Source organism: Curtobacterium guangdongense, from assembly GCF_049341845.1.
GTDB lineage: Bacteria > Actinomycetota > Actinomycetes > Actinomycetales > Microbacteriaceae > Curtobacterium > Curtobacterium guangdongense.
Window position 1 is genome coordinate 1 of sequence record NZ_JBMPIT010000003.1, and the last position, 112079, is coordinate 112079.

A 112079-nucleotide genomic window follows, 5' to 3' on the forward strand; every position below is an offset into this window, starting at 1 on the left:
CTTCAAGACCGACGCCGTCAAGAGCGGCCTCCTCGTCGGCACCGCCACCATCACCGCCAAGATCAAGTAACACCCCCGGCGCAGGTTTCCGTCTGCGCATGACAGACCGGAAAGGCCAACGCCCCGTCGTATCCGCGACGGGGCGTTGTGCTGTGTCCGGGCTGCAGCACCGGCCGGAGCGGCCGGCGGACTGGAGGCTCGGTGCCGGACGGACACCGAGCCTCCAGTCCGCCGGCGGGCGGGGTCACCCCTTCTCGGCGCCGACCAGGCCGCGGACGAAGTACTTCTGCAGGAACAGGTACGCGACCACGATCGGGACCACCGCGATGAGCGCGGCGGCGGTCGCCGCCGGCAGGTTGCTCGACTGGAGGGAGAAGAACGACGCGATGGCGGGCGCGATCGTGCGCGTCTCCGGGGTGGTGAGGATGTAGCCGGAGAGGGCGTACTCGTTCCAGACGCCGACACCGGTGATGATGCCCACCGTCGCGGTGACGGGCGTCAGCATCGGGACGACGACGAAGAAGAGGGTCTGGAAGGTGTTCGCGCGACGGGTCCTGGGAGGGCGACTACTCCTGGCCGCCCCTCACGTCGTTCCGCCAGCCGTTGCCGGAGATGGCGCGGAGCGCGGTGGCACGCGTGCTCGACGCGGCGCAGGGCGCGAAGGAGCACGAGCTCTTCCGTGGCGCCCTGCTGCGGCGACGCTCGTGCGGCTGTCCGGACCCGGTGGCGGTGGACGAACCCACGGTCTGACCGGGCGTCCCTCAGCCGGCGGCCGTCGGCGTGAGCCGGACCGGGACGGCCTTCGACACCGGGGTGTTGCTGCCCTTCGCCGCACTGTCGAGCGGCACGAGCACGTTCGCCTCCGGGAAGTACGCCGCGGCGCAGCCCCGAGCGCTCGGGTAGGCGACGATGCGGTAATCGTGCAGGACGCGCTCGACGTCGTCGTCCCAGACCGTCTCGATGTCGACGTGCTCCCCGTCGGCCAGCCCGAGTTCGTCGAGGTCGGCCGGGTTGACGAACACGACCTGCCGACCCTTCTTGATGCCGCGGTACCGGTCGTTGAGGCTGTAGATCGTGGTGTTGTACTGGTCGTGGGAGCGCAGGGTCTGCAGCAGCAGGGTCCCCTCCGGGCGCTCGACGTGCTCCAGCTCGTTGACGGTCAGCATCGCCTTGCCGGTCGCCGTGGCGAAGGTCCGGGAGTCCCGCGGGCCGTTCGGCAGCACGAAGCCCTCCTTGCTGCCTGCTCGGCGGGAGTAGTCCTCGAACCCGGGGACGACGCGGCTGATGTGGTCGCGGATGACGTCGTAGTCGGCGCGCATCGCGGCCCAGTCGATCGGGATGCGGTCGCCGAGCGTCGCCTCCGCGAGCTCGCACACGATGGCGACCTCGGAGCGCAGCCCGGGTGCGACGGGTGGGACCTGTCCGTGGCTGCCGTGCACGGAGCAGACGGTGTCCTCGACGGAGACGAACTGCGGACCGGCGTCCTGCACGTCGATCTCGGTCCGGCCCATGGCGGGCAGGATGAGTGCCTCCTCGCCGACGACGGCGTGCGAGCGGTTCAGCTTCGTCGAGACCTGCACGGTCATCTCGGTCCCCCGGAACGCCTGCTCGGCGAGCTGGCTGTCCGAGATCGCGGCGACGAGGTTGCCGCCCATCCCCATCCAGAACTTGATGTCGCCGTTGCGCATCGCGCGGATGCCCTTCAGCGCGTCGACGCCGTGCTCGCGGGGCGGCTCGAAGTGGAACTCCTCCGACAGGGCGTCGAGGAACGTGTCCGGCATCTGCTCCCAGATACCCATCGTGCGGTCGCCCTGCACGTTGCTGTGCCCGCGGATCGGGGAGGCACCCGCACCCGGTCGGCCGATGTTGCCGCGGAGGAGCAGCAGGTTGATGATCTCCTTGATCGTGTCGACGGCCTTCGTGTGCTGGGTGATGCCCATCGCCCACGTGATGATCGTGCGGTCGGACCAGATGTAGCGCTCCGCAAGCTCGTCGATCTCCTCGATCGTCAGGCCGGTGGCGCGGACGACCTCGTCGTCGTCGACCTGCATGATGTGCCGTGCGAAGGCCTCGTACCCGCTGGTGTGCTCCGCGATGAAGGCGTGGTCGACGACCGACCCCGGTGCGGCCTGCTCGGCGAGAAGCACCCGCTTCGAGATCGCCTGCAGCAGGGCCATGTCGCCGCCGAGCCGGATCTGCAGGAACTGGTCGGCCATCTGGGTGCCCTTGCCGACGACGCCCCTGACCTTCTGCGGGTTCTTGTACCGGCGGAGTCCGGCTTCCGGCAGCGGGTTCACGGCGACGATCTCGGCGCCGTTCCGCTTGGCGTCCTCGAGCGCGGTGAGCATCCTCGGGTGGTTCGTGCCGGGGTTCTGCCCCATCACGATGATGAGCTGCGTCCGCTCGAAGTCGTCGTACGCGATCGTCGACTTGCCGATGCCGACGACCTCCGCCATCGCGAGGCTCGTCGACTCGTGGCACATGTTCGAGCAGTCGGGCAGGTTGTTCGTCCCGAAGGCCCGGACGAACAGCTGGTAGACGAAGGCCGCCTCGTTCGACGTCCGGCCGGAGGTGTAGAAGGACGCCTGGTCGGGGCTGTCGAGTCCGGAGAGCTTGTCGGCGATGATCTGGAACGCGCGCTCCCACGAGACCGGCTCGTAGTGGTCCTTCCCGGCGGGCTTCCACACGGGCTCGGTCAGGCGCCCCTGCATGCCGAGCCAGTACTCGGTCTTGTCGGCGAGGTCGTCGACGGAGTGCTCCGCCCAGAACGACCGCGGCACGAGGACCGGGTTCGCCTCCCACGTGACCGCCTTCGCGCCGTTCTCGCAGAACTCCGCCACCTTGCGGTGGTCGGGGTCCGGCCACGCGCAGCTCATGCAGTCGAAGCCGCCTTTCTGGTTGAGCGACGTCATGAGCTTGAGGGTGCGGGTGAGACCGAGCTGCTTGATCGCCGGGTCCATCGAGTGCAGGACACCGGGCACGCCGGCGGCCCAGTCCTTCGGTTCGCCGACGGTGAGGTCGGCGTCGGTCACGTCGTCGACTGGGGGCTGCTCGGTCATGATGCGCTCACGGTGTCTCGGTGTTCCTCGGATGCGGCTGCTGCCGGCTCGGCGATGCGTTCGGGCCTGCTGTAGACGACCATGCTCTGCCCGCGGAGGAACCCGACGATGGTGACGCCGACCTCCTTCGCGAGGTCGACGGCGAGCGACGACGGAGCCGACACCGCGGCGAGGACGGGGATCCCGGCCATGGACGCCTTCTGCGTGAGTTCGAAGCTCGCGCGACCGGACACCATGAGGACCATCCCGGTGAGCGGCAACCGGTCCTCCTTCACGGCCCACCCGACCACCTTGTCGACGGCGTTGTGCCGGCCGACGTCCTCGCGGAGCACCAGCATCTCGCCGGTGCGGCCGTCGAACAGCGCCGCCGCGTGCAGGCCGCCGGTCTTCTCGAACACGGCCTGGGCATCGCGGAGCACGTCGGGGAACGTGGCGAGGAGCGCCGGGATGAGCACGAGGTCGTCGTGCAGGACGCTGTGCTGCGAGGTGGTCCGCACCGCGTCGATGCTGGCCTTGCCGCAGAGACCGCAGGAACTCGTCGTGTAGAACGCCCGCTCGAGGCTCGGGTCGGGTGCGGGGACACCCGGGGCGAGCGTCACGTCGAGGACGTTGTACGTGTTCAGTCCCTCGTCCGTCGCGCCGGCGCAGTACCGCGCCGTGGCGAAGTCGTCCCCGCGGGCGATCACGCCCTCGGAGACCAGGAAGCCGGCGGCGAGGTCGACGTCGTTGCCCGGCGTCCGCATCGTGATGGCGAGGGAGCTCCCGCCGACCCGGATCTCGAGCGGTTCCTCGACCGCGAGCAGGTCGTCACGGACGGAACGCGAGGTGCCGACGGTGATGCGGGTGACGCGCTTCCTCGACGTGATCCGGCTCATGCCTCGGGTCTACCACCCGGCCTCGGCACACCGCCAGTGGAGCGCGGTCATCGGACCCACGGCAGCGCGATGGCCGGCACGGTGTCGCCCGCCAGTCGCCCACCCGCCCCGACGACCACCAGGCCGTCGGCGTCGGCGAGGCCCCGCAGCATGGCCGAGGTCTGGTGGTGTGCCGGCACCGCACCGTCTTCGGTGTCGCGGTGGGCGAGCACGAGGTCGCCAGGGCGGTCGTTCGGCACGTCGACCGCGAGACGCGTCGATCGCACGGCCTCGATCGGACGCCCGAGCAGCCCGGCGACGAGCGGCCCGCCGAGGAGGACGAGTCCGACCATCGCCGCCATCGGGTTCCCGGGCAGGCAGAGGAAGAGCGTGTCCCCTCGGCGGGCGAGCAGGACCGGCCGTCCCGGACGGATGTCGACGCGGTCGATCAGCAGCTCCGCGCCGATGCGCCGCAGTGCACCACGGACGTGGTCGGCCGAGGAGCCCGCCGTGCCGCCGGTCGAGACGACGAGCCGCTCGGGAGCGCCGTCGAACGCCGCGGTCGTGCGGTCCGGGTCGTCGAGGACGCGCTCGGCGGCGACCGGTTCGGCGCCGAACGACCGGAGGACGGTCGGCAGCGTGTGGGTGAAGACGTCCCGCACCTGCCCGGGTCGTGGGACGCCGGAGCCGACGATCTCGTCGCCGAGCACCAGGACGCGGGCCGTCGGGGCGGGCGTCACGAGCACCTCGTCGACGCCGGAGGCCGCGGCGAGCGCTGCGCGGGGCGGGGTCAGGACGGTGCCGGCGGGGAACAGCAGCTGCCCGCGGGCGACTTCCTCACCGGCCGGGCGGATGTGCGGTCGGTGTGCGGTGGTGTGCCGGACGAGTCGACCACCGACGTCGAGGTCGGCGTCCTCCGACCGGACGACCGCGGCGGTACCGGGCGGGATCGGCGCCCCGGTCGTGATCGGCCGCGCGGTCCCCGTGGCGAGGGCCTCCGTCGGCGGGACGGCTCCCGCCACGATCGGCGCGCCGAGGGACCACGGCCCGTCGCCCGCGACCGCCCATCCGTCCATCGCGGCGCCGTCGTGCCCGGGGACGTCGCCGGGCGCGTGCAGGTCCGCGGCGATCGTGCTGCCGAGCGCGCCTGCGAGGAGGAGCGGGTGCGGTCGTGTCGACGAACGGGCGCCCTGGCGATGCGCCTCGTCGCGTGCCGCCGACCAGGAGGGAAGCGCCTCGGTCACCGGGCGTCGGATCCGGGGGTACTGCTGTCCCGTGCCGTCGCGAGCCCGGTCGCGACGGCCGCGGCGTCCGCGACGTCGTCGGGCGAACCGCCGCGGAGACCCGCGGCGTAGCCGACCAGGAACGTCGTGAGGGGTGCCGCCGGCCTGGCGACACCGTGCGCCGCGTCGCGGGCGAGGTCGAGCACGACGTCGCGGTCGAGGACGAAGTCGGCGGGGAGCCCGAGCGCGTCGGCGAGCTCCGTGGTCCATGCGGCGAGGACGTCGTCGGTGGTCATGCCGTCAGTCAAGCAGGCCTCGGTCGCCGACGAGCCGTGCGACGTCCTCCGGATCGTCCACGTCCGCACAGATCGCCGACGAGAGCGGCACCGAGGTCAGGTCCAGCGGGGCGAGGAGCCGGCGCATCGACAGGTCGCGCGGGTCACCGGCCGCCCGGAGGGCGTCCCGGAGCGCGTCCGATCGGTACAGCGCGAGGAGCGGCTGCCGTCGACCGTCGTCGTCGACCGCCACGAAGCCGTCCGTCGGCATCCGGTCGGACCGGGAGGCTGCGATCCGGAGCAGCTCGGCCGCCGCACGCCCGGGGTGCACGAGGTCACAGGCGAGGACGAGCGTCCAGGGCGCGACAGCGGACGGCGAAGTGGCCCGCGGCGGAGTGGACAGCGCCGCGGTGCCGGCGGCGAGCGCCGCGACCGGGCCGCCGAACGGCGGGTCCTCGCGCGTGCGGACCGCGCGTGACGGGGCGTCCCGGTCGTCGGGCAAACCGACGACGACGATCTGCTCGGCTCCCTCGGCCGCCGCCAGCGCACGGTCCGACAGCGTCACACCGTCCGCGACGATCGCCGTCTTGTCCACGCCCCCGAGTCGCGATGCCCGGCCCCCCGCGAGCAGGACGGCGTCGTACCGGACCGTGCCACGAGCCTCCGTCTCGACCATGGCCGAACTGTACCCGCGCGCCGAACGGATCAGTCGGTGTCGCCCGCGCCGCCGTCGACGACGGCCGCGGTGTCCGGCGCTGCCCGCTCGATGACCGCGGTGGCGTCCGCGATGTCAGCGGCGTCCGCGACGTGCACGTGGATGCGACCCGGTTCGACGGAGGCGCCGGTCACCGTGTGCTTCGCCACCACCTGCCGGTACGCCGACACCTCGGGCGACGGGTCACCGATGCCGTCCTTCCCGGCGCCGTCGTGGTTCGCGATCGAGAAGTCCGGGTTGTACCGGTCGAGCGCGTCCTTCCGCGGGTGGTTCCATGCCTCGGCGGACACCGACACGGTCTTCCACCCCGACCCGGAGGCAGCATCCCGCGCCGCGTCCCACCCGCTGACCAGGTCGGACGGCTGCCGCACGTGGAGCTCGATCGACGCCTGCTCGGTACCGGACTCGCCCGCGGATCGGATGTTCCCGCCGAGCCACCGGCCGCCGTCCCGGAGCCCGTCGACGACGTGCAGGATCTCCGCGTTCTCGGACGCGCGCCGGCCGACGAAGAACCCGAAGCCGTCCGTCTCGATGTGCGCTCCGTACGACACGGAGGCGTTCGACGTCCGGCTCACCCACCGGCCGACCTCGTCGGTGACGCGCCGGAGTTGCTCGTCGGACAGGTCGTCGTCGGTGGTGACGAACGCGGAGACGGTCCCGGCGAACGGGAGGCTGTTCTGTCCGTTGCCGCGGACGCTCTGCACACCGTCGATCCTCGACAGCGCCTGCTCCGCCTTGTCGACACCGGCGCTCCCGGCGTTCACGTGCGTCGAGCAGCCGGCGAGCACCAGCGCGAGGGCGACACCGGCGACGGCAGCACGGCCCCCTCGTCTCCCCCAGACCATGGCGAGAGCGTACCGCAGGGCCTCGCGCCCCCGGGCTCGTGTCGTGCCGGGACTGCCGCTGGCCGTCGGCGATGTCAGGCGGGTTTGCTGCGGTACGTGTACCGGTAGTAGTCCGCGAGCTGGAGTCCGGCTGCCGCTTCCTCGTCGACCACGACGGTCGCGTGCTCGTGGAGCTGCAACGCACTGCCCGGCACGAAGGAGCTGAGCGGCCCCTCCACCGCGGCGGCGATCGCGTCGGCCTTCGCCGACCCCTGCGCCACGAGCACCAGCTGCTGCGCCTCCAGGATCGTGCCCAGCCCCTGCGTCATGCAGTGCGTCGGGACCTGGTCCAGGGAGTCGAAGAACCGGGCGTTCGCCTCACGCGTCGACGGCGCCAACGTCTTGATACGCGTCCGCGACGCGAACGACGACGTCGGCTCGTTGAAGCCGATGTGCCCGTTCGCCCCGATCCCGAGGATCTGCACGTCGATCCCCCCAGCAGCACGGATCGCGGCGTCGTACTCCTTCGCCGCGAACTCGATGTCCGCAGCCCGCCCGTCCGGCACCCGGACCCGCGACGCGTCGAAGCCCAGCGGCGCCACCACGTCACGGGCGATCACGGACGCGTACGACTCCGGGTGCTCCAACGGGATCCCGACGTACTCGTCCAGGGCGAACCCGCGCGCTTCAGCGAAGGAGACCTCCCCCGCGTCGACGCGGCGCTGCAGGTCGGTGTAGATGCCCTGGGGGCTGGAACCGGTCGCGAGACCGATGACGGCTGACGGCTTCTTCGCCACGACCGAGGCGATCTTCGCCGCAGCGACGCGACCGACCTCAGCGGGCGTGGGCAGGATGACGATCTCCACGTCGGCGCTCCTCAGCGGTCCGCGAAGCCGCCGAGCATGCCGGAGATGAACCGCTTCTGCAGGAAGAAGTACAGGACCACGATCGGCAGCGCGACGATCACCCCCGCGGCGGACAGCAAGGAGTAGTCGGTCAGGTGGGCGCCCTTGAAGAACGCGAGGCCGAGCGGCGCGGTCCGGTGGTCCTCGCTCGTGATGAGCACCAGGGGCAGCAGGAACTCGTTCCAGGTCCACATCGTGATGAGGAGCGCCATCGTCATGATCGGGGCGACGGCCGCGGGGACGATGACCTGCCAGAGCAGCCGCACGTCCCGGGCACCATCGAGCCGGGCAGCTTCGATGACCTCCCCGGGGAAGCTCCGGAACTGGCTGCGCATCCAGAAGATCCCGAACGCCAGGGACTGTGCGGTCTGCGGCAGGATCAAGCTCGTGTAGGTGTCGGTCAGCCCGACGCTCCGCAGGTTGAAGTACAGCGGGATGATGAACGCCTCGGCCGGGAGCATCAGGCCGGCGAGCATCACGAAGAAGAGCACGTTCGAGCCGAAGAAGTCCAGCCGTGCGAACGCGAACCCGGCGAAGACCGCGAGGACGGTCGTGAGGACGACGACCGACACCGTGACGAGCACGCTCGAGAACATGTAGCTCGCGAAGTGCCCCTGGTTCCACGCGGCGCCGAAGTTCCCGAGGTCGATCGACGTCGGCACGCTGAACCCGCCGGAGTTCTGCGCCGACGGGGTGACCGAGGACAGCAGCACCCCGATGAGCGGGATGATCGCGAAGAGCGCGAACAGCGTCAGGATGACGTAGTTCACGGTCTTCTCGCGGACGGAGATCCTCATGCGACGTCCTTCGGCTGGAGACGGCCGATCAGGGCCGTGACGATCATGATGACGACGGTGAGCGAGACGGCGACCGCAGCGGCCGACCCGACCTGCCCGGTCTGGAACGCCCGGTTGTACGCCTCGAACGCGGGCACGGACGTCGAGTTGCCCGGCCCACCGCTCGTCGTGACGTAGACCAGGTCGAACGTCTTCAACGCCGACACCACCGTGAGGGTGAGCGCGGCGGCGATCTGCCCGCGGAGGGACGGCAGCGTGATCGAGAAGAACTCCCGAGCAGCTCCCGCGCCGTCGATGCGCGCCGCCTCGAACAGGCTCGGGTGGATGTTGCCGACACCGGACAGGAAGAGCACCAGGCAGAGACCGACGTTGAGCCAGGTGCCGACGAAGCCGATCGCGGGCAGGGCGGTGTCGTAGCCGCCGAGCCAGACCTGCGCCAACTGTCCGAGCCCGACGAGCCGGAGCCCGTCGTTCAGCAGGCCGTCGGAGGAGTAGATCGAGACCCAGATGGTCGCGACGACGACCGACGCGATGACCTGCGGGAGGAAGAGCACGGTGCGGAAGAACGACATCCCACGGAGGCCGTTCGCCCGCGAGATCAGCGCGGTCAGGAACAGCGCCACGACCACGGGGATCGCCGCGTAGAACACCATCAGCACGAGCGCGTGCCCGAATGACGCTCGGAGCTGGGCGTCGGTGAAGACGTCCGCGTAGTTGGCGAACCCAGCCCAGGTCGCGGCCGAGAGCCCGTCCCAGTCGTAGAACGAGTACTGGATGCTCTGCAGGAACGGCACCCCGAGGAACACCGCGAACACGACGAACGCGGGGAGGATGTAGAGGTACGCGACGAGGCTCCGCCGCCGCTTCCGGACGGCGCCGGCCGTCCGGCGGGTCCGCCCGCGGCGGGCGCTGCGATCGGCAGCGCCCGCCGTGGTTCCGGTGAACTGGGTCACGGGGGTCCTCGCTACTTCTTCACGAAGCCGGCGTAGTCGTCCTGGAGCGTCTTCGTGAACTGCTCCGGGCTGGCCTTGCCGGCGACCAGGTCCTGCATCGCGGCCGTGATCGTGTCGTAGAACGTCGGGGTGGCGTAGTCGAGGTACGGCGTGATGCTGTTCGACGACGAGATCGACTTGTAGTTGCTCGTGATGTCGCCCGCGATCGTGCCGGACGCCGGGGTGTCGTCAGCGGGGACCACCGTCGGCAGGTTGCCCTTCTGGACGAGGGTCTCGGAGGCCTTCGCGTTCGTGACGAAGTCGATGTACGCGGCGGCCGCGTTCGCGTTCTTCGTCTTCGAGGTGATGGCCCACGCCAGCCCCTCGCCGCCCATCGTGACGGGCTTCGACGCGTCGGGCGGGGTCAGCGCCGTGAACCCGATGTCGTCGGCCTTCGCCGCGGCCTCGAGGGTCGCCTGGTACCAGGTGCCCGTGATGAGGAACGCCGACTCCCCCTTGCCGAACGCCGCGACGGCGTCGTCGCGCAAGACGCCGTTCGCGCCCTCGGTCACGTAGCCCTTGCCGACCCAGTCCGTGATGGTCTGCGCCGCCTTCACCTCGTCGTCACCGGTCCAGCTGCCGGACTTGCCGGCGACGAGGTCGTTCACGGCGTCGTGGCCGGCGAGTGCGGAGAGCACCAGGCCGTAGAGGTGGATACCCGGGCTCTTCTCGACGTCGCCGTAGCTCAGCGGGAGCGTGCCGGCCGCCTTGACCTTCTGCATGTCCTCGGTCAGTTCGGCCACGGTCGTGGGCGGCGAGTCGATGCCGGCGTCCTTCAGGACCGCCTTGTTGTAGTACAGCCCGACGAGTTCGCCGGTCTGCGAGACGCCGTAGAGGTCGTCGCCCTGCCAGGTCGTTCCGTCGGAGGAGAAGGAGTTGAGCTTCAGCAGGCTCGACGGGTAGTAGTCGTTCCAGCCGTACAGCTTCGCGTAGTCGTCGACGGGACGGAGGAACCCGGCCTTCACGAAGGCGCCCATGTCCGGGTAGCCCTGGTTCGCCTGCACGACGTCCGGCGGGTTGTCCCCGGAGAGCGCGAGCTTGAGCGTCGTCTTCAGGTCGGCGAAGGACCGCGAGACCCGCTTGATCGTGATGTTCGGGTGCGCCTTCTCGAACTCGTCGTTGAGGACCTTCTGCGCGTCGTCGATGCCGGTGTCGGTGTTCTGGTCCCAGACCGTCAGCGTCGTCTTCCCCGAGCCGACGTCCTTCGACACCGGGCCGAGGCTCTGCGACGCCGCGGGGGCCGCGGATCCGCCGGGGGTGCACGCGGTCAGGCCGAGCGCGACCGCCGCGGCGACGCCGATGAGCATCGTCGTCTTGCTGATGTGCTTCATGGTCATCCAGTTCTGCGAGTGGGTGGATGGTGCTGGGGTGGGTCGGGTGGGGTCAGGCGCCGGCGGGCACGGACGCATCGAGGAACGACCAGTCACCGGGGGCGGCGGTGCGTCGGAGGAATGCGACGAGTTCGGCCGGGTGTGGGGCGCTCGCGGCACCGCCGAGTCCGGTGACGGCGTAGGCGGCACTCGCGGCGGCGAACCGGAGGCGGGTGTCGAGGTCCCAGCCGTGGTGCGTGCCGGCCATGAACGAGGCCACGAACACGTCGCCGGCGCCGGTCGGGTCGACCACGTCGACGGGGATCGTCTCGGCGGTGGCGACGACGCCGTTCGCGGAGTCAACCGCGACGACGCCGTCCCGCCCGCGGGTGACCACAGCGAGCGGGACCCGCTCGGCGAGCACCTTCGCGGCCGCCAGCGCGGTGTCGGTCCTGGTGTAGCGCATCGCCTCGACGTCGTTCGGGACGAAGACGTCGACCTCGGCGAGCCGGTCGAGCACCTCGCCGGACCACTCGCCGGTGTGGTCCCACCCGACGCCGCCGACGACCGTCGTCCCCGAAGCGCGGAGCGTCGCGACCCACGCCGGCAGCGGACGGGCGATACCGACGTGCGTGGCGGCCACCCGACCGATGTCGTCGGGGATCGTCAGGGGCTCGAGCTGCTCCTCGTACGTGATGAAGCTCCGGTCCTCCGGCCCCGTCAGCGCGACGGAGACCGAGCTCTGGTGGCCGGGCACGAGTTCGAGCAGGCTCGTTTCCAGCAGCGGCTCCGCGGTCAGCAGGCCGTGCACGTGCCGCCCGAGGACGTCGTCACCGAGGCGGCTGAGCACACGGGTCGGCGCTCCGGCACGGGCCGCGGCGACCGCACGGTTCGCGACGCCGCCCGGGGTGACGGCGAACGCGTCGGCGTACACCTCGGCGCCCTGCTCCGGGGCCGTGACCCCGGAGAACACCAGGTCGCAGAACACGTCGCCGGCGAACAGCAGGGCGCCGGGATCGGTGGTCGGGCTCGCCTCGGGCACGGCTTCTCCTCGTCATTGCGGATCATCCCTGCGCAGGTCTGCGCGATTCGGGAGTCCGATCCGCTGGTGGTGCTCAAGCCTGCGTGGTTCGTGTTGCGAGGACGTTACCTGATTGCTCCAGATTTGTTAAGTCTGATCTGAATCGATGTTTGTGTGATCGATCTTGCGTGATCGTGCGCGAATTCAGATATGGTGACGGCATGATCCTGCGAGAACGGCAGAACCGCATCATCAAGGCGCTCCGGCTCGACGGGGCGGCCTCGGTCCAGGAACTCGCCGACGCCCTGTCCGTGAGTCCGGCGACGATCCGCCGTGACCTCGAGATGCTCGACCGCAACGGCGAGCTCGTCCGCACCTGGGGCGGCGCCGTCCTCGCACCGCGACAGACCGCGCAGGACGGCGACGACGGCGAGCCCGTCGAGACCCCCTTCGAAGAGGCCGGCGACATCGACCTGAAGCGCCGGATGGCCGCCGCCGCAGCCGCGATGGTCACCGACGGCCAGGTGGTCATCCTCGACATCGGCACGACCACGCCACAGATCGCCGAGCTCTTCCGCGGGCGTGACATCACCGTCATCACGACGAACCTCGCCGTGTTCGACGTCCTGCGCGACGACGAGGCCGTGCGCCTGGTGCTCCTCGGTGGGGTGGTCCGTCGGAATTACCGCACGCTCGTCGGGTCGTTGGCCGAGGCCGCCCTCGAGCACGTCAGTGCCGACGTGGTCTTCCTGTCGTGCACCGGCGTCCGCGCGAACGGCCACGTCGTCGACAACATGGCCGTCGAAGCCCCGATCAAGCAGTCGATGATCGCCGCCGCCGAGCGCGTCGTCCTGCTCGCATCAGAGACCAAGTTCCCCGGGACGGGGGCGCTCCGCCTCTGTTCCCTCACCGACGTCGACACGCTGATCACGACGACCGGCGCCCCCGACGAAACACTCGCACACAGCCGGAACGCCGGCGGAGAGGTCATCATCACATGAAGCTCTGCATCCTCGGAGGCGGCGGGTTCCGCACGCCGTACGTGTACCAGGCGCTGCTCCGCGACACCGGCTCACCGCGCGTCGACGAGGTCGCGCTGTACGACGTCGACGAGGTCCGGCTGCACGCGATGGTCGCGATCCTGACCGAGCTCGCCGCCGACTTCCCCGACGCGCCCGTCCTCAAGCCGACGACGGACCTGCACCGCGCCGTTGAGGGCAGCGACTACGTCTTCGCCGCGCTCCGCGTCGGGGGTCTCGAGGGTCGGCGCTGCGACGAGCACGTGGCGCTCGACCTGAACGTCCTCGGGCAGGAGACCACCGGCCCCGGTGGGCTGGCCTACGCGATCCGCACCGTGCCCGTGATGGTCGAGGCGGCGAAGGTCATCCGCGACCTCGCCCCGAACGCCTACGTGATGAACTTCACGAACCCGGCGGGCATCATCACCGAGGCGATGCAGAGCGTCCTCGGCGACCGTGTCCTCGGCATCTGCGACACCCCGTCCGGACTCGGCCGTCGCGTCGCCGGGATGCTCGGACTCGACCACACCCGCGTGCAGATGGACTACGTCGGCCTGAACCACCTCGGCTGGATGCGCCGCGTGATGTACGACGGCCGCGACGTCCTCCCCGAGCTGATGGCGGACGACGAGCGACTCGGCGCCATGGAAGAGGGGCACGTATTCGGCCTCGACTGGATCCGCTCCCTCGGCGCGATCCCGAACGAGTACCTGTTCTACTACTACTTCAACCGGGACGCCGTGCGCTCCATCGTCGGCTCCGGCAGGACCCGTGGGGACTTCCTCGCCGAGAGCCAGTCCGCGTTCTACGACCGGGCGAGTGCCGCGGGAGACGGTGTCGCCGAGCTCTGGCGCGAGACCGTCGAGCGACGGAGCGCGTCCTACATGGCCGAGGCGAAGGGCGGCACGCAGGATGAGCCGCTCGACCCGAAGGAACGGGAGACCGACCCGTCGCACCAGGGCTACGCGGGCGTCGCCCTCGGTGTGATGGCCGCGATCAGCCGGAACGAGCGCCAGACGATGATCCTCAACGTCCGGAACAACGGCACCATCGCGGGCCTGCCGCGCGACGCCGTGGTCGAGGTCCCGACGATGGTGGACGCGAACGGCGTGCACCCGATGACGACCGACCAGCCCGACCTGCACCAGATCGGCCTGATGTCGCAGGTGAAGGCCGTCGAACGGCACACCATCGCCGCCGCCCTCACCGGGTCGAAGGACGAGGCGCTCAAGGCGTTCGCGCTGCACCCGCTCGTCGACAGCGTCTCCGTGGCGCGTGACCTGGTCCGCGGCTACGTGGACCGCATCCCGGAGGTCGCGGCGGTGCTCACGAAGTAACCGCGCGTTCCGGACGCGCGTCGTTTCGGACTGGAGGCTCGGTGCCAGCTGGCACCGAGCCTCCTGTCCGGTGGTGGGGCGCGAAGACTCGCGCGATCACTGCTCTGGGAAGACCTGTCGGAAGACGTCCTCGTCGATCACGTCGAAGCGCTCCCCCACAGCGGGCGTGGACAGTCCGGCCTCGCTCGCCGAGCGCATCGCCTCGAGCTCGGCGGCGGTCGCCCGGCGACGGACGCGCAGCTCCCGGAGGACGGCGTACGTGCGGCGGACCGGCTCGGCGGGGAAGCCCTTGTTGGTGTCGATGAGCACCCGGAGCGCTTCGTCCTCGAACGCCAGCGGCGGCAGGGCCTGCCGTTGTTCCTCGGTCGGCCGTTCCCCGTTCTCGGCGTAGGCGCGCTTCCGGCCGGCAGGGACGGCCAGGGACAGGAAGTCCCCGAGGACCCTGCTGTCAGCATCGGCGAGCTGCGGGGATGGTCGACTCCGGTCCATCGATCCACCGTACCGGCGCGAGCGAGGTGTTCGGCCTATTAGCGGGTGCCAGTGTTGGCATGGATCGCGGGTCCCAGTAACAGCGGGCGTTCCACGGCTTCTGGGCTTCCATTCCACGGCCCCAATCCGACGGGTAGCTTCGGCCCCCCTCTGGACGCACAGATGCGTCAGACTCGAGCCGATGCACACGACCGCGCTGCTTCGCCACCTGCTACGTCAACAGCACGCACCCCGGCGTCGTCGCGGACCACTGGGCCGGCACCACCCACGGGGACACCCCGCTGGCCGCCATCGCCGTACTCCTCGGCACCACGGTCAATGACATCCGCGACCTCTCCCACGACGTGCGCATCGTCGGCCGCCTCTTCCACGAGCAGGAGAAGGGACTGTCCGCACCCTGGTGAGCGGGAGGCGCGCACCGCGTCGGTGCCGCCGGTTAGCCTCGAGAAGACGGGGAGGGGTCAACGTGGCCGAGTTCGAGATCCGGTTCGACAAGCTGGACCAGCCGGAGTTCGACCGCGTGGTCGAAGGGGTGATCACTGCGGAGTTCAACGGTCAGGGGTACCGGGCGCAGCCTCTCGACGGTCGTGGCGGCGACGGCGGCGTTGACATCGGCGTGTGGAACATGGACCGCCACCTCGTCCGCGTCTTTCAGCTGAAGTGCTACCCCGAGGGATTCTCCGGGATGTGGAAGCCCCGACGTCGGAAGGTCCAGGACTCGTTCGACGCAGCATGGAAAAACCATCGCCCGAAGCACTGGACGCTGGTCATCCCCAGCAACCCCTCCCGGGAGGAGCGGGACTTCGTCCTCGGGCTCCGCGGCGACCGTAACATGCAGGTGGACATCATTGGCCGGGCGGACCTCGACAACCTCCTCGGCAAGCACTCTCACCTGCTGGAGATATTCGCCGCTGACCGCGTCCTGCGATTCGCGCAGGCGCTAGGCAAGCCGGAGGAAGCTCTCACCCACCGTGATCACCTCGGCGTCGTCCTCGATCGGGTTCGCGGCCGCGTGAACGCGCAGAGCCCACACTGGGGGTGGGGTTACAACGTCGACGTGCACGGGAACCAGATGCACTATCTGGTCGCCAAGCACCCCGACGCGCACATCGCCGAGCCGTTGGCGATGAACATGACCGCGACGTTCTCGGAGGAAACGGAAGAACTGCAGGAACGCTTCGACCGCGCGATGAGGTTCGGGGTGGCGGAAACGATCGTGCTGCCCCACAGCGTCGTTCCGTCGGTGACGCACACCGGCGCCTCCTGGTTCGCTGGCGAGACGCAGGTCTCGGAAGTACATCTCGTCCCCTCGGACGCCGGTGCAGGCACTCCAGTCGATCTCGTGGCCGAAGACGCGAATGGGGTCCGAATCGGCTCCATTTCTGGCACCGTCAAGCGGTTCACACAGGGCCCTGATGGAGGACAGCTCATCGTTGACATGAAGGGCGGCCTCACGGCGCACTGGGTCATCCCAACAGCCCCAGGCGCCCCGCCGCAGGACGTCACGTTCATCACGACCAGTGCTGGGGTGCCAGTCCGTGACGTGAGGCTTCTGACGAGGTTCATGAGCCGCTTCGACATCGCACACCATGTCATCATCCGGGTGGACCGCAAGGACTTCGCAGCGTTCAACCTCGGCAGCGGCGACCGCCACGAGCCCGACCCAGCCTTCGTGGCGTTCCTCGAAGACCTCGTGGTCATCGAAGACGAGCTCGACGTTCAGTTCACCTTCCCGGCAGGCGGTGTGTCTACTGCAGACCGACGTTGGGCGGCAACGTTCCGCGAGATACTTCGAGGGAGGGCCGTGCCGATGCCGTCCGTCGACGGCTACAACATGACCCTTGACGGCCGGTACGACGATGAGCTCCTTGCTCGACTGCGCAGCGGCCGTGGACGCTGGTTCGCCAGGCAGCCGCAGTTCGTGCACGAACTCCTCGGCGTTGACCTCGTCGTCCCAGACGTCGTCATCTACCAACACGAAGCTGCGGTCGTGGACGGAGACACCCATGCGCAAGAACTTCTGGCCGGGCGGGGCGAGGGACGCGTCGCCCACGTTGCAAGCGACAAGGGCTACCCGTGGCTCATCTACAAGCGCCACCCGGTCACCGGCGGGCCCGACGCTCCGCCGCTGGCGGAGTGGGGCGTCGTCGACGTCTCGGAGCACCCCGGTCTCCCCGCATTGAAGGAGCGTTGGGCTGCTGATGAGGTCCGTCTTCCGGTCGCCCCACCCGGCTAGCAAACGGAACGGCCCGCAGGAGCGTTCCTACGGGCCATTCTGCTGTCGGTGCGTTACTCGGCGTCGACGGTGCGGCTGCCGCCGTCATGGAGCAGCGCACAAGGTGCCTGTCACCGGGCAGACGTCCGGTCGCCACTGTGGCGGCGGCGACGTGCTGAATAGCTGGCCAGTCGGCGCCCAGCTTCCATTGACCCAGCGACCTATGACCATGATGGTTATTTCCGTCGCCCCGGCGCGTCGAGCTGCGACTGCGGTGGCCTGAGCGGATGAGCCTGTCGTCCATGTGTCGTCGAACACGATCACGTGCTGACCGCGCAAGTCATCATCGATACGCAGCGAGTCCGGATCGACCTCCCGGGCTCTGGCGGGCCGAGTTCTAACCGGCGTGACGATGGGCAACCCGAAGTACTTAGCCAGCTCGAGCAGAGGATGCCCTTCGTGCCGGGGTGCTGCCCCTGACGGCACAGGGATGACTGCCGTGGGAAGAGCGTCTGAGGCCATGGTGACGCAGCGTCTGTGACGATAAATTGAGTACCACACGACGTAGCTGAGGCGGACACCCGCCACCCCGCCCGCTCGCTCGCCGTCCTTGTACTGCCGCAGATCGTAGCGAACCTGCCGACTCACCTGGTCAGATGCGTAGGTCAGCGGCACCACACGATCCGCGAGCGCGTTTCCCCAGCGCGCGATATGACTCTCGCAAACTCGGCAGCGCAGCAGGCCGCCTGTTGGCTCCGCACAGACCGCGCACGTCACCCCCGGGATTCGAATCGGATTGACTAGCAGCGAAGGCAGCAGGCTTAGTGCGTACTCTTCCTGGGTTGAGGCCACGTCTACATTGCCGAAGGTGCAGGAGTGTGCGACCGTGCGAGGAGCGCCGACACCGCGAGCCTCACACCATCTGGACTCGAAGCAACCTCGACGTTATAGCCACCATCTGCATACTTTCGCCCCCAGGTTGTGTTCTCCACAACTTGCGACGTGAGCACCAGTGGTCGACCATGCTTCACTGCAGCGTCCGCCTGGATACGCGTGCCGGACTTTTCTGCGGCTTCGACGATCACGGTTACAGAGCTATACGCGCTCATTACGATGTTCCGTTGCGGGAAACTCTGTCTGGTTGGACTCGCATCAGGAAGGAATTGCGATATGAGCAGCCCTGAGGAAGCAATCTGCTCTTGGAGGTCGCGATGCTCGGCCGGGTAGACGCGATTGATTCCATTGCCTAGAACCGCCACCGTCCGACCTCCAGCGTCGAGAGCGGCCGCGTGCGCACTACCGTCTACTCCGCGTGCGAGACCGGACACCACCGTCACGCCGTCATCCACGAGCAGGCGGGCAGTTCTACCGGTGAATCGCAATCCCGCATCCGACACGCCCCTGCTCCCCACGAGAGCCGCGGACCGTTCGTCATCCGCAACGCGGCCCTTGGCGAACAGCAGTACCGGATAGTCGAAGACTGCCGCCAGTTGAGCTGGGTACTTCTCAGCGAAGGGACTGAGGAGCGAGATTCCAGCCGTCTGCCATCGTTCTAGATCTGCAGCGGCAAGGGCAAGCAAATCTGACCTATCCTCAGGCACGAGCGCTGACCCGTCGCCATGGCGAAGGACGTCGAGCGGGGTGAGGTCAGCTTCGAACAGCGGCCGCAGCTGGGACGGCTTGTACCGACGGTCTCCATGAAAGAGCAGCGCCACAAGCGCAGCAAGCTGCTCGCAGTCCTTCGTGGCCGTCGTCATGGAAGCACCGTACACACATCCCCCGACGTCAGGACCTCAGCCATGGTTCCAGTGTCGCACGTCCGAGTCGTCCACGATTCCGTGCCCGAACACGTCGGGCTGACGACCTGCAGAGTCTCGCAAGGACACGTTATCTCCGCTCGCATTCGCGATCCGGAGCAGGAGCGCGGCCGGCCGGCCGGCCGGCCAGGTCAGGATCGACGCCCGCGCCCGGTGGCGCCATGGCGTCACATCTGGGCGCACAGGACGCACTCCGTGAAATTCCAGCCTCGTGCTTCAACCTCCGCGAATACCTCGCCCCCTCGCCCTATGACGTAGCCGCGATTGATCTGTCTGCCCAGCACCAGGCCAACCACCCGCCGCGCACCAGCCCTTTTCAAAGCTGCGGCCGAGCTAGATAGCGAGGACCCCGAAGTCCATAGATCGTCCAGCAGGACCACGGTCCGATCACGGACGTTACACGTCACCGTGTAAGCGTCGGGGTTGACCAGCTGTTGGGTCGGCTTCGGTCCTGGACGAGGAACGGAGCGGTTCCGCTCAATGACATCGTTGCGCCAGGCGAACGAGTCCTCAGCCTCAACAGCAGTCAGGAGGTCATGAATGTGATCGAAGCTGCGCGTCTCGTCGTCTGCCGGCACCCAGGTGTAGAGCGCGTCCGGACCCGCCACCGTGCGCACGCAGTCACCGTGCCGGTCCAGGCCCTCCCAAAGAAGAGTGGCAAGCGGCGCCCGCGTCCACGAGTTACCAAAGTCCTTGTAATGCTTGATGAGACTTTCGAGCCCAGAATCAGTGCTGTACGAGATTGGCACCAAGTAATCAACGAGAGCCGCCTGCTCGCGGCAGTGAAAGCAGAGCGGCCAGTAGCTGCCGTCATATCGTCCTGCGACAGGAGAGCCACATTTACGACAGGTCCCCGCGGGGTGCGGTAGAAAATCGTGGATGAGCCCCTCTTCGACCAGCCAGGCTACCCAGGTGTCTGTGCTGTTTGGATCACGCGAGCCATCGCGGGTCCAGCTGGGCGCTCGAGAGAAGCTTCGGTATTGAGCTGATGCCACAGTCATTCCTCTTCGAAGATGGCGGATCCTCATATCCTATCTTGATTGCGCCAACTCGTCAGCACCGTCTCGCGCGTCCCGGCCGCGACCATCGCCGGAGACCGCAATCGCTCCGCTTGGCGCCGATAACGCTCATTCGGTCAGCATCGCGTACAGATCGCCCCGAGCTCCGCCTCCAGGATTCGAACAAGGCCATCCGGACCCGTGCAGAGCGATCCTCGTTCGCCCGCCAGGCACACGGGATCACGATCGAGATCGCCGCGAACCCGCGCGATTCGGCAGCGATCGGAGCAGCAGCACTCGTCCTGCAGAGTTCTGTGGCGCCCGGCCACGGTCCGGTGCTCTCCGCGTGAACCGTGGTACTCGATGACAGGCGTGCCGTACGACGCAAGTGCGTTCGACGCACTTGCAGAACCCAGCGAGTACACCGAACCGACTCCGTCAACAGGCCGGCCAGCCGTGGGAGCGAGCTCCGCCTCCAGGATTCGAACCCGGACCTAACGGCACCAAAGGCCGTCGTGCTGCCATTACACCAAGGCGGAACGCCCACGGAGGGCCCGTCCATCCTCCCATGACCGGAACGGTGGCCGTGCGCGCGGCGTTCGGCCAAGATGGGGGGATGCCGCATGAGGACGAGGTCGACCGGATCGTCGCGGCGTGGGGGCGGCAGCGCGACGACCTCGACTTCGCGCCACTGCAAGTGCTGTCACGGGTGGACCGGCTCGCCAGGCACCTCGACCGTGCACGTCGGGCGGCGTTCGACGCGAGCGGCATGGAGCCGTGGGAGTTCGACGTGCTGTCGGCACTGCGGCGTGCGGGTGCGCCCTACGAACTGAGCCCGAAGACGCTCCTCCAGCAGACCCTGGTGTCGAGCGGCACGATGACGAACCGGGTGGACCGACTGACGGCACGCGGGCTCGTGGCGCGACGGACCGACCCGAAGGACGGCCGCGGCATCCTGGTGTCGCTGACCGATGCCGGTCGGAGCGCGGTGGACTCGGCGATCGCGGACCTGCTCGGCGCGGAGCGGGACATCCTCGCCGGGGTGTCCGACGACGAGCAGCACCAGTTGGCTGGTCTCCTCCGGCGGCTCATCCTGGGGCTCGGCGACTAGACCAGACGCACCGGAGGCTCGAGCCACTCGCGGGCGAGCGCGGACATGACGATCTCGTCATGGAAGCGACCGTCGTGGAAGGTGGCGTCTCGTCGCACGCCCTCCTGTTGGTACCCGGACCGCGCGTACACGGCTCGCGCACGATCGTTGAACGCGTGGACGCGGATCTCGATGCGGTTGAGGCCCATCTCGCGGAACCCGTAGGCGGTGACGAGTCGGACCACCTCCGTCCCGTAGCCCTGGTCGACGTGCTCGCTCCCGATCATCACGGCGAGGGTGGCGGCACGGACGGGGAGGGTCGCGCCGAAGAGCGTCACGTGGCCGACGAGGCTCCCGGACGAGCGGTCGACGACGCTGAACCCGACGGATCCGCCGCCGCCGTTGCCGCTCCAGCCGCGGAACTGCTCGGCGATCGGTTCGGTCGGCCGGGGTCGCACGATGACCTGCTGCAGCACGGCCCACTCCGGGTCCTGCCACCAGCGCACCAGGTCGGGCAGGTCGCCGTCCTCGAGTGCGCGGAGCCGGACCCGGTCCCCCTCGAGCAGCGTCGCTCCGTACCGTTGCGCATCGGCCCCGTTCCACGTCATGCCTCGACTCTGCCAGAGCGGACGAGCGCCCGGACCGGCGAGCGCCGGCGTCACGACCGGTCGGCACCGCGACTAGTCTCCGGCGCATGCACGCCATCACCCTCGCCGTCGCCGACCTCGAGCGATCGGCTGCGTTCTACACCGCGCTCTTCGGCTCCGAGGGCAGCAGCATCATCGGCACCGAGTACGCCCCGACCGACACCGCCGCGGGTGGTGCGACGGCGATGTTCACGCTCGACGACGGGTTGATCGTGTCCGTCTACGGCCGGGACGACATGCGGAAGGACTCGAGCGTGGAACTCGGGACCGACCCGAGCGCCACGATCGGGCACTTCGTGGAGTCACGAGCCGAGGCCGACGCCTTCCTCGAGCGGGCGCGGGCAGCCGGCGCGACGATGCTCGAGCCGCCGTACACACGCCCGTGGGGCATGTACTCCGGCTTCTTCCAGGACCCGGACGGTCACCTGTGGGAGGTCGTCGCGAACCCGGGCATGGGTGCGCCGTCCGACGCCACGCCCCAGTGAGCCGCCGTTCGACGAACCGAAAGCACGTCGAACCATGTCGTTGCACGGTTCGGACTGCTTTCGGTTGGTCGAACAGGCCCGCACCGCACCGTTACACCCCGAGCTGCTCGGCGACCTCGAGCCAGCGCTCCTCGAGCTGCTCGATCTCGGCCTCGAGCGTTGCGAGCTTCGTCTGCAGCTCCCCCAGCCCGGCGTAGTCGGACTGGTCGTGCGCCGCGAACAGGTCGAGCACGGTCTGGCGGTCGGCACCCACGCGGGCGATACGGCGATCGAGCGCCGACATCTCCTTCTCCGCGGCGCGACGATCAGCGCCGGACAAGCCGGACGCACCCGACGCACCCGACGCACTGGACCCGGCCCCAGGAGCAGGCGACGAGCCCGCGCCGGCCGTGTCGGGCCTCCCGGCCGTCGCGGCGGCAGCCGCTGACGCCGTGGACCCACCGGTGCCGGACGCCCGGAGCCGCATGTACTCGTCGACGCCGCCCGGCAGGTGCCGGAGGTGGCCGCCGAGCACGGCGTACTGCTGGTCGGTGACCCGCTCGAGGAGGTACCGGTCGTGGCTCACGACCAACAGCGTGCCCGGCCAGGTGTCGAGGAGGTCCTCCATCGCGGCGAGCATGTCGGTGTCGAGGTCGTTGGTCGGCTCGTCGAGGATGAGCACGTTCGGCTCGTCGAGCAGGATGAGCATGAGCTGCAGACGACGCTTCTGCCCACCGCTCAGGTCGCGGACGGGTGTGGAGAGCTGCTCGGACGTGAAGCCCAGGCGCTCCAGGAGCTGTGACGGCGTCATCTCCTTGCCGTCGGCGACGTAGCTGGTCTTCTTGCGGGCGACGACCTCGCGGACACGGTCGTCCGCGTACTGCTGCAGGTCGGCGAGCTGCTGGTCGAGGACCGCGACCTGCACGGTCTTGCCCGTCTTCACGCGGCCGCTGGTGGGCTGGATACGCCCCGAGACCAGGCCGAGGAGCGTCGACTTCCCGGCGCCGTTCGGCCCGAGGATGCCGGTCCGCTCCCCCGGTGCGATGCGCCACTCGATGCTCCGGATCGTGGGCTCCGGCGCGTCGGGGAAGGTCACGCCGGCGTCGATCAGGTCGACGACGTCCTTGCCGAGGCGCGCGGTCGCCATCTGCGACAGGGCGACGGTGTCGCGGATCGGGGGGACGTCGTCGATGAGGGCGTTCGCCGCGTCGATGCGGAACTTCGGCTTGCTCGTGCGGGCCGGAGCACCGCGGCGGAGCCACGCGAGCTCCTTGCGCGCGAGGTTCTGGCGGCGCTGCTCGCTCGCCGCTGCCTGCCGGTCACGCTCGACACGCTGCAGGATGTAGGCCGCGTAGCCGCCCTCGAAGGGCTCGACGATGCCGTCGTGGACCTCCCACGTGTCGGTCGACACCGCGTCGAGGAACCACCGGTCGTGCGTCACGACGACGAGCCCGCCCTGGCTCGGCGACCAGCGACGGTTGATGTGCTCGGCGAGCCACTGGATGCCCTCGACGTCGAGGTGGTTCGTGGGCTCGTCGAGGAACAGCACGTCCCAGTCGCCGACGAGCAGGCGCGCGAGGGCGACACGACGGCGCTGTCCTCCGGAGAGGTCGTCGACGGGGACGTCCCACGGGATGTCGGAGACGAGTCCGCCGATGACGTCGCGGATCTTCGGGTCGCCGGCCCACTCGTGCTCCTCGCGGTCGCCGACGACGACGGCGCCGACGGTCTGGCCCTCCGGCAGGGCGTCGCGCTGGTCGAGCACGCCGACGGTCACGCCGCCGCGGTGCGTCACGCGGCCGGTGTCGGGTTCGAGGCGCTTCGCGAGCAGGCTGAGGAGCGTCGACTTGCCGTCGCCGTTCCGGCCGACCACGCCGATGCGGTCACCCTCGTCGATGCCGATGGTGACGCTGTCGAAGACGGTGCGGGTGGGGAACTCGAGATGCAGGTTCTCGGCGCCGAGGAGATGTGCCACGCGTCAAGGGTAGGTGGCGCGGGTGGGTGGGCGGTGCGACGGGCACCGGACGGGAGGCTCGGGTCAGCTCCCCGGGGTCGGCTCGCCCTCGCCGGCGGCCTCCTTGGCACGCTTCAGGCGCGCCTTCGCCTCCCAGTACTCGATCTCGCGATCGAGGTCCGCCAGTTCCTGCTCGGTGGTGGTCACCCGCCGGTCGCCGTGCGCTGCCCGGGCGTGCCCGAGGGAGGCGTACTGGTCCTCGTGGCGGGTGGGCTCGATGTACCGGCCGTGGTTCCGGGCGCCCGGGGCCCAGTCGTGCCCGATGGCGAACCACACGATGCTGCCGACGACGGGGACCAGCACGACGAGGATCACCCACGCGATCTTCGGCAGCCCGCGGATCTGGTCGTCGGTCTTCGTCAGGATGTCGATCAGGGCGAACACCAGCAGGACGATCGTCAGCCCGGGCAACAGCACGCTCATGACCCGGATTCTATGGAACGCCTTGGAGCCAGCGCTACGCCCGCGTCAGAGGGACGCCACCCACTCGTCGGAGCCGTCCGTGAATCGCTGGTGCTTCCAGATCGGCACCCGATCCTTGACGAGGTCGATGAGCGCCCCGCACGCGGCGAACGCATGCCCGCGGTGCGCGGAGGACACGGCCGCGGCGAGCGCGACGTCCCCGATGCCGAGGGACCCGACCCGGTGCAGGACGGCGATCCGGACCTCGGGGTGCTCGTCGGCGATCGTGGCCGCGACCTCGGCGATGACGTCACAGGCGCTCGGGTGTCGTTCGTAGTGCAGCGCGGTGACGCCCTTGCCGTCGTCGTGGTCGCGCACGACGCCGGCGAAGGTCACCACGGCGCCGTCCTGATCGGTGGCGACGACGGCAGACACCTCGTCGACGGAGATCGGCCGGTCGACGACGTCCGCGAGGACGACACGATCCGTGCCGCCGGTCACGAGGCGCTCCGCGGTGTGTGTCCCTCGCCGTGCACCTGGGCCAGGACGTGCTCGAGCAACCCGTCGAGCACGACGAGCCCGTCAGCGACCCCGCCACGCGACCCGGGCAGCGTGACGACGAACGCTCCCCCGGTGGCGATGCCGGCGACCCCGCGGCTGAGGAGCGCCGTCGGCCCTGCCCCCGCCAGTCCTCTGCGGCGGATCTCCTCGATGACGCCGGGGAGCTCGAGGTCGAGCAGGGGCGCAACTGCCTCCGGGGTGCGGTCGGTCGGCGTGACCCCGGTGCCGCCGGTGGTGATGACGACGCGCGCATCGGCGAGGAGCTCACTCGTCACGGTCTCGGCGACGGGGCCGCCGTCCGCGACGATGACCGGCTCCGGCACGGTGAACTCGCGCTCGCGGAGCCAGCCGGCGATGACGGGCCCGGTGCGGTCGAGGGCGGGATCGGCGGCGGCCTGGGTCGAGACGACGACCACGACCGCGCGGCCCTTCGTCGGTTGCGAGGTCATCGTGCGCTCCAGTCCCCTGATCGTCCGCCGTGCTTCTCGAGCACCCGGACGTCCGTGATGGTTGCCGCCCGGTCGACGGCCTTCACCATGTCGTACACGGTCAGTGCGCCGACGCTCGCCCCGGTCAGGGCCTCCATCTCGACACCGGTCCGCGAGGTGGTGCGCACCGAGACCTCGACCACGACACGGTCGTCCGCCCCGGTGATGTCGACCTGGACGCCGGCGATGGGCAGCGGATGGCAGAGCGGGATCAGGTCGGAGGTCTTCTTCACGGCCATGATCGCCGCGATCCGGGCGGTGCCGATGACCTCGCCCTTGGGCAGCGACCCGTCCAGGATCCTGGTCACGACATCGGGTCGGGTGACGAGCGTCGCGGTCGCGGTGGCGGAGCGGTCGGTGACGTCCTTCGCGGAGACGTCGACCATGTGCGCGCTGCCGTCCGCCCGGACGTGGGAGAGGTCGGACGAGTCGGACGGGTCGGTCATCGGATGCTCCAGACGGTGAGGGGGTCGCCGGGTTCGACGGCCGAGGTGCCGACGGGCACGTGCACCAGGTGCGTTGCGTCGGCGTAGTGGGCGAGGAGGTGCGAACTCGGGCCGCCGACGAAGTGCGCGGTACCGTCGACCACGGTGCCGCGACGGACCTGGTGCTTGCCGTCCGGGGAAACGGCGGACGACGCCGCGGGGAGCACCTGTGTCGGACGCGCGTCCGGCATCCGTGCGGCACGGGCGAGGACGGGCCGCAGGAAGACCTCGAACGAGACGAGCGCCGACACCGGGTTGCCCGGGAACGAGACCACCGGGACCGGTCGCCCGGCGATCGTGACGGTGCCGAAGGCCTGCGGACCACCGGGCTGCATCGCGACCGGGGTCACGGCGAGGCCACGGGGCTCGAGCGCCTGCCGGACGACCTCGTACGCACCGGCGCTGATCCCGCCCGTCGTCAGGACGAGGTCGGCCCAGTCCCCCACGGCGTCGTCGAGCGCGGCGAAGAACCGGGCGTCGTCGTCGGGGACACGCACCACGCGGGATTCGACCCCGACCTCGGCGAGGGCGGCCCGCAGTGCGATGCCGTTCGCGTCGTTGATCGCGGCCCCGCCGTCGCCACCGAGTTCCGATCCCGTGGACACGACGAGCACCCGGGGACGTCTGACGAGTTCGACCTGGTCGACCCCGGCGGCGGCGAGCGCCCCGAGCACCGCCGGCGTGAGCGGGGCTCCGGCATCGACGACGACCGCACCCGCGGCGAGGTCGGAGCCGACGGTCCGGACGAAGGTACCGGCGGTGAGGTCGGCCGGGACCGCGACCTCGGTGAGCGCGAGTGCCGCGGGGAAGGACCCCGGCGGCGTGGCTTCGACCGGGAACACCGCATCGGCACCGTCCGGGATCCGCGCCCCGGTCATGATCGGGGCGGCTTCCCCGGCGAGCAGCGGCTCCGGGACGACCCCGGCGGCGATGGGTGACGCGACGCGGAGCGTCGTCCCCGCGTCTCCGGACCGCACCGCGAACCCGTCCATCTGGCTGTTGTCGAACGCCGGCAGCGGACCAGGCGAGACGACGGCCCGACCGAGCACGCGGTACCCGTGCCCCGCACCGGTGTCGACGGCGAGGTCGTCGACGAGCCGTGCCTCCAGCCCGGGCGACAGGACCGGCGCGACCAACGCTTCCACCTCGTCGCGGTGCTGACCGATCGTTCGCACAGGGGCCTCCGAATGACTTCGATGCGGGCCCGGACGGGCGCGTGTCAGTAGCGTAACGAGCGCGCACCGCGCGCCATGGACGATTCGGAGGACCTGTGGAGAACGACGTGACCGCGACCATCGGTGTGATCGGCGGCTCCGGCCTGTACGAGCTGTTCGCACCGGGAACCGCCGATGAGATCGACGTGGAGACGCCCTTCGGGCCGACCTCCTCCCCCGTCACCGTGGGGACGATGGCGGGCAAGCGCGTCGCGTTCCTCACCCGGCACGGCCGCGAGCACTCCGTGGCACCGCACCTGATCAACCACCGCGCGAACGTCTGGGCGCTCCGGTCCCTCGGCGTCCGCGCGATCGTGTCGTCGAGCGCCGTCGGCGGCTTGCACCCCGACTACGCCCCCGGGACGTTCGTGGTCACCGACCAGCTCATCGACCGGACCTGGGGCCGCGCCGACACGTTCTTCGAGGACCAGGTGCAGCACCTGTCGTTCGCCGATCCGTTCGACCCCGTGCTCCGTGGCGTCGCGATCGAAGCCCTCGCCGACCGCGACGTGCCGTTCCGCCCGACCGGCACGTGTGTCGTCATCCAGGGGCCGCGGTTCTCGACCCGCGCCGAGTCGGTGTGGATGCGCGAGGCCGGCGGCCACACGATCAACATGACGATGACGCCGGAGGTCCCCCTGGCCGCCGAGATCGGGATCGGCACGGTGAACCTGTCGTTCGTGACCGACGCCGACGCGGGCCTGGCGCCCAGCGAAGCCGACGCAGCAGCGAGCGCGGAGACCCCCGTCACCCACGCCCTCGTGATGGAGCGCCTCGCCCGCGCGAACGAGGTCATCGTCGGCGCGATCGGGAGCATCGTCGGTTCGATCCCCGACGACTTCACGCCGCGGGCACTCGTCCCGGCAGCGGCGAGCGCCACGATCATCGCGATGACGGCATGACCCGCCTGCTCGTCACCGGCGGCGCGGGCTTCATCGGTTCCGCGATCGTCCGCCGTGCCCTGGCCGACGGCTACGAGGTGCGGGTGCTCGACTCCCTCCGCGCCGACGTGCACGGGGACCCCGCCGACGTCATCGCCGACCACGAGCGCCGCGGCATCGCGTTCGTGCACGGCGACGTCCGCGAGCGGGTCGCCCTCGACGCCGCACTCGACGGCGTCGACGTCGTGTGCCACCAGGCGGCGAAGGTCGGCCTCGGGGTCGACTTCCAGGACGCCCCGGACTACGTCTCGAGCAACGACGCCGGCACCGCCCACGTGCTCGCCGGCATGGACCGGTCCGGCATCGGCCGGCTCGTCGTCGCGAGCTCGATGGTCGTCTACGGCGAGGGCGCGTACACGACCTCCGACGGCACGCCGATGCGTCCGCCTGCCCGCCGCCGCGAGGACCTCGACGCCGGCCGCTTCGACCCGATCGGACCGGACGGCGAGCCGCTCGTCCCCGGGCTCATCGACGAGTCGGCGGCACTCGACCCCCGCAACGTGTACGCGCAGACGAAGGTCGCGCAGGAACACCTCGCGTCGTCGTGGGCCCGCGCCACCGGCGGCCGCGCGGTCGCGCTCCGCTACCACAACGTCTACGGACCGGGCATGCCCGCGAACACCCCCTACGCCGGTGTCGCCTCGCTGTTCCGGAGTGCGATCGCCCGCGGCGAGGCGCCGCGCGTCTTCGAGGACGGCGCACAGCGACGGGACTTCGTGCACGTGGACGACGTCGCCGGCGCGAACCTGGCGTCGATCGGGGCGACCGACGCCATGGACCCGGACTCGTTCCGCGCGTACAACGTCGGGTCGGGCACCGTGCACACGATCGGCGACATGGCCGCGGCGATCGCGGGGACGGCCGGGCTCACGCCCGTCGTCACCGGCGAGTACCGGCTCGGTGACGTCCGGCACGTCACGGCGTCGTCCGCGCGGATCGCGGACGAGCTCGGCTGGCGCGCCGAGGTCGACTTCGAGCGCGGGATGCGCGGGTTCGCGGACGCACCGCTCCGCGCAGCCGTGCGCTGAGGCGCCGCCCCGGCCACACACCGGACGGGAGGCTCGTGGCGGCCCCGCCACGAGCCTCCCGTCCGCCGTTCCTGTGCGCGCACCGGACACGGGGTACGAAGGACCTGCACATCCCCAGCGACTCGCCGGTTGAGTGGTGCGCATGGCAACGTCCTCCAGTCGCAACGGCCGACCGCACCGAATGGTGGGCATGAAGGTCGACGTCATCCTCCCCTGTCTCGACGAGGCCGATGCCCTGCCGACGGTCATCGGTCGACTGCCGGACGGCTACCGCGCCATCGTGGTGGACAACGGCTCGACCGACGGCTCCGCGGACATCGCACGCGCGCTCGGGGCCCTCGTGGTCACCGAGTCCCGCCGCGGCTTCGGCAGCGCCTGCGCCGCCGGCGTCGAGGCCGCCACCGCCGAGTACGTCGCCTTCTGCGACGCCGACGCCTCGATGGACCCGGCAGAGCTCCCGCCGCTGGTCCGCCGCGTCGCGGAGGGCCGCACCGACCTGGCGCTCGGCCGCCGCGTCCCGACCACCCCCGGCGCCTGGGCCCCGCACGCACGCTTCGCGAACCGCGTCCTCGCCGTCCTCATGCACCGGGCGACCGGGTACCGCCTCCGCGACCTCGGCCCGATGCGCGTGATGCGCCGCGAAGACCTGGTCGCGCTCGACCTGCAGGACCGCCGGAGCGGCTACCCGCTCGAGATGGTCCTCGCCGCCCACGCCGCCGGCTGGCGTGTCGACGAGTCGGACATCGGCTACGCCCAGCGCGTCGGCGACAGCAAGGTCACCGGAACGCTCCGCGGCACGATCAACGCGGTGCGCGACATGACGCGCCTGCTGCGCGCGTACCGCCAGGAGGCCCGGACCCGCACCGTCGCGCCGGCTTCGCTCCGCCGCACGGCTGGCTCCACCGCCCGCAGCACCTCCGCCTCCGCCTCCAACGTCGAGGAGGTGCGCTCATGAGCGTCATCGCAACCTCCCCGATCACGGTCGTCGTGATCGCCAAGGAGTGCCTGCCCGGCCGGGTGAAGACCCGGTTGACGCCGGCCCTCTCCCCCGAGGCTGCCGCCCGGGTCGCGAGCGCGAGCCTCGACGACACGCTCCGCACCGTCGCCGGGCTGCCCGTCGAGCGCCGCGTGCTGTTCTTCGACGGCTCGGTCGTCCCGGACGCGGCTGCCGGCTTCGACGTCCTGCACCAGCCGGGCGGCGGACTCGACGAGCGTCTCGGCTTCCTGTTCGACACGATGACCGGCCCCACGCTGCTGGTCGGCATGGACACCCCGCAGGTCTCCGCCACCGACGTCGCACCCGTGCTCGACGCCCCCGACCGCGACGCCTGGTTCGGCCCGGCCGAGGACGGCGGCTTCTGGTCCCTGTACCTCCGCGAACCGACGGGCGACCTGCTGCGCGGGGTCCCGATGTCCCAGGACGACACGGGTGCCGTGCAGCTGGCACGCCTCACGGCCGCCGGGCTCGACGTCGGCATGCTCACCGAGCTGCTCGACGTGGACACGATCGACGATGCCGGTGTCGTGGCCGGACTCGCGCCGGACTCCGGGTTCGCCGCTGCCCTGCGCGCCGAGGACGGCGCACTCACCGCCGGAGGCACCCGATGAGCGACATCACCCAGACCGCCGTCACCTTCGGCACCGGCGGCGACGAACCCTACGCACGGGCGCTCCGGAGCGACGGTCGCCTCCGTCTCACCGACCCCGACCGGCCCGGCGTCGGCATCACGATGGACGTCGGACGGTGGAGTGCTGCCGCCGACCGGGTCGACCGCTCCCTGCTGGACGACGTCGACGGCCCCGTGATCGACATCGGCTGCGGCCCCGGGCGCATGCTCGTCGCGGCGCGCACGCTCGGCATCCCCGCACTCGGGGTCGACGTCTCCGCCGAAGCCGTCGCGATCGCGAAGCGCTCCGGCGGCCGGGCGATCCAGGGCTCCGTGTTCGATCCCGTCCCCGACGAGGGACGCTGGGACACCGCGCTCGTCCTCGACGGCAACATCGGCATCGGGGGCGACCCCGCCGCCCTCCTCGCGCGTTGTCGCGACATCGTCCGCACCGGTGGTCGCGTCGTCGTCGAGACGCACACGGACCCGACCGTCGACCGCACCTACCGGGCCCGCGTGGTGGACACCGACGGGCACGAGAGCGCCGAGTTCCCCTGGGCCGAGGTCGGCCTCGACGCCCTGCACCGACACGCCGCCGACGCCGGGCTCGTCGCCCGACAGAGCTGGACGGTCGCCGGTCGGAGCTTCTGCGAGCTCGTCGCCTGAGGCCGACTCTTCTTTTGCATTCTGCAAGAAAAGGGCGTAGTGTCATCCTCGTAAGCCGACGGCGTCAGGTTCGTCGGAAGCGGCGTTCCCGATGCTGCCAACCACACATCGAGGAGACCACCATGACGAACAGCACCTTCCCGTTCGGCGGCACCTTCGTGTCCGGACTCGGCGAGCGCGACGAGCTCGGCACCTACACGGGCACGACCGCCCGCACCCACCAGACGGTGGGCACCTACACGGGCGTGCCGACCGGCAGCCGACTCGGGCGCTTCGTGGACACGCAGTCCGCACGCCCCGGCACGTCGACGTCCTCGAACCGCACCGTCACCGGCTCGTTCCGCACCGCGACGGGCTCGTTCCGGACGGCATGACCGCGCACGGCGCACACTGCCCGCGGGCGGTCGCCCCCCCCCGGGGTCCCCCCCCTTCCCCCGGGGCCGGGGGGGCCGCCCCCCCCGGGGGTGGGGGGGGGGGGGGGGGGGGCGGCCCCCCCCCGCCCCCCCCGTCCGCCCGTCCAGCGCGCACCGCGCGCCACACCTGAGCGCGCCGCTCGCGGCGATGCCAGGATGGGGGCATGAACGACCGCGCCGGTACCCCAGCGACCGCAGACGACCTCGTCGACCTCGACGCCCTCATCGCCGCGTACTACGAGCGCGTCCCGGACGTCTCGATCGCCGAGCAGAAGGTGGTGTTCGGCACCTCGGGGCACCGCGGCTCCTCACTCGACACCGCGTTCAACGACACCCACATCGCCGCCATCACGCAGGCGATCGTCGAGTACCGGCAGTCGCAGGGCACCGACGGCCCGCTGTTCATCGGCCGCGACACCCACGCGCTCTCCGGCCCGGCCGAGCGCACCGCGCTCGAGGTCCTCGCCGCGAACGACGTGCACGTCCTCGCGGACAGCGAGAACGGCTACGTGCCGACGCCGGCGCTCAGCCACGCGATCATCCGCTACAATCGCGCGGGCAACCCGGACACCGCTGACGGCATCGTCATCACGCCGAGCCACAACCCGCCCCGCGACGGCGGCTTCAAGTACAACCCCCCGCACGGCGGCCCCGCGGACAGCGACGCCACGTCGTGGATCGCGAACCGGGCGAACGCGATCATCGAGGGCGGCAACGCCGAGGTCAAGCGCACCGAGCACGCCACGCCCGACCGCTACGACTTCCTGCACACCTACGTCGCCGACCTCGAGAACATCATCGACATCCCGGCGATCAAGCGTGCCGGCGTGAAGATCGGCGCCGACCCGCTCGGTGGGGCGTCCCTGCCGTACTGGAACGCGATCCGCGACCACTACGGCCTCGACCTCACCGTCGTGAACCCGGACGTCGACCCGACCTGGTCGTTCATGACGCTCGACTGGGACGGCAAGATCCGGATGGACCCGTCGAGCCCCTCCGCGATGGCATCGGTCCTCGCACACAAGGACGAGTTCGACGTGCTGACCGGCAACGACGCGGACTCCGACCGGCACGGCATCGTCACGCCGGACGGCGGCCTGATGAACCCGAACCACTACCTCGCCGTCGCGATCGAGTACCTCTACGCGCACCGTCCGGCCTGGCGCGAGGACGCGGCGATCGGCAAGACCCTGGTCTCCTCGAGCATCATCGACCGCGTCGCGGAGTCCCTCGGCCGCCGCCTGTGGGAGGTCCCGGTCGGGTTCAAGTGGTTCGTCCCCGGCCTGATCGACGGCTCGGTGGCCTTCGGTGGCGAGGAGTCGGCCGGCGCGTCGTTCCTCCGCACGGACGGCACCGCCTGGACGACCGACAAGGACGGCATCATCCTGGCGCTCCTGGCGTCGGAGATCGTCGCCGTCACGGGCAAGACCCCTTCGCAGCTCTACACGGAGCTGACCGACCGGTTCGGCGCACCGGTCTACCAGCGCGTCGACGCGGCGGCCAGCAAGGAGCAGAAGGCACGCCTGTCGAAGCTCGACGGCGACGCCATCACCGCCGAGACCCTGGCGGGCGACCCGATCACCGCGAAGCTCTCGAAGGCGCCAGGGAACGACGCAGCGGTGGGCGGCGTCAAGGTCGTCACGGACAAGGCGTGGTTCGCCGCGCGTCCGTCCGGTACCGAGGACGTCTACAAGATCTACGCCGAGAGCTTCGTCTCGCAGGAGCACCTGGAGCAGGTGCAGCGCGAGGCGAAGGAGATCGTCGACGCCGCTCTGGGCGCGTAGCCCGAGCGCTCGAGACACCGTCCCACGCTCGAGACGCCGCCGAGTTCGGCGGCGTCTCGGCCGTTTGGCGGCGTCTCAGTGTTCAGACGGCAGCACGCGCTGGTAGCGCAGCCAGTTCTCGCAGAGGTGGGTCCACTGGGAGGTGTGCGGTTCGCGGACGGCGGTGCCGAGCCCGTGCCGCCCGTGCGGGAACACGTGCACCTCGACGTCCACCTCGTGGCGGACCAACGCGTCCGCGTAGGCCAGGGCGTTCGACGCACGGACGATCCGGTCGTCCGCCGTCGTCCAGACGAACGTCGGCGGCGTGCGCTCGTCGACCCGCGTCTCCATCGAGAGCTCACGGCGCGTCCGCCACGACGGGTCCTCGCCGAGGAGGCCGACCATCGGACGCGTCCTCGTCGGGTGCTCCATCGAGATCACCGGGTAGTTCAGGACGCAGAACGCCGGCCGGTCGGCATCCGGGTCGTCGATGCCGTTCGCGAGCGAGGCCGCCAGGTGCCCGCCGGCGCTCGACCCGACGACGCCGATGCGGTCCGTGTCGATGTCGAGCCCGGTGTCCGCGCCGGCCCGTCCCGACCGGAGCCACGTGAACACCGCGCGGGTCGCGTCGATCGGCGCCGGGTGCAACGGGCCGACCGTCTCCGGCGTGCGGAGCGGGTAGCGGAACAGGAAGGCGTGCAGGCCGATGCCGGCGTACCAGTCGGCCATCGGCTCCGAACTCGCCCGTCCGTGTTCCTCGTAGCCGCCACCCGGGAGGACGATCACGGCCGGACGAGAACCGCCGACGGAGGTCGGGCGTACCGTGATGCCGTCAGGCGTGCTCATGGGGGCGACCTTACTGTTCGTCCCGCGGAACGCTGCCGATCCACACAGGAAGCCGCACCTGCGTGACCGTACGGCTTGCGGTAGTTGTAACTTTGCAGACAGCGCAAAATTCTTGTCACCAGCGCTTCGGTACCCGGGAGACCCTGCACATGACCCAGACGGCGACCGCTCCAGCGGGACCCACCACGGCATCCAACGTCGTGATGAACCACCGGCAGATCCTGCTGGTGATCTACGGCCTGATGGCCGGTATGTTCCTCGGCGCCCTCGACCAGACGATTGTCGGCACCGCCATCCGCACCATCGGCGACGACCTGCACGGGCTCGACCAGCAGGCCTGGGTCACGACGGGGTACCTGATCGCCTCGACGATCACGACACCGATCTACGGCAAGCTCTCCGACATCTTCGGCCGGCGTCCGCTGTTCCTCACCGCGATCGGCATCTTCATCGTCGGGTCCTTCGCCGCGTCGTTCTCGACCTCGATGCTCATGCTCGCCGGGTTCCGCGCGCTGCAGGGCCTCGGCGCCGGTGGTCTGATGTCGCTGCCGCTCGCGATCATGGGCGACATGCTCGCCCCCCGCGAGCGCGCGAAGTACCAGGGCTACTTCCTGGCGGTGTTCGGCATCTCGAGCGTCATCGGGCCGCTCGTCGGTGGCCTCTTCGCCGGCGCGAGCGAGATCGTGTTCATCTCCGGCTGGCGTTGGGTGTTCCTGATCAACGTGCCGATCGGCATCATCGCGCTGATCATGGTGCTGACGTTCCTGCACCTGCCGAAGGTCGGCGAGCGGAAGGCCAAGCCGCGCATCGACTGGTGGGGTGCCGCGCTCGTCATCGTGACGCTCGTGCCGCTGCTGCTCGTCGCCGAGCAGGGCCGTACCTGGGGCTGGAGCTCGGCCGGTTCGATCGCCTGCTACGTGACCGGCGCCGTCGGGCTCATCGCGTTCATCCTGGTCGAGCGCGCCATGAAGGACGACGCGATCCTGCCGCTGAAGCTGTTCGGCTCGCGGGTGTTCTCGATGTCCGCAGTCCTGTCCGTACTCGTCGGCTTCGGCATGTTCGGCGCGATGCTGACGATCCCGCTGTACCTGCAGATCGTGAAGGGCGTCACCCCGACGGAGTCCGGCTTCGCGATGCTGCCGATGGTCCTCGGCCTGATGATCGCGTCGATCGCCTCGGGCCAGATCATCTCCAGGACCGGCAACTACCAGGTCTTCCCGATCACCGGGACGGCGTTCACCGCGATCGGGTTCACCGTCCTGACGTTCCTCACCGCGGACCGCCCGCTGTGGTTCCTGATGCTCGGCATGTTCGGCATCGGCCTCGGGCTCGGGCAGCTCATGCAGACGCTGACCCTGGCCGCGCAGAACTCGGTGTCCCCGCGGGACATCGGTGTCGCCACCAGCGCCGCGACCTTCTTCCGCCAGATCGGCGGCACGATGGGCACAGCGGTACTCCTCTCCGTGCTGTTCACGCTGATGCCGACGAACATCACGACGGCGATGCAGAACCAGTCCGACCTGACGAGCGCCCTGAACGCCGCCCTCACCCCGTCCGTCGCGAACACGAAGGACAACAAGGGCGTGATGGACCAGATCTGGACGCCGATCACCGACCCCGTGAAGCAGAACGTGCAGGACGGCCTGAACAAGGGCGCCGTACAGGCGAAGGAAGCCGCCGACGCCGCTGTCACGAAGCAGGTCACCGCGGGCGTCCAGCAGCAGGTCGCCGCCGGTGCGATCCCCGCCGCACAGGCACAGTCGGTCATCGACGAGCAGGTCGCGGCCGCGAAGCCCGATGCCGAACAGCAGGCGCTCGAGACGGCCGCGTCGAAGGCCCAGGCCGACGTCGTCGACGGGACGCTGCAGGTGGACTACTCGAACGCGTCGCAGCGGAAGAACGTCGTCGACGAGGTCGCCCCGACGCTCATCAAGCAGCTCGAGAACGGCAACTCGAAGGCGGATTCCTCGTCGAGCTCGGCGACGAGCGACACCTCGTTCCTCAACGGTGCCGACAAGCGACTCACCCGGCCGTTCCTCGTCGGGTTCAGCAGCTCGGCCGTCACGGTGTACTACGTCGGTCTCGGCGTGATCCTCATCGCGTTCGTCCTCACGTGGTTCTTCCGGGTGCCGCCGCTCCGGAAGACGTCGGCGCTGCAGGAGCAGGCAGACACCGCCCGTGCCGCAGCAGCGGGCAACGACCCCGACCGCCTGACCGTCGACGCACAGGGCGCGGCGACGAACACCGGCTCGCTCGTGTCACCGGACACCGGGCCGATGGGGATCGTGCCCACGTCGCCCGACGTCCCCGCGCAGCCGCGCTCGGCCCGGTCCACCGGGAGGTCCGACGTGTCGGTGCTGCCGGACGACGTCTCGACTGACGACACCCGCGCCCCGCTGCCGGATGCGCCGACGCACGGTGCGCACTCGGCCGCTGCGCCGGTGGACGAGCCCGCCACGGCCACGGGCGCCATCCGTACCCGCCGTGCCGCGCACGCTGCACCGGTGGAGGCCGACGCCCCGACGGACGGGACGGACGCGCTCGAGGCGAGCCGAGCCTCCCGTCCGGCCGACGGCGACCACGCGCACGGCCGCCACTCGGCCGAGTAGCCGCGCCGTCGGGCGGCGCCCCGCCCGCGTGCCGACCCGGCGCGCCGCCCGCACCCGCACGCCCGGAACCTCACACGGCGGGGTCGGCCGCGATCGTCGCCGGGGGCAGCACCTCGAAGGTCGCGCCCGGCAGGCGCTTCCGCATCACCTCGAACGCCGTCGGGCTGTCGTCGACGAGCACGTAGCGGCGACCGAGCGCGCCGGCGACCGCGCCCGTCGTGCCACTGCCGGCGAAGAAGTCGAGGACCCAGTCCCCCTCCCGCGACGACGCCTGCACGATCCGCCGGAGGATCCCCTCGGGCTTCTGCGTCGGGTACCCGGTCTTCTCGCGGCCGGTGGGCGACACGATCGTGTGCCACCAGACGTCCGTCGGGAGCTTGCCGCGCTCCCGCTTCTCCGGTGTGACGAGCCCCGGCGCCATGTAGGGCTCGCGGTCGACCGCCGTCGAGTCGAAGTGGTACCGGGCGGGATCCTTCACGTACACCAGGATCGTGTCGTGCTTCGTGGGCCAGCGGGAGCGGGACTTCGCGCCGTAGTCGTACGCCCAGATGATCTCGTTGAGGAAGGCGTCGCGGCCGAACAGTGCGTCGAGGAGGACCTTCGCGTAGTGCGATTCGCGGTAGTCGAGGTGCAGGTACAGGGTGCCGTCCTGCGCGAGGACCCGCCACGCCTCGAGCAAGCGGGGCTCGAGGAAGGACCAGTAGTCCTCGAACCGGTCGTCGAAGCGCATCAGGTCGCCGCGGACCCGTTCGTAGTTCCGACCGTGGAAGCCCATCACGGGGCCGTCGGCCGAGGGCACCGCGGAGCTGGCGTGCCGGCGCTGGTAGCGACCGGTGTTGAACGGCGGGTCGAGGTAGACGACCGTGAACGCGCCGTCGGACAGGGTGGCGAGGGCGTCGAGGTTGTCGCCGAGGACGACCCGGTCCGGTGCCTCGTCTCCCCTGTTCACCCGATCATTGTCGCGCACAGGGGCTCAGCCGTCGCACGTCACCGACGACACCTCGGCGTCGGCCGGCTGCCGACCGTGGTCGTACGGCACGAAGACCTCGTTGTGGGTCGTGCTCGTCCCGTCCGCGACCGGCTGCACGACCACGTAGTCCCGCGAGTGCTGGTCGGCGACGTCGTCGAACACGTGCACCTCGATCGTCGCGGCGTCGCACGCGGACTCGGCGTCGAAGATGAACCCGTCGCACCCCCAGTCGTCACAGGCGGCCGGGAAGTCCGAATCGGGCAGGTCCACCCCGGCGTCGTAGGTGCCGATCGGGTACGGCGCGGACCCCGCGCTGACGCAGGTCGGGTGGTCGATCCCGGCGATGGTCTCCCCACCGCGGAGGACGAGGGACAGCGGCACGCCCGGTGACAGCGCGACGAACCGCTCCTCGGTCCGGGTCGCCGGCGCGTTCGCATCCGGGCCGAACCCGACCGTCACCTTCGCCTCGCACGCATCCGCTGCGGTGAGCGACCAGGCCCAGCAGTGCGCCGGGTCCGTCCGGCCCGCCATCGCGACCGCGCAGTCGGCCTGTAGCGCCGTCCCCTCCTCGAGGACGGCGTCGACCGCCACCGTCGAGGGCGCAGGCGCCGGTGTCGGGTCGGTGTCCGGGGCCGGGTCGGTGTCCGGATCCGGCGACGCCGATGCGGCTGGTGGCGCCGGGACGTCGTCCTGCAGCCCGAGGGCGAGCGTCTGGCCGACCCCGCCGACCGTCTCCTGCACGAGCGGGGTGACGGCCACAGCGGCACCCGCGATGGTCACGACCGCCGTGGCCGATGCCGTCACGGCGACCGCGATCCGGTTCCGACGTCGCACGGGCGAGTGGCGCTCGTCCCCGGGCGCCTCGACGAAGGGGACGGCTCCCGGGATGCCCCAAGCGTCCTCGGGGTCGATCGGGTCCGCCGCACGACGCTCGCGGGCCTCGGCGAGGACACGGTCGGCCGCGGCGGCGCGCCGGACGCTGCCCGTGATCGCGAGGGCGGCTCCGCCGACGACCGGCACCAGACCGAGCCCGGCGAGCCCACGGAGGTCCCCGCCGAGGACGGTCACGGCGACGACGACGGCGATGCCCACCAGGACGAGGGCGAGCCCGACCACGGTCCGTCGGTCGCGCCAGAACGCGCGCCGGTCCGCCGCCCAGAAGCGCCAGCCCTGCGGGGCAGCCGGGAGGCTCGGGGCCGGGACCCAGCCGTGTGCCGGCTCCGCCAGGTGGTGGCCTGCGACCCATCCGGCCGACGGTGTCGGCCAACCCGGTGGGGTGCGGAATCGGACAGGCTCGACGTCGACGGGGTGCTGCTCGGTCACGCGCCGAGGGTAGCGGTCGTCACGGCAGGCGCACAGGCCCCTCTTCGGGTTCGCGGTGCGAGGCGTCCACTGGTCAGGTGTGTGCCGCTGCCCCCGGCTGGGCGTCGGCATCGGGGGTGTCCGACGACGCGCAGGTGATCTGCGTGATCGTCGCGTCGCCGGCGAAGGACTCCACCCCGCCCGCGAAGACGGTCACGGGGACGCCGTGCTGCAACGCCGCACGGATCACCAGGTCGTGGGGGTTCGGCACGTCGCGCCACGCGTCCGTGACCAGGAACTGGACCGAGGCGTCGGCGCAGTCCTCGCCCGGACGGAGCGTCCAGCCGATGCACCCGGTGAGGTCGCAGCCGTCGGGCTGCTCCTCGTAGGCGAAGTCGTCGGCCGGCGTCTGGTCGACGTCCACACGGTGCGGGACGTCCCCGAGGCACGAGGCGGTGTCGATGCCGCTGAAGTCCTCGTCCCCGAGCTCAGCGATGTACAGGGGTCGGCCCGCGGAGACGTGCACGGCACGGGTCACGGTCCTGGTGTCGTCCCCGAGTGCGGTGTCCGCGAAACCGATCGTCACGGAGAGGTCGCAGTCGGTCAGCGCGTCGACCTCCCAGCTCCAACAGTTCGAATGACCGGGTGTCGCCGCGCAGGTGGCGTCCCACGCGTCGTCGCTGACCTGGGTGATGTCGATCTGCCCGTCGTCCGAGGTGTAGGGGGCCGCGAGCTCCTCGTCCTCGGGGAGGTCGCCACGAACGCTCCCGACGGCGCCGGTCAGCGACTGCCCGGCGTCCGCCACGACCGGGGCGACGCCGGCCGATGCGCCGACCACGAGTGCGGCCGCGGCGATCGCTGCCGTGATGCCGGTGGCCACGCGGGCCGACCTCCCGAAGCCGGCACGTGCCGCCGGAGCCGTGACGGACGCCGATCCCCACACGTCGGCCGTCGCGGCGATCGATCGCGCCGTGTCCGCCGCGAGGTCCCACCACCGCACGCAGGACACGACGTACAGCGCTCCCCCGGCCGCGATCGGGGCGACGGCGAGCACCGCCGGCACGTCGACGGCCGTCAGGACGACGACGGCGACGATCCCGAGGAGGAGCGAGACGAGTCCCGCCGCGCCGAGCACCTCGATCCGCCGCCGCCGCGCGGGCATCGCCGCCCGGAACGCACGACGGTCTGCACGCCAGAAGCGCCAACCGGAGGGCACCGGCGGGATCCCGGGGCCCGGGGAGAATCCCGGCCCGGGTTCGGCGAGCTGGTGCTCCGCGACCCACTCGGCCGACGGCGTCGGCCATCCGGGAGGCGTCCGGAAGTGGAACGGCGGGCGGTACTCGGTCACCTGCTGACGCTAGCGAGGCACACAGCGGGCGCACAGGCCCCTCTTCGGGGCCGCGGCGTAGCGTCGTCGACATGGCACTGGATGTTCGCAACGACACCGATCAGCAGCAGTACTCCCTGGTGGAGGACGACACCGTGATCGGGTTCGCCGCCTACGAGATCGCCGACGACGAGATCCGCTTCGTGCACACCGAGGTCGACCCCGCACACCGCGGCGGGGGCCACGCCTCGGTCCTCGTGCAGCACGCGCTCGACGACGTCCGCTCGGGCTCCTCGCGCCGTGTCGTGCCGCAGTGCAGCTACGTCGCAGCGTGGATCGAGCGGCACCCGGACTACCAGGAGCTCACCACCCGCTGACGTCGTCCGTCAAGGTCGGCGGTCAGTACTGCCGGTCGTGCGTCCCGGCGCGTGCTTCGTGTCGGCCGCCGGTACCCCTGACCGTCGGCACCTTGATGAGCACCGTCCCGCTCAGCAGGTCGTGGTCGTCATCGGCGGGCGTCGGGGCTTCCCGGGGCAGGCGTGCCTGTCGTTCGTACTCGGCCTGGGTCTCGTGGCGCGTCGGCGCGAAGACCTCGTCCATCATCGAGACGACACCACCGGATCCCCCGCTGCTGGTCGACTTGTTCGACAGGTCGATCCACCCCAGACGATCGGCGATCCACGTCACGACGACCGCAGCGGCCACCGCCCCCAACAGGATCAACCAGTTCACGCAAGCGAGGCTACGTGGCGGCTCTGGTCGGCGGATCAGCCGCGCGGAGGATTCTCATGATCCACACGTCTCGTTCTTGGGGATGACGTCCACACTCGAAGTGCGGCGGCCGGGATCCCCCCTCTCCCGGCCGCCGACCACGCTCACGGGACGCGCTGGAGCCACTCCTTGGTCGCGAACTTCGTCTCGACGAGCTCCTGCGCCCGCTGTCGTTCGGCGTCCGTGACCGCTCCCGGCGTCGCCCCGTAGAGCGTCGTGAACGTCCCGATCAACGACTCGATGATCGCCGCCCGCGACAACCCCGTCTGCGACCGCAACGGGTCGACGCGCTTGGCCGCCGAGGTCGTGCCCTTGTCGCTCATCTTCTCGCGCCCGATGCGGAGCACCTGGACCATCTTCTCGCCGTCCATGTCGTAGCTCATGGTGGCGTGGTGCAGCAGGGCACCCGTGCCGAGACGCTTCTGGGCGGCGCCGCCGATCTTCCCCTTGGTCGAGGTGATGTCGTTGAGCGGCTGGTAGTACGCGTCAATGCCGAGGGACTTCAGCGCCTCGATCACCCACTCGTCGAGGTACGCGTACGAGTCGGCGAACGTCATGCCCTGCACCAGGTCGGTCGGGACGTACAGCGAGTACGAGATGATCGCGCCGGCGTCCATGAACATCGCGCCGCCGCCGGAGATCCGGCGGACCACCTCGACGCCGTACTTCGCGGCGCCCTCGGGGTCGACCTCGTTCTTCAGCGACTGGAACGAGCCGATGACCACGGCGGGCTGGTCCCACTCCCAGATGCGGAGGGTCGGCCCGCGTCGGCCGGCGCCCACCTCCTCGGTGAGGACCTGGTCGAGGGCGAGGTGCTCGTTCGGGCTGATCGGCCCCTCGTGGATGATCTGCCAGTCGTAGTCGCGCCACGTCGACGCCCGGGACAGCGCTCGGCGGACGGCGACGCCGACGGACTCCGGCGTGAAGCCGAGCAGCACGGCGTCAGCAGGAAGGGCAGCGCGGACGGCTGCGGCGATGCCGGCGGCGTCCGTGGTGGCGGGCAGCCCGTTCACGGCGGCGTCGATCAGCGGGAGCGCGTCGTCCGGTTCGAGGAAGAAGTCACCCGCCAGCCGGAACTCCTGGATGGTGTCGTCGACCACCTCGAGGTCGACGACGACGAGCTTTCCGCCTGGGACCTTGTACTCACCGTGCACGGTTCGACCCTACGCGCAGCGGCCCGCCAGCGAGCGGCCCGCCAGCGAGCGGCCCGTCAGCGAGCGACGCGCCCCAGCCACGCGATCAGGTCCGCCACGACCTCGTCCCGGTTCGTCTCGTTGTAGATCTCGTGCCGAGCGCCCTCGTAGACCTGCACGACCACGTCGGTCAGCCCGCCACGGCGCCGGTAGGCCACTGCCAGCTTCTCGACGGACCGCGGACCACCGAGGGAGTCGTCGGACCCGACCTGCAGCAGCACGGGGACGTCGTGCGGGATCCCCCGGCGCGGCACCCCGAGCAACCGGAGGGTGTCGGGCAGCCCGAACAGCCCCATCACGTCGGCGTCGACGGTGAGCGGGTCGGCGTCGAACGCGTCGACCACCGCCCGGTCCCGGCTGAGCCACTCGAACCGGGTCGGACCGAGCGCGGCGTGCCGCTTGTTGAGGTCGCCGCCGTTCATCCACCCGGGCAGGCGGTACGCGGTGGCCGACAGCACGACGCCGTCGTAGGACTCGCTCGAGGTGTTCAGGATGCGCTGCGCCATCAGCGACCCCCACGACTGCCCGAACAGCACGAGCGGGACGCCGGGGGTCTCCTGCCGCGCCACGGTGGTCATCTGTTCGACGACGTCGATCGCGGCCCGGAGCCCGCCGACGCCGAGCCTGCCGAGCTTCGCGTGGTCGCCGTCCCACTGCCCGAGCCCGGTCCGACCGTGGCCGCGGTGGTCGTTCGCGACGACCGTCCAGCCGGCACGGACGAGCTCCTGCGCCAGCCGCTCGTACCGGAGCGAGTGCTCGCCGACGCCGTGGGCGATCTGCACGATCCCCTTCGGGCGCCCGGCGCGCCAGGTCGAGTAGACGATCTCGACACCGTGCGCGTCGACGAACGAGGAGTCGCCGCGGGCGGCAGAGAACGTGGGCACGTGAGCATCCTCGCAGACGACCGGAGCGACCGGGCGGCGGCACGGCCTGACCTGTTCACCCCGCGTTCACCCGAGCGCGTCGCCGCGGGCCTACCGTCGCCGCCATGGACGTCCTCGTCATCGTCGTGCTGGTGATCGTGGTCGCGCTCGTGTTCGACTTCACGAACGGGTTCCACGACACCGCAAACGCCATGGCCACGTCGGTCGCCACGGGTGCGCTCAAGCCCCGGACCGCCGTGCTCATCTCCGCCGTGCTCAACATCGTCGGCGCGTTCCTGTCCACCGAGGTCGCCAAGACCGTATCGCAGGGGATCATCCGCGAGGGGCAGGACGGCATCCACATCTCGCCGACGATGATCTTCGCCGGACTGGTCGGCGCGGTCCTCTGGAACCTCGCCACCTGGTACTTCGGGCTGCCGTCGTCGTCGACGCACGCGCTGTTCGGCGGGCTCATCGGGGCGTCGATCATCGGCGCCGGTCTGAACTCGGTGGACTGGGCGACCGTCGTGTCGAAGGTCGTGCTGCCCGCGCTGCTCTCCCCCGTGATCGCCGGCGTCATCGCCCTGGTCGCGACCTACCTGGCGTACGCGCTCACGAAGAACGCCACGACGCACGGCGCCGCGACGGGGTTCCGACACGGCCAGACGATCTCGGCCTCACTGGTGTCCTTGGCGCACGGCACGAACGACGCGCAGAAGACGATGGGCGTCATCACGCTGACCCTCATCGCCGCGAACTACCAGGACGCCGGCACCGGACCAGCGCTCTGGGTGATCCTGGCGTGCGGCCTCGCGATCGGCCTGGGCACCTACATGGGCGGGTGGCGCATCATGCAGACCGTCGGCAAGAAGATCTCCGACGTGCAGTCCCCGCAGGGCTTCGCCGCGGAGACCAGCTCGGCCGCGACCATCCTGGTGTCCTCCCACCTCGGGTTCGCCCTCTCCACCACGCACGTCACGAGCGGCTCGGTGATCGGCTCCGGGCTCGGCAAGAAGCTCGCCGACGTGCACTGGAACGTGGTGAGCCGGATCGTCGTGGCGTGGGTGATCACGCTCCCGGCCGCGGCGGTCGTCGGGGCGCTCGCGACCTGGCTCGCGTCCACGTCGGTGATCGGGCTGATCGCCGTCGCCGTCCTGGCGCTCGCGGCGGGGCTCACCTTCTACACGTTGGCGAAGCGCCGGCCGGTCTCGCACGAGGACATCACGACGGACGCGACCGAGCGCGAGCCGGTCGAGGCCAAGGGCTGAACGGGAGACGACGATGGACATCGACTTCGGGAGCATCGCGATCGTCGCGGGCGTCGGGTTCGTGGCGGCGGTCGGCGTCGTGCTGGTCTACACGATCGGGCTGCGGCTGCTCGGGACGGGGCAGCCGGTCGACACGGGCGGCGAGCGGACGCAGTACGGCGAGGAGACCCCGCGGTCCGGGCACACGCCGCCGATCGCCCTCGCCGGCGCCGGTCTGTGCTTCGCGGTCTGCATCGCCGCCGTCCTCTACGGCATCTGGATGACGATCCCCCAGTTCCACTGACCGAGACACGGCGGCACGCGCACCGGTCCGGCGACGCGCACGCCGGACCGGCGGAACGCTCGCCTGCGATGATCGGACCGTGACCGACCACCGCATCGACGCCTCGCTCGACACCGCCATCGACGTCTTCACCGCCGAGCGGGACCCGGTGCTCCGCGTCGCGCCCGGGGACACCGCGACGATCCGCACGCTGAGCGCGGCGGGGTACACGGAGCGCCAACAGCACCCGGGCGACCACCCGCCGACGCTCCTCGACGGGCGACGCGGGCACTGCCTCGTCGGCCCCGTCGCCGTCGAGGGTGCCCGACCGGGACAGGTCCTCGCCGTGCGGTTCGACGACCTCGTCCCGGACAACTGGGGCTACACGGGCTCCGGCGGCGTGGACGCGCCCGTCAACCGTGCGCTCGGTCTGACCGAGGAGCGCGGTCCACTCCTCTGGGACATCGACGCCGACACCGGCGTCGCCCGCAACCAGCTCGGCCTCGGCGTCCGGACGGCGCCGTTCCTCGGGGTCGTCGGCGTCCCGCCGGAACCGACGGGTGAGCACTCGACCATCCCGCCTCGGCCGCTGGGCGGCGGGAACATCGACTGCCGTGAACTCGTCGCGGGCTCGACCCTGTACCTCCCGGTCACGGTGCCGGACGCGCTGCTCTTCGTCGGCGACGGGCACGCGGCGCAGGGCGACGGCGAGGTCTCCGGCACGGCGGTCGAGTGCGGCATGACGACGACGGTGACGCTGTCGCTCCTGGACGAAGCTCCGGTCGACGGCATCCACGCCGACACCCCGGCCGGGCGCATCACCTTCGGGTTCGACGCCGACCTCAACGCCGCGACGACGGCCGCCCTCGACCGGATGGTCGACTGGATCGCCGGCCTGCACGGCATCACCCGCCCCGAGGCGCTCGCGATGTCGAGCGTCGCGGTGAGCATGCGCGTCACGCAGGTCGCGAACCGCACGTGGGGCGTGCACGCCCTGCTCCCCCACGACGCGATCACGGCCTGACGGCCCGCGTCGGACGGGAGGCCCCGCTCACGTTCCCGACGTCGGGAACGTGAGCAGGGCCTCCCGTCCAGTGCCCACCACGCGCGATCCTGCCCATCGCGCCCGGTAGAGAAAGCCGAATCGCGCGTAGGAGGTCGGAACTTCCGACCTCCTACGCGCGATTCGACTTCCTACGCGCGGAAGGGCCCCCTACGCGCGATTCGACCCCCTACGCGCGGAAGGGCCGCCTACGCGCGGAAGGGTCAGTGGGCGGAGTAGCCGCCGTCGACCAGGTGGTAGCTGCCGGTGATGAACGAGGCCTTGTCGCTCAGCAGGAACAGGACCAGCGCGGCGACCTCGGCGTCCGTGCCGAGGCGCTTCGTGGCGTGCTCCTCCTCGAGGGCGCTGATCGCCTCCGGGGTCATCGCGTTGCGCAGCAGCGGGGTGTCGATGAAGCCGGGACCGACCGCGTTCGTGCGGACGCCCTGGGCCGAGTACTCGAGCGCGGCGACCTTGGTGAGCCCGGCCAGCGCGTGCTTCGACGCGACGTACGCGGCGTTCTGCGCGATGCCGACCGTCCCGAGGACCGACGCCATGTTGACGATCGACCCGCCACCGGAGGCCAGCATCGCCGGGATCTCGTAGCGGAGCCCGTAGAAGACACCGTCGAGGTCCACGGCACGGACGCGGTCCCACGCGGCGATGTCGTACTCGCCGATCTTCTGCGGGGCGGCACCGATGCCGGCGTTGTTCACGGCGAGGTGCAGCGCGCCGTAGGTGTCGACCGCGAACTGGACGGCCCGCTCGTTGTCGGCGGCGACGGCGGAGTTCGCCTCGAACGCGGCAGCCGCGCCACCGTTCGCCTCGATCTCCCCGACGACGCGCTGTGCGGCGTCGAGCTTGATGTCGGTGACGACGACCTTCGCGCCCGCGGTGGCGAGCTCCTTCGCGATGGACTCGCCGATACCGCTGCCACCACCGGTGACGATGGCGACCTTGCCCTCGAACTCGGACATGTGTCTGCTTCTTCCTACTCGTCGTTTCGGCAACACCTGTTGTCTACGGTCCAGAACGATACACCTGCATGGATGATTCCCGCCGGTAACAAGTTCGTTCGCTGAACTAATTTGCTAGGCTAACGATCGTGACCATGCCCGAGACCACCAGGCGCTCCGCGCCGCACGCGTCGCTCAGCACGGACTTCCGCATCGCGGTGAACCGGCTGTCGCGGACGCTCCGCGCGCAGAAGGCCGACTCGACGGTCAGCGACGCGATGTTCTCGGCACTCGCCCGACTGCACCGCGACGGCCCCATGACCCTCGCCGAGCTCAGCCGGAACGAGGGCGTCACACCCCCGTCGATGACGAAGACCGTCGCCGCGCTCGTCGACCGCGGGCTGCTGTCCAAGGGCGGGCACGGGGACGATCGCCGCAAGGTCCTCATCGGCGCCACCCCGGCGGGCGCCGACGTCGTCGTCGAGACCCGCCGCCGCCGCGACGGCTGGCTCTCACCGCGCATCGCCGCACTCACCCCGGCCGAACGGCGCGTCCTCGCCGAGGCCACCGACATCATGAGGAGGCTGGCCCACCAGTGACGGCCATGTTCCGGTCCCTGTCGGGACGCAACTACCGCATCTGGTTCGCAGGTGCCCTGGTGTCGAACGTCGGCACCTGGATGCAGCGGACCGCGCAGGACTGGATCGTCCTGACGCAGCTCACGCACGACAACGCGATCGCGGTCGGCATCACGATGGCCCTGCAGTTCGGACCGCAGCTCCTCCTGCTGCCCTGGACCGGCCTCGTCGCCGACCGCTTCGACCGCCGCCGCACGCTCATGGTGACCCAGGGCCTGATGGGGATGCTCGGCCTCGGGCTCGGCATCATGGTCGTGACGAACACCGCCACGCTGCTGTGGCTCTACGCCTTCGCCCTGGCACTCGGCATCGTCGCCGCGTTCGACACCCCGGTGCGCCAGGCCTTCGTCTCCGACGTCGTCACCGGCGAGCACGTCGCGAACGCCGTCGCGCTGAACTCCGCGTCCTTCAACGCCGCCCGACTCATCGGACCGGCGGTCGCCGGCGTGCTCATCGCCGCGATCGGTTCCGGCTGGGTGTTCATCATCAACGCGGCCTCGTTCGCCGCGGTCCTCGGAGCCCTGCGGTTCGTCGACCCCGAACAGCTCGCCGACCGGGTCCGTGCGAAGCGTGGCAAGGGGCAGATCACCGCCGGCTTCCGGTACGTCCGCACGCGCCCCGACATCATCGTGGTGCTCTGCATGATCTTCGTCGTCGGCACCTTCGGCGTGAACTTCCCGATCTTCACCTCGACGATGGCGCGGGTGGAGTTCCACAAGGGCGCCGGCGAGTTCGGCCTGCTCAACTCCGTGATGGCGATCGGTTCGGTGCTCGGCGCGCTGCTGTCGGCACGACGGGACCGCCCACGGATGCGCCTGCTCGTGTTCGCCAGCGCCGGGTTCGGCCTGGCGTGCACCGCCGCCGCCTTCGCCCCGACGTACTGGACGTTCGCGATCGTGCTGATGTTCGTCGGGCTCGCCTCGCTGACCTTCATGACGACGGCCAACGCCCTCGTCCAGACCACCACCGCGCCGGCGATGCGCGGCCGGGTGATGGCGCTGTACATGGCGATCTTCGCGGGCGGCACCCCCATCGGCGCCCCGATCGTCGGCGCGGTCGCGGACGCCTGGGGCCCCAGGTGGGCGATCGGTGTCGGCGCCGCCTCCGGGTTCGTCGCGCTCGCCATCGCCCTGGTCTGGCTCGTCCGGTTCCAGCACTACCGCGTGCGCTACGACGCCGACAACCGCCTGCACATGGCCGTCACCCACTCGATCCCCGTGGTCGGGACGCGCGCGTCGCGTGCGGAGATCCGGCAGGACCTCGAGCGCGACGAGGCGGTCGCGGACCGCTCCAGCGCAGTCTGACCCGCCACGCCGCGCGCGCTCCGGGCCTCGCGCGCCGCGCCTGCCGCGGGTCCTTCCGCGCGTGGGAAGCCGAATCGTGCGTAGGCGGTCGGAAGTTCTGACCGTCTACGCGCGATTCGACCTCCCATCGCGACCGTTGTGGGTAGGAACGCGATGCCGGACGGGAGGCGCGGGGCGGGGCCGCCACGAGCCTCCCGTCCGGTGCGACCTGCGCTCAGTGCGTCGGTTCCGCCGCCGCGAAGACGCGCGCGTCGAGCGCTCCGGCGACGCGGTCCGCGACCGCCGCGAGCCGCTGTCCCGCTGCGCGGGCCGCGTCGACCGCCTCGGCCGGCGCCAGCGCCTGGAGCGCGCGGCGGGCACCGCGGAGGTCGTCGAGCTCCTCGGTCACGGCGGCGGGCGCGACGTCCGCGAGGCACTCCTCGGCGCGGAGGGTGAGGAAGAGCATCGAGCGGGGACTGCGGTCGTCGAGCAGCAGGAACGCTGCCGCCTCGGACGCGGGGGCGCCCGACCCGGTCGCCCGCTGGAACGCCTCGCCCGCCCCGCATGCCCGCAGTGCGGTGCCCCAGGACGCCGCCGACTCCGGTTCGAGCAGGTCGGAGGCCAGAAGCCTCGCGGTCGCGGCGCACCGCGCCAGGGACCGTCCGAGGGTGAAGAACTCCCATACCTCGTCGCGGCTGGCGTCACCCTCGACGACACCGATCGCCAGGGCACTGCGCTCGCGCACCCAGCCCAGGAACTCGTGCTCCCGGCCACCGGCGATCTTGCGCGGCATCCGGGACCTCGTGACGTTGAGGCAGTCCCACAGCTCGGTCGAGACGACGTCCCGGGCGCGCCGAGCGTCGTCCCGCGCCACGGCAACCGCTGCGGCGATCGAGGCGGGCTGGTGCCGATCGAGGGCGAGGGACTCGAGGGTCGTGTGCCGATCGAGGACGGTGGCGGGCCGGACGGCGGCTCCGGCGACCACGCGGAGCTCACGGCTGACGATCCGCTCCCCCGCGCCGGACGCCGCGTCGGACCGCGCCAGGTACACGTCGAGCAGCCGTGCGAGCACATCGGCTCGTTCCACTGCGGCACCGACGCGGAACACACTCCCGGCGAGTCGGCTCAGCACCGCGGCTCCTGCATGTCGCGAACTTACTGACCCCTCGTTGCAACGGTGTTTCCGGGCCGCGTCACGGGTGTTGCGAGGAAAACCGGTACCGAGCATCACTAGACCCTCTAACTAGATCGTCTAGCATTGTCGCCATGACGACGGAGGTGACGACACGCGCCGCCGGGTTCTGGTACGACGACGGATCCCGGATCGACGCGGTCGACGTGCTGAACGCCCTCCGGCGGTACCGCACCGCCGAGAGCGCGTCCCAGCGCCGGGCGCGTGAGGCACTCGGCATCGGCGAGAACGCGATGGCCGCGCTGCGGGTCCTCGTCGACGCCGACGCCGCCGGTCGGACGGTGAACGCCAAGCAGCTCGCGGAGCGGCTCGGGATCACGGCCGCGTCGACGTCAGCGCTCGTGGACCGACTCGTCCGCACCGGTCACGTCGAACGCCACGCGGACCCGACCGACCGACGCGGTGTCATCCTCAGCGCGTCCGGACCCGCGATGCGCCGTGCACTGCTCGTCATCGACGAACTCGAGTCCAGGGCCGTCGGAGTCGCGGATCGGCTCTCCGACGAGGACGCCGCCGTGATCGTCTCGTTCCTGAACGAGATGGCCGCGATGGTCGACTCGGTCGACGTCTGATCCCGCGCGTAGCCTGATCGCATGAGCGAGGCACGGGACACCGATCATCCTCGGACGCACGAGCCCGAGGACGACATGCCCTTCGCCGAACTCGACAACCGGGCACGGGCCGAAGCCGCACTCCGCCGCATCCGGGACGGCAGCGACCCCACCCGAGAGGCGTTCGACCTCGCGAACACCATGAACGACGAGGCCGTCGGGCGACTCGGAGCGCGCGTCCGCGGCTGGTTCCGCCGCTCCCGCTAGAAGGCCGTCCCGACCGCCGCGATGTCGTCGTCCCCGTGCCCGGCGGCGCTCGCGTCCGAGTACACCCGGCCGAGTGCGTCGAGGAGCGTCGTGGACACACCGGCGGACCGTGCCGCTTCGGTGATGAGGCCGATGTCCTTCCGGAGGCCGTCCAGCGCGAACTGCGCCGGGTACTCCCCCGACAGCATCGACTTCCCCTTGGTGTGCGCGTAGGCGGAGTCGCTCGCCGACCCCTCGATCGCCTGCAGGAAGAGCTGCGGGTCGATGCCGAGCCCCGTCGCGATCGCCAGCGACTGCCCGGTCGCGGCCGTGATCGAGGCGATCCACGCGTTGGCGGCGAGCTTCAGCGCGGTGCCCTCGCCGACACGGTCGCCGGCGCGGACGGTCTTCACGCCGATCGCGTCGAGCACCGGATCGATGCGGTCGAGCACCTCGGCGGGACCGGCCGCGAGCATCGTGAGCTTGCCCTGCTCCGCAGGCGCCTTCGTGCCGAGCATCATCGCCTCGACGAGGGTGATGCCGTACTTCGCGGCGATCTGCACGATGGTCTCGGTGCCGTCGACCCCGACGGTCGAGCACTGCACCCAGACCGCGGTCGCCGGAGCCTCACCGGCGGCCTGCTCGAGGACGTCGACCACCGCGTCGGTGTCGAAGAGGGTCAGCAGGACGACCTCGGCGTCCGCGACGGCTGCGCCCGGGTCGTCGGCGACCGTCGCTCCCTGGTCGCCGAGCGGCAGCGCACGCTCGCGGCTGCGGTTCCACACGGTGACGTCGTGTCCCTCGCGGACGAGCGACCCCGCCACGCCGGCTCCCATGGCCCCGGTTCCCAGTACCGTCACGCGCACGTGCGTCCTCCGTTCCGTCGCGACACCCTGTCGTCGACGCATGGCACGCTACGCGCCGCGGCCTTGTGCGGCGTGGGTGGGGCAGGTTCGGTGCGGGGTGGGTGCGGCATCGAGTGCGCAGATGTGACGACCTACCAGCCGATCCGGTCGCCGCTTCTGCGCACTCGACGAGCAGCCGGACGTCCGGACACCCCGGCGACCGGGCACCCCGGGGGTCGCGCCGCCGCTCAGAGCAGGCCGCGGGCTCCGAGCCAGGCGGCGGGGTCGCGCGGGACGCCGCCGACGATGACCTCGAAGTGCAGGTGCGACCCGGTCGACACCCCGGTGCTCCCGACGGCGCCGATCTGTTCACCGGCAGCGACCACCTGACCGACGCGGACGCCGATCTGCGACAGGTGCCCGTAGCGCGTCTGGGTGCCGTCGGCGTGCTGCAGCAGGATCTGGTTGCCGTACCCGCCGAACACCCCGGCCGAGACGACCGTGCCGGGCATCGCCGCGACGACGGTGGTCCCGGTCGGTGCTGCGAAGTCGAGCCCCTGGTGGTTGGTCGAGCACGCGCCACAGCCCTGCACCCAGCGCCCGCCGAAGCCGCCCGCCGCCGGGATCGTCCCGGCGACCGGGCGCACCACGGACATGCCCTGAGCAGGCACACCGGCGGCTCCGACCACTCCGCGAGCTGCCTGCGGGGCACGAGCGACCGAGAAGTCGTCACGCTCGACGGAGATGGCGACGCCCTCGGGAGCGATGTACTCCTGTGTGTCCATCACCGCGGTGACCGTGTTCTCCGGCGTCGACGCCATCGCGGACTGCGGCGAGGCAACCGTCACGAACAGGCACGCCGCGATCGCGGTCGCGGTGAGCGGGACAGTCTGGGTGGTGCTGATGGCGCCGCCGATGCTGCGGAGCGGGAGCGTGAGCGCCTGCGTGGCCGCTCGGATCGCCACGGCGGCGGGTGCGGGCTTGACCGGACGCAGGTCACGACGGCTCGGCAGGACGACGGCCGGACGGGAGGCTCGGGTCGCCTCCGGCACGGGCGCGGGGGTCCGCCGGACGGTCGGGTCAGCCGCGCGGGACGCGGTCCGCCGGCTGGTCGGAGCCACACGGCGGGCATCACGCCGCGGGGTGGGTTCCGGAGCGGCGGGGGTCGGCACCGCCGCTCCGGAGGTCCAGGACGCGACGGCTGCGTTCGCCGCGTGACGAGCTGCGCCGCGCGGACGCATCGGGAGGCCGTCGTTCGTCATGTCGAGTGCCGCGGGGATCTCAGGAACGGACGACGCCGTCGGTGACGATGCGGTCGAGCTCGGTCACGACGGCATCGACGACCGCGCGGGTGATGGCGTCGGCGACCGCTTCGACGAGGACGAGCTGCTCGGCGCACACGGCGTGCTCCTTCGGGAGCGCGGCACTGATACGGGCGGGGATGTCGTCGATGGCGGCGACGAGGGCGGCCGGCACGAGGGCGGAATGGGCTGGGGCAACCGGTGCCGTCGTGGGCGAGGTCGGCGCCGGGGTGAACGTGGCGCGGACGGCGACGGGGCGCTCGTGGCGGCGGGAGATGGAGTCGAAGAGCGGCGTGGTCGACATGCTGCGTGCCTTCCGGATCAGGTCTGCGGGTGCGCCTGGTCCGGTTCGGGCGGCCAGGCGGTGCCGTTCGGCACAGCCCTATTCAATCATCGATATTTCATATGTGCAATAGTGCTCAACGAATACGCGATGATCAGTCCGGTTCGACGGCCTCACTCGGATCGTCGCGGTGCAGCACACGGCGCACCCGCTCGACGATCGTCGCCGGCGGGTTGTTGTACGCGTTCGCCGGCTCCTGGCCGCTCATCTCCTGGATGGCTGCCATCACCGCATCGGTGGCGTGACGCCTGGCCCGACCGGACGACGCCTCTCCGAAGGTGGACAGGTCGATCGGCTTGCCGAACTCGATCGTCACGCGGGCGAGCTTCGGGATCCGGGAGCCGACGGGTTGGACGTCCTCGGTGCCGGTGAGCGCGACGGGCACGACCGGCGCGCCACTCGTCAGCGCCAGCCAGGCCACCCCGGTGCGCCCGCGGTAGATCCGGCCGTCCAGGGAGCGCGTGCCCTCGGGGTAGATCGCGAAGGCCTCGCCCTCCTGCAACCGCGCGAGGCCGAGGTCGAGGGCGTGCTGAGCGGCTGCCCCGGCGCCGCGCTCGACCCCGATGGCACCGATACCGCCAAAGAAAGCGCGGGACAGCGCTCCGCGGAGCCCCTTGCCCGTGAAGTACTCCTGCTTCGCGAGGAACGAGACCTTTCGCGGCGCCATGATCGTGATCGCCGGGGAGTCGATGAACGACCGGTGGTTGCTCGCCAGGATCACCGCGCCGCGCTTCGGGACGTTCTTGCGGCCGATGATCTTCGGGCGCCAGACCACGCGGGCGAGCGGCGCCACCACGGCACGCGCGAGCACGGTGGTGAACATCGTCGAACCGGGCACCTGCTGCCTCCTCGTGGCGGGAGGTTCCGAGTGTAGTCAGGCGTCGACGGGTTCCATGCCGCGCGGGGCATGGACGGCCGGGTCAGTCTGCGGCGGCCACCACGTCGAGCACCGCACGGCCGTAGGACTCGAGCTTCGCGGCACCGACGCCGGAGATCTCGGCGAGCTGGTCGACGTCGGACGGACGAACGGCCGCGATGCCCCTGAGGGTCGCGTCGTTGAAGACCACGTACGCCGGGACGCCCTGCTCGCGGGCCTGCGCCGCACGCCAGGAACGGAGTGCTTCGAACAGACCGAGCGCCTCCTGCGGCATGTCGGAGACCACCTGGCGGCGCGATCGGCTGGCACGGGGCGCCTTCACCGGGTCACGACGCATGAGCACCTGCACGCGACCACCGAGGACCTCGGCGCTGCTCTGGCTGAGCACGAGCGTGCCGTAGCCGTCGCCGGACACCGCGGCGTGCCCCTGCGCGAGGACCTGCCGCGCCACCGTGCGCCATTCCCCCTCGGACAGGTCCGACCCGATGCCGAAGGTCGCCAGGGACTCGTGCTGGAGTTCCTGCACGCGGGGCGACTGCTTGCCGACGAGGATGTCCACGAGGTGCGCGACGCCGTACCGCTGTCCGCGCTCTCGGTCGAGGCGGACGATCGTCGACAGGAGCTTCTGCGCGGGGACCGTGCCGTCCCAGGACTCCGGCGGGGCGATGCACGTGTCGCAGTTGCCGCACGCGGTGGATTCCTGCCCGAAGTACGCGAGCAACCGCACCCGCCGGCACTCGATCGTCTCGCACAGGGCGAGCATGGCGTCGAGGTGGGCACTGAGCTGCCGACGGTGTGCCGCGTCCCCCTCGGACTGGTCGATCATCCGGCGCTGCTGCACGACGTCGTTCAGCCCGTAGGCGAGCCACGCCGTCGACGGCTGCCCGTCACGACCGGCACGACCGGTCTCCTGGTAGTAGCCCTCCACCGACTTCGGCAGGTCGAGGTGCGCCACGAACCGGACGTCGGGCTTGTCGATGCCCATTCCGAACGCGATCGTGGCGACCATCACGATGCCGTCTTCGCGGAGGAACTGCGACTGGTTGCGCTCGCGCACCCGCACGTCGAGGCCCGCGTGGTACGGCAGCGCCGGGATGCCCTGGTCGACGAGCGCCGCTGCCGTGCGCTCGACGGAGTTGCGCGACAGGCAGTAGACGATGCCCGCGTCGCCCTTGTGCTCCGTCCGGATGAAGGTGAGGAGCTGCTGCAGTGCCCCGGTCTTCGGCTCGATGCGGTACTGGATGTTCGGCCGGTCGAAGTCCGCGACGAAGTGCGCCGCGTCGTCCAACCCGAGCCGGGCGGAGATCTCGCGGTGGGTCTGCGGCGTGGCGGTGGCGGTCAGGGCGACGCGCGGCACGGTCGGCCAGCGCTCGTGCAGGACGCTCAGTTCGAGGTAGTCCGGCCGGAAGTCGTGGCCCCACTGCGCGACGCAGTGCGCTTCGTCGATGGCGAAGAGCGCGATCTGCGCACGGTCGAGCAGCGCCCGGGTGGACTCGAGCCGCAGTCGTTCCGGCGCGAGGTAGAGCATGTCCACCTCGCCCTGGACGACGGCGCGCTCGACCCGGGCGCGCTCGTCCGGGCCCTGCGTGGAGTTGAGGAACGCGGCCTTGACCCCGTTCGCCGCGAGGGCGTCGACCTGGTCCTGCATGAGCGCGATGAGCGGCGACACGACGACGCCCACGCCGTCGCGGACGAGCGCGGGAACCTGGTAGCAGAGCGACTTGCCGCCACCGGTCGGCATCAGGACGAGGGCGTCCCCACCCGTGACGACGCGGTCGATGATCGCGGCCTGTTCACCGCGGAAGTCGTCGTAGCCCCACACCCGGTGCAGGACGTCGAGTGCGGCGGCGCGCGACGGCGACACCGCGGGAGGCGCGGCAGCGGCCGGGATGGTGCTCATGCCTCCGAGCCTACGGGCGACCGGCGACACCCAGGCCGTTGTCCACAGGCGTGGCAGCGTCCACAGAGTCGGCCACGGCGGTGGAGCCGGCCACCCCCTCGGAGCGAGCGGGTGCACCCGACCAGCCCGTGCCTCCCGGCCGGACCCAGCGCGACCCGCCTGCCCAGGTAGGTACCGGGCCGCGGAACCGCGGCACCTCGGACCCCGGGAACCGGCGGTCCAGGCCGGAGCGCCAGGCCGTGAACTCGATCATCCCCCAGTAGAGGAGCGAGGTACCGAGCGTGATGAGCCACCCGACGGCGGACCCGTCCGACGAGTCGAGGTCGATCTTCGACCACCCGGGCGCCTGCAGCACGAAGATCGTGACGTTGTTGAGCGCGTGCTGCAGGATCGTGGCCTCGAGGCCTCCGGTCCGCAGGACGATGATCGCCGCGACGAGCCCGAACGACCCGACGTCGAGGATGCCCCAGATGTTGTACCCGTTCGGGACGTGCAGGACCGCGAACACCACCGTCGAGACCAGCACGGCGATGACGGCGCCGACCTTTCGCAGCGGGATCCACGCGCCGATCGTCTGCATGAGGAACCCGCGGAACACGTACTCCTCTGCTGCGGCCTGGAACGGCACGAGCAGCACGACGAGGACGATCGTGAGCGTCAGGGTCCCGAGCGTCACGGTGGACTGACCGATCGCGTCGGTGTTCCAGTGCAGCCCGGATCCGTCGATCGTGTACGTGCCGGCGGTCTGGATGCCGACCATGATGAGCGCCAGGACGAGGAGCGGCAGCAGGCAGCGCGCCATCCACCCCCAGCGGACCCGCATCCGCACGCTCGACAGCTGGCCGATCGGTCCGAGTCGGGCGATCCGCACCGCGATCATGATCGACGGCAGCAGCACCACCAGGGACACGATCGTCATCGAGAGCACGACCGGGTCCGTCGGGTCGAGCGCCCCGGACGACAGCTGGTCCTGGAACGCCCTGAGCCCCTCGGGGCCACGCTGCACGCCGATCGGCACGAGGTACGCGACCGCGATGAGGACCTGCGTCGCCAGGTAGAACCCGAGGAAGACGGCCAACGCCACGAGCGGCCGCCACCAGCGCCAACGGCCGTCGACCCGGAACATGCGGTGGTAGGGAACACTCACGCTGGGCAGGCTACCGGGCGGGGCAGGATGGGACCCGTGCTCACCGTGATGCTCGGCCTCAGTGGCGCACTCGTCTACGGGTTCGCGGACTTCCTGGGTGGACTCGCGTCGCGGCGCGTCCGACCCGTGACGGTCGCCGCGATCGCCGCTGCCGTGGGCATCGCACCGCTCCTGGTCGGGCTGGTCGTCGTCGGGGCACGGTTCTCGTGGCAGGCGACGCTGTGGGGCGCGGTCGGCGGGGTGTGCGGCGGCGTCGGGGTGCTGCTGCTGTACGCCGCCCTCGCGATCGGGCCGATGAGCGTGCTCTCACCGCTGACCGCCGTGTTCTCCGCCGTCGTCCCCGTCGTGGTCGCGCTGGTGCTGGGCACCGTGCTGTCGCCGGTGGCGATCGGCGCGCTCGTCGTCGCGGTGGTCGCGGTCGTGCTGGTCGCGTCGGTGCGGGATGCCGGGGGCGCTCGGCTCACCGCGCGAGGCGTGCTCGCGGCGGCGGTCGCAGGGTGCGGGTTCGGTGGGATCGTGCTCGCGTTCAACGAGACCCCTGCGGACTCCGGGGTCGCGCCGCTGCTGGTCGCGCGGGTGTTGCAGGCGCTCCTGCTGGGTGCGGCGGCGGTGCTGTCGGCTGCGGCGGCGCGGCCTGCTCGGTCGGCTCGGCCCGCTCGGTCTGCTCGGCCGGCTCGGCCTGGAGGCTCGGTGGTCGTCGCGTCGTCGGCCATCGCTGACGGGGTGGCCGGGTCCACGACTCGCGGCGGCTCGGTCCGTCGGCTCACGCTGGTGATCGTTGCGTGCGGGGTGTTCGACGCGATGGCGAACGTGTTCATCCAGGCCGGACTGCACTCGAGCACGGACCCGGTGACGCTGCCGGTGATCAGCGTCCTCAACGCGCTCTACCCGATCGGCACGGTGGTGCTCGCGGGCGCGGTGCTCCGGGAGCGGCTCACCGTGCTGCAGGGGCTCGGCATCGGGTTGGCGCTGGCGGCGTCGGTCGCGCTCGCCCTGTCCTGACCGGCTCCGCCCTCGGCGCGACCTGCCGGACCGTTCGGGCGGGCGGCGGGCGGGGCCGTCAGGCGTCGGGGATGAGGCGCTTGCCCATCGACACCGTGTGGTCGTCCGCGTAGCCGAGCGCCTCGTAGAAGCCGATGACCTGTTCGTTGCCGGCGCGCACCTGCAGGTTCAGCTTCGGGCAGCCCATGTCGGCGAGCAGCCGTTCGAACTCGGCCATGAACGTGCGCCCGAGCCCCGATCCCTGCAGGTCCGGCTGCACCGCGAGGTAGTTCACCCAGCCGCGGTGCCCGTCGAACCCTGCCATGCCCGCGGCCAGGACCCGGTCCGCGCCCCGTGGGTCCGTCGCGACGAGGAAGAGCTCCGGCTGCACCGTGAGCTTCCGCGCGATGTCCTTCCGCGGGTCGTTCCAGGGTCGGACCAGGCCGCAGGACTCCCAGAGGGCGATGACGGCCTCGGTGTCGTCGGGGGTGAACTGCCGGATGACGTACTGCACGACACCACGCTAACTGGGGTGTGCAGAAGTCCGTCAGCGTGGCGTCCTCGTGGTCTGATAGACCTGAGCGTCGTCCGACCGCGACGACTGTCCCCTCCGGATCGGGAGCCACGTGACCGCACACGAGACCCTTCCCTCGCGCCGCAGCGCACGGGACGAGCGTGCCCGGACGAAGCGGGGACCTCGTCCTCGGCAGACCGTCGGCGGCGCGATCGTGTCGCTCATCGCGGAGCTGCTCATCATCGCTGGCGCGGTCACCGGGTTGTACGTGGTGTGGACCGCGTGGTGGACCGACGTCGTGGCGAACCAGCACCAGACCTCCCTGGTGAAGGACCTCGGGCAGACCAAGGCGAAGCCGACCGTCGGGACCGAGCACCGAGGCACCGCACCCGTGCTGGCGGAGCCGCCGAACGTCACGGACGTCTTCGGCACCATGCAGATCCCGCGCTTCGGGGCCGGGTACGACCAGCCGATCGGCGAAGGGACCGACCGCGAGAAGGTCCTCAACACCATCGGACTCGGCCACTACCAGGACACCGCGATGCCCGGCGCCGAGGGCAACTTCGCCGTCGCCGGCCACCGCGTGACCTACGGCAAGCCGCTCAACCAGATCGCCGAGCTCAAGACCGACGACGCGATCGTCGTCCGCGTCACCGACAAGGCGACGAACTTCGACGTCTGGTACGTCTACAAGGTCACCGACAGCCAGATCGTCACGCCCGACCACATCGAGACGATCGCGCCCGTCCCGAACAAGCCCGGCGTCGAGCCCACCGCCGACGACCGCTGGTTGACGCTCACCGCCTGCCACCCGATGTGGTCCGCCAAGGAGCGCTACATCACCCACGCCAAGCTCGACTACTGGATGCCCGCGTCCGAGGGGACGCCGAAGGAACTCTCGGAGACGCCCAAGTGATCTTCCCGCTCGTCTGGCGACTCCTGCCCGGCCCGACCGCCCTCAAGGTCCTCGAACTGATCGTCCTGCTCGCCGCACTCACGTTCGTGTTGTTCACGTGGGTGTTCCCCTGGGTCGCGGCGGACATCCTCCCGCCGCCCGACGGCACGGTCGACACCTCGGCGACGCCGACGCCCTGAGGTCGGACCGTCGTGTCCGGATCAGACCGTGGTGCTGACCTGTGAGCCACCACCCGGTGCACGGCGGACGGCGATCCGCTCCGGGATGCGCTGCTTGAGCTCTTCCACGTGGCTGACGATGCCGACCTGCCGGCCGCCGGCGGTGAGCTTGGACAGCTGACCGATGACGCCGTCGAGCGTCTCGGGGTCGAGCGTGCCGAAGCCCTCGTCGACGAACAACGTGCCGAGCGCGACCCCGCCGGCTTCGGCCTGGACGACGTCGGCGAGCCCGAGGGCCAGGCAGAGCGAGAACGTGAAGGTCTCACCCCCGGACAGGCTCCGCGGGTCACGCGTCGTGTCGGTCGTGTGGTCGCGGACGGCGAGCGCGAGGCCCGTCCGTCGAGCTCGGGCACCGGATTCTCGTTCGTCCGAGGTCTCGAGCGTGAAGCGGCCGCCGAGCATCGTCCGGAGGCGGTCGTTCGCGGCGGCGACGACGTCCTCGAAGCGGCGCATGAGCACGTACGTGCCGAGGGTGATCCCGGTGGGGTTCTGCCCGGGCGCCCCGGCAGCGATGTCGGCGAGCCGCACCACCGCTCGGCTGCGTGCCGAGGTGGACTCGCGCGCGGACACGGCACGCTCGAGGTCCCTGGCGCACCGTTCGCTCGCGTCGGCCCGCTCCCCCGTGGTCGCCGCCGTCCTGGTCGCCTCGTCGAGGACCTCGGCGGTGCGGGACGTCTCGGCACCGGCGGCGTCGAGGTCGATCGTCGCCGGGTCGTCGTCCGCGGCCTGGACGACGGCGGGCTCCGCCAGCCCGGCATCGACGACCGCGCGCTCGCGATCCGCATCGTCGACGGTCGTTCGGAGCCGCTCGGCGTCGTCCGCTCCGAGTACCGCTGCACGAGCAGCGGCGACGTCGGTGAGGTCCTGGGCACGGACAGCCGCGGTGACCTCGGTCGCACGCTCCGCGACGGCCGCGGTGGCGTTCCGGACCCGCTCGACCGCCTCGGCGACCGCGCGGAGTGCCTGGATCCGGTCGTCGAGGGCGGACACCGCCTCCGGCAGTCCCTTCGGCTCGACGTCGAGGTGTGCGGCGAGGGTGGCGAGGGCGTCATCGACGGCAGTGGTGTCCTGCTCCATGCGATCCGAGTCGTTCGCCGTCGTCGCGAGGAGCACCTGCCGACGGGCGTCGACGTCGTTGCGGTCTTGTTCGAGGGCCCGGGTGACGTCGTCGTGCGCGGCTCGGTCCCGCTCGCGTTCGGCGACCGTCGTGGCCGCCGTCCGCGCCGCCCGGACGCGCTCGTCCGCGACGGCCGTGCGGCGATCGAGTTCTTCCGGCTCGGTGCCGCCGACCACCGTGGTCAGGCGTTCCTGCTCCGCACGCTCGACGGCGAGGGTGGCCGCCGCATCCGAGAGGGCGTCGTCCGCCCGTCGCGCAGCGGCTGCTGCCTCGGCGATCTGCGCCGGCGTCGGGTGGTCGTCCTGCGGCGTGGCGACCGCCGGGTGCTCCACCGAGCCGCACACGGGGCAGGCATCGCCTGGCTGGAGCGCCTGGCCGAGCTCCCCGGCGAGCCCGGCGATGCGCCGTTCGCGCAGGTGCTGCTCGGCGACGAGGGCATCCTGGGCCGCCGATCGCGCCGACGCCACCGAGGTCTCCGCTGCCTGGACGCGCGTACGCACCGCGGCGAGGTCGACGACCAGCCGACGGAGGTCGCGCACGGCATCGGCTTCGTGACGGGCGGCTTCGGCATCAGCGGCCGTCTCGGCAGCAGCGCGGGATGCCTCCACGATGCGCGCACGTTCCGCCGGACGGGCTTCGAGCTCCGCGTCGAGTTCGGCGAGCCGGGTGCCGAGTCGCTCGGCCTGCGCGCGGGCGTCGTCGACGGCCCGTCGCCGTTCGGGAAGGGCGAGCGCGACGGGCACGAGGTGCCGGACGGCCCCGACGAGCTCCGCGAGGCGGTCACGCTCCCCCGCGGTGTCGTCTGCGGTGACGTCGTGCTGGAGCCGGAGTGCCGCGAGTTCGCCGGCGACGGTGTCGGCACGTGCACGCGCGGCGTCGAGGCCGTCCGCGACCGCCACCACCCGCGCCGCCCGCTCGGCGAGGGACAGTCGGGCTCGGGACTCGGCGACGGCGTCCGCTCGTTCGTCGAGCGCAGCGGACCGGGCGAGCAGGGTACTGCGGCGATCGAGTGTCGCGCGGCGCCGGACGACCGACTGCTCGTGCTCCACGGCTGCCCGGGCCGCCGCTGCCGCCGTGGTCCGCGCCGTGACCGCGGCATCGGCGATCCGCCGGAGTTCGAGGACGACCGCGGGGACGTCGGACTCGTCGACCCCGGACTCGTCAACCACGGCGAGGTCGGCCGTGGTCCGGCCGGAGGCTTCGGCGAAGCGCGCGAGGGCGTCTCGTACGCGTGCGTCGGCTGCCTCCACTTCGACTGCCGCCGCCCGGCGACGCGCTGCGAGCTCGTCGGCGGTGCGGTCGTAGATCTCGGTGCCGAACAGCGACTGCAGGAGCTTCCTGCGCTCTTCCCCTGGTGACTTCAGGAAGCGGGCGAACTCGCCCTGCGGCAGCACCACCGTCTGCAAGAACTGCGCGCGGTCGAGTCCGACGATCCGGGCGATCTCGGCGCCGACTTCTTGCGCGCGGGCGGAGACCGGCTCACCGGCTGCGTCCGTCGGGTGCGCGAGCCGGACGAGCTGCGCCGAGGACTGCTGCTTCACCGTGCCGGTGCCGCGCTGCTTCGGGCGGTCGTACTGCGGCGTGCGCCGGACCCGGAACACGCCGGCACCGGTCTCGAACACCAGCTCCACGAACGGCTCGACCGCGGGGTCGGCGTGCTGGCTGTGCAGCCGGTCGGAGCTGGCGTCCGAGCCGGCGAGTCCGCCGTAGAGCGCGAAGACGACGGCGTCGATGATGGTCGACTTGCCCGACCCGGTCGGTCCCTCGAGCAGGAACACCCCCGACGCGGCGAGCGCGGCGAAGTCGATCGAGACGAGGTCCGGGTACGGACCGATGGCGCGGAGTTCGAGGTGGTGCAGGTACATCAGCGCACGGTCCCCTCGTGCACGATCCCGTTGCGCGCGGCCCCGTCCTGCTCCGACAGCGCGGCGGCAGCGGATTCGTACGCTTCGCGCAGCACGACGAGTTCTTCGGCCGTGGGGGCCCCGCCGGTGGCGAACGTCACGAAATCAGCAGCGACCTCGACCGGGTCGGACGTCGCGGTCACCGCTCTGGACGCCGAGCGCGCCGGCGCGTCGGCGGGTTCGTGCGTGATCGCCAGTGCGTGGGGGAAGCGGTCCTTGACCCTGGCGTACATCCGCTCCGGGTGCACGGTGTCGGTGACGGCGACGCGAACCCAGGCATCGGCGTGCTCAGCGGACAGCCCGGACTCGATGTCGTCGAGCGAGCCACGGACGTCCACGAGTCGGCGGGGGACGGGTGTCGGCACGAGTTCGACGGAGACCGTGCCGGCGGCGTCGAGGTCGACGAGGGTCACCGACTTGGTGTGGTGCCGCTCGCCGAACGAGAAGGCCAGGGGCGACCCGGCGTAGCGGATGCGGTCGGAGGCACCGCCGCGCTGGGGCCCGTGCAGGTGGCCGAGCGCGACGTAGTCCACGCCGTCGAACGCGGACTTGGCCACGCGGTCGACGCCCCCGACGCGGATGTCCTGCTCGCTGTCGCTCGGCTCGGCACCGCCGACGAAGGCGTGCGCCACGACGACACTCCTGGTGCCGGGCCGCTGTGCGAGGTCACCACGGACCCGGTCCATCGCGGCGCCGACCACTGCCTGGTGGGATCGGGCGAGGGGTTCGTCCGGAACGTCGGCGAGGGCGTACCGCACCATGTCCGGCTGCAGGTACGGGATGCCGTAGACCGCGACCGGCCCGTCGGCGTCGTCCACGAGGACCGGTTCGGCGATGCGTGCCGGTTCGGCGAGGATCCGCACGCGGGCGTTCATCACGCCGGAACCGAACCCCAACCGGGCGGCGGAGTCGTGGTTGCCCGGCGTCACCACGACGGTCGCGACCGCCGAGAGTCGTTCGAGCGTCGCGGACAGCATTCGCACGGCGTCGACCGGCGGGATCGCGCGGTCGTACACGTCCCCGGCGATGACCACCAGGTCGACCGATCGCTGCACCACGATCCCGACGAGGTGGTCGAGGAACGCCGCCTGGTGCTCGAGCAGATCGGCGCCGAGCAGGGTGCGGCCCAGGTGCCAGTCGCCGGTGTGCAGGATGCGCATGCCCGTCACGGTAGCGCCGTCCTCGGACATCCCCGGGTGCCTCGCGGCGACCTGTGGACAACTCAGGCGCAGCTGAGGTTCGTGCTGACGAGCGCCGTCTGGATCCGGGTGACCGAGGTGCTGGTCGACGTCCAGTTGCCGACGAAGTTGACCCGGACACTGACGGTGTAGACCTGGCCGAGGCTCAGGATCCCGGATCCGACGACCTTCACCGGGGTGGTCGTGCCCGTCGCGAGCACCGTCGTGCCGTTCACGACCGAGAACGACGTCGCGGTCGGACCGCCGTACGCGAACCCGATGTTCACGGAGCCGTCGCCGTTCGGCGTGCACGTGAGCGTCGTGGCCTGCGGGACGGTGAGGGTCGCGAACGACGACGTCGGGCTCACCGTCGTCTTCGCGAACGGTGCCGCGACGGCCTGCGCGGGCAGGAGCACCCCGAGGCTGCCCGCGACGAGCACCACCGCGGCGGCGCCACCGGCACGGCGGAGACGCCGCACCTGCCGGACACGGCGGCGGAGCGCGCGACGCGAGAGGACGTGCCGACCGGACCGGCCGTCGGCGGCGCCGGACGGGGCGGAGGTGGGGCGAGCCTCCAGGCCGTCGTCAGCAGCCGGACCGTCACCGTCACCGTCACCGGAGGAGGAGGACGCCAGCCGCCGCAGCGAGCCGTCGATCGTGCAGAGGAACAGGGCGGCGGTGAGCGCGAGTGCGAGCAGGACGACCTTGTGCCACTCGCCGTGTCGGAGCCAGACGATGGGCGCGCCGATCACCGGGATGCGGAGGAAGGCGACACCGTGCACGGCCGACCGCTCGATCGCGCTGGAGTCGCGCTGCGGGTTGGCGTCGCCCTTGGTGATGAGCGTGTCGTCCGGTCCGGCCTTCACGAAGCGGTGCATGCGGAGGTGCCCCGGCTGGTCGGGGTCGTCGGCGAGCAGGATCTGCCCGAGCCGGATCTCCGCCTGGGCGACCGGCCGCGAGACGACCACGTCGCCGGGGGCGAGCCGCGGCTCCATCGAGCCGGTCATGACGGTGGTGGGGTGCCAACCGATGACGGCCGGCGCGGCGGCCCAGAGGGCGAGGCCGAGGACGGTCGCGACGATGCCGCGAGCGAGGGTGGCGACGACGACACGCCCCCAGTCGACGACGTCACGGACCGCATCGTGCGGTGTGCGTCCACCGCGGACTTCGATGCTGACCATGACTGCCTTCGACTGGGGGCGTGCTGGGGGTGACGGACGGGCCCGTATCGGGTCCGGTCCCGGACGTCACCGATGGAGCCGGCCCGGGCGTGCTCATCACGCGCCCGGCGTCGGTTCCGAGCTTCAGCTGTTCTGGGCCTCCCAGGTGAGACCGAGGGAGGCGGTGCCGCCCTGGATCGAGTTCGGGGCCGAAGTGGGGACGGTGTAGGTCACGCGGTAGACACGCGACTCGGACGCGGAGCCGGTCGGGGCCCAGGTGCCGACGCCGGTCGCGAAGTTGGTGGACGCGGTGCCGAACGCGGCGAGCGTGCCCGAGTAGAGGTTGCCGCTCGTGCTCGCCGGGGTGAAGCCGGTGCAGGAGCCGAAGCCGCCGCCGGTGCCCTGGTCGATCGAGATGGTGATGTTCGACGCGAGGGTGTTCGTGGTCGCCGCGTTCGTGCCGTAGAGCTTGACCGTGGAGGCCAGCGAGCCGGTCGACGTGACGGTGATGCAGTTGGAGCCGGTCGAGCCGGGCTTCAGGCCGGTGGCGGTGAACAACGCGGTGTTGTTGTCGTCGTCGGAGAGTGCGACGCTGCCGGCGGTCCAGTTGCTGGTCGGGTTCACCGTCGTGGCGGAGAACGCCGAGTACGAGGCGGTGGAGACGACGACGCCGGATGCGACGAGCGCGGCGGGGATGGCGATCCAGGCGGCGAGACGAGCGGCGCGAGGGGTAACACGAGACATGGAGGTACTCCGGAAGTCGAGAGATCTGATCGGTTGGTTCGGCCGGGGCCGCGGTGGTTGGCCGCGCTTCGTGCCGGGGTGGTGCTGAGCTCCGTTGCTACGACGATCAAGCTACTTGCCGTCCGAGCCACTCACAAGCCGGAATACGCCCCCACTGCTGGGGGTAGTTCGATGAGTGAGATACTTGTTCAATGAGCAGCACGACGGCAGACCCGTGCCGTCGGCGTCACACGTACCCGAGAAGAGCCGCCCGATGACGGACACCCGAATCCCCGAAGTCGACGCAGTCGCGCCGACCACTCCCGCAGCACCCACCTCCCCCGTGACCGCGTCGCACGTGCCCGTCGGGCGCCGCACCACCGACGGAGTGGAGGACACCGACCTCGGACGCCTCCTGACGGCGTTCCGCCTCATGCAGATGCAGCACGCTCGCGTCCTCCACCACGAGAGCGCCACGCGCGGCCTCAACGCGACGGACAGCCGCTTCGTGTTCTTCCTGGCGGCGGCCGACGGCAAGGGTGTCACCCCGAAGCAGTCGGGCGAGTACCTCGAGCTGTCCACCGGGGCGATGACGTCCCTGATCGACCGACTCGAGCAGCGCGGCCACATCGAGCGTCGCCCGAACCCGGACGACCGTCGCAGCATCCTGCTCCACCTCACGGCCTCCGGTGCCGCCGTCGCGCAGCAGATCGGTGCGCTCTACGCGGCGGCCTTCTGCGAGGTGACCACGCCAGGGGAACGGCAGCCCCTGGCCGACGCGCTCGCCCGGCTCGGTGACGCGCTCGAACGCCGCTCCGGAGTGCACGCCCGGGCGTAGGTTCGGGGGCATGACCCCCTCCGAAGTCCTCATCGAAGCGTTCTCCCGCGTCCCGTCGACCGTCGCCCGCGCCGTCGAGGGGCTCTCCGAGGACCAGCTCGCATCACGCCCGGCAGCCGGGGCGAACACCCTCGCGTGGCTCGCGTGGCACATCGCCAGGGGCCAGGACGCGCAGATCGCCGACCTCGCCGGCACCGAGCAGGTCTGGACCGCCGACGGCTGGTACGACCGGTTCGGGCTGCCGTTCCCCGCCGAGGCACTCGGGTACGGCATGTCCCGCGACGACGTCGGCAAGGTGCGGGCGTCCGCCTCGCTGCTCACCGGGTACCTCGACGCGGTGCACGAACGCACGGTCGCCTACCTCGGCACGCTCGGCCCCGACGACCTCGACCCCGTGGTCGACGACGCATGGGACCCACCCGTCACCGCCGGTGCGCGCATCGTCAGCATCCTGAACGACTGCACGCAGCACGCCGGCCAGGCCGGCTACGTGCGCGGCCTGCTCTTCTTCACCCGCTGAGCGGTCCGCCCCCTCTCTCTCCCCCCCCCGCGCCGGCCCTCGTTGCGATCGAGGGAACAGAAATGGTCGGGTCCGCCAACGCGACCCGACCATTTCTGTTCCCTCGATGACGGACGGGAGGCCCGGTGCCAGCTGGCACCGGGCCTCCCGTCCGTCGTGTGGTCGCGACTAGCGCGCGGCGAGCTCCGACACGATGCCGTCGCCAGGGGCTGCCTGGACGAGGTCCGCCTCGATCTCGGCGCGCTCGAGGATGCCCTCGATCTTGCGGACACGTCCGCGCGGGACGATCGTCACGACGGTGCCCTCCTTGCCGGCACGACCGGTGCGGCCCGAGCGGTGCATGTACGCCTTGTAGTCGTCCGGCGCGTCGGCCTGCACGACGAGCGAGACGTCGTCCACGTGGATGCCGCGGGCGGCGACGTCGGTGGCGACGAGCACGTTCACCCGGCCGCTCGTGAGGAGCTGCAGGTTGCGGGTCCGGCGCGACTGGTTCAGGTCGCCGTGGAGCGAGGTCGCGCGGATGCCGGCGTCCTCGAACTGGTCGGCCAGACGCTCGGCGTACGCACGGGTCCGGGCGAAGACGATCGTCTTGCCCTCGCCGGCGACGAGCTCCTCGAGGAGCTGGTCCTTCTGGCGCTGCTCGACCACGAGCACGCGGTGGTCGATCGTCGAGGACGCCTGGTCCTCGCCGGCGACCTCGTGCACGCTCGGCTCGTGCAGGAACTGCTCGACGAGCGCGGCGACCTGCGTGTCGAGCGTCGCGCTGAACAGCAGCTTCTGCGCGCGGTTGCCCTGCGGGGTGACCTGGGCGGTCGCCTCGAGGATCTCCTGCACGGGCTCGAGGAACCCGAGGTCGCACATGTGATCGGCCTCGTCGAGCACGGAGATGACGACCTCGCTGAGGTCGAGCTTCCCCTTATTCATGAGGTCCTGCACGCGACCGGGGGTGCCGACGATGATGTCGACGCCGCGCTCGAGCGCGCCCTCCTGGCGGCCGTAGGGGACGCCGCCGTAGATCTGCGTCGTGAAGAGGCCCACCGAGCGGGCGATCGGCTGCACGGTGCGGTCGATCTGCAGCGCGAGCTCGCGGGTCGGCGCGAGGATGAGCGCACGCGGGGCGCGGCCCATCTTGCGCTTCGTGCCGCCGCCGTGCTCCATCAGCTTCTCGACGAGGGGCGCACCGAACGCGATGGTCTTGCCGGAGCCCGTGCGGCCGCGGCCGAGGACGTCCTTGCCGGCGAGCACGTCGGGGATCGTCGCCGCCTGGATCGGGAACGGGCTGGTCGCGCCCAGTTCGCCGAGCGCACGGGAGATGTTGCCGCCGATGCCGAGGTCGGCGAAGGTCACGCCCTCGACGTCGGCCGCGACGGTCGCCTCGGCCTGGAGCTTCTCGAGCTTGACGTCGTCCGCGGGGACGAAGCCCTTGCGCGGGGCGTCGTCGCGGTCGAACTTCCGCGGGGCGCGGTCGTCGCGGTCGAAACGACGAGGAGCACGCTCATCGCGATCGAACTTGCGCGGCGCACGGTCATCGCGATCGAACTTCCGCGGCGCACGGTCATCGCGATCGAACTTGCGCGGGGCGCGGTCATCGCGATCGAACTTGCGCGGGGCGCGGTCGTCGCGGTCGAAGTTGCGACGCGGACGGTCGTCCTGGTCACGGCGAGGGGCGCGGTCGTCACGGTTGAACGATCGTGGGCCACGGTCGTCACGGTCGAACCGGCGCGGACGGTCGTCGCTGTCACGGCGAGGGGCGCGGTCGTCGCGGTCGAAACGACGAGGAGCACGCTCATCGCGATCGAACCGAGGCGGACGGTCGTCGCTGTCACGACGGGGAGCACGGTCATCGCGGTCGAAGCGACGCGGAGCACGGTCGTCCCGGTCGAAGTTGCGACGCGGACGGTCGTCCTGGTCACGACGGGGCGCACGGTCATCGCGGTCGAAGCGACGCGGGGCGCGGTCGTCACGGTTGAACGAACGGGGCGCGCGATCGTCGCCACGTGCCGGACGGCCGGCGCCGCGGGGCTCCCACGAGGAGCGTCCGCCGTCGCGGGGCTCCCAGTTCGGACGGCCGGTGCGGTCGCCCTGCGACGAGCGGTTGCGGCGGTCCTCGGCGTCCCAGCGCTGCTTCTGGCGCGGCGCGGTGGGCTCAGCAGCACGGAAGCCGCGGTGCTTGCTGCTGCGGGCGGCGGGGGTGCCGTTCGGGTGACGGGGACGGTCGGAGGCGCGCGAGTTCGCGCCCTTGTCGTACGGGGCCATGGATTCTTTCCGGGGTGCGGACATGCCACGCAGCCCGCCAGCGACATCGGCGGGGGCGGTTCGTGGAGAGGGGGTTCATCCCGTCGTCGGATCGACGTGATTCCAGCCCTCGAACTACACAACACCCAAACACGTCCGCGACTCGCTGGCCGCGGTGTCGAAGGCCGACCGAGCGAGTCTACGCGACCACGCGCTCGGAAACCAGCCCCGCTGGTGTCGGAGGGTCCGTGGCGGAGGTGATCCGGGCCTCCAGGCCGGTGCGGATCAGGACTCGGCGAGCCGCTGTCGCTGCTCGGCCACGTCGAAGTCGGCGGCGGGCCACGAGAGGTGCATGTCCTCGAGCGCGCGGAGCAGGAGCTGCTGCACGGCGAGGCGGGCGTACCACTTGCGGTTCGCCGGCACGACGTACCAGGGCGCGACGGCGGTCGAGGTGCGGTCGAACACGATCTGGTACGCGTCCTGGTAGTCGTCCCAGAGCAGGCGCTCGTCGATGTCGCCCGGGTTGAACTTCCAGTGCTTGTCCGGGCGGTCGAGGCGGTCGCCGAGCCGGGCGCGCTGCTCGTCCTTCGAGATGTGCAGCATCACCTTGACGATCGTGGTGCCCTCGTCGGCGAGCCGGTTCTCGAAGTCGACGATCGCGCCGTAGCGACGCTCGATCTCCTCCGGCGGCGCGAAGGAGCGGACGCGTTGGATGAGGACGTCCTCGTAGTGGGAGCGGTCGAACACGCCGATCTGCCCGGCGGACGGGAGCTGCTTCTCGACGCGCCAGAGGAAGTCGTGCTCGCGCTCCTCGTCCGTCGGCGCCTTGAAGCCGGCGTAGTGCACACCGTTCGGGTCCACGGCACCGATCACGTGTGAGACGATCCCGCCCTTGCCAGCGGTGTCCATCGCCTGCAGGACCAGGAGCACGCGTCGTTCGTCCCCGCTCGTCGCCGCTGCCCAGAGTCGTTCCTGCAGCGCGGCCAAGCGGTCGGCGCCGGCGGCGAGCGCCTCGAGCCCGTCGATCTTGCGGCCGGGGAAGCCCGGCGTGCTTTCCGGGTCGACGTCGGCAAGGCGGAAGCCCTCATCGACGCGCAGGAGCGGTTCCGGATCGGCGTTCCAGGCCTTGCGTCGACTCACGGGTCCTCCAGCGGTGGGTGTCCGCTCATCCTGGCACTCGCCGGTGAACGGTGTCATGCGCCGTCCGCTCGCTCGGGTTACCGTTGTCGGCGATGAGGTCAGGCCGTCGCACGCTGTTCGCGCTCGTCGCCGCGGTCGTGGCGCTCGGCGCGATCGCGTCGTGCAGCGCGGATCCGACGGGCGACGAGAACGCCACCGTCACCGCCGATCCGGTCATCTACCCGCTGTCGCTGCGGTACCACGGCATCGACGTCGTCTCCGACGTGCCGTACGGGTCGGACCGGTTGCAGCAGCTGGACGTGTGCCTGCCCGCGGACAGCGCACCGGAGACGACCACGACGCCGACCGCGACCGCAGCGACCGAGGCCTCGGCGTCCGCCACGCCTGACCCGTCGGCGCTCGAGAAGGCATCGGTCGGCACCCGCCCCGCCGTGATGATGGTGCACGGCGGCAGCTGGTCCCACGGCGACAAGGCCACCGCGGCGTACCGCTCGGTCTGCCAGTACCTCGCGTCCGAGGGGTTCGTCACCTTCAACGTCGACTACCGGCTGGCGCCGACGGACCCGTTCCCGGCAGGGCTCGACGACGTCCGGCGGGCGCTCGACTGGGTGTACCGGCCCACGACGCTCAAGACCTACGACGTCGACGTCGACCGGATCGGCGTGTTCGGGGGCAGCGCCGGCGGGAACCTCGCGGCGATGCTGGCCGTGGAGGACCACGCCTCCCCCGCGTACGCCGCCGGGGACCGCATCCGCGCGGTCGTCGACCTGAGCGGTCCGACGGACCTGACGACACGGTCGACGGAGTCGGACGGGGTGTCGGCGTCGTTCCAGCGGAAGCAGCTCCTGTACCTCGGGTGCAGCGCCTACGACGCGTGCCCGGCTGCACAACGGGCGTCCCCCGCCTACAACGTGACGTCGGACACGGCGCCGTTCTTCATCGGGCACTCGACGCACGAGTTCATCCCGCTGTGGGAGTCGCAGGACTTCGCGGCGACGCTGCGCTCCCACGACGTCCCGGTGACGTTCGTCGCGGTGCGGGGGACGGCGCACTCGATCGCGCAGCTCGACGAGGCGATGAGCAAGCGCGTGGTGTCGTTCTTGCGGCGGCACTTGGGCTGACGCCGGCGGCGCGGCGCGCGGCGCGTGGCGCGTGGCGGCGCGGGCGGGCGGGCGGGCGCGGCGCGGCGCGGCGCGAGGAGGGTCCCGCGAAAGCGACGCTCTCACGCCGAACACTGCGAGGACACAGACGCTTTGGCGGAAGGGTCGCGACGGCAGGGTCGCGGCGGCAGCGTGGGGTCGGCAGGGGTGCGGACGGCGCGCGTACCCCGGGTGGGTGGCACCCGGAGTCGGGACTGCCGGCGCGGGCCCGAGCGGCGGAGACTTCCGGGGTGACCGACACCACGACCAGCCCTGCACGCCCGGCGACCACCTGGGAGCAGCACTCCCCCGTCCGCACCGCCGCGGAGCTGCTCCTCGGGCTCTCGTTCTTCGTGACGATGGCGTTCGGTGGGTACGGCGCGGCGACCGGTCACACCTCGATCGTCGCCGGCCTCGGTGCGATCGTGTTCCTGACGACGCTCACGTGCGTCCTCGTGTCGTGGTTCTCCGGCGCGGGCGACCCCGCCGAGGGCGACCGCTAGACGCCAGCACCCTCGGCCCCAGCGCCGTCGACACCAGCACCCTCGACGGCAGCGCCTTCCGACGCCGCCCGACGGTCCGCCCGCCGCTCGCGCGCCCGCTCGACGAGGAAGTACAGCGCCGGCAGCACGACGAGCGTCAACAGCGTCGAGGAAACCAGCCCGCCGATCACCACGAGCGCGAGCGGCTGCGAGATGAACCCGCCCTGCCCGGTGAGCCCGACGGCCATCGGGAGCAGCGCGAAGATCGTCGCGAGCGCCGTCATCAGGATCGGCCGCAGGCGTCTGGTCGCGCCCTCGATCATGGCGTCCCGCACGCGGAGACCCCGGCGGCGGTACTGGTTCACGAGGTCGATGAGGACGATCGCGTTCGTCACCACGATGCCCACCAGCATGAGCACGCCGATCAACGACGCGACCCCGATCGGGATCCCAGAGACGATCTGCAGCAGGATCGCCCCCGTCGCGGCGAACGGCACCGAGACCAGGAGCAGCAACGGCTGGAGCAGGCTCCGGAAGGTCGCGACCATCACCACGTAGACGATCAGGATCGCGACCAGCGCGGCGAGCAGCAGCTGGCTGAACGCCGACGACTGGCTCGAGGCGACCCCGCCGATCGTGGCCGATGCACCCTTCGGCAGGTCGAGGGCGTCGACCGCCGACGTCACCGACTGCACGGCGGCCCCGAGGTTCGCGGAGTCCGGCGTCACGGTGATGGTCGCCGTGCGGACGGCGTCCGAGGTCGTGACGGACGTCGGGCCGTCCGCCTGCTCGACGGTCGCGACGTCGGACAGCGGCACCGCGCCGGTCGACGTCGGCAGTGACAGGTCGCGGAGCGCCTGCACGGTGGTCGGCGGTTCCGGGTCGGCGATGTACACGTCGAGCGAGGCGTCGCCGATCTCGACCGTGCCGGTGTCCCGCGGGGAGACTGCCGCGGCGACGATCCCGCCGACCTGGGTCTCCGTGAGCCCGAGCGCCGCCGCCTTCGAGCGGTCGACCCGCACGGCCAGGTACGGCTCGGCCGCCGAGAGGTTGCTCGACGCCCCGGTGGTGTGCGCGACGTCCTTCATCGTCGAGAGCACCTCGTCCGCAGCGGTCCTGAGCTGCGCCTGGCTCGGCGCCGTGACGTCCACCTCGATGTCGCTGCTGCCGCCGAACCCGCCGCCGGACGACGACAGCGAGATCGTGCCCGCGTCGGACAGCCCGTCGAGACGCTTCCGGGTGTCCGACTGGATGCGGGCCTGGTCGGCGTCCGAGTCGGTGGTGACGGCGTACTGGATCGACGCCGTACCGGAGCCCCCGAACGCCGCCTGGATCGACTGTCCGCTCGACCCGATCGTGGTCTGCACGGTGTCGACGCCGTCCACCGCCCGGAGCTGCGCCTCGACCTTGCGCGCAGCGTCGGACTGGGCGTCGAGCGAGGCACCTGGTTCGAGGTCCTGCGTCACCGTGAAGGTGTTCTGCCCGGAGTCCCCGAGGTAGTTCGTCTTCACGAAGGGCACCGCCGCCGCGGTCCCGCCGAGCACGAGCACGGCCAGCAGCACGACGAGCAGCGGGAACCGCAGCACCCAGTGCAGGACCGGCAGGTAGCCACGGCGCAGACGGTCGGGCGCCCCGGCGTCGTGGAGGTCGTCAGCGGAGCGGAGCGCGGACTCCGTGGCCGAGCCGCTGCCGGCGGTCCTCGTGCCCGCGTGCTTGTGCCCCTTGGGTGCGCGGAGGAACCAGTACGCCAGCACCGGCACGATCGTCAGCGCGACGAGCAGCGACGCGATGAGCGCCATCGACACGGTGAGCGCGAACGGCCGGAACAGCTCCCCGACGAGCTCCGCGACGAAGGCGACGGGCAGGAACACGACGACTGTCGTCAGCGTCGACGCCGTCACCGCCCCGGCGACCTCGCGCACCCCGTCGAGCACCGCCTGCCGTCGATCGACCCCGGGTTGCAGGTGCCGTTTGATGTTCTCGATCACGACGATCGAGTCGTCCACCACGCGGCCGATCGCGATCGTCAGCCCGGCGAGCGTGATGATGTTCAGCGTGTAGTCCGCCGCGCGCATGCCGATCGCGGCGAGCAGCACCGAGGTCGGGATCGAGATCGCGGTGACGATCGTCGACCGGACCGACAGCAGGAAGACCAGGATCACGATCACCGCGAACCCGAGGCCGAGCAGGCCCTCTTCGGCGAGGGAGTCGATGGACTGCTGTATGTAGGGCGCCTGGTCGAACACGACCGTGAACTTCGGGTCCCCGGTGATCTTCGACTCGATGCCGGGCAGCGCGTCGCGGACGGTCTTCGAGACGTCGACGGTGTTGGCCTGCTGGGTCTTCGTGATCGCGATGGTCAGCGATTCCTCGCCGTCGACGCGGCTGATCGAGGTCCGTGGCGACTCGGTGATGGCGACCTTGGCGACGTCGCCGATCGTGGACGCCGTCGCGCCCCCGGTGAGCGGCAGCGCTTCGATGTCCGCGACGGAGGCGATCCGCTGCCCGGTCTGTACCGAGAGCGTCGAGCCGTCCTGGGTGATCGTCCCGCCGGGGATCAGCGTGCCGTTGTCGTCGAGCGCATCGGAGATCGCGGTCTCGGACAGCCCGCGTGCCGCCAGCTCGTCGCGATCGGGCGTGATGAGCACACGGCGGCCCGGGTTGCCGAACACATCGGCTTCGCGCACCCCGTCGAGCTTCTCGAGGTCGGGCACCGCCGTGGCGTTCAGCCGGTCGACGAGTTGTTCCTGGTCCCCGCCGCCGGACACCGCGAGCTGGATCACGGGCAGGTCGTCGAAGGAGCCCGTGACGATCTGGGTCTGCACCGAGTCCGGCAGGGACAGGGCGTTCACGACGGTCTGGATCTTGTCCTCGGCGCTCGCGAGGTTGGACCCGTAGTCGAACTCGGCGGAGACGACGCTCTGGCCGGTCGACGACGTCGCGGTGGTGGACTTCAGGTCCGGCACCGCCTGGATGCCCTGCTCGATCTTGGTCGAGACGTCGTTCGAGACGACTTCCGGCGTGGCCCCCGGGTACGCGCTGACGATCGCGATCTGCGGGAACTGCACGCTCGGGATGAGCTCCTGTTTGAGGCTCGACAGTGATATCCCGCCGAAGATCGCCACCACGATCGTCACGAGCGCGATGAGCGCACGGTTGCGGAGGCTGAAGACCGAGAGGAGGTGCACGGTCCGATCCTCGCAGCAAGTCCCTGCCGCGGTTCACCGGGGAGCAGATCGGTGGAGAACGGCCAGCTACCCGGCGAGCAACAGGTACGCGCCGAGGACCCCGACCGTGCCGACGACACCGACGCCGAGTGCGACCACCCGTCCGGCGGGTGAGCGCGCGACCACGACCCCGGCGATCAGCACGGCGACGCCGACCGCGATCTCGACCACCCATGCCACGACCCCGGTGGTCGCCGCGACCCGCAGCAGCGCGCGCATCCCCTCACCGATGAGCACGGCGGCGACGGCGCCGAACGCGGCCCCGCGCCACCGTCCGTCGGCCGAGCGCACGAGGACGGCGACCGCGCCCGCGAGCGCCCCAGCCGGGACCGCCATCAGCACCCAGAAGTTCGTGATCGACAGGACGTCCGGGTACCCGCGGAGGTTCGACGTCGCCCAGTACCCGATGTGCATGAGTTCGAGCAACACCACCCCGGACACCATCGCGACGGGCAGCCCCACGCGGCCGCCGCGGACCCCCATGAGCAGCAGCAACGCGACCGCGACGACGAACCACGGGCCCGCCGAGTTCGAGACGGTGGACAGCCCTGGCAGCGCCTGCCCGTACGAGGTGAGCACCCCGGCGAGCAGCGCGCCGCCGAGTGCCATCGTCAGCCGGGCGAACGCGGGCACGGTCGGCACCGGAGCAACCGGGCGGGAGGACACGAGCGGGGTCATGCCGTCGAGCATGACGGACCCCGGACACGAGGACATCACCCCACGGGCCGAACCGACGTCACCCCATCGGATGACCCACCACGCGCCACCGCGCACCACAGCCGACGACCGACCGCGCACAACCGACCGCGTCACACCACCGCGGCCAACGACCCCTGCACACCCGTCGACGCCCCACCGACCCGGTCCCACGCCCGCTCGAGCACGTCGACGAGCCGCACCCGGTCCGCAGGCGGCATCGTGAACGGCACCCGGAGGAACCGCTCGAAGCCACCGTCCGGCCCGAAGACCCCGCCGGACGCGAGCACCACCCCCTCGGTACGCGCCGCGAGCACCAGCGCGCTCGACACGGGCCGCCCGAGCCCGACCCACGTCGTCAACCCGCCGGCCGGGGACGGGACGTCCCAATCCGGGAGCCGCGCGCGCAACGCCCCCACGACCTCGTCGCGACCCTGTCTCAGGTACTCGCGCCGAGCCTCCAGGACGGCGTCGGTCCGCGGGACGAGCTCCCTGGCGACCAGCTGGTCGAGGACGGGCGTGCCGAGGTCGCCCGTCGGGCGGGCGAGCAGCAGGCGCTGCAGCAGGTCGGGCGACGCGCGGATCCAACCGATCCGCAGGCCGCCCCAGAAGACCTTGTCGGCGGACCCGATCATCACGACGGACGCACCAGAACCGGCGGACCCGGCGGAACGGGCAGACCCGGCCAACGCCGCCAACGGCACCGACGCCTCCCCGTCGATCCGCAGCTCCCCCATGGTCTCGTCCGCGATGACCGTCGTGCCCGTCGACGCCGCGACGGAGAGCAACACGGACCGCACCGACGCCGACATCGACGCCCCCGTCGGGTTGTGCAGCTCCGGCATGACGTAGGCCACCGCGGGCGCCGACCGCCGCAACGCCGTCTCGAGCACCCCGACGTCCCACCCCGAGCGCGCGTCGACGGGCACGCCGACGAGTCGACCGCCGGCCTCGCGGAAGGCCTCGTGCGCGTGCGGGTAGGTCGGCGACTCGACGAGGACGGCGTCACCGCGACGGACCAGCACCCTCGCGAGCAGGGCGATCGCGTGCTGCGCCCCGATGGTCACGACGATCTCCGACGCGTCGGTCGGCAGGCCTCGAGCGGTGTACCGCGCCGCGATGGCCGCACGCAGCCCCGGGTCCCCGACGGTGTCGTACCCGATGCCGGCGAGCGCCGCCGGCACGTGCCGCATCGCCCGTTCGACGGCCTCGGCGACCCCGGGTGCCGAATGCAGGGCCGCCTTGCGGAGGTCGAGCACGTCGCCGGACACCACGCCGCCGAGCCGCTCGGGGTCCGGCCGTCCCGCGAGGTCCCGCGGCAACCGCACGACACTGCCCGATCCACGCAGGGACACCAGGTAGCCGGAGTCGCGCAGCCGGGCGTACGCGTTCGCCACGGTGGTCCTGGACACGCCGAGCGCCTCCGCCAGCCCCCGCTCGGCGGGCATCCTGGCGCCGAGCGGGATCCGCCCGTCGATCACGAGCACGCGGATCGCGTCGGCGAGGGCCTCGTACGCGGGGGCGTCGGAGCCGTCGCGCCACTCGTGGAGCAGGAGCGCTGCGGAGCGGGAACTGAGGAGGACCGGCGTCATGGATCCACGCTAGCGCAATTGGCTCTCGACCAGCAGTCCAATCCCCGCGAGCATCGGAGCCATGTCCCGCCCCGCCGCCCTCACGCTCCGCTTCGCCCAGCTCTTCGTCGGCCTGTTCCTCTACGGCGCCTCCACGGCCCTGCAGGTCCGAGCGGTCGTGGGCGTGAGTTCGTGGACGGTCCTGACCGAGGGCCTGGAGAACGTGGTGCCGTGGTCGTTCGGCCTGATCACGGCGGTTTCGAGCGGCGTCATCCTGCTGTTCTGGATCCCGCTCCGTCAGAAGCCCGGCATCGGCACGTTGCTCAACGCCCTGGCGATCGGTCCGTCGGCCGACCTGGTGCTCTGGCTCGTCCCGACGCCGGCGGACCTCCTCGGCAGGATCGGGTTGTTCGTCGCCGGACTGCTCCTGCTGGCCGTCGCGACCGCGTTCTACATCGGCGCCGGGTTCGGCACGGGTGCTCGCGACGGGCTGATGGTCGGGCTGCACGAGCGACTCGGCTGGCCGATCTGGCTCGCACGCACCCTGGTCGAGGTCACGGTCGTGATCGTCGGCTGGTTCCTCGGCGGTGACGTCGGCGTCGGCACGGTGATCGCCGCGTTCGCGATCGGCCCGATGGTCCAGCCGCTCATGCCGCTCTTCCGCCGGTTCCCGTGGAGCCCCGACCGGGCACCCGGCCTGGAGGCCCGCCCCACCCCCGCCACGGAGCCCACGCCCGTCCCGTGACCGGCCCATTCCTCCACCCTCGGGCATCGAGGGAACAGAAAACGTCGGGTCGCCTGCGCGCACCCGACGTTTTCTGTTCCCTCGATGGGGAGGGGAACGGGAAGCGCGGAACGCTTGCGGATCCGTGAGACGCGATATAACGTGTCGTCACCAGACGCGATACATCGCGAGTTCGAGGAGACAACATGGCTCAGGAGAAGTGGCTCGTCGAGGAGCCCAAGGTCATCGACACCGGCAGCGTCCGGTCACTGCGCGTCGGCCTCGTCGGCGGGCAGGTCGACGTCGTCGCCCACGACGAACCCACCGCACGCGTCGAGATCCACAGCGTGTCCGGCAAGCCGATGAAGATCGAGCTCGACGGCGACACCCTCACGGTCGACCACCCGCAGATCCGCTGGGACGACCCGATCGGCTTCCTCAAGTCGTTCCGCGGCAAGGCGCACGCCGACGTCAGCATCCTGGTCCCCCGCGACGCCGGCGTGACCCTCGGCGTCGTCTCGGCCGGCGCGCTGCTGTCCGGCACGAACCGCGGCGCCACGCTCAACACCGTCTCCGGTGACCTCGTCGTGGACGGTGTCGCGGGCGACGTCACCGTCAACGCGGTGTCCGGTACGACCACCATGCGCGACCTCGACGGCGCCCTCACGGTGCACACCGTCTCGGGCGACGTCGTCGCGACCGGTGAGATCCCGCGGTTCTCGGCCGACGGTGTCTCCGCCGACGTGGTGCTCGACCTGCACGGCACGCCGGACTCGGCGCGCGTCAACACGGTGTCCGGCTCGGTGAGCGTCCGGCTCGAGGACGGCGTCGCCTTCCAGTGCACCGTCAGCACGGCGTCCGGCAAGCTCCAGTTCGACGACGCGGAGATCAAGGGCGTCAGGGGCTCGTACGTCAAGCAGGGCGGGGAGCTCTCCGGGCAGTGGCTCGACCTCCGGGTGAACTCGGTGTCCGGGGACATCGCCGTGCTGCACGCTCCGCCCGCGACGACGGCAGCGGCGACCGAGAGCGAGGTGTTCGAATGAGTCCGGTCTTCGCCCACGGCCACCTGCGCCTGTACCTGCTCGTCCTGCTCGCCGACCACCCGATGCACGGGTACGAGGTCATCCAGGCCCTCGGGGACCGCTTCGGCGGCACGTACGTCCCGAGCGCCGGCACGGTCTACCCGCGCCTGGCGAAGCTGGAGGAGGACGGCCTCGTCTCCAAGACCGCCGACGGCCGCAAGACCGTCTACGCGATCACCGATGCTGGTCGCGCCGAGCTCACCGCACGCGCCGACGAGATCGCCTCGCTCGAGGCCGGCGTCAACGACTCGGTGAAGTCCCTCGCTGACGGAGTCCGTGCCTCGGTCAGCGACGCGATGCGGTCCCTGCGCGCCGACCTCGCCGCGTCCGCGCAGTCGACGAACGCGCAGTCGACGAACACGGAAGAACCCGTCTCCGTCCCGTCCGAGAGCGCCCGCGCCCTCCGCGAGCTCGAGATGGCACTGTCGTCGTTCCGGCAGCAGGTCCGCGCCGACCTGCGCCGCCGTGCGACACGTGGCACGCTCACCGCGGACACGGTGACGCGCCTGCGCGACGGCCTCGAGGAGCTCCGCAAGTCCCTCTGAGCCCGCGCCGGCGGGGCGGTGGCGGCCACGGCCTCCCGTCCGTCCGCCCGTTGCACAACCGGAAGCACTCCGCACCACGGAAACTCGTGGCGCGGAGTGCTTTCGGTTGTGCGGGAGCAAACCGCGCCGCGCCGCGCCGCCTACAACGCCGCGTCGGCGAACGCGTGCATCGCGTCACGCAACGCGCGCGACGCACCGGCGCCCGCCCACTCGTACGCGTGCGTGAACCGCTCGTCCGCGACGTACATGTCGGCGAGCGTGCGGAACCGCTCAGCGGTGAGCTCGGCGGGCGGGGTCGCCTGCGCGAGCCACGCGAACTGCCGACGAGCCAGCGCGACCCCCTGATCCGACGACGGCCCCGCGCCGGACGCGGCGAGCGCTGCCGCATCGGACGCGATGGCGCGCTGCTCGGCCTGGAACGCCTCCTTGCCGGCCGCGTCCTTCGCGTCCCACCAGGTCGTGCCGCGCCGCCACGCGTCCGCGCCCCAGCGTTCCTCGACCTCGGCGCGGAACCGCGACTGGTCGAAACCGTCGAACGTGTCGTCCGTGTCCATGTCCTCTCCCTTCCGGAGTCTCGTGATGGTGGTGCGCACGGCGGCGAGCTGCCGAGCGAGTCGATCCCGCTCGCGTTCCAGCCACGCCACGTGCGCGGTGAGGGCGGCGACGTCGTCGAGCTCGCCGTCGAGGACCTCGCGGATCGCCGGCAGCCCGAGCCCGAGGCCCCGGAGCAGCAGGATGCGCTGCAGCCGGACGAGCGCACGGTCGTCGTACCGGCGGAGCCCGCCGTCGCCGACCGCCGTGGCCGGGAGCAGTCCGATGGCGTCGTAGTGCCGGAGCGTCCTGCTCGACACCCCTGCCGAACGCGCCACGTCGGCGATGCCGTGCGGTGCTTTGGCAGCTGGCGACGCCGTGTCTGTCGATTCCCTCATGGAGACGACGGTAGAGGTTGACGCAGCGTCAACCGCAAGGGGTTTCGGGGGATCCGTCGGGGTCGCGTTCGACGGAAGCGGAATACCGACCCCTCGACCCGTGTTGACTCGCGCCCGGAATTGAGTAGGTTTGCCGCTCGTGACGAACGAGATCCGGTCGCTGAAGTCGCGACTGATCGGGGATCCCCTCCCCTCCGAGAAGCTCGAAGGACAGCTCCTCCCGAAGCACCTGGCACTGCCGATCTTCGCGAGCGACCCGCTGTCCAGCGTGGCGTACGCGCCGCAGGAGCTCCTCATGATCCTGCTGCTCGGCGGGATGTCGTTCCTCACCTTCGCGCCGTGGGTCGCCGCGCTCGTGGTCCTGCTGCTCTTGGTGGTCGTCGCCTCCTACCGGCAGCTCATCAAGGCGTACCCGTCCGGCGGCGGCGACTACGAGGTCGCGCACCGGAACCTCGGCGAGAAGGCCGGGCTCGTCGTGGCGAGTGCCCTGCTCGTCGACTACGTGATGACGGTCGCCGTGTCGGTGGCCTCAGGCGTGGACAACATCATCTCCGCGCTCCCGGTGCTCAACGAGTTCCGCGTCGAGCTCGCACTCGTCTTCGTCATCCTGCTCGCGGCCGCGAACCTCCGCGGCGTGCGGGAGTCGAGCAAGGCCTTCGCCGTCCCGACCTACCTGTTCGTGGCGAGCGTGTTCGTCATGGTCGTCACCGGCCTGATCCGGGTCCTCGCGGGGAACGCCCCCGTGGCCGAGTCCGCCGCGTACACGGTGCAAAACGTCGAGCACACGACGCAGGCGGCGTTCATCCTGTTGCTCCTGCGTGCCTTCGCGTCCGGCTGTTCGGCGCTGACCGGCGTCGAGGCGATCGCGAACGGTGTGCAGGCCTTCCGCCGGCCGAAGGTCAAGAACGCCCAGATGACGCTCGTGTTCATGGGCGGCATCGCGATCGTCCTGTTCGTCGGCCTCATCACCCTGGCGCTGGTGTCCCGCGTGCACTACGCCGAGAGTGCCTGCGACCTGCAGGGCTTCGCGAACTGTGCCACGACGCCGCAGCGTTCCCTCATCGCCCAGATCGCGTCGGCGACGTTCGGGAACAACACCATCCTGTTCTTCGTCATCCAGGCCACGACCGCCGCGGTCCTGCTCCTCGCCGCGAACACCGCGTTCAACGGCTTCCCGCTGCTCGGCTCCATCCTGGCGCGCGACTCCTACGCACCGAAGGCCCTCTCCACCCGCGGCGACCGCCTCATCTACTCGAACGGCGTCATCGTGCTGGCGCTCGTCGCGGCCGCGCTGCTCGTGGTCTACCGGGCGAACGTCACGAGCCTGATCCAGCTCTACATCATCGGCGTCTTCGTGTCGTTCACGCTCGGGCAGACGGGCATGGTGCGGCACTGGACCCGGCTGCTGCGCGAGGACCGCGCCGGCACGGCGACGGAACCCGTGAACCGCGGCCAGGTCATCCGCTCCCGGCTCATCAACGCGACGGGCGCCACGTTCACCTTCGTCGTCCTCGTCATCGTCACGATCACGAAGTTCACGCACGGGGCGTGGCTGGTCTTCGTCATCATGCCGGTCCTGTTCGTGCTGATGCTCGGTGTGAACCGCTACTACCGCGACGTGAAGCACGAGATCGAGGCGGACGTCGAGACGGAGTTCGGCGCGACGGGCGACCACGCGATCGTCCTCGTGAACAAGCTGCAGAAGCCGGTGCTCAAGGCACTCGACTACGCCATCGCCGCGAAGCACGCCGGCCTCGAGGCGGTGCACGTCGCCATCGACGACACCGAAGCAGCACTCCTCCGCGAACAATGGGCCGAGCACGGCATCGAGGTCCCGCTCACGATCGTCCCGAGCCCGTACCGCGACATCTCGATGCCGCTGATCAAGTACATCAAGGCGCACCGGATGGAGCACGGCTCCGAGGTCGTCACGGTCTACACCCCCGTCTTCGTCGTCGGTCACTGGTGGGAGGGACTCCTCCACAACCACCGCGGCCGTCGCATCCGCAAGAAGCTCCTGCTCGTGCACGGCGTCACCGTGGCGCTGGTGCCGTGGCTCCTCGACTCGTCGGAGCTGCTCTACGGCCGTCGCTCGCGGCCCTTCCCCGGCCAGGAGCGCCGTGGCGAGCCCGTCCGACCGGCGCTCCGCCGCTCGCCGAACGGCGTGTTCCGCAGCGAGGAAGAGGACCGCGTGCTGCGTTCCGACCAGCGCAACAACCTGCTCAGCCCCGCACAACGGGCCAGCATGCAGTCGCGGCGCGCGAGCCGACCGGCCGGACCGGCCGACGGGGTGGACCCGGCCCACTGCACCGGTGAGATGCAGGTCCTGGTGCCGGCGTCCCCCGGACGCACGCCGACGTCTGCGGAGTGATCCGCGCCTCCCGGCATACGATCTGAACCCATGACCGACGCACCCGACCTGCGCACCTTCGCGACGTTCGACGGCCACGGCGGCAAGGTGTCCAAGCGCGTCGAGGTCCTCGACCACTCCGACGACCGGTACGAGGGGCTCGTCGCGGTGCGCGGCGAGCACCCGATCGGCGCGCTCGACGAGCGACCGGTCGGCTCCGCGAGCATCGGCTGGGTCGACCCGGCCACCCTCCGCGACTGGTACCGGCCGGACCGGATCGTGGTGTCCTCGCTCGAGGCACGTCGCTCCGACCTGCAACCCGGCACGTACGCGGACACGCGTGGACGCGGTCGCGTCCGCATCGACGGCCTGGAGGCTCACCTCGGCCCCGACGGTCGGCCAGCGTTCCGCGCACTGGCCGGGTCAGGAGTCGTGGACATGCCGCTGCCGAAGGACCAGGTGGTCCGACTGGTCGTCGTCACCGCTGACGCGGTGACCGCCTCCGGCGCGGCCGGCGTGGAGATCGTGACGACGCCGATCAGCCCGCTCCTCGCTCCGGGGACGTACCCGGCGTACGCGGACGACGTGCCGGGGCTCCCGCCGCGGCCCGCGTCCGGTCGGGTGAGCGTGTCCGCCGCGGTGCTGCTGGACGGGGCGCTGTCCCCGGTCGAGCGGCTCGACGAGCCGGGCAACACGCTCTGGATCACGCGCGACGGTCGGTCGGTGCCGATCGCGGCGAACGAGGTCGGGCCCGACCTGGTGCGGTACACGGCGGTACCTGTCTGAGCTTTGTCCCCCGTGGGGCCGTCCGGGCTGACCGTGGTGTCGTGGGTCGCGCGTAGCGTCCCGGGCATGAGTGACAGCACTGGTGAGACCCTCGGCGGCGCCCGCCCCGACCCCACGACCGACGCGAGCAAGGACCCGGAGACCTGGGTCACCGGTGACGAGCCGATGACCGGGCCGCAGCGGAGCTACCTCGACACCCTGGCGCGCGAAGCCGGCGAGGAACTGCCCGCGGACCTGACCAAGGCCGAGGCCTCGGAGCACATCGACCGGCTGCAGGCGAAGACGGGGCGCGGCGACTCCTGACGCTCCCGGGTCCCTTGTTCTGGGGACCCGGGGCTGGGGATGTCCTGGCGATACCCGGGCAGACCCCCGAACGAGGGGTGATCGGTGACGCGTCACTGGTTACGGTCGGGGCCATGCGAACGACATCGACCTCGATCGGCCTGACCGTCCTCCGCGTCGTCCTCGGCGTGGTGTTCATCGCCCACGGCGCGCAGAAGTTCGGGCAGGGCATCCCCGCCGTCGCCGACGGGTTCGCCGGCATGGGCGTCCCGCTGGCATCGATCGCGGCGCCGTTGGTCGCCGGGCTCGAGCTCGTCGGCGGTGCGCTGCTCGTGCTCGGGGTGGCCACCAGGGTCGTCGGCGTGCTGCTCGCGGTCGACATGGTCGTCGCGGGGTTCCTCGCACACGCGTCCGCCGGGTTCTTCTCGCAGGAGGGCGGGTTCGAGTACGTACTCGTCCTGGCCGCCGGTGCCCTCGCCGTGGCGCTGACCGGGCCGGGCCGCCTGTCCCTCGACGCCCTGGTGCTGCGGGCCTCGCGGCGTCGGCGTGGTGTCGCGGAGCCGTTGCCGGCGTAGTGGCGTCTTCCGCTCCCAGCCCTGCGCCCTCCGCCCGTTGTTTCGCGCTCAGCGACACTCCTCGCGGTCCCGCGTCCGAGAACCGTCGCTCAGCCCGTGAGCGCGTCCATCACCTGGCGCGCGATGAGCCGGCCGGCCCGGTTCGCCCCGATCGTCGACGCCTGGGGACCGTAGCCGGCGAGGAACAGCCGGGGCTCGTCCGCCGACCGCCCCTCCGCAATCACCACGCCACCGCCCGGTGTCCGGAGCCGCAGCGGTGCGAGGTGCCGGAGGTCCGCGCGGAAGCCCGTCGCCCAGATCACCGCGTCGGCGTGCACGTGCTCGCCCTCACGGGTGACCACCCCGTCCGGTTCCATCGCGACGAACACGGGTTCGGGGTGCAGGACTCCGCGGTCGATCCCCGCGCGGATGCGGCGTGACACCGGGACGCCCGTGCCGCTGACGATGCTCGGGAGGGTCTCCCCCGCCCGGGCCGCACGGTCCTGCTCGTCCACCGCGGCGACCGCCGACTCCAGGTCGAGCCCGACCGTGTCGGCCCACTCCACCGGTCGACGGGTGAACCACCTCGTCGACCGCGCCACGCCGTCGAGCTCGAGCAGGAAGCCGATCGCGCTCGTCCCGCCGCCGACCACGACGACGTCCTGCCCGCGGAACTCGGACGCCGACCGGTACTCGGTCGTGTCGATCTGCCGCCCGCGGAAGGTGTCACGCCCCGGGTACCACGGGACGAAGGGCGTGCCCCACGTACCCGCCGCGGAGACGACCACGTCCGCCGTGATCCGGGCGACACGGCCGTCCGGCGTCCGCGTCGTCACGCACAGTCCGGTTCCCGCGCGGGTGACGCTCGTCACGGTGACCGGCCGTCGGACCTGGAGGTCGTAGTGCTGCTCGAACCGGCGGTAGTACTCGCCGACGACGTCGCGCGCGGGACGGGACCGATCGGCATCGTCGAATCGCAGCCCCATCGCCCGCATACCGGGGAGGTCGTGCACGCGGTGGGCCGACCCGAGCCGGAGCGCTTCCCAGCGGTACTGCCACGCCCCGCCCGTGCTCGGCGCCCGGTCCAGGACGACCACGTCGCTCCCCGGCTGCAGACCGAGTCGGCGCAGGTGGTAGGCCACGGAGAGACCGGCCTGCCCCGCACCGATCACGACCACCCGGGCGTGCTGGTCGTCGGGGGTCGGTGTCAGGTCCGTCATCACATCCGATTCTGCTGGACGCGCGCACCGCTCGGCCATGTCCAGATAGGGGTACATGGTAGAGTGATCGGCAGATTTCCAACCACGAACCGTTCGGATTCTCCGGGTGATGACTCGTCTCCCGTAGCACCGGACACGAGCCGATCACGAGGGGGTCACGCATGGGGCGCGGCCGTCAGAAGGCAAAGCACACCAAGGTCGCCCGGGAGCTGAAGTACTTCAGCCCGGAGACGAACTACGGTGCGCTCGAACGCGAGCTCTCCGCCGGGCACGACTCGGACGAGAACTCCTACGTCGACCGCTGGGCAGACCAATACGGGGATGACCAGCTCGAGGGCGACGACGAGTTCGAGCCCCAGCAGGACCAGAATAAGTCCGCCTGACCTCCTGGTCAGTCGACGCCGCGCACCCTCCGGGGTGACGCGGCGTTTCCGCGTCCTCGCACTCCCCAGAACGACAGGGCCGCTGTCGTACGACAACGGCACTGTCGTTCCGAGTCGACAGAAGGATCGCGATCGGCAGAGCGACCACGTCGAGTCGCGACCCGGCGACGAGCCCGCGCGGACTCAGCCGGCGTAGCTCCCCACGAGCCGCACGGCGCCGCCGTCGACGCCCTTCGCCCCCTGCTCGAACCCGTCGAGGTCCCGCGCGGACATCGACACCGTGCCGACCTGCCACGACGCGAGCCCGGCCGTCCCGAGCGCGTCGACGACCGCCGCAGCAGCCGATGCGGACACGACCGCGAACATGCCGATGCCGAGGTTCCACGTGCTCTCGGTGTCCTCGATCGGCGTCCCCGCCATGGAGGCGAGCACACGGAACACGGGGAGGGGCTCCCACGTCGCACGATCGACCTCGACCCAGGAGCCGACGGGCAGCACGCGCGCCAGGTTCGCCGCGATGCCACCACCGGTCACGTGCGAGAGCGAGTGGACCGCGCCGTCACTCGAGGAGATCACGGAGAGCAGCGGGGAGGTGTACAGCCGGGTCGGCTCGAGCAGCGCCTCACCCACGAGCCCGCCGAACTCCGGCAGCGAGTCGGTGTACCCGACCCCGCGCGTCGAGAGGATGTGCCGGACGAGCGAGTACCCGTTCGAGTGCAGCCCGGAGGACGCGATCGCCAGGACGACGTCCCCGTCCTGCACCAGCGGAGCACCGAGCACGGCGGACGCCTCGACGGCACCTACCGCCGCGCCCGCGACGTCGTAGTCGTCCGGCCCGAGCAGCCCGGGGTGCTCAGCGGTCTCGCCGCCGACCAGCGCGGTGCCGGTCTCGGCGCAGCCGCGAGCGATCCCGGCGACGATGTCCGCGATCCGGGACGGCACGACCCGACCGCACGCGATGTAGTCGGTCATGAACATCGGCTTCGCACCGACCACGACGATGTCGTCGACGACCATGCCGACGAGGTCCTGGCCGATGGTGTCGTGCTTGTCGATCGCCTGCGCGATGGCGACCTTCGTGCCGACGCCGTCGGTCGAGGTCGCGAGCAGCGGCCGTGAGAAGTCCTTCAGGAACGACACGTCGTAGAGCCCGGCGAACCCACCGACACCACCCAGGACCGAGTCGTTGTGCGTCGCTGCGACTGCGGACTTCATCAGCTCGACGGCCAGATCACCTGCGGCGGTGTCGACCCCGGCCTCTGCGTACGGGTTGGGCATGCGGAGTCCTCCGTCGTGGCATGGCAGACTTGTTCGGTACCACCCGATTCTACGGTCTGGAGCACACCGCGAATGTGCGGCATCGTCGGCCTCGTTGCGCAGGGGCCTGCTAATCAATCCATCTACGACGCTCTGCTCCTCCTGCAACACCGGGGACAGGACTCGACGGGCATCGCCACGGTCGAGGGTCACATCCACCACATGCACAAGACCCGCGGGCACGTCCGCGAGTCCTTCCGCACCCGTGACATGCGTGCCCTCCTCGGCACCATGGGGCTCGGCCACGTCCGGTACGCCACGAAGGGTGCCGCCAGCAACGAGGAAGAGGCGCAGCCGTTCTACGTGAACGCTCCCTACGGCATCGTCCTCGTCCACAACGGCAACCTGACGAACACGCGGGAACTCACGCGTGAACTCTTCGACATCGACCGCCGGCACCTCAACACGAGCTCGGACACCGAGCTCCTGGTGAACGTCCTGGCGCACGAGCTCCAGGGACAGGTGCGCGGCGCCGACCTCGACCCCGGCCAGGTGTTCGACGCCGTCGAGCGCGTGCACCAGCGTGTGGAGGGCTCGTACGCCGCCATCGCGACGATCGCCGGGCACGGACTGCTCGCCTTCCGCGACCCGTTCGGCATCCGCCCGCTGATCCTCGGCCACAAGTTCGACGACGCCGGCAAGTCCGAGTGGGTCGTCGCGTCCGAGTCCCTCGTGCTGGAGTCCGGCGGGTACGACATCGTCCGCGACGTCGCTCCCGGCGAGGCGATCTTCGTCGAGATGGACGGCACGATGCACGCCCGCCAGTGCGCGGCGAACCCGCGCCTGGTCCCGTGCTCGTTCGAGTACGTCTACCTGGCGCGGCCGGACTCGGTGATGAACGGCATCTCCGTGTACGACGCCCGCCTGCGTCTCGGCAACCGCCTGGCGGACACGATCGCGCAGTACGCCCCGACCGGCGACATCGACGTCGTGATGCCGATCCCGGACTCGAGCCGCCCCGCAGCGATGCAGGTCGCTCAGAAGCTCGGCATCGAGTACCGCGAGGGCTTCTACAAGAACCGCTACGTCGGCCGGACGTTCATCATGCCCGGGCAGGCGGAGCGCAAGCGGTCCGTGCGCCAGAAGCTGAACGCGATGTCGTCCGAGTTCAAGGGCAAGAACATCCTCATCGTCGACGACTCCATCGTGCGCGGCACGACGAGCAAGGAGATCGTCGAGATGGCCCGCGCCGCCGGTGCGAACGAGGTCACCTTCACCTCCGCCGCTCCCCCGGTGCGCTACCCGCACGTGTACGGCATCAACATGCCGACCCGCGCGGAACTCATCGCGCACGACCGGAAGATCCCCGAGATCAACCGGGTGCTCGGCAGCGACCACCTGATCTACCAGGAAATCGGCGACATGCGGGACGCCATCATCGAGGGCTCCGACGTCACCGACCTCGAGATGAGCTGCTTCACCGGCGAGTACGTCACCGGAACGGTGAGCCCGGAGTACCTGTCCTGGGTCGAGGCGAACCAGCTCAGCTGATCCGGCGGCTCACGCCACCACAGACGGACGGGAGGCCGGGTGCCAGCTGGCACCGGGCCTCCCGTCCGTCAGTGGGCGCGTCAGCGCGCGTGGTCGCCGTGGTCCTCGATCTCGCCCTCCACCGTCTCCGGGGGCATCTCCACCTCGACGCGCTCCGCGGTGAGCCGCGCCGCGCGGCGGGAGAGCACGCGGTCGAGGACGATCGCGACGAGCGCACCGACGAACCCGCCGATGGCGACACCCCAGAGGCCGAAGTACCCCACCAGGCTCCCGAAGCTCTGCGTCTCGCCCTTGTCGCCACGGTCGAGGTTCATGGTGAGCGAGATCACGATCAACGTGACGACGAAGCCGAGGAGCGCTCCACCGACGATGAAGACGCCGAACTTCGGGGCGCGTCGGATGGTGACCTCGTCGGAGGAGGAGACGGTGCCGGGCGTCGGAACCGGAGCGTCGTCGGGTCGATCGGTGTTGCTCACGAGTCCATTGTCCCCCACTGTGGGACGTGCTCCGGCCTGTGCTCGCGTGCGGATCCGCGAGAGGATGGAGCGGGGCGAGTGGTATCCCACGGGTGGAGGTGACGCTGGGTGAACGGATCGACGGCGGCTGACCGACACCCGAGCGTCCCGGCGCGCATCTCGTGGCCGATCGCGCAGCGGCGGGAAGAGGACCGCGCCGTCGCCGTCGTCGCCGAACACGGCTGCAGCGTCGCCCTCGTCGGTGCTCCGGGGCTCGGGAAGAGCACCGCTGCCGCACGCGTGACCGACCGGGTCGCCCGACGGGACGCCAGCGGCAGGACGCTCGTCGTGCCCATCACCGCCGTGGCGACCGGGGCCACGATGCCGTTCGGCGCCGTGTCCGAGCGCCTCGGCGAACTCCCGGCGGAGCTCCTCGCGGACGAGGCGGGCGCCGAACAACGACTGCGCGAAGCGGCGGACCTCGCCGACCGAGACCTGCTGCTGCGGGTGGACGACGCCGACCACCTCGACGCGATCTCCGCCAGGTACGTCGCGTGGCTCGTGCGGAACCAGGGCGCCAGGATCGTGCTCACCTGCCGCGACTTCACGGCGCTCGCCGAGCCGCTCCGCGCGCTGTGGCAGGACGACGTCCTCGAGCGGATCGACCTCGACCCGCTCGACCTCCACGACACCGCGGCGCTCATCGGCCAGGCGCTGCAGGCCCCGCTCGAGTCGGCCTCGGTCGAACGGGTCCACCGTGCGACCGCGGGCAACCCGCTCTACCTCCGGGAGGTCGTGCGTGCCGCGCTGACGTCGGGAGCCCTCGAGCACACGGCGTCCGGGTGGTACTGGCGCGGGCGCATCACCGCGTCCAACAGCCTCGCCGACATGTACCGCACGGAGCTCGGCGCACTGCCGGAGGACCTCCGCGACGTCGTCGACATCGTCGCCCTCGCCGATCCGATCCCGCTTTCTCGACTGCTCGGACTGGTGAGCGGCGGCGACGTCGACCGGGTCGTGGCACTCGGACTCGTCCGGATCGACTCGCTCGACGAGGGCGCCCCCGCGGTCCGGCCGTCACACCCCCTCGTCGGCGAGGTCGTGCGGTCCCTGGTGCCCGTCGCGCGCCGGACGAAGCTGTTCGCCCGGGCCAACGCCTTCCGCGCGGACCTCGACTCCGGGGCGCTGCCGGCCGCTCGACTCCGGGCTGCGCTGTGGGCGATCGAGTGCGGGGTGCTGCCGCCGGTGCCGCAGCTGCTCGACGCGGCGCACGTTGCCGTGCGGCTGCAGGAGCTCGAGAGTGCGGTCGCCCTGGCCACCGCCGCGCTCCGGGCCGAGCTCTCGCCGACCCAACGGGTCGCCGCGCTCTGCCTTCGGTCGCTCGCCCAGGGCTACAGCGAGGGGCGGGAGGCCGGACGCGCCGACGCCGAGGCGGCGTGGGCGATCGCTACGCGCGGCGGCGGCGATGCCGGTCCCGCGGCTTCCGTCGCCGTCGACGACGACGCCGTCATCGAGGCGTGCGAGACGCTCGCGAACATCCGGCAGTTCCACGACGACGACACCCTGGCGGCCGTCGCCCTGACCGACGTCGCGATCGGGATCGTCGGTCCCGAGGCCGCCGAACGACTCCGCCTGCTCCGACTGTCGCACCTCGGCTGGGGCGGTCGGTTCGGGGAGATCCGTGCCGAGATCGAGCGCTCCGGGATCGTCGACGCCCCGACCGTGCCGATGTCGTTCCTCTGCCTCGCACCGTGCGCCGTGATGGCGCTGGCCACGGCCGGCCGGCTCGACGACGCGATGCGCCTCGGCACGGCGGCGCTGACGACCGCGACCGCACACATCGAAGAGGCCCCGTGGAGCGTGGGCGAACTGATGTCCGTGCTGCACCAGGTCCAGGTCTGGCGGGGCGACATGGAGGGCCTCATCACCCAGGTCTCGCTCAACCGGTCGAGCCCGTTCCTGAAGTACGACTTCACCCTCGAGCTCATCGGTGCCGGCAACCTCGCGATCGGGCAGCGCCGCTGGGACGACGCGATCACGGCGTTCTCGGCCGCGTGCGAGCGGTACGCGGTGGCGGACCACGGTGGCTTCGCCGCTTACCCCTGGGCGCGACTCGCGATGGCGTACGCCTTCTCGGGCCGGGCGGAGGAGGCGAACGCCGCACTCGAGCACGCCCGAGCGACCCCGCCCCGGGCGATGCGCATCACCGGCGACCAGATCGCGACGACCATCTGCTGGACCGAGGCGGTGCTCGGCAACCCCGCGGGGCTCCGGCACGCCGACGAGCTGTCGGACCGAGCGGCTGCGAGCGGGGCGTGGATGCACGTCCTGTACGCGCAGACACTGCACTACACGATGGACATGCTGAACGGGCGGGACTCCACCGCGTCGCTCGACCGCATGCGCGAGGCCGCGAGCCGTGTCGACGGCCCGCTCGCCATCGCGATCGTCGAGTACGCGGACGCCATCCGGTCGCGGGACCGAACGCGGATCGCCGACGCGCAAGCGGTGCTCGCGACGCACGGCATGGCCGTCACGGCGGGTCGGGCGCAGCGTCCGCCGCTCACCCACCGCGAGTACGAGGTCGCTGCACTGGCTGCCCAGGGGCTCTCGAACCGGCGGATCGCCGAGCAGCTCGGGTTGTCGGTCCGGACGATCGACGCGCACCTGTCGCGCGTGTTCGCCAAGTGGGACCTGCACGCGCGGTCGGAGCTCGCCGAGCTGCTCTGAACCGGGCTGCTCCGGACTCACCGAGTTGCGCTGATGCGCGCTCTACGGGCCGGGAACCGCAGTTCCGTTGCGGAATGCAGCACGCCACGCCGAATGAGCCACACGAAGGGCCGGACATCGCGTACGGTGGTCGCTGTCGCCGGGTTCGGACCCGTTCGGGTCGGGTCCGAATCCCGGCGACTTCAACTCGGTTCCTACGCTACGTGCCCGGGTCTCGGTGCCGCATCGGTAGGTACTACCTAATTCGATGCCGATCGGTATGCGTCCGGCGTGTCGTCAGACGCCGGTGCGCACCGGCAGGTAGGCCGTGAGGTCCGCCCGAGCGCCCGACGCACTCGCCCGCGCTGCCGAGACCGCCTCGGTCCAGGTCAGCGTGCCCGTCGCCAGCGCGATCCACGTCGCCGCGTCGGTCTCGACCACGTTCGGCGGGGTCCCGCGTGTGTGCCGCGGACCCGGCACCGCCTGCACGGCTGCGAACGGCGGGACCCGCACCTCGACGCTGTTCCCCGGGACGTCCTCGGCGAGGCGCTGGAGCGTCCACCTGACCGCCGTCGCCGTCGTCGGCCGGTCCGTCGCACCGGCGAGCACGGCCCGGAGCGCCTCGGCCCCCTCGGCGTCGTCGATGGTCCTGCTCGGCATGTCCACAGGCTAGCCGGTGCATCGCGAGGCGGTGGTCCGGCTCGGTAGGGTGATCGGGTGCGAATCCTCGTCCTCGGTTCCGGTGCCCGCGAGCACGCGATCATCACGGCGCTCCTGGCAGAACAGGCCGGCCACGTCATCACGGCGGCGCCGGGCAACGCCGGCATCGCCGCCGACGTCGAGACCGTGTCGCTCGACCCGACGAACGGTCCCCTCGTCGCCGAGTACGCGATCGAGAACGGCATCGAACTCGTCGTCGTCGGCCCGGAAGCGCCGCTCATCGCCGGCGTCGCGGACCCGATCCGAACCCGGGGCATCCCGGTCTTCGGGCCGAGCAAGGCCGCGGCGGCGCTCGAGGGATCGAAGGCCTTCGCCAAGCGCATCATGTCGGCGGCGAACGTGCCGACCGGCCGACCGGTCTCCGCCGGCACCATCGACGAAGCCGTCGCCGCGATCGACGAACTGGGCGCACCCCACGTGGTCAAGGCCGACGGGCTCGCTGCCGGCAAGGGCGTCCTCGTCACCGAGGACCGTCAGGCCGCCATCGACCACGCCACCTACTGGCTCCAGCACGGCCCCATCGTGGTCGAGGAGTTCCTCGACGGCGAAGAGGTCTCGCTGTTCTTCCTCAGCGACGGCCACGACGTCCGCGCGCTCAGCCCGGCACAGGACTACAAGCGGCTCGGCGACGGCGATGCCGGTCCGAACACCGGCGGCATGGGCGCCTACTCGCCGCTGCCGTGGCTCGCCGACCGATGGGGCTCCGAAGCCGCCTTCGTGGCAGAGGTCGCCGACCTCGTCGCGCTCCCCACGGTCCGCCGACTCGAGCACGAAGGAACGCCGTTCGTCGGGCTCCTCTACTGCGGGCTCATCGTCACCGAGCAGGGCGTCCGCGTCATCGAGTTCAACGCGCGCTTCGGCGACCCGGAGACCCAGGTCGTCCTCCCCCGCCTCGCGACCCCGCTCAGCGCGCTGATGCTGGCGGCCGCGACGGGTCAGCTCGGCGGCGCTCCGGAACCCGAGTTCCGCGACGACGCCGCGGTGACGGTGGTCCTCGCCAGCCAGGGCTACCCCGAGAACCCGCAGACCGGCCGGGCGATCACCGGCATCGACGCGGCGAACGCCCGGGACGGCGTCGCCGTGCTGCACGCGGCGACCGGCCTGCTCGACGGCGACCTCGTCGCGACGGGCGGGCGCGTGCTCAGCGTCGTCGCCACCGGGTCCGACTTCACCGAAGCCCGGGACCGCGCGTACGCCGGCCTGCACGACATCACGCTCGACGGTGCCCAGTTCCGCACCGACATCGCCGCGAAGGTCACCCGATGAGCGCCCCCGCGGTCGACGGCTGGCAGCACGTCTCCTCCGGCAAGGTCCGTGAGCTGTACGTCCCGGCCGACGCCCCCTCCGTCGCCACCGCGACCGAGCTACTCCTCGTCGCGTCGGACCGCGTCAGCGCGTACGACTCCGCGCTCGAGCCCCCGATCCCCGGCAAGGGAGAGCTCCTCACGCGCCTGTCCCGGTTCTGGTTCACCCAGCTCGGCGACGTCCCGAACCACCTGCTGGCCCCGACGGCGACCAGCACGCCGGTGCCCGACTCGGTGGCGTCCCGCTCGATGCACGTCATGCCCCTGACGATGTTCCCCGTCGAGTGCGTCGTCCGCGGCTACCTCGTCGGCAGCGGCTGGGTCGAGTACCAGGAGTCGGGCAGCGTCTGCGGCGTACCGCTCCCTGCCGGGCTGTCGAACGGCGACCGTCTGCCGGAGCCGATCTACACGCCCGCGTACAAGGCACCACAGGGCGAGCACGACGAGAACATCTCGTTCGAGCAGACCGTCGAGCTCGTCGGCGCCGAGGTCGCGACGCAGCTCCGTGATCTCTCGCTGCACGTCTACTCCGAGGCGGCGGCGATCGCTCTGGAGCGCGGCGTCATCATCGCGGACACCAAGTTCGAGTTCGGGCACGACACCGATGGTCAGATCCGCATCGGGGACGAGGTCCTGACGAGCGACTCCAGCCGCTACTGGGACGCCACGACCTACGCCGAGGGCAACCGCACCGATTCGTTCGACAAGCAGATCGTGCGCGACTGGCTCAGCGCGAACTGGGACAAGCAGGGCACGCCGCCGGTCCTCCCCGACGAGATCGTCGAGCGCACGGCCGCCCGCTACCGCGAGCTCATCGAGCGCCTCGGCGCCTGACCGCGCGACGCCCGGCGCACTGCCAGGGCTGCCCGGGCATCCGCGTCATGGGTCGAGTGCGCAGAAGTGGCGACCGGATCGGCCGGGAGGCTCTGCTCCGGACCGGCACCGAGCCTCCCGTCCGCCGTCGGCACGGTCAGCGCGTGCGCTGAGATCGCAGTCCGTGTCGCTTCGCGCCCGCGCGTTCCGACACGAAGTGCGATCTCAGGACCCGTCGGGGCGCGGCGCGCGCGCGGCGCGGCGCGCGCGGCGCGTCAAGCGTCGCGGGAGAGCACGACGACGGTCAGGTCGTCGCCCGGGTCGTGCGACGCCGCACGCGCCCGCACCCGCTCGAGGAACTCCTGCGCCGACCCGGACGCGCGGTAGACGCCGCCGAGCCTCGACAGCGACGCGAGCGTGGAGTCGAAGAGCTCGAGCGCCCCGTCACTGACCACGATGAGCGTGTCCCCGGGCTCGAGCAGCATGGAGCCCGTGGAGCGCTGGACCCCGGACGGGTGCAGGCCGATCGGCAGGTCGAGCGACCGGTGGATCGTCTCGGTCCCGTCGGCGTGCAGCTGCAGCACGAGCCCGTGGCCCGCATCGACCGAGTCGAGTCGGCCCGACGCCGGATCGAGCCGCCCGTGGAACAGCGTGGCGAACGACGACGCACGGCTGAGCTCGGGCGCGACCTGGGTCTCGACCCCGGCGATCGCCGCCGACGGCTCAGAGGTACCTCTGGCGAGCACGGCCCCGCGGATGCCGGCGGCGAGGAGCCCGGCCGACATGCCCTTCCCCATCACGTCCGCGACGGTCAGGTACAGCGCACCGTCCGACACGTGCCACTCGTGGAAGTCCCCGGAGACGACGCCGTGCGGCACCGACAGCCCGGAGATCGCGTACCCGGGCACCGACACCTCGCGCGGGGACAGCCCGGCGAGCACCGATCGCATCCGGTCCTCGTCCGCGCCCGCGGCGAGCTCGCGCTCCGCCCAGGTCCCGAGTTCCTCGAGCAGGGCGAGGTCGTCGGCGTCGAGCGTGCGCGGGGTGGGGTCGATGAGGCAGAGCGTGCCCACCTTGAGCTGGTCGACACCGATGCGCAACGGGACGCCGGCGTAGAACCGGACGTTCGGGTCGTCGGTGACCATCGGCAGGTCCGCGTAGCGCGGGTCGGCCTGCGCGTCGGGGACGAGGACCGGCCCGTCCTGCCCGAGCGTGCGACCGCAGAAGGTGTCCTCGAGCGGGATGAACGGGTCGAACCGCGTTTCGATCTGCTGCGACTTGAGGAGCAGGTGCGTCTCACCGGCGAGGTTGAGGAACGACCCGGAGACGCCGAATGCCTCTCGTGCGATGCGGGTGATCCGCTCGAACCGCTCCTCGGGGCTGCCGTTCACCACGTCGAGCGCGGCGAGGAGCGCCCCACGACGGACGGCTTCCGATGCGGAGTCGGGCGTCAGGGTCGTCGCGGTCTCACCGGTCATGCACCAACGCTAACGCGCCTTCCGGACACCGCCTGTCCCCCCCTGCGGAGGACCCATGGCCCCAGTGCACGGGACAACCGGTGCGCGGGTCACCCGTGACGGATGTCACGGTCGATCCGTGACGCCCGGCAGAGGCACCGGGCCCCGGTCCGCATGACGCTGGGGTCATGGACAGCACACCAGTCATCCAGCTCAGCGGTCTCCGCAAGCGCTTCGGCGCCGTGACCGCCGTCGACGGCATCGACCTCACGATCCGTCCGGGCGAGGTCGTCGCCCTCCTCGGCCCGAACGGCGCCGGCAAGACCACCACGGTCGACCTCGCCCTCGGCCTCTCCATGCCGACCTCCGGCTCGGTCCGGCTCTTCGGCGAGGACCCTCGCGCCGCCGTCATCGACGGGAGGGTCGGCGCGATGCTGCAGGGCGGTGCGCTGCTCCCCGACATGACCGTGCGGGACATCGTCGCGCTGGTCGGTGCCGCCCACCGGCACCCGATGCCCGTCGACGAGGCACTCCGCCGCGCACGGTGCACCGAGATCGCGGGTCGCCGGGTGAACAAGCTGTCCGGCGGGCAGCTCCAGCGCGCACGCTTCGCGGTCGCCGTGGTCTCCGACCCCGACCTGCTCGTCCTCGACGAGCCGACCGCGGCGATGGACGTCGAGGCCAGGCACGTGTTCTGGTCCTCGATGCGCGAGTTCACCGACGCCGGCCGCACGGTGGTGTTCGCCACGCACTACCTCAACGAGGCCGACACCTTCGCCGACCGCATCGTCATCATGCGATCCGGTCGCGTGGTCGCCGACGGCACGCCGTCCGAGATCAAGGCGATCGCCGCGACGCGCACGATCCGCTTCGGCGGGGTGCCGGAGTCCGCACACGTCGCGCTCCGCGACCTCCCGGGCACGGTCGGACTGGAGGCTCGTCACGGCTTCGTCACGCTCCGCACCGACAGTTCGGACCAGACGCTCAGAGCCCTCCTCGCCTCGTTCCCGGAGGCGCACGACATCGAGGTGGTCGCCTCCACGATGGACGACGCGTTCCTCGCCCTCACCGCAGACCAGCCAGAGCGGTCCGGACAGATCGAACACTCGGAAGCGACCGGAGTCAGCGCATGACCACCACCGCCGCGGCGATCACCGCCCCGCTCCCCACCACCGACGTCCGCGGACGCATGCCGATCCGCTACGTGCTCCTCGAGACGAAGCGCCAGATGCGGAACGTCCGCGCCATGGTGTTCACGTTCGCCGTCCCGGTCGTCATGCTCCTCGTCTTCGGGGCCGCGTACGGATCGGCGAAGGACCCGACGACGGGACTGCAGTACCTCGTCGTCACCACGCTCCAGATGGCCGCGTACGGCGCGATGATGGCGGCGCTCAGCCAGGCGTTCGCGATCGTCAACGAGCGGTCGATCGGCTGGAACCGGCAGCTCCGGGTGACGCCGCTGTCCGGCTGGGGGTTCCTGGTGTCGAAGGTCATCGCCGCGATGGCGTTCGCCGCGATCTCGATCACGGTCACGACGCTCGTCTCGGTCCTGGCACTCGGGGCGTCGCTCGACCCGATGCGCTGGGTCGCCGCCGGGTTCGGGATCTGGTGCGGCGTCGTGCCGTTCGCCCTCATCGCGATCCTGATCGGGCAGTTCGCGAAGCCGGCCTTCGCGCAGCCGCTGTTCATGGTCGTGTTCATGGGCCTGTCGATCCTCGGCGGGCTGTGGGTCCCGCTGTCGGTCATGCCGAGCTGGATGGGCGGCGTCGCGCACCTGCTGCCGTCGTACTGGCTGAACCGCATCGGGCAGATGGGCGCAGGGGCCACGGGGACGAGCGGCATGCTCGAACCGGCGCTCGTGCTCCTCGGCTGGGCGGTCGCCCTCGGCGCCGTCATCATGTGGCGCTACCGCCGCGACGCGGCGCGCCAGTGACCCAGCGCTCTACGCTGGCCGACATGGACCAGGCGACCGGGGCGGCGGAGGCACGGGGCGTGGCGGACGTGCACCGGGCCTCCCGTCCGCGTCTCGACCGGTCCTTCCCGTGGGCCGTCGCACCGGGGCCGACCGACGACGAGGTCCGGGTCGCGCGGAAGCGCTGGTACGGCGGCGCGGTCTTCGGGCTGCTCTGGCAGGCGCTGCTCGTCGTCGCGGTGTGGACGAACGGCGGGTCCGTCGCGGACCGGGTCGTGGCGACGGCGGCGCTGCTCTGCTTCTACGCGGCGTACATGCTCGTGCCGGAGCTGATGTGGCGCCGTTCCCTGTCGTTCCGCGTGATGGTGCTCGCGGGCATGGCACTCCTCGCCGGGCTGCTCCTGGTCCCCGTGGGACCGGCTGCGGTGTGGTCGTGGCTGCTCGTCGTCGCACTCTGCGGGTTCGTCGCGGCGCGGCTCTGGCTGGTCGTCGTCATGGTGGCGGCGGTGTGCCTCGCGGAGTTCGCCGTCGTGACCGCCATCGGCTGGAGCACGGCCGCGGCGAACGGCATCCTCTTCGCACCGGTCGTGACGGTGTCCATCGGGGCGTCGATGCTCTTCTTCGGACGCCAACGCGAAGCCGAGGACCGGCTGGGGGTCGCGCAGGACGAGATCACCAGGCTCGCCGTGGTCGAGGAACGCGCCAGGTTCTCCCGCGACCTGCACGACGTCCTCGGGCACTCGCTGACGATCGTCGCGATGAAGTCCGAGCTCGCCGCACGCCTCGTCGACGTCGACGCCGAGCGCGCGAAGACCGAGATGCAGGACGTCGAACGGCTCGCCCGCGAAGCGCTGCAGGGACTGCGGCAGGCGGTCAGCGGGTACCGGGAGGCGTCGCTCGGTGCCGAGCTCGTGTCCGCCCGCGCGGCACTGTCCGCCGCGTCGATCACCGGCACGGTCCCGCCGGCTTCGGACGAGACCGTCGCCGCCCCCGACGTGCGGAGCCTGTTCGCGTGGGTCCTCCGCGAGGGCGTGACGAACGTCGTCCGGCACGCATCGGCGTCGACCGTCCGCATCACGCTCACGCGCACCGCGCTCACGATCGAGGACGACGGCACCGGCCTGCTCGCGGTCCCGGCCGCCGGTCCGGTGCTCGGCGGCAACGGCCTGCGGGGGCTGCACGAACGCGCCGACGCCGTGGGGGCGACCATCACCACCGGTACCAGCGACCTCGGCGGCTTCCTGCTCCGGGTCGAGCGAGGACGACGATGACCGAACCGATCCGGGTGCTCCTCGCCGACGACCAGGCGCTCGTCCGGGGAGCGCTGGCGTCCCTGCTGTCCCTCGAGCGCGACATCGACGTCGTGGCACAGGTGGCCAGGGGCGACGAGGTCCTCGACGCCGCACGGACATCCGGTGCCACCGTCGCACTGCTCGACGTCGAGATGCCCGGGGCCGACGGGCTCACCGCCGCCGCCCAGCTCGCCGCGTCGCTGCCCTCGTGCCGGTCGCTCATCGTCACGACGTTCGGGCGTCCCGGGTACCTCCGGCGAGCGCTCGAGTCCGGCGCGTCCGGGTTCGTCGTGAAGGACACCCCCGCGGAACAGCTCGCCGACGCCGTCCGCCGGGTCGCCGGTGGGTTCCGCGTGGTCGACCCCGTGCTCGCGGCCGAGTCCCTCGCGGCCGGACCGTCGCCGTTGACCCCGCGGGAGACCGACGTGCTCATCGCCTTCCGCACGGCGCCGACCGTCGCCGGGGTCGCGGGAGCACTGCACCTGTCCGAGGGCACCGTGCGGAACCACCTGTCCGCGGCGATCGGGAAGACCGCGGCGCGGAACGCCACCGAGGCGCTGCGGGTCGCCGCCGACAACGGGTGGTTGCTCGGATCTCGCTCCGGGTCGGCGTCCGCTCGCTGACGCCTAGGCTGGTGGGGTGTTCCGCCGCTCCGCACCCGCCGCCCTGGTCCTCGGTCTCGCGGCAGCCCTCACCCTCACGGGATGCGGCGCCCAGGACTCCACCGGGCGCATCTCCGTCACGGTGTCCGGCAACGAGGCCGACCACCCGTACGAGGTGCAGGTCTTCGTACCGAACGGCCGGATCGCTGCGCACCAGCGGGTCTTCCCGGGTGGCACGGTCGACTTCGCCGGCGTCGCCGTGGGCAAGGTCACCGTCCGCGCGAACGAGCTCTGCCCTCAGGAGGCCACCGTGCACAGTGGCGAGGTCACCGACGTCACGCTGACGTCCAGCGGCTGCTGACCGGTCGTCACGCCGCAGCAGCGGCAAGCAGTCCCGCGAGTGCGTCTTCTGACGGCAGCGACGCGCGCACCTCCGGCGGGAGCAGGTCGTAGCTCGCGACGCCCACAGGACTGTTCTGGGTGCCGAGCGCGTACCTGACGGTCGACTCGTTCTTGTCCGCCACCAGCAACAGTCCGACCGTCTCGGCGTGCGCCGGGCCGCGAAGTCGGTCGTCGACGACCGCGACGTAGAAGGACAGCTGGCCCAGCTGGTCCGGCCGGAACCGTCCGGTCTTCAGCTCGACGACGACGAGTTCGCGCAGGGTCTCCACGATCCGCTCGACGAGACGCTGCTCGAGCGCTCGTTCGGAAGCATCACCGTCGAGTGCGAGGAAGTCCAGCACGTACGGGTCTTTCGTCATCTGTGCCGCGAGGTCCGACGCATCGGGAGCGAGCGCCCGCTCGAAGTTGGTCGGCGCCGCTTCGAACCGTTCGTGCGCGCTCGTGCGGATGTGGTGTTCGAGCACGTTCCGTGACCAACCATGATGGACGGCGCGTTCCGCGTACCAGTCTCGGAGACGCTGATCGTCGAACCGGCCCAGGAGCACCGTGACGTGCCCCCAGGGCAGATGTGCAACAACCTGTTGCACTTTCAACTCGTCGGGCCATGCGCGGGCGAGCGCTCGCATGTAGTTGAGGTTCCGCCGCGAGAACCCGGTCATGGAGGGGAACGCAGCGCGCAGATCGTCGGAGAGTGTGGCGATGACGCTCGACCCCCATCCGGATCGCTGCTGCCGATCGAGGATGACGACTCCGATCCGCCAGTACAGCAGGACGAGCTCGGTGTTCACTCGCCGCTGTGCCGGACGCTAAGGGGTGCGCAAGCACGTGCCTGAACATGTTGCATGTCACCGCCGTCGAGGTCAGGCCCGGTCGCGCGGCTCCGACCGCACCAGGGTCTGGTGCGGGCTCTCCCCGAAGCGGGCCCGGTACGCGGCGGCGAACCGCCCGAGGTGCGCGAACTGCCACTTCCCCGCGACGTCCCGCACCGTCACCACTCCGCGCGCCGGGCGGGCGAGGAGCTCCAGGTGCACCCGGTCGAGTCTGACCTCGCGGAGGTACCGCATGGGCGTCACGTCGAGGGTCCGACGGAACAGGTCCTGCACACCCCGCTCACTGAGCCCCGCGGCCTCCGCGACGTCGCCGACGGTGATGTCGGCTCCGGCGTGGTCGTGGACGAACCGCACCGCGCGACGGAGTCGGTTCTCGACGTCGGCACGGGAACGGGTGAACGTCGAGAGCACGACCCGGGCGACCCGGCGGTTCACCGCGCGCCGGTCGGCATCGGGCAACTCCGGGTCGAGGATCTGCGAGGTCAGCTCCCGCAGCAGGGTCCGGAGCGGCTCGAGTCGCACGTCGGAGGCCTCGGGCTGGACGAACTCACCGGGTTCGGGATCGCCGATGTCCTCTCCGCGTGCGGCCACCGCGGCGAGGAACGCCGGCGAGAGGTGGAGCAGCGTCATCCGGCTCGCGTCCGTCTCGAACGCGTACGCGACGGGCGCGGACAGCATGAGCGGCCGCCCCGGTCCGACCTCCCACCGGTCACCCGAGTCGGCGGTCACGACGGCGTGCCCGTCGGCGAGCCAGAACAGCACGTGGGTCGGTCGGGGTCCGATGGTGCCGGCCTGAGGTCCGTTCGTCCCGATCCGCCGGAGCATGACGTCGTCGTCGCCGCCCGTGACGTACTCGAAGGGGTCCTGGTCCGCCAACCGCTGACCTCCCGTCCGCAGAGTCCGAGGGAACGCTACCGGATCAGCCCGCGTCGGGCACCTGGTCCCACTCGTCGCCGTACCGGGACAGCACGGACCACCGGTTCACCGGCCAGGTGATGACGAACGCCCGCCCGACCACGTCCGACTCGGGGACCGTCCCGTGCACGCGGGAGTCGGCAGAGTCGTAGCGGTTGTCACCCATGACCCAGATCTGCCCGGCCGGGACCTTCTCGGTGAAGTCCTGACCGGTGACCCGGTTCGAACCGCTCTGCAGCACCACGTAGGGCTCGTCGACCGCGTGCCCGTTGACCTGCAGCCGGCCGTCGGCATCGCAGCACGCCACGGTGTCGCCGGGGAGCCCGATCACCCGCTTGATGAGGTCGTCGCCCATCCCGGGGCCGAGCCACCCGCCCGGGTCCTGGAACACGACGACGTCCCCGCGCTGCAGGCCGACCGCCTTCGGCACGAGCTCGTTCACGAGCACCCGGTCCCCCACCAGGAGCGTGTTCTCCATCGACGCCGAGGGGATGTAGAACGAGCGCACCAGGTACGCCTTCACGAGGAACGAGGCGAGCAGCGCCGCGACGACGATGATCACCAGGTCCCGCAGGAACTTCCACCCGGGGCGCTTCCGCTCGGTCGACGTCTCACTCAATGCGTCAGCACCACCTTCACGAGTCCGATCACGAAGGCGACCGCGGCGAGCACGATGCCGCCCCAGAGCCCGAGGAACGTCGGACGCTTCCCGCTGAACCGCTGCATGAAGACGCCGACCATGCCGATGCGCACGACGAGGATGACGAGCGCGGCGGTCTGCGCCCACGGCGCCGGGATCCACCCGATCCAGGCCGCGGCGTAGAGCACGGCGGGGATGAGTCCGGACGTCGCGATCGGGTTCGCGTTGCGGACGATCGTCACGACGGACTCCCGGCGCGTGTCGTCGTCCGTCTCGTCGTCACCGATCCCGTGCGCGACGAGGTGCGAGAGCACGTGCGCCAGGTAGGTCAGCACCGCGGTCGCGAGGACGGCCCAGACCGCCGAACCGTGGTGGATGGCCGCAGGGTCGACGGCGATCGCGGCCGCGAGGACCGTGATGTTGCCGTAGATGTACGACGACATCCGATCGCGCATCTGCTCGACGGGGAAATCCCCGGGGTCCGGTCGACGACCGCGGACACGGTCGGGCGCACGGCGGCGGTCGCGCGCGGGTCGTGAGCGGGGCATCCCACCATCTTGGCCCTGCCGAAGCGCGCCTCGCCGACAGGACACCGAGTGCGATGGCCATTTGGTTGACGCGTCAACCAAATCGGCGCACACTGGGTCCATGCACACGCAGGACCTCCTCGCCGCCGACACCGGGATGGGTGCCGTCACCCTCCGCGTCGCGAACCTCGACCGGATGATCGGCTACTACCGCGAGGGCATCGGCCTGTCGCTCTTCTCGAACGAGGGCGGCGTCGCCGTGCTCGGTCGGGGAACGACCCCGATCGTGATCCTCGAGCACGCGCCCGCGATGCAGCACGCCGGCCCCCACGAGGCCGGACTGTTCCACACCGCGATCCTCTTCGACAGCCGCGCGGACCTGGCGGCTGCGCTCTACTCCGTCGCGACGAAGTACCCGCAGACGTTCACCGGCAGCGCCGACCACCTCGTGAGCGTCGCGTTCTACTTCACGGACCCCGAGGGCAACGGCGTCGAGCTGTACTGGGACCGGGACCGCACCGAGTGGTCGTGGACGCACGGCATGGTCGACATGGACACGAAGTACGTCGACCCGAACGCGTTCCTGCAGGAGCACCTCACCCAGCAGGCACTCGAGTCTGCTGCGACCCGACCCGGACGCGTCGGCCACGTGCACCTGTCCGTCGGGGACGTCGCATCGGCCCGGGCGTTCTACGTCGACACGCTCGGCTTCGAGACCACCGCCGGCTGGGGCGAGGCACTGTTCGTCAGCGCGGGCGGCTACCACCACCACATGGCGATGAACACGTGGAACTCCCGCGGCGCCGGACGCCGACAGCTCGCGCTCGGCCTGGGGCTCGTACGCATCGAGGTCCCGGCCGCCGACGACCTGGGCGCACTGGTCGCGCGCATGCACGACACCGGCGTGCAGACCGCCGACGACGGCCGCACGGTCGCGTTCGAGGACCCGTGGGCCAACCGCATCGAGGTCACGGCGCCAGGCCGCGGCTGACCGGGCGCCGGCCGGCCCCGCTCCACCCGGGCGCCGGCGGGCAGGATGGACCCATGAGTGACGACATCCGGTGGGAGGTGGTCGAGGAGAGCACGCTGACGCTCCCCGACCACGAAGGCGTAGCGGCGATGCTGGGGCAGGCGTTCCCGGACTGGTCGCACTGGTACGTGGGCGGTCGGAGCTGGTCCGGCATGCAGCCCGAACGCCGGGTGATCGCACGCGACGCGGACGGGGTCGTCCTGGCACACGTCGGGATCCGCCGGATGTACGTCACCGTCGGCGGCGAGGACGTCCTCGTCGGGGACACCGGCCTCGTCGCCGTGGCACCCCGCCTGCAGGGAACGGGCATCGGCCGCGAACTCATGGAGCGCGCGCACGCCGTCCTCGAGGGGCTCCGCGTCCCCTACGGCTTCCTCGGCGCCGGCGAGAACCGCATCCCGTTCTACGCGAAGCTCGGCTGGCACGAGTTCCCCGACGCGGTGGGCACCTTCTCGGCGTTCACCGCCGAGGGCGCCGGCATCTCGAACACCGAGCAGGGCGGCTGGATGGTGCGGCCGGTGGCCGCAGCGCTCGAAGACTGGCCAGCTGGCGACATCTGGCTGAACGGCCAGCAGGTCTAGCCAGGATCAACGGACGGGAGGCCCGGTGCCAGCTGGCACCGGGCCTCCCGTCCGTCCTGTGGAGACCGGGGACTACGCCTCGACCGCGACCTTCTCCGGGTCCTCGTTCGATCCGGGCGCGCTCGGCGCGACCGCGGCGCGCACGCGCGCACCCAGGTCGGCGTCGACGTTGGTCCAGTACTGGAACACCCGCTCGCGGAGGTCGTCGCGCGTCACCTTCGAGACGTGCCCGGCGATGTTGCCGACGAGGCGCTCGCGGGCCGCGTCGTCGAGGACCTCGCGGACGAGGGTCCCCGCCTGGCCGAAGTCGTCGTCCTCCGGGTGGAGCGTCGCGGCGGAACGCTGCAGCGCGCCGTCGGACTCCCAGCCGGGGACGTCGTCCGTCGCGTTCGGGTCGGCGTGGGCACCGCCGAGGGAGTTCGGTGCGTAGACCGGGACCTCGGACTGCTGGAAGTCGAAGCGCATGCCGCCGTCCTTCGAGTACGAGTGCACCTCGTTCTTCGGGGCGTTCACCGGCAGCTGCGCGTGGTTCGTGCCGACACGGTAGCGGTGCGCGTCCGCGTAGCTGAAGATGCGCGCGAGGAGCATCTTGTCCGGGCTGGCCGCGATGCCGGGGACGAAGTTCGACGGCGCGAAGGTGGCCTGCTCGATCTGGGCGAAGTAGTTCTCCGGGTTGCGGTTGAGCTCCATCGTGCCGACCTCGATGAGCGGGTAGTCGCCCTTCGGCCACACCTTCGTCAGGTCGAACGGGTTGAAGCGGTAGGCGGCGGCGTCCTCGTACGGCATGACCTGCACCTTGAGGGTCCAGCGCGGGTTGTCGCCGCGCTCGATCGCCTCGTGGAGGTCGCGGATGTGGAAGTCCGCGTCCTCGCCGGCGATGCGGTCGGCGTCCTCCTGCGTGAGCGTCTTGTGGCCCTGCTCGGTGATGAAGTGGTACTTCACCCAGAAGCGCTCGCCCTCGGCGTTGATCCACTGGTACGTGTGCGAACCGAAGCCGTCCATGTTCCGCCACGACGCCGGCAGGCCGCGGTCACCCATGAGCCACGTGACCTGGTGGGCGGACTCCGGCGACAGGGTCCAGAAGTCCCACTGCATGTCGTGGTCGCGGAGGTGCGAGCCGGGCAGGCGCTTCTGCGAGCGGATGAAGTCGGGGAACTTGATGCCGTCGCGGATGAAGAAGACGGGGGTGTTGTTGCCGACGAGGTCGTAGTTGCCCTCCTCGGTGTAGAACTTCAGCGCGAAACCGCGGGGGTCGCGCCAGGTGTCCGGGGAGCCCTGCTCACCGGCGACGCTCGAGAAGCGCGCGAGCATCTCGGTCTGCTTGCCCGGCTGCAGGAAGGCCGCGCGGGTGAAGCGGCTGATGTCCTGCGTGACGGTGAAGGTACCGAACGCACCGCCGCCCTTCGCGTGGACGACGCGCTCCGGGACGCGCTCGCGGTTGAACTGGGCGAGCTTCTCGACCAGGTAGTGGTCGTGCAGCGCGAGGGGGCCGTCGGCGCCGACACCCATGGAGTGCTGGTCGCTCGAGACGGGTGCGCCGCTGTTGGTCGTCGTGGTGGGGGTGCCGGCCGGCTGGCCGGGCGTCGTGTTCTGGTCGGACACGGTTCCTCCTTGGTGGAACGGTTGGTTCGGTCAGGGTTGCTCGGGTTGTCGGTGGGGCGGGTGGACCGCCTGGCGCAAGCGGCGCGGGGTCAGGCCGTCACGGCCGTGGTGTCGTCGCGCTCGGCCGCTGCGCACCGCTCGCAGATCCCCCAGTAGGTGACCTCAGCGGTAGTGACGGCGAAGCCGTGCGTGTCGGACGGCGTCAGGCAGGGCGAGTGCCCCACGGCGCAGTCGACGTCCTCGATCGCGCCGCACATGGTGCACACGATGTGGTGGTGGTTGTCGCCGGTGCGCCGCTCGTACCGCGCGGGACTGCCCGCCGGCTCGATGCGACGGACGAGTCCGACGCCGGTGAGCGCCGCGAGGACGCCGTACACCGCCTGGTGGCTCGTCGTGGGCAGCTCGGCGGTCAGCGCCGTGACGATGTCGTCCGCCGTGGCGTGCGGCATCGTCTCCGTCGCTCGGAGGACCGCGAGTCGCGGCGTCGTGACCCGCAGACCGGCGTCACGGAGCAGGTCGGCATCGACGTCCATCACGAACCCTTCTTTTGCAGCGGTCAAGACAACGACCACTGTACAACGAGTTCTCGGGGATGGTCACCAGCCCGACACATTCCCACACCGGAATACGATGTGTCACGGTTTGGTCGCGATCACCTGGAACGGGCCTGGGAGGCGCTGATCCGCCGGTAGCGTCCCGGCATGTCCACTCAGCAGGCACTGACCAGCGTGGACGTCCGGGGGATCATCGCGAAGCGTGACCTGGTCGTCGACCTCATCCGGACGGCATGCGTCGTCCTCGTCGTCTTCGTGCACGTCACGATGGTCGGGATCGCGGCCGACGACGCCGGCATCCGGGTCACGAGCCCACTCCAGGAGCTCGACTGGTACGTCGCGGCGACCTGGGTCGGCCAGGTGATGCCGCTGTTCTTCGTCGTCGGCGGGTTCGCGAGCGCCGTCGGCTGGCGGAGCACGGTCGAGCGCGGTGGGGGCCCTCGCGACTACGTGGCCACGCGGCTGGCGCGGTTGTTCCGCCCGGCGATCCCGCTCTTCCTCGTGTTGGCGACCGGGCTGGGCATCGCGACACTGCTCGGCACCCCGCGTGACCTGCTGTCCGAGGTCGCGTTCGGCATCGGCTCGCCGCTCTGGTTCCTCGCCGCGTACGGCATCACCCAGTGCTGCGTCCCCCTGATGGCGCGGCTGCACGAGCGGGCACCGTGGGCGACGCTCGCCGGACTCCTCGTCCTCGCGGCCGCGGTCGACGGCATCCGACTGGCCACCGGGGTCGCCGACGTCGGGCTCCTCAACCTCGGCCCGGTGTGGCTCTTCGCGCAGCAGCTCGGGTTCCTGTGGGCCGACGGGTGGTTCGCCCGACGCTCGAAGGTGCTGCTGCTCGCCGTCGCCGCGGCCGTCTACGCGGTGCTCGTCCCGATGACCTCGATCGGGCTCTGGGCGCCCGACATGCTGCAGGACCTCAACCCGCCGATGCTGCCGCTCGCGTTCCTGGCCATCGCGCAGGCCTGCCTCGTCCAGCTCGTGCACGCGCCCCTCACCCGGCTGATGCGCACCCGGGCGGCGCAGGGCACCGTCTTCGTGCTCGGGCGCGACGGCATGGCGATCTACCTCTGGCACCTGCCACTGTTCATCGCGCTGAACGGGATCGCCCTGTTCATCGGCGTACCGTTCCCCGACCCGGGATCGGCGACGTGGTGGGCGACCCGGGCGATCGCACTCGTCGTCGTGCTCGCCGCCGCTCTCGGGGTCGCCAGGGGCCTCCGCCGGTTCGACCGCCCGCTCCCCCGGCTGGTCCCCGGTTCTGACCGTCCCGCGTGGCCCGTGATCGCCCTCGCCGTGCTCTGCACGATCGGACCGGCGTTCGCGGTGATGCAGCTGCACCTGTCGTTCTGGCTCGCCGCCGTCGGCGCGGTACTGATCCCGATCGGCGTGTGGTGCCTGTCGCGGACGGTCCCCGCCGTCGGGGTCCGGCGTATCTGAACCGGTTCTCACCGCTTCCGACCGTCCGGGCAGAACGACCGGGTCGAGGATGATCCTGCAGCGCGATCCGCAGGAGGCACCCCACGCCGTCACCGTCCGAGTTCTGGAGCACCTGGCAGTTCGACCCGTTCGCCGCCGCGCTCATCGCGGTCGCGGCGGTCGCGTACGGCTGGTGGGTCGTCACCGCTCGGCGACGCGGCACACGCTGGCCCTGGTGGCGGACGCTGTCGTTCGTGGGGGCACTGGTCCTGTTCGGCATCCTGCAGTTCGGCATCGTCGGCGAGTACGACCAGACACTCCGATGGGCGTTCGTGCTGCGGCTGGCGCTGCTGTTCTTCGCGGTCCCGACGTTCGCCGCGTTCGCCGCGCCGCTCGCGCTGCTCCGGACGGGAGGCCCGACTCACCTCGCCCACGCAGCCTCCGTGGTCATGGGGTCGCGTCCGGTGCGCGTGCTCGGCAACGCGATCGTCTCGCCGCTGGTCGCGCTGGCGCTCTTCTGCGTGCTGCTCACCCCGTTGTCCGCGGCGATCCGCACGTCCCCGGTGTGGGCGGTCGCGATCACGGTGCTCGTGCCGATGCTGGGGTTCGGCCTGCTGGTACCGCTGTCCGAGGCGGGAGTGCTGCGCTCCTCGACGTTCGTCACCGCGGAGTTCCTGCTGGCGTTCGTGGAGCTCATGCTCGACGCGATCCCGGGCATCGTCATGCGGATCACCGACCACGTGCTCGACCGGGCGACCGTGATGGCATCGGATCCGGCCTGGTTCCCGTCCCCGCTCCGAGACCAGCACCTGGCCGGCGACCTGCTCTGGTTCATCGCGGAGATCGCCGACATCCCGGTGCTCATCTCGCTGTTCGTGCGGTGGCAGCGCACCGACCGACGCGAGGCCCGCGCCGTCGACGCGCTCTCCGACGAGGAGATGGACGAGCTCACGCGGGCGCACTTGTCGCGGCGCGGTTGAGCGGGCGCTGAGGAGCGACTGAACCGAGGTCGTACGACAGCGATCCGGTCGTTCGGAGTCGGGAGGGTTGGCGCGTCGGGAGGGTGTGGCTCGTGCACGCGCGCACGACCAAGAGCCCCCGACCGCTGGGCGATCGGGGGCTCTCGGTCGTGCGGGTCAGGCGTCGGCGTGACGACCGTGGTGATCGGCCGAGGCCAGCTCCTCTTCCGGGGTGGTCGGCGCGGGAGCCGCTGCGTGCGACCCGTGCGCGGCGACCGGCTCGGCCTCGGGCTCGGGCTCGGGCTGCGTCGCGACCGCACCGGTCTGGGCCCACGCCACGGTCTGCTTCGGCTTGCCGAGGAACAGCGCCGCGACGATGGCGACCACGAGGACCGCTGCCGGCAGGATGAGCGACTGCCCCATCGCCTTCGAGAACGGGTCGAGCAGGAACGACGGCAGCGTGCCGACCTGCTGCTCGGCGCCGCCCGCCGACGCCCCGCCCGACTGCGCCGGGAAGTTCGCCGTGATGCGGGCCTCGATCAGGGCGGCGATGCCGGCGGAACCGAGCACCGCGCCGATCTGCCGCGTGGTGTTGTAGACGCCGGAACCGGCACCGGCCAGACGCGGCGAGAGGTTGCGCGTCGCGGAGACCGAGAGCGGCCCCCACATGCAGGCGTTCGCGATGCCGAGGAGCGCGCTCGGCAGCAGGATGACCTGCCACCCGGCGTTCGCGGCGACGAGTCCGGCGAACCAGAACAGCCCGCCGGAGAAGCACGCGAGACCGAACGCCGCGACCCAGCGCGGGTTCCAGCGGTTCAGGTTCTTGCCGACGAGCGGTGCGAACGCCGCGGAGATCACGGCCATCGGGACGAGGAGCAGGGCCGCCTGGGTCGGGCTGAACTGCTTGACGTCCTGCGCCCACAACATGAGCGGCAGCGCGAACGAGGAGATCGCGACGCCGACCGCGGTGATGGCGATGTTCGCGAGCGTGAAGTTGCGGTCCTTGAACAGCCCGAGCGGCAGGAGCGGTTCGGTCTTCTGCACGCCCTGCCAGACGACGAAGGCCGCGAGGACGACGATGCCGGCGATGATGAGCGACCAGACCGAGACCGGGCCGGTGATGGTGCCCCAGTCGTAGGTCTCGCCTTCCTGGATGCCGAAGACGAGCAGGAACATGCCGACCGCGGACAGCACGATCCCGAGCACGTCGAAGCGGTGCTGGTGTCGGTCGAACGAGGGCACGAGCCGCTGCGCGAGGACGAAGGCCACGACGCCGACGGGGACGTTCACGAAGAAGATCCACTCCCAGCCGAACCCGTCGACGAGCAGCCCGCCCGCGATCGGTCCGACGAGCGAGGCGATGCCGGCGGTGGCGCCCCAGAGACCCATGGCAGCGCCACGGTTCTGCGGCGGGAACATGCGCGTGATGACGGACATGGTCTGCGGCGTCATCATCGCGGCACCGAGGCCCTGCACGACGCGGGCGACGATCAGCATCTCGATCGAGCCGGACAGGCCGCACCAGAGGCTGGCGAGCGTGAACACGACGAGACCGATCTGGTAGAGCACCTTCGGGCCGAAGCGGTCACCCAGGCGGCCGGTGATGAGCAGCGGCACGGCGTAGGCGAGCAGGTAGGCGCTCGTCACCCAGATGACGGCGTTGATGTCGGCGTCGAGCTTCGCGGCGATGGTGGGGGTCGCGACGGAGACGATCGTCGAGTCGACGAGGATCATGAAGAACCCGACGACGAGGGCCCAGAGCGCTGGCC

109 protein-coding genes, 1 tRNA gene and 2 pseudogenes (1 of these 112 running past the window's edge) are annotated in these 112079 nt (G+C 71.1%); 50 read left to right on the forward strand and 62 right to left on the reverse strand.

Features of this window, described 5'->3' with window-relative positions:
* Positions 1-244: 244 nt before the first annotated feature.
* Positions 245-544, reverse strand: a pseudogene (locus ACO0E1_RS04670) (ABC transporter permease subunit); the annotation flags it as partial.
* 83 nt (positions 545-627) lie between these two features.
* Here ACO0E1_RS04670 and ACO0E1_RS04675 point away from each other — a divergent pair.
* Positions 628-750: a hypothetical protein gene (locus ACO0E1_RS04675; RefSeq protein WP_422873125.1), complete on the forward strand. Its 123-nt coding sequence runs from the start codon at positions 628-630 to the stop codon at positions 748-750.
* A gap of 11 nt (positions 751-761) precedes the next feature.
* Here the strand turns inward: ACO0E1_RS04675 and ACO0E1_RS04680 are convergent, their stop codons facing one another.
* The 11 genes from ACO0E1_RS04680 to ACO0E1_RS04730 all read right to left on the reverse strand — a co-directional run bounded on the left by ACO0E1_RS04680 (position 762) and on the right by ACO0E1_RS04730 (position 11996).
* Positions 762-3059 (reverse strand): FdhF/YdeP family oxidoreductase, encoded by a 2298-nt coding sequence (locus ACO0E1_RS04680; protein ID WP_422873126.1) that lies wholly within the window; start codon positions 3057-3059, stop codon positions 762-764.
* Positions 3056-3934, reverse strand: a complete 879-nt coding sequence (gene fdhD / locus ACO0E1_RS04685; RefSeq protein WP_422873127.1) for a formate dehydrogenase accessory sulfurtransferase FdhD — start codon at positions 3932-3934, stop codon at positions 3056-3058. Before fdhD ends, ACO0E1_RS04680 begins: the two co-directional genes overlap by 4 nt.
* Before the next feature lie 47 nt (positions 3935-3981).
* Positions 3982-5157: a molybdopterin molybdotransferase MoeA gene (locus ACO0E1_RS04690; protein WP_422873128.1), complete on the reverse strand. Its 1176-nt coding sequence runs from the start codon at positions 5155-5157 to the stop codon at positions 3982-3984.
* Positions 5154-5432 carry a DUF6457 domain-containing protein gene (locus ACO0E1_RS04695; RefSeq protein WP_422873129.1) on the reverse strand — a complete coding sequence of 93 codons (279 nt, stop codon included), beginning with the start codon at positions 5430-5432 and terminating at the stop codon, positions 5154-5156. The genes ACO0E1_RS04690 and ACO0E1_RS04695 overlap by 4 nt, the downstream gene beginning before the upstream one ends.
* Before the next feature lie 4 nt (positions 5433-5436).
* Positions 5437-6087, reverse strand: a complete 651-nt coding sequence (gene mobA / locus ACO0E1_RS04700; RefSeq protein ID WP_422873130.1) for a molybdenum cofactor guanylyltransferase — start codon at positions 6085-6087, stop codon at positions 5437-5439.
* Positions 6088-6116: 29 nt separating this feature from the next.
* Entirely contained in the window at positions 6117-6971 is an 855-nt protein-coding gene (locus ACO0E1_RS04705; protein WP_422873131.1) for a hypothetical protein, read from the reverse strand.
* Positions 6972-7045: 74 nt separating this feature from the next.
* Positions 7046-7816 carry a glucosamine-6-phosphate deaminase gene (gene nagB / locus ACO0E1_RS04710; RefSeq protein ID WP_422873132.1) on the reverse strand — a complete coding sequence of 257 codons (771 nt, stop codon included), beginning with the start codon at positions 7814-7816 and terminating at the stop codon, positions 7046-7048.
* Positions 7817-7827: 11 nt separating this feature from the next.
* The gene (locus ACO0E1_RS04715) at positions 7828-8652 is read right to left on the reverse strand and encodes a carbohydrate ABC transporter permease (protein WP_281267007.1); all 825 of its coding nucleotides are present in this window, start codon (positions 8650-8652) and stop codon (positions 7828-7830) included.
* Positions 8649-9605: a carbohydrate ABC transporter permease gene (locus ACO0E1_RS04720; protein ID WP_422873133.1), complete on the reverse strand. Its 957-nt coding sequence runs from the start codon at positions 9603-9605 to the stop codon at positions 8649-8651. The genes ACO0E1_RS04715 and ACO0E1_RS04720 overlap by 4 nt, the downstream gene beginning before the upstream one ends.
* Before the next feature lie 11 nt (positions 9606-9616).
* Positions 9617-10981: an extracellular solute-binding protein gene (locus ACO0E1_RS04725; RefSeq protein ID WP_422873134.1), complete on the reverse strand. Its 1365-nt coding sequence runs from the start codon at positions 10979-10981 to the stop codon at positions 9617-9619.
* A 46-nt stretch (positions 10982-11027) separates the two neighbouring features.
* The gene (locus ACO0E1_RS04730; protein WP_422873135.1) at positions 11028-11996 is read right to left on the reverse strand and encodes a carbohydrate kinase family protein; all 969 of its coding nucleotides are present in this window, start codon (positions 11994-11996) and stop codon (positions 11028-11030) included.
* A gap of 200 nt (positions 11997-12196) precedes the next feature.
* On the opposite strand from ACO0E1_RS04730, the gene ACO0E1_RS04735 reads away from it, so the two are divergent.
* The gene (locus ACO0E1_RS04735; protein WP_422873136.1) at positions 12197-12976 is read left to right on the forward strand and encodes a DeoR/GlpR family DNA-binding transcription regulator; all 780 of its coding nucleotides are present in this window, start codon (positions 12197-12199) and stop codon (positions 12974-12976) included.
* Complete coding sequence (locus tag ACO0E1_RS04740; RefSeq protein ID WP_422873137.1) at positions 12973-14331, forward strand: 6-phospho-beta-glucosidase; 1359 nt, start codon at positions 12973-12975, stop codon at positions 14329-14331. The genes ACO0E1_RS04735 and ACO0E1_RS04740 overlap by 4 nt, the downstream gene beginning before the upstream one ends.
* A gap of 96 nt (positions 14332-14427) precedes the next feature.
* On the opposite strand, the gene ACO0E1_RS04745 is transcribed toward ACO0E1_RS04740, so the two are convergent.
* Positions 14428-14820 (reverse strand): hypothetical protein, encoded by a 393-nt coding sequence (locus ACO0E1_RS04745; protein ID WP_422873138.1) that lies wholly within the window; start codon positions 14818-14820, stop codon positions 14428-14430.
* A 466-nt stretch (positions 14821-15286) separates the two neighbouring features.
* Here ACO0E1_RS04745 and ACO0E1_RS04750 point away from each other — a divergent pair, with 466 nt between their 5' ends.
* Positions 15287-17056, forward strand: coding sequence for a hypothetical protein (locus ACO0E1_RS04750; RefSeq protein WP_422873139.1), 1770 nt, complete (start codon positions 15287-15289; stop codon positions 17054-17056).
* Between the two features lie 833 nt (positions 17057-17889).
* Here the strand turns inward: ACO0E1_RS04750 and ACO0E1_RS04755 are convergent.
* From ACO0E1_RS04755 to ACO0E1_RS04765, 3 genes are all read right to left on the reverse strand, one after another.
* Entirely contained in the window at positions 17890-18792 is a 903-nt protein-coding gene (locus tag ACO0E1_RS04755) for a DNA-processing protein DprA (protein ID WP_422873140.1), read from the reverse strand.
* Between the two features lie 227 nt (positions 18793-19019).
* Entirely contained in the window at positions 19020-19601 is a 582-nt protein-coding gene (locus tag ACO0E1_RS04760; RefSeq protein WP_422873141.1) for a hypothetical protein, read from the reverse strand.
* A 716-nt stretch (positions 19602-20317) separates the two neighbouring features.
* A tRNA-Gln gene (locus tag ACO0E1_RS04765) sits at positions 20318-20389 on the reverse strand.
* A 77-nt stretch (positions 20390-20466) separates the two neighbouring features.
* Between ACO0E1_RS04765 and ACO0E1_RS04770 the strand changes: the two genes are divergently transcribed.
* Complete coding sequence (locus ACO0E1_RS04770; protein WP_422873142.1) at positions 20467-20961, forward strand: MarR family winged helix-turn-helix transcriptional regulator; 495 nt, start codon at positions 20467-20469, stop codon at positions 20959-20961.
* Here ACO0E1_RS04770 and ACO0E1_RS04775 read toward each other — a convergent pair.
* On the reverse strand, positions 20958-21548 hold the full coding sequence (locus tag ACO0E1_RS04775; protein ID WP_422873143.1) for a GNAT family N-acetyltransferase: 591 nt from the start codon (positions 21546-21548) through the stop codon (positions 20958-20960). The two genes, ACO0E1_RS04770 and ACO0E1_RS04775, sit on opposite strands and share 4 nt — an antisense overlap.
* Before the next feature lie 86 nt (positions 21549-21634).
* Between ACO0E1_RS04775 and ACO0E1_RS04780 the strand changes: the two genes are divergently transcribed.
* Positions 21635-22072 (forward strand): VOC family protein, encoded by a 438-nt coding sequence (locus ACO0E1_RS04780; protein ID WP_422873144.1) that lies wholly within the window; start codon positions 21635-21637, stop codon positions 22070-22072.
* A gap of 91 nt (positions 22073-22163) precedes the next feature.
* On the opposite strand, the gene ACO0E1_RS04785 is transcribed toward ACO0E1_RS04780, so the two are convergent.
* The 7 genes and pseudogenes from ACO0E1_RS04785 to ACO0E1_RS04815 all read right to left on the reverse strand — a co-directional run bounded on the left by ACO0E1_RS04785 (position 22164) and on the right by ACO0E1_RS04815 (position 27176).
* Complete coding sequence (locus ACO0E1_RS04785; protein ID WP_422873454.1) at positions 22164-23198, reverse strand: ATP-binding cassette domain-containing protein; 1035 nt, start codon at positions 23196-23198, stop codon at positions 22164-22166.
* 359 nt (positions 23199-23557) lie between these two features.
* Positions 23558-24026: pseudogene (locus tag ACO0E1_RS04790) on the reverse strand (ATP-binding cassette domain-containing protein); the annotation flags it as partial.
* A 63-nt stretch (positions 24027-24089) separates the two neighbouring features.
* Positions 24090-24488 (reverse strand): PLDc N-terminal domain-containing protein, encoded by a 399-nt coding sequence (locus ACO0E1_RS04795; protein ID WP_420366497.1) that lies wholly within the window; start codon positions 24486-24488, stop codon positions 24090-24092.
* A gap of 45 nt (positions 24489-24533) precedes the next feature.
* Entirely contained in the window at positions 24534-24968 is a 435-nt protein-coding gene (locus ACO0E1_RS04800; RefSeq protein ID WP_422873145.1) for a molybdenum cofactor biosynthesis protein MoaE, read from the reverse strand.
* Complete coding sequence (locus ACO0E1_RS04805) at positions 24965-25477, reverse strand: MogA/MoaB family molybdenum cofactor biosynthesis protein (RefSeq protein WP_422873146.1); 513 nt, start codon at positions 25475-25477, stop codon at positions 24965-24967. The genes ACO0E1_RS04800 and ACO0E1_RS04805 overlap by 4 nt, the downstream gene beginning before the upstream one ends.
* Positions 25474-25962 carry a cyclic pyranopterin monophosphate synthase MoaC gene (gene moaC / locus ACO0E1_RS04810; RefSeq protein WP_413602781.1) on the reverse strand — a complete coding sequence of 163 codons (489 nt, stop codon included), beginning with the start codon at positions 25960-25962 and terminating at the stop codon, positions 25474-25476. Before moaC ends, ACO0E1_RS04805 begins: the two co-directional genes overlap by 4 nt.
* Positions 25959-27176, reverse strand: coding sequence for a molybdopterin molybdotransferase MoeA (locus ACO0E1_RS04815; protein WP_422873147.1), 1218 nt, complete (start codon positions 27174-27176; stop codon positions 25959-25961). Before ACO0E1_RS04815 ends, moaC begins: the two co-directional genes overlap by 4 nt.
* A gap of 107 nt (positions 27177-27283) precedes the next feature.
* Here ACO0E1_RS04815 and ACO0E1_RS04820 point away from each other — a divergent pair, with 107 nt between their 5' ends.
* From ACO0E1_RS04820 to pgm, 7 genes are all read left to right on the forward strand, one after another.
* On the forward strand, positions 27284-28117 hold the full coding sequence (locus tag ACO0E1_RS04820; RefSeq protein WP_422873148.1) for an MTAP family purine nucleoside phosphorylase: 834 nt from the start codon (positions 27284-27286) through the stop codon (positions 28115-28117).
* Positions 28114-29184, forward strand: coding sequence for an NAD-dependent epimerase/dehydratase family protein (locus ACO0E1_RS04825; RefSeq protein ID WP_422873149.1), 1071 nt, complete (start codon positions 28114-28116; stop codon positions 29182-29184). The genes ACO0E1_RS04820 and ACO0E1_RS04825 overlap by 4 nt, the downstream gene beginning before the upstream one ends.
* A gap of 190 nt (positions 29185-29374) precedes the next feature.
* On the forward strand, positions 29375-30139 hold the full coding sequence (locus tag ACO0E1_RS04830) for a glycosyltransferase family 2 protein (RefSeq protein WP_422873150.1): 765 nt from the start codon (positions 29375-29377) through the stop codon (positions 30137-30139).
* Entirely contained in the window at positions 30136-30792 is a 657-nt protein-coding gene (locus ACO0E1_RS04835) for a TIGR04282 family arsenosugar biosynthesis glycosyltransferase (protein ID WP_422873151.1), read from the forward strand. Before ACO0E1_RS04830 ends, ACO0E1_RS04835 begins: the two co-directional genes overlap by 4 nt.
* Positions 30789-31457: a class I SAM-dependent DNA methyltransferase gene (locus ACO0E1_RS04840; protein WP_422873152.1), complete on the forward strand. Its 669-nt coding sequence runs from the start codon at positions 30789-30791 to the stop codon at positions 31455-31457. Before ACO0E1_RS04835 ends, ACO0E1_RS04840 begins: the two co-directional genes overlap by 4 nt.
* Positions 31458-31579: 122 nt before the next feature.
* Entirely contained in the window at positions 31580-31831 is a 252-nt protein-coding gene (locus ACO0E1_RS04845; protein ID WP_422873153.1) for a hypothetical protein, read from the forward strand.
* A gap of 203 nt (positions 31832-32034) precedes the next feature.
* Positions 32035-33654 carry a phosphoglucomutase (alpha-D-glucose-1,6-bisphosphate-dependent) gene (gene pgm, locus ACO0E1_RS04850; RefSeq protein WP_422873154.1) on the forward strand — a complete coding sequence of 540 codons (1620 nt, stop codon included), beginning with the start codon at positions 32035-32037 and terminating at the stop codon, positions 33652-33654.
* Positions 33655-33729: 75 nt separating this feature from the next.
* Here the strand turns inward: pgm and ACO0E1_RS04855 are convergent, their stop codons facing one another.
* A complete protein-coding gene (locus tag ACO0E1_RS04855; RefSeq protein ID WP_422873155.1) occupies positions 33730-34479 on the reverse strand; it encodes an alpha/beta hydrolase in 750 nt (249 codons plus the stop codon).
* A 149-nt stretch (positions 34480-34628) separates the two neighbouring features.
* On the opposite strand from ACO0E1_RS04855, the gene ACO0E1_RS04860 reads away from it, so the two are divergent.
* Complete coding sequence (locus tag ACO0E1_RS04860) at positions 34629-37088, forward strand: MDR family MFS transporter (RefSeq protein WP_422873156.1); 2460 nt, start codon at positions 34629-34631, stop codon at positions 37086-37088.
* Positions 37089-37158: 70 nt separating this feature from the next.
* Here ACO0E1_RS04860 and ACO0E1_RS04865 read toward each other — a convergent pair whose 3' ends face one another.
* The 3 genes from ACO0E1_RS04865 to ACO0E1_RS04875 form a co-directional block, all read right to left on the reverse strand.
* Entirely contained in the window at positions 37159-38037 is an 879-nt protein-coding gene (locus tag ACO0E1_RS04865) for a DNA-methyltransferase (protein WP_422873157.1), read from the reverse strand.
* 24 nt (positions 38038-38061) lie between these two features.
* The gene (locus ACO0E1_RS04870; protein ID WP_422873158.1) at positions 38062-39381 is read right to left on the reverse strand and encodes a hypothetical protein; all 1320 of its coding nucleotides are present in this window, start codon (positions 39379-39381) and stop codon (positions 38062-38064) included.
* Between the two features lie 73 nt (positions 39382-39454).
* Entirely contained in the window at positions 39455-40708 is a 1254-nt protein-coding gene (locus ACO0E1_RS04875) for a hypothetical protein (RefSeq protein WP_422873159.1), read from the reverse strand.
* 71 nt (positions 40709-40779) lie between these two features.
* Between ACO0E1_RS04875 and ACO0E1_RS04880 the strand changes: the two genes are divergently transcribed.
* Positions 40780-41064, forward strand: a complete 285-nt coding sequence (locus ACO0E1_RS04880; protein ID WP_281266961.1) for a GNAT family N-acetyltransferase — start codon at positions 40780-40782, stop codon at positions 41062-41064.
* 22 nt (positions 41065-41086) lie between these two features.
* Here the strand turns inward: ACO0E1_RS04880 and ACO0E1_RS04885 are convergent, their stop codons facing one another.
* The 3 genes from ACO0E1_RS04885 to ACO0E1_RS04895 all read right to left on the reverse strand — a co-directional run bounded on the left by ACO0E1_RS04885 (position 41087) and on the right by ACO0E1_RS04895 (position 43535).
* Entirely contained in the window at positions 41087-41419 is a 333-nt protein-coding gene (locus ACO0E1_RS04885) for a hypothetical protein (RefSeq protein WP_281266960.1), read from the reverse strand.
* Positions 41420-41562: 143 nt separating this feature from the next.
* Positions 41563-42612, reverse strand: a complete 1050-nt coding sequence (gene lplAB, locus ACO0E1_RS04890) for a lipoate-protein ligase LplAB (protein ID WP_422873160.1) — start codon at positions 42610-42612, stop codon at positions 41563-41565.
* Positions 42613-42668: 56 nt separating this feature from the next.
* Entirely contained in the window at positions 42669-43535 is an 867-nt protein-coding gene (locus ACO0E1_RS04895; protein WP_422873161.1) for an alpha/beta fold hydrolase, read from the reverse strand.
* A 104-nt stretch (positions 43536-43639) separates the two neighbouring features.
* Between ACO0E1_RS04895 and ACO0E1_RS04900 the strand changes: the two genes are divergently transcribed.
* From ACO0E1_RS04900 to ACO0E1_RS04910, 3 genes are all read left to right on the forward strand, one after another.
* On the forward strand, positions 43640-44782 hold the full coding sequence (locus ACO0E1_RS04900) for an inorganic phosphate transporter (RefSeq protein WP_422873162.1): 1143 nt from the start codon (positions 43640-43642) through the stop codon (positions 44780-44782).
* Between the two features lie 13 nt (positions 44783-44795).
* The gene (locus ACO0E1_RS04905) at positions 44796-45065 is read left to right on the forward strand and encodes a hypothetical protein (protein ID WP_422873163.1); all 270 of its coding nucleotides are present in this window, start codon (positions 44796-44798) and stop codon (positions 45063-45065) included.
* Between the two features lie 79 nt (positions 45066-45144).
* On the forward strand, positions 45145-46068 hold the full coding sequence (locus ACO0E1_RS04910) for an acetamidase/formamidase family protein (protein ID WP_422873164.1): 924 nt from the start codon (positions 45145-45147) through the stop codon (positions 46066-46068).
* A 242-nt stretch (positions 46069-46310) separates the two neighbouring features.
* On the opposite strand, the gene ACO0E1_RS04915 is transcribed toward ACO0E1_RS04910, so the two are convergent.
* Entirely contained in the window at positions 46311-47063 is a 753-nt protein-coding gene (locus tag ACO0E1_RS04915; protein WP_422873165.1) for an SDR family NAD(P)-dependent oxidoreductase, read from the reverse strand.
* Between the two features lie 134 nt (positions 47064-47197).
* Here ACO0E1_RS04915 and ACO0E1_RS04920 point away from each other — a divergent pair, with 134 nt between their 5' ends.
* Together ACO0E1_RS04920 and ACO0E1_RS04925 are read left to right on the forward strand one after the other, a co-directional pair.
* Entirely contained in the window at positions 47198-47641 is a 444-nt protein-coding gene (locus tag ACO0E1_RS04920; RefSeq protein ID WP_422873455.1) for a MarR family winged helix-turn-helix transcriptional regulator, read from the forward strand.
* On the forward strand, positions 47638-48984 hold the full coding sequence (locus ACO0E1_RS04925) for an MFS transporter (RefSeq protein WP_422873166.1): 1347 nt from the start codon (positions 47638-47640) through the stop codon (positions 48982-48984). Before ACO0E1_RS04920 ends, ACO0E1_RS04925 begins: the two co-directional genes overlap by 4 nt.
* A gap of 214 nt (positions 48985-49198) precedes the next feature.
* On the opposite strand, the gene ACO0E1_RS04930 is transcribed toward ACO0E1_RS04925, so the two are convergent.
* Positions 49199-50191 (reverse strand): alpha-E domain-containing protein, encoded by a 993-nt coding sequence (locus ACO0E1_RS04930; protein ID WP_422873167.1) that lies wholly within the window; start codon positions 50189-50191, stop codon positions 49199-49201.
* A gap of 38 nt (positions 50192-50229) precedes the next feature.
* On the opposite strand from ACO0E1_RS04930, the gene ACO0E1_RS04935 reads away from it, so the two are divergent.
* Positions 50230-50727: a MarR family winged helix-turn-helix transcriptional regulator gene (locus tag ACO0E1_RS04935; protein WP_422873168.1), complete on the forward strand. Its 498-nt coding sequence runs from the start codon at positions 50230-50232 to the stop codon at positions 50725-50727.
* A 21-nt stretch (positions 50728-50748) separates the two neighbouring features.
* The gene (locus ACO0E1_RS04940; protein WP_402728165.1) at positions 50749-50973 is read left to right on the forward strand and encodes a hypothetical protein; all 225 of its coding nucleotides are present in this window, start codon (positions 50749-50751) and stop codon (positions 50971-50973) included.
* On the opposite strand, the gene ACO0E1_RS04945 is transcribed toward ACO0E1_RS04940, so the two are convergent.
* The 6 genes from ACO0E1_RS04945 to ACO0E1_RS04970 form a co-directional block, all read right to left on the reverse strand.
* Positions 50970-51812 (reverse strand): NAD(P)-dependent oxidoreductase, encoded by an 843-nt coding sequence (locus ACO0E1_RS04945; RefSeq protein WP_422873169.1) that lies wholly within the window; start codon positions 51810-51812, stop codon positions 50970-50972. The two genes, ACO0E1_RS04940 and ACO0E1_RS04945, sit on opposite strands and share 4 nt — an antisense overlap.
* A gap of 233 nt (positions 51813-52045) precedes the next feature.
* A complete protein-coding gene (locus ACO0E1_RS04950; RefSeq protein ID WP_422873170.1) occupies positions 52046-53059 on the reverse strand; it encodes a M23 family metallopeptidase in 1014 nt (337 codons plus the stop codon).
* Positions 53060-53078: 19 nt separating this feature from the next.
* Positions 53079-53402 (reverse strand): hypothetical protein, encoded by a 324-nt coding sequence (locus tag ACO0E1_RS04955; RefSeq protein ID WP_422873171.1) that lies wholly within the window; start codon positions 53400-53402, stop codon positions 53079-53081.
* Between the two features lie 133 nt (positions 53403-53535).
* Positions 53536-54279 carry a lysophospholipid acyltransferase family protein gene (locus ACO0E1_RS04960; RefSeq protein WP_422873172.1) on the reverse strand — a complete coding sequence of 248 codons (744 nt, stop codon included), beginning with the start codon at positions 54277-54279 and terminating at the stop codon, positions 53536-53538.
* An 82-nt stretch (positions 54280-54361) separates the two neighbouring features.
* Positions 54362-56218, reverse strand: a complete 1857-nt coding sequence (gene recQ, locus ACO0E1_RS04965; RefSeq protein WP_422873173.1) for a DNA helicase RecQ — start codon at positions 56216-56218, stop codon at positions 54362-54364.
* A gap of 10 nt (positions 56219-56228) precedes the next feature.
* Positions 56229-57365 (reverse strand): CPBP family intramembrane glutamic endopeptidase, encoded by a 1137-nt coding sequence (locus ACO0E1_RS04970; protein ID WP_422873174.1) that lies wholly within the window; start codon positions 57363-57365, stop codon positions 56229-56231.
* A gap of 36 nt (positions 57366-57401) precedes the next feature.
* Here ACO0E1_RS04970 and ACO0E1_RS04975 point away from each other — a divergent pair, with 36 nt between their 5' ends.
* Positions 57402-58367, forward strand: a complete 966-nt coding sequence (locus ACO0E1_RS04975) for an EamA family transporter (RefSeq protein ID WP_422873175.1) — start codon at positions 57402-57404, stop codon at positions 58365-58367.
* 58 nt (positions 58368-58425) lie between these two features.
* Here ACO0E1_RS04975 and ACO0E1_RS04980 read toward each other — a convergent pair whose 3' ends face one another.
* Positions 58426-58860 (reverse strand): GNAT family acetyltransferase, encoded by a 435-nt coding sequence (locus ACO0E1_RS04980; protein ID WP_422873176.1) that lies wholly within the window; start codon positions 58858-58860, stop codon positions 58426-58428.
* A 112-nt stretch (positions 58861-58972) separates the two neighbouring features.
* On the opposite strand from ACO0E1_RS04980, the gene ACO0E1_RS04985 reads away from it, so the two are divergent.
* Positions 58973-59776 (forward strand): class E sortase, encoded by an 804-nt coding sequence (locus tag ACO0E1_RS04985; protein ID WP_413602814.1) that lies wholly within the window; start codon positions 58973-58975, stop codon positions 59774-59776.
* A complete protein-coding gene (locus tag ACO0E1_RS04990) occupies positions 59773-59955 on the forward strand; it encodes a hypothetical protein (protein WP_422873177.1) in 183 nt (60 codons plus the stop codon). The genes ACO0E1_RS04985 and ACO0E1_RS04990 overlap by 4 nt, the downstream gene beginning before the upstream one ends.
* A gap of 21 nt (positions 59956-59976) precedes the next feature.
* On the opposite strand, the gene ACO0E1_RS04995 is transcribed toward ACO0E1_RS04990, so the two are convergent.
* The 4 genes from ACO0E1_RS04995 to ACO0E1_RS05010 form a co-directional block, all read right to left on the reverse strand.
* A complete protein-coding gene (locus tag ACO0E1_RS04995) occupies positions 59977-62976 on the reverse strand; it encodes an AAA family ATPase (protein WP_422873178.1) in 3000 nt (999 codons plus the stop codon).
* Entirely contained in the window at positions 62976-64175 is a 1200-nt protein-coding gene (locus ACO0E1_RS05000; protein ID WP_422873179.1) for an exonuclease SbcCD subunit D, read from the reverse strand. Before ACO0E1_RS05000 ends, ACO0E1_RS04995 begins: the two co-directional genes overlap by 1 nt.
* Before the next feature lie 62 nt (positions 64176-64237).
* Entirely contained in the window at positions 64238-65374 is a 1137-nt protein-coding gene (locus ACO0E1_RS05005) for a S24/S26 family peptidase (RefSeq protein WP_422873180.1), read from the reverse strand.
* Positions 65375-65497: 123 nt separating this feature from the next.
* Complete coding sequence (locus ACO0E1_RS05010; protein WP_422873181.1) at positions 65498-66097, reverse strand: hypothetical protein; 600 nt, start codon at positions 66095-66097, stop codon at positions 65498-65500.
* 253 nt (positions 66098-66350) lie between these two features.
* On the opposite strand from ACO0E1_RS05010, the gene ACO0E1_RS05015 reads away from it, so the two are divergent.
* Both ACO0E1_RS05015 and ACO0E1_RS05020 read left to right on the forward strand, forming a co-directional pair.
* Positions 66351-66914 carry a MarR family winged helix-turn-helix transcriptional regulator gene (locus ACO0E1_RS05015; protein ID WP_422873182.1) on the forward strand — a complete coding sequence of 188 codons (564 nt, stop codon included), beginning with the start codon at positions 66351-66353 and terminating at the stop codon, positions 66912-66914.
* A gap of 10 nt (positions 66915-66924) precedes the next feature.
* Positions 66925-67434: a mycothiol transferase gene (locus ACO0E1_RS05020; protein WP_422873183.1), complete on the forward strand. Its 510-nt coding sequence runs from the start codon at positions 66925-66927 to the stop codon at positions 67432-67434.
* A 168-nt stretch (positions 67435-67602) separates the two neighbouring features.
* Here the strand turns inward: ACO0E1_RS05020 and ACO0E1_RS05025 are convergent, their stop codons facing one another.
* Both ACO0E1_RS05025 and ACO0E1_RS05030 read right to left on the reverse strand, forming a co-directional pair.
* Positions 67603-69690, reverse strand: a complete 2088-nt coding sequence (locus ACO0E1_RS05025; protein WP_422873184.1) for a DEAD/DEAH box helicase — start codon at positions 69688-69690, stop codon at positions 67603-67605.
* 264 nt (positions 69691-69954) lie between these two features.
* Positions 69955-70809, reverse strand: coding sequence for a polyphosphate kinase 2 family protein (locus tag ACO0E1_RS05030; protein ID WP_422873185.1), 855 nt, complete (start codon positions 70807-70809; stop codon positions 69955-69957).
* A gap of 92 nt (positions 70810-70901) precedes the next feature.
* On the opposite strand from ACO0E1_RS05030, the gene ACO0E1_RS05035 reads away from it, so the two are divergent.
* A complete protein-coding gene (locus ACO0E1_RS05035; protein ID WP_422873186.1) occupies positions 70902-71930 on the forward strand; it encodes an alpha/beta hydrolase in 1029 nt (342 codons plus the stop codon).
* Between the two features lie 269 nt (positions 71931-72199).
* Positions 72200-72451, forward strand: a complete 252-nt coding sequence (locus ACO0E1_RS05040; RefSeq protein WP_422873187.1) for a hypothetical protein — start codon at positions 72200-72202, stop codon at positions 72449-72451.
* On the opposite strand, the gene ACO0E1_RS05045 is transcribed toward ACO0E1_RS05040, so the two are convergent.
* The 3 genes from ACO0E1_RS05045 to yczR all read right to left on the reverse strand — a co-directional run bounded on the left by ACO0E1_RS05045 (position 72448) and on the right by yczR (position 77945).
* Positions 72448-75618: an efflux RND transporter permease subunit gene (locus ACO0E1_RS05045; RefSeq protein ID WP_422873188.1), complete on the reverse strand. Its 3171-nt coding sequence runs from the start codon at positions 75616-75618 to the stop codon at positions 72448-72450. The genes ACO0E1_RS05040 and ACO0E1_RS05045 overlap by 4 nt on opposite strands.
* A 66-nt stretch (positions 75619-75684) precedes the next feature.
* A complete protein-coding gene (locus tag ACO0E1_RS05050) occupies positions 75685-76335 on the reverse strand; it encodes a DUF6518 family protein (protein WP_422873189.1) in 651 nt (216 codons plus the stop codon).
* A 131-nt stretch (positions 76336-76466) separates the two neighbouring features.
* Positions 76467-77945, reverse strand: a complete 1479-nt coding sequence (yczR, locus tag ACO0E1_RS05055) for a MocR-like transcription factor YczR (RefSeq protein ID WP_422873190.1) — start codon at positions 77943-77945, stop codon at positions 76467-76469.
* Between the two features lie 61 nt (positions 77946-78006).
* Between yczR and yczE the strand changes: the two genes are divergently transcribed.
* The 3 genes from yczE (at position 78007) to ACO0E1_RS05070 (ending at position 80275) form a co-directional block, all read left to right on the forward strand.
* Positions 78007-78669, forward strand: a complete 663-nt coding sequence (gene yczE, locus ACO0E1_RS05060; protein ID WP_422873191.1) for a membrane protein YczE — start codon at positions 78007-78009, stop codon at positions 78667-78669.
* A gap of 185 nt (positions 78670-78854) precedes the next feature.
* Positions 78855-79691 carry a DUF4097 family beta strand repeat-containing protein gene (locus ACO0E1_RS05065; protein WP_422873192.1) on the forward strand — a complete coding sequence of 279 codons (837 nt, stop codon included), beginning with the start codon at positions 78855-78857 and terminating at the stop codon, positions 79689-79691.
* Positions 79688-80275, forward strand: a complete 588-nt coding sequence (locus tag ACO0E1_RS05070) for a PadR family transcriptional regulator (RefSeq protein WP_422873193.1) — start codon at positions 79688-79690, stop codon at positions 80273-80275. Before ACO0E1_RS05065 ends, ACO0E1_RS05070 begins: the two co-directional genes overlap by 4 nt.
* Positions 80276-80415: 140 nt before the next feature.
* Here ACO0E1_RS05070 and ACO0E1_RS05075 read toward each other — a convergent pair whose 3' ends face one another.
* A complete protein-coding gene (locus ACO0E1_RS05075; RefSeq protein WP_422873194.1) occupies positions 80416-81204 on the reverse strand; it encodes a MerR family transcriptional regulator in 789 nt (262 codons plus the stop codon).
* Between the two features lie 130 nt (positions 81205-81334).
* Between ACO0E1_RS05075 and ACO0E1_RS05080 the strand changes: the two genes are divergently transcribed.
* From ACO0E1_RS05080 to ACO0E1_RS05095, 4 genes are all read left to right on the forward strand, one after another.
* Positions 81335-83575, forward strand: coding sequence for an APC family permease (locus ACO0E1_RS05080; RefSeq protein ID WP_422873195.1), 2241 nt, complete (start codon positions 81335-81337; stop codon positions 83573-83575).
* A 30-nt stretch (positions 83576-83605) separates the two neighbouring features.
* Complete coding sequence (locus tag ACO0E1_RS05085) at positions 83606-84340, forward strand: hypothetical protein (RefSeq protein ID WP_422873196.1); 735 nt, start codon at positions 83606-83608, stop codon at positions 84338-84340.
* Positions 84341-84406: 66 nt separating this feature from the next.
* Positions 84407-84643: a DUF3072 domain-containing protein gene (locus ACO0E1_RS05090; protein ID WP_422873197.1), complete on the forward strand. Its 237-nt coding sequence runs from the start codon at positions 84407-84409 to the stop codon at positions 84641-84643.
* Between the two features lie 113 nt (positions 84644-84756).
* Positions 84757-85197 carry a DoxX family protein gene (locus tag ACO0E1_RS05095; protein WP_281266918.1) on the forward strand — a complete coding sequence of 147 codons (441 nt, stop codon included), beginning with the start codon at positions 84757-84759 and terminating at the stop codon, positions 85195-85197.
* Positions 85198-85286: 89 nt separating this feature from the next.
* Here the strand turns inward: ACO0E1_RS05095 and ACO0E1_RS05100 are convergent, their stop codons facing one another.
* Positions 85287-86396: an FAD-dependent oxidoreductase gene (locus ACO0E1_RS05100; RefSeq protein WP_422873198.1), complete on the reverse strand. Its 1110-nt coding sequence runs from the start codon at positions 86394-86396 to the stop codon at positions 85287-85289.
* 161 nt (positions 86397-86557) lie between these two features.
* Here ACO0E1_RS05100 and ACO0E1_RS05105 point away from each other — a divergent pair, with 161 nt between their 5' ends.
* Positions 86558-86779 carry a DUF3073 domain-containing protein gene (locus ACO0E1_RS05105; protein ID WP_281266916.1) on the forward strand — a complete coding sequence of 74 codons (222 nt, stop codon included), beginning with the start codon at positions 86558-86560 and terminating at the stop codon, positions 86777-86779.
* Between the two features lie 183 nt (positions 86780-86962).
* Here the strand turns inward: ACO0E1_RS05105 and purM are convergent, their stop codons facing one another.
* Positions 86963-88057 carry a phosphoribosylformylglycinamidine cyclo-ligase gene (gene purM, locus ACO0E1_RS05110; protein ID WP_422873199.1) on the reverse strand — a complete coding sequence of 365 codons (1095 nt, stop codon included), beginning with the start codon at positions 88055-88057 and terminating at the stop codon, positions 86963-86965.
* Positions 88058-88129: 72 nt separating this feature from the next.
* On the opposite strand from purM, the gene purF reads away from it, so the two are divergent.
* Positions 88130-89587, forward strand: coding sequence for an amidophosphoribosyltransferase (gene purF / locus ACO0E1_RS05115; RefSeq protein WP_422873200.1), 1458 nt, complete (start codon positions 88130-88132; stop codon positions 89585-89587).
* A gap of 80 nt (positions 89588-89667) precedes the next feature.
* On the opposite strand, the gene ACO0E1_RS05120 is transcribed toward purF, so the two are convergent.
* A complete protein-coding gene (locus tag ACO0E1_RS05120) occupies positions 89668-90063 on the reverse strand; it encodes a hypothetical protein (protein WP_422873201.1) in 396 nt (131 codons plus the stop codon).
* Positions 90064-90171: 108 nt separating this feature from the next.
* Here ACO0E1_RS05120 and ACO0E1_RS05125 point away from each other — a divergent pair, with 108 nt between their 5' ends.
* Positions 90172-92772, forward strand: coding sequence for a helix-turn-helix transcriptional regulator (locus ACO0E1_RS05125; protein ID WP_422873202.1), 2601 nt, complete (start codon positions 90172-90174; stop codon positions 92770-92772).
* A 276-nt stretch (positions 92773-93048) separates the two neighbouring features.
* Here the strand turns inward: ACO0E1_RS05125 and ACO0E1_RS05130 are convergent, their stop codons facing one another.
* Positions 93049-93411, reverse strand: coding sequence for a sterol carrier family protein (locus ACO0E1_RS05130; RefSeq protein ID WP_422873203.1), 363 nt, complete (start codon positions 93409-93411; stop codon positions 93049-93051).
* 57 nt (positions 93412-93468) lie between these two features.
* Between ACO0E1_RS05130 and purD the strand changes: the two genes are divergently transcribed.
* A complete protein-coding gene (gene purD / locus ACO0E1_RS05135) occupies positions 93469-94737 on the forward strand; it encodes a phosphoribosylamine--glycine ligase (protein WP_422873204.1) in 1269 nt (422 codons plus the stop codon).
* Complete coding sequence (locus tag ACO0E1_RS05140) at positions 94734-95609, forward strand: phosphoribosylaminoimidazolesuccinocarboxamide synthase (RefSeq protein ID WP_422873205.1); 876 nt, start codon at positions 94734-94736, stop codon at positions 95607-95609. The genes purD and ACO0E1_RS05140 overlap by 4 nt, the downstream gene beginning before the upstream one ends.
* A gap of 254 nt (positions 95610-95863) precedes the next feature.
* On the opposite strand, the gene ACO0E1_RS05145 is transcribed toward ACO0E1_RS05140, so the two are convergent.
* Positions 95864-97066, reverse strand: coding sequence for a PP2C family protein-serine/threonine phosphatase (locus ACO0E1_RS05145; protein ID WP_422873206.1), 1203 nt, complete (start codon positions 97064-97066; stop codon positions 95864-95866).
* A 167-nt stretch (positions 97067-97233) separates the two neighbouring features.
* Between ACO0E1_RS05145 and ACO0E1_RS05150 the strand changes: the two genes are divergently transcribed.
* From ACO0E1_RS05150 to ACO0E1_RS05170, 5 genes are read left to right on the forward strand one after another with little or no spacing between them, the layout of a single operon-like run.
* Positions 97234-98178, forward strand: a complete 945-nt coding sequence (locus ACO0E1_RS05150; RefSeq protein ID WP_422873207.1) for an ABC transporter ATP-binding protein — start codon at positions 97234-97236, stop codon at positions 98176-98178.
* Positions 98175-98978: an ABC transporter permease gene (locus ACO0E1_RS05155; RefSeq protein WP_422873208.1), complete on the forward strand. Its 804-nt coding sequence runs from the start codon at positions 98175-98177 to the stop codon at positions 98976-98978. The genes ACO0E1_RS05150 and ACO0E1_RS05155 overlap by 4 nt, the downstream gene beginning before the upstream one ends.
* Positions 98979-99001: 23 nt before the next feature.
* Entirely contained in the window at positions 99002-100228 is a 1227-nt protein-coding gene (locus tag ACO0E1_RS05160; RefSeq protein WP_422873209.1) for a sensor histidine kinase, read from the forward strand.
* Complete coding sequence (locus tag ACO0E1_RS05165) at positions 100225-100872, forward strand: response regulator (RefSeq protein ID WP_422873210.1); 648 nt, start codon at positions 100225-100227, stop codon at positions 100870-100872. Before ACO0E1_RS05160 ends, ACO0E1_RS05165 begins: the two co-directional genes overlap by 4 nt.
* 16 nt (positions 100873-100888) lie before the next feature.
* On the forward strand, positions 100889-101212 hold the full coding sequence (locus ACO0E1_RS05170; RefSeq protein ID WP_422873211.1) for a hypothetical protein: 324 nt from the start codon (positions 100889-100891) through the stop codon (positions 101210-101212).
* A 7-nt stretch (positions 101213-101219) separates the two neighbouring features.
* Here ACO0E1_RS05170 and ACO0E1_RS05175 read toward each other — a convergent pair whose 3' ends face one another.
* The 4 genes from ACO0E1_RS05175 to ACO0E1_RS05190 form a co-directional block, all read right to left on the reverse strand.
* Positions 101220-102041, reverse strand: a complete 822-nt coding sequence (locus ACO0E1_RS05175) for a PDDEXK nuclease domain-containing protein (protein ID WP_422873212.1) — start codon at positions 102039-102041, stop codon at positions 101220-101222.
* A gap of 72 nt (positions 102042-102113) precedes the next feature.
* Positions 102114-102959, reverse strand: coding sequence for a helix-turn-helix transcriptional regulator (locus ACO0E1_RS05180; RefSeq protein ID WP_422873213.1), 846 nt, complete (start codon positions 102957-102959; stop codon positions 102114-102116).
* Between the two features lie 43 nt (positions 102960-103002).
* On the reverse strand, positions 103003-103617 hold the full coding sequence (lepB, locus tag ACO0E1_RS05185; protein WP_422873214.1) for a signal peptidase I: 615 nt from the start codon (positions 103615-103617) through the stop codon (positions 103003-103005).
* A complete protein-coding gene (locus tag ACO0E1_RS05190) occupies positions 103614-104186 on the reverse strand; it encodes a hypothetical protein (protein ID WP_422873215.1) in 573 nt (190 codons plus the stop codon). The genes lepB and ACO0E1_RS05190 overlap by 4 nt, the downstream gene beginning before the upstream one ends.
* A 100-nt stretch (positions 104187-104286) precedes the next feature.
* Between ACO0E1_RS05190 and ACO0E1_RS05195 the strand changes: the two genes are divergently transcribed.
* Together ACO0E1_RS05195 and ACO0E1_RS05200 are read left to right on the forward strand one after the other, a co-directional pair.
* Positions 104287-105156 (forward strand): VOC family protein, encoded by an 870-nt coding sequence (locus ACO0E1_RS05195; protein WP_422873216.1) that lies wholly within the window; start codon positions 104287-104289, stop codon positions 105154-105156.
* Positions 105157-105209: 53 nt separating this feature from the next.
* On the forward strand, positions 105210-105776 hold the full coding sequence (locus ACO0E1_RS05200) for a GNAT family N-acetyltransferase (protein WP_422873217.1): 567 nt from the start codon (positions 105210-105212) through the stop codon (positions 105774-105776).
* A 72-nt stretch (positions 105777-105848) separates the two neighbouring features.
* Here ACO0E1_RS05200 and ACO0E1_RS05205 read toward each other — a convergent pair whose 3' ends face one another.
* The gene (locus ACO0E1_RS05205; protein ID WP_422873218.1) at positions 105849-107378 is read right to left on the reverse strand and encodes a catalase; all 1530 of its coding nucleotides are present in this window, start codon (positions 107376-107378) and stop codon (positions 105849-105851) included.
* Positions 107379-107467: 89 nt separating this feature from the next.
* Complete coding sequence (locus tag ACO0E1_RS05210) at positions 107468-107911, reverse strand: Fur family transcriptional regulator (protein WP_422873456.1); 444 nt, start codon at positions 107909-107911, stop codon at positions 107468-107470.
* 168 nt (positions 107912-108079) lie between these two features.
* Between ACO0E1_RS05210 and ACO0E1_RS05215 the strand changes: the two genes are divergently transcribed.
* Both ACO0E1_RS05215 and ACO0E1_RS05220 read left to right on the forward strand, forming a co-directional pair.
* Positions 108080-109372 carry an acyltransferase family protein gene (locus ACO0E1_RS05215; protein WP_422873219.1) on the forward strand — a complete coding sequence of 431 codons (1293 nt, stop codon included), beginning with the start codon at positions 108080-108082 and terminating at the stop codon, positions 109370-109372.
* Between the two features lie 143 nt (positions 109373-109515).
* Positions 109516-110331 (forward strand): cytochrome c oxidase assembly protein, encoded by an 816-nt coding sequence (locus ACO0E1_RS05220; RefSeq protein WP_422873457.1) that lies wholly within the window; start codon positions 109516-109518, stop codon positions 110329-110331.
* 156 nt (positions 110332-110487) lie between these two features.
* Here ACO0E1_RS05220 and ACO0E1_RS05225 read toward each other — a convergent pair whose 3' ends face one another.
* On the reverse strand, positions 110488-112079 hold the 3' portion of the coding sequence (locus tag ACO0E1_RS05225) for a DHA2 family efflux MFS transporter permease subunit (protein WP_422873220.1). It continues 43 nt past the right edge of the window; 1592 of the gene's 1635 nt are visible here — the last part of the coding sequence; its start codon lies beyond the right edge, outside the window; it ends in the stop codon at positions 110488-110490.

What these genes read in the sequence shown, in the direction of transcription:
- ACO0E1_RS04680 (WP_422873126.1), bottom strand. Translation starts at nt 3,059, where the DNA reads ATGACCGAGCAGCCCCCAGTCGACGACGTGACCGACGCCGACCTCACC.
- fdhD (WP_422873127.1), bottom strand. Translation starts at nt 3,934, where the DNA reads ATGAGCCGGATCACGTCGAGGAAGCGCGTCACCCGCATCACCGTCGGC.
- ACO0E1_RS04695 (WP_422873129.1), bottom strand. Translation starts at nt 5,432, where the DNA reads ATGACCACCGACGACGTCCTCGCCGCATGGACCACGGAGCTCGCCGAC.
- mobA (WP_422873130.1), bottom strand. Translation starts at nt 6,087, where the DNA reads ATGGTCGAGACGGAGGCTCGTGGCACGGTCCGGTACGACGCCGTCCTG.
- ACO0E1_RS04705 (WP_422873131.1), bottom strand. Translation starts at nt 6,971, where the DNA reads ATGGTCTGGGGGAGACGAGGGGGCCGTGCTGCCGTCGCCGGTGTCGCC.
- ACO0E1_RS04715 (WP_281267007.1), bottom strand. Translation starts at nt 8,652, where the DNA reads ATGAGGATCTCCGTCCGCGAGAAGACCGTGAACTACGTCATCCTGACG.
- ACO0E1_RS04725 (WP_422873134.1), bottom strand. Translation starts at nt 10,981, where the DNA reads ATGACCATGAAGCACATCAGCAAGACGACGATGCTCATCGGCGTCGCC.
- ACO0E1_RS04735 (WP_422873136.1), top strand. Translation starts at nt 12,197, where the DNA reads ATGATCCTGCGAGAACGGCAGAACCGCATCATCAAGGCGCTCCGGCTC.
- ACO0E1_RS04740 (WP_422873137.1), top strand. Translation starts at nt 12,973, where the DNA reads ATGAAGCTCTGCATCCTCGGAGGCGGCGGGTTCCGCACGCCGTACGTG.
- ACO0E1_RS04745 (WP_422873138.1), bottom strand. Translation starts at nt 14,820, where the DNA reads ATGGACCGGAGTCGACCATCCCCGCAGCTCGCCGATGCTGACAGCAGG.
- ACO0E1_RS04755 (WP_422873140.1), bottom strand. Translation starts at nt 18,792, where the DNA reads ATGACGACGGCCACGAAGGACTGCGAGCAGCTTGCTGCGCTTGTGGCG.
- ACO0E1_RS04770 (WP_422873142.1), top strand. Translation starts at nt 20,467, where the DNA reads ATGCCGCATGAGGACGAGGTCGACCGGATCGTCGCGGCGTGGGGGCGG.
- ACO0E1_RS04775 (WP_422873143.1), bottom strand. Translation starts at nt 21,548, where the DNA reads ATGACGTGGAACGGGGCCGATGCGCAACGGTACGGAGCGACGCTGCTC.
- ACO0E1_RS04780 (WP_422873144.1), top strand. Translation starts at nt 21,635, where the DNA reads ATGCACGCCATCACCCTCGCCGTCGCCGACCTCGAGCGATCGGCTGCG.
- ACO0E1_RS04785 (WP_422873454.1), bottom strand. Translation starts at nt 23,198, where the DNA reads ATGGCGACCGCGCGCCTCGGCAAGGACGTCGTCGACCTGATCGACGCC.
- ACO0E1_RS04795 (WP_420366497.1), bottom strand. Translation starts at nt 24,488, where the DNA reads ATGAGCGTGCTGTTGCCCGGGCTGACGATCGTCCTGCTGGTGTTCGCC.
- ACO0E1_RS04805 (WP_422873146.1), bottom strand. Translation starts at nt 25,477, where the DNA reads ATGACCTCGCAACCGACGAAGGGCCGCGCGGTCGTGGTCGTCGTCTCG.
- moaC (WP_413602781.1), bottom strand. Translation starts at nt 25,962, where the DNA reads ATGACCGACCCGTCCGACTCGTCCGACCTCTCCCACGTCCGGGCGGAC.
- ACO0E1_RS04825 (WP_422873149.1), top strand. Translation starts at nt 28,114, where the DNA reads ATGACCCGCCTGCTCGTCACCGGCGGCGCGGGCTTCATCGGTTCCGCG.
- ACO0E1_RS04830 (WP_422873150.1), top strand. Translation starts at nt 29,375, where the DNA reads ATGAAGGTCGACGTCATCCTCCCCTGTCTCGACGAGGCCGATGCCCTG.
- ACO0E1_RS04835 (WP_422873151.1), top strand. Translation starts at nt 30,136, where the DNA reads ATGAGCGTCATCGCAACCTCCCCGATCACGGTCGTCGTGATCGCCAAG.
- ACO0E1_RS04840 (WP_422873152.1), top strand. Translation starts at nt 30,789, where the DNA reads ATGAGCGACATCACCCAGACCGCCGTCACCTTCGGCACCGGCGGCGAC.
- ACO0E1_RS04845 (WP_422873153.1), top strand. Translation starts at nt 31,580, where the DNA reads ATGACGAACAGCACCTTCCCGTTCGGCGGCACCTTCGTGTCCGGACTC.
- pgm (WP_422873154.1), top strand. Translation starts at nt 32,035, where the DNA reads ATGAACGACCGCGCCGGTACCCCAGCGACCGCAGACGACCTCGTCGAC.
- ACO0E1_RS04855 (WP_422873155.1), bottom strand. Translation starts at nt 34,479, where the DNA reads ATGAGCACGCCTGACGGCATCACGGTACGCCCGACCTCCGTCGGCGGT.
- ACO0E1_RS04860 (WP_422873156.1), top strand. Translation starts at nt 34,629, where the DNA reads ATGACCCAGACGGCGACCGCTCCAGCGGGACCCACCACGGCATCCAAC.
- ACO0E1_RS04880 (WP_281266961.1), top strand. Translation starts at nt 40,780, where the DNA reads ATGGCACTGGATGTTCGCAACGACACCGATCAGCAGCAGTACTCCCTG.
- ACO0E1_RS04900 (WP_422873162.1), top strand. Translation starts at nt 43,640, where the DNA reads ATGGACGTCCTCGTCATCGTCGTGCTGGTGATCGTGGTCGCGCTCGTG.
- ACO0E1_RS04905 (WP_422873163.1), top strand. Translation starts at nt 44,796, where the DNA reads ATGGACATCGACTTCGGGAGCATCGCGATCGTCGCGGGCGTCGGGTTC.
- ACO0E1_RS04915 (WP_422873165.1), bottom strand. Translation starts at nt 47,063, where the DNA reads ATGTCCGAGTTCGAGGGCAAGGTCGCCATCGTCACCGGTGGTGGCAGC.
- ACO0E1_RS04920 (WP_422873455.1), top strand. Translation starts at nt 47,198, where the DNA reads ATGCCCGAGACCACCAGGCGCTCCGCGCCGCACGCGTCGCTCAGCACG.
- ACO0E1_RS04930 (WP_422873167.1), bottom strand. Translation starts at nt 50,191, where the DNA reads ATGCTCGGTACCGGTTTTCCTCGCAACACCCGTGACGCGGCCCGGAAA.
- ACO0E1_RS04935 (WP_422873168.1), top strand. Translation starts at nt 50,230, where the DNA reads ATGACGACGGAGGTGACGACACGCGCCGCCGGGTTCTGGTACGACGAC.
- ACO0E1_RS04940 (WP_402728165.1), top strand. Translation starts at nt 50,749, where the DNA reads ATGAGCGAGGCACGGGACACCGATCATCCTCGGACGCACGAGCCCGAG.
- ACO0E1_RS04950 (WP_422873170.1), bottom strand. Translation starts at nt 53,059, where the DNA reads ATGACGAACGACGGCCTCCCGATGCGTCCGCGCGGCGCAGCTCGTCAC.
- ACO0E1_RS04955 (WP_422873171.1), bottom strand. Translation starts at nt 53,402, where the DNA reads ATGTCGACCACGCCGCTCTTCGACTCCATCTCCCGCCGCCACGAGCGC.
- recQ (WP_422873173.1), bottom strand. Translation starts at nt 56,218, where the DNA reads ATGAGCACCATCCCGGCCGCTGCCGCGCCTCCCGCGGTGTCGCCGTCG.
- ACO0E1_RS04995 (WP_422873178.1), bottom strand. Translation starts at nt 62,976, where the DNA reads ATGTACCTGCACCACCTCGAACTCCGCGCCATCGGTCCGTACCCGGAC.
- ACO0E1_RS05000 (WP_422873179.1), bottom strand. Translation starts at nt 64,175, where the DNA reads ATGCGCATCCTGCACACCGGCGACTGGCACCTGGGCCGCACCCTGCTC.
- ACO0E1_RS05005 (WP_422873180.1), bottom strand. Translation starts at nt 65,374, where the DNA reads ATGGTCAGCATCGAAGTCCGCGGTGGACGCACACCGCACGATGCGGTC.
- ACO0E1_RS05010 (WP_422873181.1), bottom strand. Translation starts at nt 66,097, where the DNA reads ATGTCTCGTGTTACCCCTCGCGCCGCTCGTCTCGCCGCCTGGATCGCC.
- ACO0E1_RS05015 (WP_422873182.1), top strand. Translation starts at nt 66,351, where the DNA reads ATGACGGACACCCGAATCCCCGAAGTCGACGCAGTCGCGCCGACCACT.
- ACO0E1_RS05020 (WP_422873183.1), top strand. Translation starts at nt 66,925, where the DNA reads ATGACCCCCTCCGAAGTCCTCATCGAAGCGTTCTCCCGCGTCCCGTCG.
- ACO0E1_RS05025 (WP_422873184.1), bottom strand. Translation starts at nt 69,690, where the DNA reads ATGGCCCCGTACGACAAGGGCGCGAACTCGCGCGCCTCCGACCGTCCC.
- ACO0E1_RS05035 (WP_422873186.1), top strand. Translation starts at nt 70,902, where the DNA reads ATGAGGTCAGGCCGTCGCACGCTGTTCGCGCTCGTCGCCGCGGTCGTG.
- ACO0E1_RS05050 (WP_422873189.1), bottom strand. Translation starts at nt 76,335, where the DNA reads ATGACCCCGCTCGTGTCCTCCCGCCCGGTTGCTCCGGTGCCGACCGTG.
- yczR (WP_422873190.1), bottom strand. Translation starts at nt 77,945, where the DNA reads ATGACGCCGGTCCTCCTCAGTTCCCGCTCCGCAGCGCTCCTGCTCCAC.
- yczE (WP_422873191.1), top strand. Translation starts at nt 78,007, where the DNA reads ATGTCCCGCCCCGCCGCCCTCACGCTCCGCTTCGCCCAGCTCTTCGTC.
- ACO0E1_RS05065 (WP_422873192.1), top strand. Translation starts at nt 78,855, where the DNA reads ATGGCTCAGGAGAAGTGGCTCGTCGAGGAGCCCAAGGTCATCGACACC.
- ACO0E1_RS05070 (WP_422873193.1), top strand. Translation starts at nt 79,688, where the DNA reads ATGAGTCCGGTCTTCGCCCACGGCCACCTGCGCCTGTACCTGCTCGTC.
- ACO0E1_RS05075 (WP_422873194.1), bottom strand. Translation starts at nt 81,204, where the DNA reads ATGAGGGAATCGACAGACACGGCGTCGCCAGCTGCCAAAGCACCGCAC.
- ACO0E1_RS05085 (WP_422873196.1), top strand. Translation starts at nt 83,606, where the DNA reads ATGACCGACGCACCCGACCTGCGCACCTTCGCGACGTTCGACGGCCAC.
- ACO0E1_RS05090 (WP_422873197.1), top strand. Translation starts at nt 84,407, where the DNA reads ATGAGTGACAGCACTGGTGAGACCCTCGGCGGCGCCCGCCCCGACCCC.
- ACO0E1_RS05095 (WP_281266918.1), top strand. Translation starts at nt 84,757, where the DNA reads ATGCGAACGACATCGACCTCGATCGGCCTGACCGTCCTCCGCGTCGTC.
- ACO0E1_RS05100 (WP_422873198.1), bottom strand. Translation starts at nt 86,396, where the DNA reads ATGACGGACCTGACACCGACCCCCGACGACCAGCACGCCCGGGTGGTC.
- ACO0E1_RS05105 (WP_281266916.1), top strand. Translation starts at nt 86,558, where the DNA reads ATGGGGCGCGGCCGTCAGAAGGCAAAGCACACCAAGGTCGCCCGGGAG.
- purM (WP_422873199.1), bottom strand. Translation starts at nt 88,057, where the DNA reads ATGCCCAACCCGTACGCAGAGGCCGGGGTCGACACCGCCGCAGGTGAT.
- purF (WP_422873200.1), top strand. Translation starts at nt 88,130, where the DNA reads ATGTGCGGCATCGTCGGCCTCGTTGCGCAGGGGCCTGCTAATCAATCC.
- ACO0E1_RS05130 (WP_422873203.1), bottom strand. Translation starts at nt 93,411, where the DNA reads ATGCCGAGCAGGACCATCGACGACGCCGAGGGGGCCGAGGCGCTCCGG.
- ACO0E1_RS05140 (WP_422873205.1), top strand. Translation starts at nt 94,734, where the DNA reads ATGAGCGCCCCCGCGGTCGACGGCTGGCAGCACGTCTCCTCCGGCAAG.
- ACO0E1_RS05145 (WP_422873206.1), bottom strand. Translation starts at nt 97,066, where the DNA reads ATGACCGGTGAGACCGCGACGACCCTGACGCCCGACTCCGCATCGGAA.
- ACO0E1_RS05150 (WP_422873207.1), top strand. Translation starts at nt 97,234, where the DNA reads ATGGACAGCACACCAGTCATCCAGCTCAGCGGTCTCCGCAAGCGCTTC.
- ACO0E1_RS05155 (WP_422873208.1), top strand. Translation starts at nt 98,175, where the DNA reads ATGACCACCACCGCCGCGGCGATCACCGCCCCGCTCCCCACCACCGAC.
- ACO0E1_RS05160 (WP_422873209.1), top strand. Translation starts at nt 99,002, where the DNA reads ATGGACCAGGCGACCGGGGCGGCGGAGGCACGGGGCGTGGCGGACGTG.
- ACO0E1_RS05165 (WP_422873210.1), top strand. Translation starts at nt 100,225, where the DNA reads ATGACCGAACCGATCCGGGTGCTCCTCGCCGACGACCAGGCGCTCGTC.
- ACO0E1_RS05190 (WP_422873215.1), bottom strand. Translation starts at nt 104,186, where the DNA reads ATGCCCCGCTCACGACCCGCGCGCGACCGCCGCCGTGCGCCCGACCGT.
- ACO0E1_RS05195 (WP_422873216.1), top strand. Translation starts at nt 104,287, where the DNA reads ATGCACACGCAGGACCTCCTCGCCGCCGACACCGGGATGGGTGCCGTC.
- ACO0E1_RS05200 (WP_422873217.1), top strand. Translation starts at nt 105,210, where the DNA reads ATGAGTGACGACATCCGGTGGGAGGTGGTCGAGGAGAGCACGCTGACG.
- ACO0E1_RS05210 (WP_422873456.1), bottom strand. Translation starts at nt 107,911, where the DNA reads ATGGACGTCGATGCCGACCTGCTCCGTGACGCCGGTCTGCGGGTCACG.
- ACO0E1_RS05215 (WP_422873219.1), top strand. Translation starts at nt 108,080, where the DNA reads ATGTCCACTCAGCAGGCACTGACCAGCGTGGACGTCCGGGGGATCATC.